Raw genomic sequence first — 102,030 nt, 5'->3', positions numbered from 1 at the left:
TCAGACCCTCCCGACAAGAGGGAGCATCTGAAGATGCTCCCCTACGAATCGCTTGAGCGGTGTCTGAAGATACCTTCCCATCCGAGCGAGATTCTGAGCGATGTTCACACAGCATGGAAGAATGGCAAAAGTCGAGCTGAGGCCGTAGGGGAGCCCTTTGCGGGCTCCCCCCTACGGGAGGGGGATAGACCCCTCCCCTACAGGGACCAAGAAGAGGCTGCGGCACTACCGGCCGGAGCCGGTGATGCCGTGCTTCTTCATGAGCCGCTGGAGGGTGGTGCGATGGACGCCGAGAGCGATCGCGGTGTGACTGATGTTGCCGTCGTGGTCCGAAAGAGCGGAGGTGATGTATTTCCTTTCGTATTCGCCGACGGCCAGGTCGCGGGGAGAGGCTTTCTCGGTTGCGCCCTTCTTGGAGGCAGCGGAAAGCGATCCACCCAGATCAAGATCCTCCGCCTTGATCAGCGGCCCTTCGGCTCGGGCCACCGCCTTGCGGATCGTGTTCTCCAGTTCCCGCAGGTTGCCGGGCCACGCATACGTCGAGAGCCGTTCCAATGCCTCCTCCGCGAATCCGGCGATCTCGGGCGATTCCCCCCTGCCGGGCATTCGATCGAGAATCGCGACGGCAATGGCGGGCACGTCTTCAAGACGTTCGCGAAGCGGCGGGACATGGATGTCGAGTCCGGCGAGATGATAGTAGGCATCCTCCCTGAATCGGCCTGCCCGCACTTCCTCGCGTAGATCCTTGAACGTTGCGGCCAGAACCCTCGCATCGGTGGACCCGGCGATCTTCCCTCCGCGCGCCACACCCAGGCCGAGCAGTTTCGGCTGGAACTCGCGAGGTAGATCGCCCACCTCATCCAGGAAGAGGCTGCCTCTCGATGCCTGCTCCAAGGCCCCCGCCCATCCGCCCTTCCGACTCTCCGCCGCCGGAAAATCCTCGATCGAGGCGCAGTGAAGCACGACAAAGGGTCCCACGGATCGGGCCGAGAAGCGGTGGATGGCGCGCGCGACAGCCTCTCGTCCCGCGCCTGCTTCACCTGAAACAAGAACGTGCGCTTCCGCCGCTGCAACGCGGCGGATTTCTGCGAGCAGAGCCCGCGCCCTCGCGGAGGCGCCCACGAGCCCCGGCGCCTCCCAATCCGACGGGCCGACTTGCCGCAGCAACTCCGATCGATCCCTCGCGTGGCCGGTTTGCAACGCCGCGCGGACCGATTGCCGGAGTTGGTCCACGGTAAACGGCTTGGTGAGGTAGTCCGCCAGGCCGCGCTTGAACATGTCCACGGCGGATTGGACGGAAGGATAGGCGGTAATGAGGATGACGGGAAGGTGCGGTGAAATCTTCCGGGCGGTGCGGAGAACCTCTTGGCCGCCTCCATGAGGCATCTTCAGGTCCGTCACCACGAGATCGATGTCTTCCTTGAGCAGAATCGGCTCCGCCTCTCTGGGGGACGTCGCCCCGACCGTCTCGTAACCGACCTTCCCGAGGGCCTGGCGGCAAGTTTCCTGCATGGCTTGATCGTCTTCGACGACGAGGATCTTCGCGTGGGAATCGATTTCCATCGGACCTAGAGGGATTCCCAGGGCGGTGTCGTCCCGGCATGTTCTTGTAGGGGAGGGTCTTTTGACCCTCCCAAGGCGGGAGCATCTGAAGATGCTCCCCTACGTTTCGGAGATCTCAGGAACAGCACTCAGGCAAGCCCCTTGGTGGGCAGAATCACCGTGGCAGTCGTGCCCTTGCCGGCCTCGCTCCGCAACTCCAACGTTCCCCCATGGGCACGCACGATGGAATGCGAGATGGCCAGACCCAGGCCCAAACCTTCCTCCTTGGTCGTAAAAAACGGTTCCGTCGCGCGATTCAATTCGTCCTCACTCATTCCCTTTCCTTGATCCGAGACTTGCAGATGAAGGCCATCACCGTCAAGCGACGCGCGAACGACGATCTCCCCCCCCTCCGGACTCGCGTCCACGGCGTTGGTCAAGAAGTTGAACAGGACCTGCTGGAGGCCCTGGCCGTCGCACATGACCGGCGGGAGGTTGGACGGAATATCTGTGCGGATGACGCATCGGGCAAGATGGATCTTGTCCCCCAGCAGTTCCACACACTCCTGGACCATTGTGGGAAGTTTGGCCGGTCGCGGCCGGAGGCCGCCCGCCGTCGTGTACCGCGCGAACTGGAGAAATTTCTGTACGGCCAACGTGGCCCGCCTGGACGCGATCCTCAATCGGGCGACCTCCCGCGCCGCATCAGGGGTCAATTCTCCCGAACGCGCCCGATCTTCCAGAAACTCGGAGTTCATAGCCAGAACACCGAGGGGGTTGTTGACCTCGTGGGCTATCGTGGCCGAGACCTCGCCGAGATACGCGAGCTTCTTCGCGGCGTCGAGCTGCTTGGTTCGTTCCTCCAATCGAGCCATGAGATCATGGAAGTGTCCCGCTATGGCGGAGGTTTCCAGAGTATCTTTAACCCCCTCTCCGCCTCCCGTGCGACGATCGAGGACGACGGCCCGTTCAATGGCCGAGCTGAGGGCCTCCAAGGGGCGGCTGATGTACAGCGCCAGGAGCACCGCCGCAAGGATGCAGCCGCATCCGATCCACACCGCGGAAATCACGATCGCATGGTTGAGGGCTTGTACAGGGGAGAGCGTCATACCGATCCGGACGACCACCTGACCCTTCCGAACTTCATAGTCATAGAGCAATTTTTCAGCCATGCGAACGATCCGCGCCGACACTTCGGAACTTCTCTTCGTTTCGTGCGGCACGGCGAGGAGATCGGCCGGCAGTCCCGACGGGAACGTGCTCCAAATGGGGCGACCATCCGGCTCCAGCACGGCGATATACCGGATGTCCGGGATCGCCTTCATTTGCGACTGGAGGAGATTGGCCAGCCCCGTCAGATCTTCATAGTAGACCAACGGGCCGGCCTGCGCGGCGAGGGCGCTCGTGATGTGGACGCCCCTCTCACGGTAGAAACCGAGGGAAGATTTTGAAACGAGGTACCCGAGTGAGATGGCCAGAAACCCGACGCAGATGGCTAGAAGGATGACAAACGATGCCGAAATTCTCGTCCGAAGCTTGAGGGGTCGGCGCACGAGCCGGGCGAACATGGCACCTACCGGTGGCCCTGGAGGTAGCGATCGACTTTGCGAATGATGTTCTCGGCGGAATCGTATAGTCCGGGCGGCGGGGCCTCGAAACGCCGGATGGCGAGCGAATCGAGCGTATCCCTTCCCAGCTTGGAATCGGCCATGTTCAGAAATGCCTTCTGAAGATGGGCTCGGAGAGGCGGCTCGAGAGCCCTCGGTACCACCACGGGCGACGAGCCGAACGGCGGAGAACGGTGGACGATCCGGAGCGACCTAGCAAGGGCCGGGTTGTGGCGAACTTCGTAGTCATAGACGAGGCTGTCCACGGCGGCTCCGTCCGCGATTCCATCCACCACGGCCTTGATGCTGCCGTCGTGACTGTAGGTGAACGTCGTCCCGGAAAAGTATTCCCCGGGATTGACTCCCCTATCCAACAGCATGGAGAGGGCGTAGTAGTGGCCGCTCAAAGAAAGCGGGTCGCTGAAGGCAAACGAGCGCCCCTTCAGATCGGTCATCGTGCGAGCGGCATCCTCCGCGCGCACGATGATGAAGGAATAGTACACCGGCCCGTCCGTGTAGATCGGAACGGCAATGGCGTCGAGAGGGACCCTGTCCGCCTGAGCCTGGATGTAGGCGCCGGTGCAGATGATGGCGGCCTGGACCGTCCCATGGCGAAGGAGTTCGTTGACTTCGCCGTAGGTTTTCCGCTGGACGAGTCGGACCGGGCCGGCCAGACGGTATGAGAGGTAGTCCGCAATGGACTGGTATCCCTCGATTGTCCGATTGACCGAAAGGACGGGCGCGATGGCGATTCTCAGCGGATGGACAGGGCTATCCGCCTTGAGAACGTTGTCCGACCCCGTGCGGATATCGAAGGGTCTACTCCCCTCCCGCGCGGACCACCAGCTTTCCACGGCGAGAAAGCCCGCGGTCAGGGCGATGCCTCCGACGAGCACCCAGGCGCCTTTGGACACGGCGGAGCGGATGTTCACAGCTCCCCCGTGGGGGTTACATGACGGGGGTCAGCCTTTCCAGGCAGGTCTTGTCGGAGGCAATGAAGTCGGCCGCCCCGGCGCAGACGCCGCGGTAGAATCCCCTGGACGTTTCGCCCACTCGACGGGCGAACTGGGGGAACCATCTGCCCAGGTGGTCACGCAGGAAAATCTGCTCCCGGCGGCGCCAGCCGGCCACGGCATCTCCGTACCCTTCCATCGCCGCCCGCGCTTCAAGTCCGCAGAGATAGGACATGAACTCAAGTTCCGTGGCCGCGTGGTCGGGGAAATCCTTGACGGAGAGTTGGACGCCGACTTGGGCGTATTCGGACTCCAGCCGGAACGAGAGAGCCGCGCTCATCTCCGGATCCACGTAGGCTCCCTCGTACGGGTAGCAGAAGTCATGGCGGCTGGAGCGGAAGAAGCGGACGTAGTCGGATTGCAGGTCGGCGAGATTGGCTGCTCCGGGCTCCCGCCCTCCCGCGGCACTTCCTCCGTCCTGGAGGTCGCCGTTGAGGGAGAGGACGGCTTGCGTGATCCCGTGATCCCGTGATCCCGTGATCCCGTCCGTCCGTTTGCCGATTCCTCGGCTCTGGTTCACGGGTTCACGATTTACGGCGTCACCCTCCGCCAGCCACCGGGCGGCGGCTTTCAGGTGCTCGATGCGGTCGGGCTCGGGGTAGAGAAGCAGGCCGGCGAAGAAACGATAGGCGGTTTGGCGGTGTAGGGGGGAACCTTCAGGCCATGTTCCATGCCGCGCCACCCCTGGCGCGGCGACATTGCATGGCCCCGTGCCCTCCGTGGCACGGGGTCCTCCCTTCTGGGGAGCAGCTAAAGCTGCTCCCCTACGGGATGCTTCGCTTTCTACGAAGGAATGGCCCCTCGTGGGGGAGGATCCCCGTGGGGGTGGGCTTGTTACCAGGGGATCGTACCCCCTTCGTATTCGGTCTTGCCCAGTTTCTGAACGTCGGCCGGAATGGGAATCTGCTCAATGAGGTGAGCCGCGGCGGCCGGGGCTTTGCCGATGAAGTAGACCTTGGGCTCGGTCTGGGCCACGTCCTTGAGGCGGAACGTTTCCGATTTGCGCGAGGCCAAGGCCTTGGCCACGTCGCTGCCGGCGTCGTCCAGATCGCCGAAGATGATCGCACCGACGGGGCAGGCCTGTTGGCAGGCCGTTTTCGTGATGCCGTTCTCCAGACGGTGGACGCAGAAGGTGCATTTCCCGACGGTGTTCTCGCGGTGTCCCGCGCCTGCCACGCGCCGTTCTATTTTTTTCTTGGGATCCTCGTCCCAGGAGTACGCCTTCTCCAGTTCCGGTTTCCAATACGGCGGGACGGCGCCACCGGTGGTGCTTGCAAGGTCCGCGTGGCCGTAATCAAGCCCGTAGTTCTCCTCGGGCTTCTTGGCGTTGAAATAGTTCACGCCATAGGGACAGGCCTGTTCGCAGTAACGCACGCCGCGGCAATTGTCCACGTCGGTGAGAACGAGCCCGCCCTTCCACTTGATCCGCGCATCGTAGGGGCAGGCCTTCACGCAGGGCGGGTTGTCGCAATGGTTGCACGGGCGAGGCAGAAAACGGATCGTGGAACTCGGATACGTTCCCTCTTCCCATCGGAACGTGTACATGAAGAAGTGGCCGAGGGGCGTTCCGTTCTCCGTCTTGCACGCCTCCATACAGGCGCGGCAGCCCATGCATTTTGAGAGATCGATGACCATTCCGTATCGTGCCATGGTTCGTTACCTCCTTACGCTTTGGAGACGCCGACCTTCACCTGGAAGGACGCATCCATCGTGCACTGGACGTAGCCCTCGCTCGTGAAGAAGAGCTCGTTTGGCGTGGGCCCCTGGTCCTTCGCGTTGGGGTGCGTCGTTATCCCGTAATGGTGCGACAGGGCCACCGTGTCCGGGCGGATACTCTCGACGAGGCGGGCGGCGGTCCTGATCGACCGCGTCTCGCCCGTAACGGCATTGTGGCTGGTCACGGTCACGGCATCACCCTCGGCAATGCCTTTCGCCTTCGCCGTTGCGGAATTGATGACCAGACCCTGTTTGGGCGCGAGCTCGGCGAGCAAGGGCACGAAGCTCGACCGGCTCTGCTTGTGCTCGATCTTCTTGTAACTGATCAAGTGAAGATCATACGTGCCCGGCGAGGAATACATCGTCGGCGCCCTCCACGTGGGGAACGCCGTGTAGTCCTGGTAGTAGATCGCTTCCACGCCTTTTCCCTTCATCGTGGTCTGGTACTTGAGGAGCGACTCGCCGTACAGGCGGTGCTTCGCTCCCGCATAGCTTTGGGCGGCGGGATAGGCGTCTTTCGCCGAGATCGCCTTGCGCCCGGTGTTGCCGTGCTGCTCAAGGTAGGCGATGCCGTCCGCCTTGCCGAGCTTGTCCTTCGCCCAGCGATCGAACATGTCCCGCACGGTGGGTTTGGAGCTCACATCCATCTTGTTGCCCGAGAGCGACAGCTCCTTGTTGAGCTGTGCGACAAGGCCCTTGTCGCCCGTGAGGAACCCGGCCCGGTCGGCGATGTCGATGTAGATCTCCATCTCGCCGCGGGACTCCCACAGCGCCGGGATCGGGGGCATTCGGAGGGAATCGGCCTTCTCATAGAGCGCCTTGCCGCTGCCCGGTCCCTCGTATTTCTCGATGGTGGCCGCGGGTAGGATGACGTCCGCAAAGAGACTCGCCGTATCGGAGAGCCACGGGTTGATGTCCACCACGAACTCGATCCTCTTCCACGCCTCTCGAATCGTCTTGCTGTCCGCGAACGACACGGCGCCGTTGTTCATGTGGAAGATCGCGACCTTCGGGAGCGTCGCCTCGTTCACACCGTACTTGGACGGGTTAAGCCAGATGTTTGCCAGGAAGGATGGATTCGTGGTCTTGATGGGGAAGAACTTGCTGCCGCTGAGATCCCAGTTGTAGGGGCCGTCCTTGATGCCGGCTTCGTCCAATTTCTTGTAGTTCTCATGCAGGGCCGTCGCTCCGATGTCTATTTGGGTTCCCCCCGGCACGCCCACGGCGCCCAGGAGCATGAACACCATGATGGCCGCGCGGCCGGCGGGCATCCCAAGTTCCTGCTGGGTCACATGGTAGGCCATCATCGCGGAGGGGCGAAGGGGGAGGGTGATGCCGTCTATCGTGGTCGTCCCGCCGATGTTCGCGTTGGACGCCAATTCCCTGGCCACGCGCTCAACGGTCCCAGAAGGGATATCGCAGGTGGAGTCCGCCCATGCGGGTGTGTAGCCCTTGCCCGTCAGGTGGTCTTTCATCCTTTCAAGGGCGGGCTTGACGGTTGCGCCGTCCACCGTGTAGGAGCCGTCGAGCACTGGGTCGATGCCCGCGGTGTCGTAGGCGACGGCCGCGCTCGTTTTCGTGTCCCAGACCAATTCCTTCGACGTCTGGGTGCCGTCAGAGGCGGTGGTCGTAACCTTCGCCACCGTGCCATCGTCTTTCACGAGGTACGGGGCGTTGGTGTAGGTCTTGAGATAGTCCTTGTCCAGGTGGCCGTTCGTGACGAGGTAGTGCTGGAGGCCGAGGAAGAAGGCGAGGTCCGTGCCCGGCTTGTTGGGGATCCACTCGTCCGCGTGCGGGCCGGTTCCCCGGCGGAACGGATCGAGCGCCACCACCTTCATTCCGTTGGCCCGGGCTTTCACGAATTCCTGCGGCCACGTGATGAAGCAGAACTTGTTCCCGCCGGCGCTCGTGAGGTTCCATCCCCAGGAGAGGAGGTACTTGGTGTTCTTGAAATCGGGGTGGTACACGCCATGGTAGCCGATCGTATACTCCGCCGCGCGATAGCCGCTATCCGAGCAGTAGGCCCCGTGGCCGATCTTGTAATTCTTGTAGCCCGCCTCCTTCATCGCATTGATGAACGCGCCGTCATACAGAGGCTCCGACTTGCTCCGCCCTTTCTGCCACAAGACATAGGAAGAGGCGCTCTTGGCGGCTTTCAGCTTGTCCGCCACGGTGTTCAGGGCCTCGTCCCAACTGATCTGGACGAACGCGCCGGCTTCTCCCTTGGCATTGGTTCGCTTGAGGGGGGTTTTCACGCGGTTGTAGTCGTAGATACCCTGAAGCTGCGCGAAACCCTTCGGACAGAGCGTGCCGTTGTTTCGTGGGTTGTCAGGATTTCCTTCGAACTTGACGATCCTCTTGACTTCCCGGTCCCCGATCGTTTGCGTGAGAACGCGCGCCGTCATCCCGCAATCCTGTTTGCCGATCCAGCAGCTCGTGTACTTCGTCTCCTCCGTGAACTCGATCGGGTAGGCGGCGTGAAGGTCCGGGGGTGTCTTCCAGATTTCTTCCTTTTTCCCGCCACCGTCGCAACTCTGAAGGGTTTCCAGAACGAGGAAACTGCCCAAGCCGGCGGCGGTTGTCGCCATGAAATCTCTTCGGGTTATCTGTTGCTTCATGCGAACCTCCTCGTTTCTACGTGTTCGTGGGGGAGCATCTTCAGATGCTCCCGATTGGGAGGGTGTAGACACCCTCCCCTACGTATTCACGCATGGAATGTGCGTGCGATATCGAATCAGAGCAGTGGCACTGCTGACGCATTTGTGCAGCACTATGCCAAAGCCTGAAAACCCGTGTGATGACGGCCATCAAGGAAAAGATCGTCTTTCCAGCGGGGCTATGAGATTGCCTCGAATCCGCACCAGGCCTCGTTTGAAAACGCACTGGACCGGTAGCCGCAGGCTTTAGCCTGCGTCCGAAAACGCACCCTAAAGGCCATGTGACATGCCGTGCCATCCGTGGCACGGCGACATCTCATGGCCCCATACCGTCCTCGGCATGGGGGTGCGCCTACCAAGAGATGCGCCCCGGCAATGATGGGGTTTTCAAACGGATCCTAAGTCCTGTTTCGGGTTGACCAAAGTCAGTGTGGAAATCGAGGATGAAAGCTACCCTTGCCCAGCAGTGATTTGGAAGTGCCCATTCTTGCCCGGACACGTCTGTCGACACAAACTGGAGGAATAGCTTATGGCATCATGGACCGGTGTAGTCCTGTTTTCGCTGTTGCTGTCGCCCGATCCCGGGGGGCCGGATGAGTGCCTCACCTGCCACGACACAGCCACTCCGAAAGCCAACATCGAACACCGGGCCGGTATCCATTTCGACTCGGACGTAAGTTGCAGCGGATGCCACGGGGGCGATCATCGGGCGAAGGACGAAAAGGCCGGCCACGCCGCATCCAAGGGTTTCAAGGGCAAATTCACCCGCGCGGAAGCCGTGCGGATGTGCGGCGAATGCCACGAGGACATCCGCCGGATGAAGTTCTATCGGGTGGACACCCACGTCCTTTCCGAGTACCGCACCAGCCGCCATGGAGAACTCCTCGCCAAGGGGGATACGCGCGTGGCCATCTGCACCTCCTGTCACGGAGTCCACGATATCGTTTCGAAGGACAATCCGAAGTCCCGTGTTTTCAAGATGAACGTCCCCGACATGTGCGGCGAATGCCACTCCAACGCGAAGAAGATGAAACCCTACAAAGGGCACACGGATCAGGTCGAAGAGTACAAGGAGGGAATCCACGGCGAGATCCTCTTCGGCAAGCGCGCCTCCCCGAAGGCCGATGATGTTCCCGTGTGCGTGGATTGCCACGGCACCCACGGCGCGCGGCCGGCCGAGGTTTCGCAAGTCCCCATGGTCTGCGGGAGCTGCCACCGTGAGGTCGCGCGATACCTGCGTGAAAGCGAACACCGCGCCGCGCTCATCCAATTCGACGAGCCCGAATGCACGGACTGCCACGGCAACCACAAGAACACCATCCCGCCCGCGGGGCTCTTTACGGGGAACGGCGACCAGGAGGGCAATTGCCAATCGTGCCACGACGAAGACGAGGAAAAGGTCCTCCGGCTGGCGAAAGATCTTCAGACATCGGCCGATGAGGCCGAGGCCCTCGGTGCGCGGTTCGACAAGGCACTGGAACAACACCGGGGCAAACCGGAAGCCGTTCGGTTCCTCGAAGGCGAATCCGGAAGGGTGCGTGAGGCGAGGCTCAAGGTCCTGCGAGCCACCCATTCGCTGGATGTCACACGCGTTCAAGTGCAACTCGAGGAACTAAGAGCGCTCGTCGAGGGTTCCGTCCGGTTCACCGAACGCGTGATCCTCAAGAAACCGGAAAGCCCGGCCGTGGTTTTTCTCTTGATCGGTGTGACCGTCGGAGGGTTGTTCGTCGTCAGCGCCCTCCTCGCGGTGGGCCTGATCCGCCGGTGGCGAAGGAAGTGACGCCGCTGGAGTGCGTCGCGCCCTATCCCGCCCGATGTTTCCTATGGTTGTTCGTGCCACCGGTTTCCTCGTAGCGTCCGGCTTCATGCCGGACGGTTCAACGCCCGGTGTAAAACCGGGCGCTACGACGAAGGGGATCCAGCGCGTCCTCTTGACGCTCGTCCCGCTCTTATTATTGGCGGGCGCCGCTTGGTCATCCGACCGAGACTGCCTCGAATGCCACGCGGAAGAGGAGCCCACCGTCGACACCGCGGTCCTCAAACGCTCCGTCCACAAGAAACAGACCTGCATCAAGTGCCATGGGGATGCCGAGGTAAAGGACGATCACGACGAAGAGGACGTCACGCTCGATGCGGTCAACTGCGTCGCCTGCCACAAGAAATCGGCGAAGGACTATGACCAAAGCGTCCACGCGGAGGCGGCGCGGGACGGCGACGAAGAGGCGCCGACGTGTTCGAGTTGTCACGGCGAGCACGACATCTACCCGGACAAGGATCACGATTCCAAAATCAATCGCTTCAATCTGGCCGACACCTGCGCCAAATGTCACGAAGACGAAGCCCTCACCGAGGGACACGAACTGCCCAAGCCCTCCTTCATCCAGCGCTATCGGAAAAGCGTTCACGGCCGGGGCGTGGAAGTCAGCGGCCTCCTCGTTTCCGCCGTATGCACGGATTGCCACGGAAACCATGCGATTTTCAGCAAAGACGACGAACACTCGAAAGTCCATCCCTGGAACGTGCCGGTGACCTGCGCCGGATGCCACGAGAAAATCCTGACGACCTTCAAGGAGAGCGCGCACGGGGAACTGTGGGCGGACCACGACGATTCGGGACCCGTCTGCATTACCTGCCACACCGCCCACGGAATCCAGGAACCGGCGAGCCGGAAGTTTCAGCTCGGCATCGCCAAGGAATGCGGAGAGTGCCACGAGGACGAGGCCCCGACGTTCAAGGACAACGTCCACGGCCAGATGTATTCGCTCGGCTACGTCGCCACCGCGAAATGTTCGGATTGCCACACCCCCCATCACAATCTCCCGGCCGACGATCCGCGATCCTCCATCCACCCGGCGAATCTTCAGAAGACCTGCGGTGAATGCCACGAGAAGGTGACGGCCTCCTATATCACTTACGACCCCCACTCCGTCCCCTCCAGTCCCGAGGCGAACCGCTATGTCCACTGGGTATGGCTCTTCTTCGTCGTTCTCGTTTCGGGGACGCTGGGATTTTTCGCAATCCATTACCTCCTGTGGGCGCAACGAGCATGGATTGGACATTGGAGAGGGGAATTCGACGCCGATCAATCGAGGCCGGCCACGCACTACGTCGTCCGATTCAACCGCGTGCATCGCTGGGTCCATGGCGCGATGATCGTCAGCTTCCTCACGCTGGCCCTAACGGGCTTCTCCATCAAGTTCAGCGGGACGGCGTGGGCGCAGTTCGTCACGCTGGTGCTCGGAGGCATCGAGACGATGCGATGGATCCACCGCGCCTCAGCCGTAATTTCGGTCGTCTACACCCTTGTTCACTTCGTCTATCTGGCCAACCGCCTCTTCCGGAGGAAGGACTGGGGCATTCTGTGGGGATGGCAATCCATGGTTCCAAGACTCAAAGACCTGGAGGACTTCCGGGCGAATCTCAAGTGGTTCGTTTACCGCGGCCCGGCCCCGGCGCTGGACCGGTGGGCCTACTGGGAGAAGATCGAATACCTCGCGGAACTCTGGGGCGTGCCGGTCATCACACTCTCCGGGCTTGTCCTTTGGTTTCCGGAAGTGGCCACGCGGTTCATGCCGGGATGGGTCATCAACGCGGCCCAAGTGGTCCACACGTATGAAGCGTTCCTGGCCGTGTCTTACGTGGTTCTCTTCCACTATTTTGTTGCCCATCTCAGGCCGGACGTTTTCCCGATGGATGACACGATCTTCACCGGAAAGATTTCCTTGGAACGGCTGAAGGCGGAGCGACCGGTGGAGTACGCCCGGCTGACGGAAGGGGGGATTCCTGGCGATGTGTTGGTGGCGCCGCCGACGCCTGACGAAATCCGCAGGGCGCGCGTCATCGGTCTCATCGCCCTCACCCTCGGCGCGGCGATCATGGCAGGGATTGCCATAGGATTGTTTTTCTGAACGGAGGAGTTTCGGAAAATGGTTGAAGCGTGGAAGAGCAGATTACGTCGCTATATCGGCTGGCTGACGGGATTCAGCCGGAAGGACCCGGTGGGAATTGCGATCCGGGTCGGAAGCCTGGCCGGACTCATCTTCATCGCGCTTTTTGCCGCGCTGGTCGCGGGCTACAAGTTCTCGGTGACCCCCACTTTCTGCAATTCCTGCCATTTCATGGAGCCCTACGTCGAATCGTGGAAACACTCCAGCCACAAGGACATCTACTGCGTCGAATGCCACTTCGAACCGGGTGCGCTGAATGAGATGCGCGGAAAGTGGAAGGCGCTCAAACAGCTCGTCTCCTACGTCACCCACACCTACACGAGCAAGCCGTTCGCCGAGATCAGCGATGCCTCGTGCCTTCGCAGCGGCTGCCATGAGACACGGCTCCTGAAGAGCAAAGTCACCTGGAAGATCAAAGATCGAGAGATCCATTTCGACCACAAGCCGCACCTCACGGAGATGCGCCGGGGGATGAAGCTCCGCTGCACCAGTTGCCACTCGCAGATGGTGATCGGGTCGCACGTCCAGGTGACCGAGGGCACCTGCTTTCTCTGCCACCTGCATGAAAAGCAAAAGATCGCCCAGGACTCCAAACTGGGGAAGTGCGGCGTCTGCCACGGTCCGCCCGACAAGACCATCGAAGCGGCGGGCTTCAAAGCCGAGCACAAGGATTTCGTGAAACGGAATATCGAGTGCACCCGGTGCCACGCGGATGTCGTGAGCGGCGACGGACGGACGGACAGCCGCCGCTGTTTCAACTGCCACAACGAGCCGGAGAAACTGGAGAAAGCCGGGAATGTGGACGAGATGCACATCGAACATACGTCCGTGCACAAGATCGAGTGCGAGAGTTGCCACGATCCCATCAAGCACGAGTTCAACAAGCACTTGGCGGAAACGCAGAACCAGCAGTGCCAGAGCTGCCATGAGTACATGCACAACCCGCCGCGGGACTTGTATCTCGGCATCGGCGGTGAAGGCGTGAAAGCCCGCCCGGATCCGATGGCCATCGTGGGCATCAGTTGCGCCGGGTGCCACGTCATCCCGAAGCACTCCCGATCCGAGGCGGTCTGGGAGGGCCAGACCAAGGTGGCCGGCACACTCTCCTGCGCCTCGTGCCACGAAAATGAGTTCAAGCGGTTCGACCGGCACATGACTCCGGTGGTGGAGAACATGATTTCGACGGTTCTGATTGGGGTGGAAAAATCTCGACAGAAAACGGCGAAATTGAATGGACCGAAGGGGCGGAAGATCCACAACCTGATCAAGCGCGCCGAATCCAACGCCCGACTCGTCCGGATGGCCAAGCCCATCCACAACCCGTTCTACTCGGTGGATCTTCTCAAGAAGGGCGCTGAGGATCTGAAAATGGTGGCCTCACTGGCCGGCTTCACGTTCCCGGTCGCCCTCCCCCGGTCGTTCGACCAGGAGAACTGCACCGTCGTCTGCCATGGCGGACTTGAAGGGGCGGAATTCGTCGAAGCGGCCGGTAAGAAGATGCGGCACGACGTCCACGTCAAAGAAGCAACGGCCTGTACCTTGTGCCATCCCGGCGACCATCCGCCGAAGGCGAAGGTCCCGGCCGACAGTTGCCACACCTGCCACCATGAGGAAACCCGCGCCGCGGGCCGATCGTGCCTCTCCTGCCATAAGAACATGGAGGGCGTGGAAGTGGAAGTGAAGTTCTCCTCAGAAATGTTTGTGCACGGCGATCACTTCGAGGAACTCAAGGAAGACTATCCGAAGGAGAAAATGTGCACCGTGTGCCACACCGTCGGATCGCGCGGCCCGGTCACCATCTCTCACGAGGCCTGCCGCGAATGCCACGAACCCGGCGACTTCTCCAAGGGCTTCCTGCCGGAAGAGGACGAGGACACGGAATAGGGCGTTCCCGTCGTCCCACGGTCCACCCCCTCCGCCTTCACACTACAACCCCTCTCATACACACCTGGAAGATAACCCGTCGGGGCAATCCCCCTGCCGCATCGACAACCACGTACGTGTTCCGCGCGCCGGAGTCGAACAGCGTCCAGCATCGGCGGCCGTCGATCTGGATCCCCAACCGAATTGGTCCCATAGGATGATTATCAACCCCGGCCACGGGCCTGTGAAAGGGCGCCTATCTTCGAGCCAAGGATCCGTGGTCTTGACACTTATATTCCTAAATGCGAATATACACATATAGTGATCCGCATCGAGCAAAGGTCCCGATCGCTCGCGGAGCTCTTCAGGGCTCTCGGAGATGAAACACGACTCCAGATCGTAGCGCTCCTCTCCCACGGCGAACTTTGCGTTTGCCATCTCCAGGCAGCCCTGGAGACTTCCCAACCCAACGTGTCGCGCCACCTCGCCGTGCTCCGCGGCGCCGGGCTGGTGGAGGTCCGCCGGGAGGGGACTTGGATGCGTTATCGTTTGCGTCCTCAAGACGAGCCCGAACGCGGACGTCTTCTCCAGGCCTTGACCCGGTCGCCGCGCATCGACGATCGCCTCGTGAGGAAACTGCTGCGTCTGCGGAAGACGATGGGACCGGCCGCATGTCGGTGACATCAGGTCGAGAGGGAACTTTGACCGTGACTTCACTCCGCCGGCTTTCCTTCCTGGATCGTTACCTCACCCTGTGGATCTTTCTGGCCATGGCGGCGGGAGTCGGCGTGGGCTACGCCATCCCCGGCGCCGAGGCGTTCGTCAACCGCTTCCAGAGCGGCACGACGAACATCCCCATCGCCATCGGAATGATCCTGATGATGTACCCACCGCTGGCCAAGGTGAAGTACGAAGAGCTGGGCGATGTTTTCCGCGATGGGAAGGTCCTTGGGCTCTCGCTCGCGCAGAACTGGATCGTCGGGCCGATCCTGATGTTCTTCCTGGCGATCCTCTTCCTGCGCGGCCACCCCGAGTACATGGTCGGCCTCATCATGATCGGCCTGGCCCGCTGCATCGCCATGGTCATCGTATGGAACGACCTTGCGAAGGGCGACACCGAATACGCTGCGGGTCTTGTCGCCTTCAACTCCATTTTCCAGGTGCTTTTCTACTCGGTTTACGCCTACCTCTTCATCACCGTCCTGCCGCCGCTCTTCGGCCTGAGCGGAAGCGTCGTCGAGATCGGGATGGGGCAAATTGCGGAGAGCGTCTTCATCTACCTCGGGATCCCGTTCCTCGCCGGCATGTTCACGCGCTTCGTCCTGGTGAAGGCCAAGGGCAGGACTTGGTACGAGACACGGTTCATCCCCAGGGTCAGCCCCATCACGCTGGTCGCGCTTCTCTTCACGATCCTGGTGATGTTCAGCTTGAAGGGCGAACTCATCGTGAAACTTCCGCTCGATGTCCTGCGGATCGCGGCGCCGTTGCTGATCTACTTCGTCGCGATGTTCCTGGTCTCCTTCTGGATGGGCCGGAAGATCGGGGTGGACTACCCGAAGACGGCCACGCTCTCATTCACGGCGGCGAGCAACAACTTCGAGCTGGCCATCGCGGTCGCGGTCGCGGTCTTTGGAATCGATTCCGGCGCCGCCTTTGCCGCCGTGATCGGTCCCCTGGTCGAAGTGCCCGTTCTCATGGCATTGGTGAACGTGTCGCTGGCATTCCGGCGGAGGTTCTTTGCAACGAAGGTGATCTTCGCCTGCGTCCACAACGCGGGACGCTCACAGATGGCCTCGGCGATATTCAATTTGCTGGCGGATCCGGGAAAGGCGCGGGCCCTGTCGGCTGGGACTCGCCCGGCGGAGCGGGTTCATCCGGAAGTCGTCGAGGTCCTGAAGGAGGTCGGCATGGACGCAAGCCGAATGCAACCGCGGCGGTTGACCGTGGAACTTTCAAAAGGCGCTTCGTGGCTTATTACGATGGGTTGCGGGGAAGAATGCCCGTTGATCCCCGGCGCGAAAGTCGAAGACTGGGCCATCCAGGACCCGAAGGGTCGTCCCCTTGCGGAGGTCCGCCGGATCCGCGAGGAGATCGCGGCGCGGGTGAAACAACTCGTGCGACAGAATGGTTGGGAGACGGATGGCTCGTGAGGTTGCGCGCCAGGTTCTTCACGCAGGAATGCCCCGACCCCGAACCGGGATGCTGCGCCAACTGGGCCGAGTTCTCCAAGGCCTCTTGAAGCCACCGCCTCAGCGCGCGCTACCGACCCGGTGACGTTGTCCTCGTCCCCTTCCCTTTCGACGACCCAACCGCCTCCAAGAAACGCCCGGCCTTGGTTCTCAGCCGCGCGAGGAAGATTGAAGCGCTGCCGGACCTTGTGACTGCCCAGATCACCTCGAAAGTGGCCAGAAGAGAGAAACCGGGTCCGGGAGACCATCCGTTGCAAGATTCGGATGAAGCAGGATTGCCCTTGCCCTCCACGGTTCGGCTTGCAAAGATCGCGACGGTGTCGAAGGGACTCGTGATCACCCGATTAGGCAGGCTCACGGCTCGTGACACTCGGGACACAATCAAGATATTCCGTGACCTCTTCTCCTAACAAATGTTCCAATTCCCTTGCCTGAAGCCGTTGCCCGCATACCTCAAGAATCTATCTTCCTAGTAACGTTCCTCCCTCTCCTGCATCTCCCAAGCGATTTTCATGGATCGTGATTGGCATGACGGCCATGACGACCGACCTCATTACCCCCTCCAGCATTCCTTCACAGGGCAGCATCGTGCATGCAAGTCGCCAAATTCTCCTGCACGGTGCACTAGATCGAGAAGCGGTAACCTACATTCCGGACGGTTTGGATGTTGCGACCGAGTGGCCCCAGTTTGTTTCTCAAGCGCCAGACATGGGTGTCAACCGTACGCGTGTCGATTTCCGCCTCGATGCCCCATACACGATCAAGCAGCATGTCCCTTTCGATCACCACGCCCGGATTCTGGACAAGATGCGCTAGGAGGCGGAATTCGACGGCCGTCAACTCGATTGGTTTGCCCTTCAGTTCGGCCCGGTGACCTGCGAGGTCCATCGTCAGTTCACCGGCCTGAAGAGTCCGGAGGGCTTCGGGCTTTCCGGATCGTTGCAGCAGGGCCCGCACGCGCAGGAGGAGTTCTTTCGTGCTGAAAGGTTTGGTCATGTAGTCTTCGCTGCCGGTCTCGAAGGCCGACACCTTGTCCGACTCCCCGCCCCGAACCGTCAGCATGATGATTGGAATCTCCCTCGTGCGAGGATCCTCTTTGAGCAGCCTGCACACTTCAATTCCGGAAAGGTCCGGCAGTTGGATATCGAGAACGACCAGATCCGGCGCCTTGGCACGCGCATAGTCGAGCGCCCGACGCGCCTCCAAGGCCGGCTTCACATGGAACCCCGCCTGGCTCAGAGTGTATTGCAGAATTCTCTGGATATTGGGGTCGTCGTCGACGACAAGAATGGTTTGCGTCATTCGCACATGGTATGGATTCCCGTCGGAGGTTTCAAGCAGGGGAGGACCTCGGGTTTGCGTACCCGGAGGCCGAGTCCTGAGATCCTCCCGTGCACCCAACTGTCTTCTTGGGGGCGAAACTGGGTATCCGCTGCCCTCGTCGAAAATTTCAGACAGATGAAAGAATTGACTCAGGCGTGACATCTGCGTGACTTGCGCGTGATGGTGCACTGCTATCTTTCGACCCGATGGACAACCACGAATTGCGACCGCGCAGCCCTGCACATGGGATCGGCCGGCCGCACCGAGACGAGCAGAATAAATTGGATAAGAATAGCTGTTTTTTTTGTGGGGTAAATGTTGACATTCCTGGTCTTTATTGGTATAAGAAAAATACACAGGGGGGCTGTGTAAAGGGATCGCACATATGTGTGCCGGAAAAATGGCGACCGTGGCGATCCCCAATGAATCATGGAGGATTCTATGGACGCAGTTTTGGCCGATCATCGCGTAAGCGATATCTAGTACCGCCTCGCTTTCGATTTCCGCGCAACCCGTTCATTCCTATCAGTCTGTAGTGGTCTATCCGTCAAGGCATGAACGGAGGGGCATGGATGGGAACGCCTTGAGGAAAAGAAAATGGAGCTATGCGAAACAGGAAGGCTTCGCCCATTGAAGCCACGAATCGGAGACGTACAATGAATTCATCAGCATCAGCGGAGGGCCCTTCCCCTCCCGGAAATCCAGTCGGCCGGCTGCTCGTCGTTGACGACGACATCGAAATCCGCACCGCCGTATGTGAATTGCTCAGGCCCCTTGGATTCTCGATCCATGAAGAGGGCACTGTGGAAGGCGCGCTGCGCTACGTACGTGGTTCCCCACCGGATCTCATCCTATTGGACCTCCATCTTCCCGACCGTTCCGGAAATGACGTCGTTGTTGAGCTTCGGTCGGATCCCCGAACCCGCCTCCTCCCCATCATCATGCTCACCGGAGCGGGAACGCGCAGGGATAAGATCCATGCCATCGAATCCGGAGCCACGGACTTCCTCTCCAAGCCTTTCTCCTCCGTGGAACTGATCGCCCGTGTGCGTTCGCTGATTCAGTTGAAGTTCTTCACGGACGATCTCGATCAAGCCGAGCAAGTCATCATTTCACTCGCCAGAAGCATTGATGCGCGCGACGCGTACACCGCGCGGCACAGCGAACGGGTGTCTGAACTGGCGAGCCGGCTTGCCAAACGGGTGGGACTTCCGGACACTGCGCAGAGGAGCATCCGCAGAGGCGCCCTCCTCCACGACCTGGGCAAGATTTCCATCCGCGACAGCATCCTCCTGAAACCCGGACCCCTGACCCCGGCCGAGTATAAGGAAATCCAGCAACATCCCTTGATGGGCCGGGACCTCATCGGTCAGATGAACTCACTGAGGGGAGCGGTTCCGGTCGTGCTCGCCCACCACGAGCGTCTGGATGGGTCGGGTTATCCCCAGGGTCTGTCCGATAACGCCATCTCGATCGAAGCCCGCATTGTCACCATTGCGGATATTTACGACGCGATCACCAGCGGACGCGTCTACCGGAAAGCGCTTTCCCACGAGGACGCCTTTGGGATCTTGGTGGCGGAAGCCGACAAGGGATGGAGAGACCGGCGCCTGCTGGATGAATTCCGGGCCGTGCTGGAAGCGGCCGACCTGAAGGAGAATTCCACCACTCGGAGTGCCCATGAGTCTCCGATGCACGTCGTTGAGGTGGCGCTATGAAGGGAAGTGGAACGATGGCGGAAGGGACATTCCCGGCCGGCCCTTTCGATGAAGGAGTCCAGAGCGCGGAGGGACCGGTTCGGACGGCTTCTGCCACAGACCGCAAGTTTGGTCCGAAGGGTCACGGCAATCCCGCGGATGCTTTCGATTCCATGCCCGACATACGGGCGATTTTGGATGGCATCGGCGAAGGCATTTTCACGGCGGATTCCGCCGGAACGATCCTCATGCTGAATCGGGAAATCGAAACCATGTGGGGCCTGCCTGCGCATGCCTTCCTGGGCCGCCCTCTGGGCAAATTCCTTGTGGGAGACAATGGCTTCAGGATCCCCGTTGATCCCGTGGAATTCGGGCGGACGACCTGGGGATTGCTCGGGCGAAGAATCGCGTTGCATGGAATGAAACACGACGGGGAGCCCATTCCCGTCACCGTCCGTCTCACCCGGGTCACCATCGGTGGCCGACAACTCCTCGCCGCACTCGTCCAGAAACCTGAGGTGGCGGAGCATCCCGTCTATTCCCTTGCCGTTCAGGCGGCCAACGACGGCTTGTGGGAATGGGATCTCACGACGAATCTGATTCAGTTCTCCCCTCGTTGGAAGGCCATGATCGGCTACGGGGAGACGGAACTCGAGAATAAGCCCGACGAATGGTTCAGCCGGGTCCATCCGAATGACATCTTCACGGTCAGAAGCGCGGTGGATGCCGTCACCAAGGGAACCCAGCTTACCTTTGAGGAGGAATATCGCATGTTGCACCGGGACGGGACCTACCGCTGGGTCCTGAACCGCGGTCTCGGCGTGTTGGGCAGTGACGGTTCCCCTCATCGCATGGCTGGATCGGTGAGCGACGTCAGCAAACGCCGAATGCACGACACCCTTACGGGTCTACCGAATCGCGCGCTGTTCCTCGACCGGGTCGAGCGGCTCTTGGCTCGAACCCATCGCAACCCGGAATACGCCCTGGCCGTCCTGTTTATCGACCTTGACCGCTTCAAGTTCATCAACGACAGCCTGGGGCATCCCGTCGGCGATCTTCTTCTGGTCGAGGCGGCCCGCCGGCTCGAAGCCTGCCTCCGACCGGGCGACGCCGTCACACGGTTTGGCGGGGATGAATTTGCCGTGTTGCTGGACGACGTAAAAGATGCAGTCGGTGCCCTGCGTATCGTGCAACGGATTCAGCAGGAGATTGCCCGCCCCTTCGAGCTCGGCAAGCATGAAGTGCAGACCTCGGCATCTATTGGGGTTGCGATCAGTACCACCGGGTATACCGGCGCTCACGAGATGCTTCGCGATGCGGATACCGCCATGTATCGGGCAAAGGCGGACGGCGGCGCGCGGCATGAGATCTTCGACCTCGAAATGCGGTCCTGGGCCGTGGCCAAGCTGAACCTCGAGGTGGACCTTCGAAAAGCCGTCGATCGCGGCCAACTGGCCGCGGATTACCAGACCATTGTAGACCTGGAATCAGGGAAGGACATCGGACTCGAGTGCCTTCTGCGGTGGAAACACCCCAGCGGCAAAGTGATCCTGCCTGGAGAATTCCTCCCGATTGCGGAGGAGACAGGCCTGATCACCCCCATCAGCTTCTGGATGCTGGACCATGCCTGCCGCCAGATGCGGGAGTGGCAATTGAAATTCAAGCTTCCCCCTTCCTTCACCATCAGCGTCAAACTTTCAGGCAAGCGAATCGCCAAGATCGATCTTGTTGCCCGGATCGACCGCATCCTCCGGGATACCCAGCTGGACCCGCGCTCCCTCCGCCTTGAGATAAGCGAAAGTGTGACCACGGGAGACACGGTGGCCGTCACCGCCATCCTGCTTCAGCTCAAGGATCGAGGCATCCAGTTGGTGATCGACGACTTCGGAACGGGGTATTCGTCCCTGAGCTACCTCCATCGATTCAATTTCAACGCCCTGAAAGTGGACCGAACGTTTGTCAAACGGCTCGGCATCGATGAAGAAAGTTCGGAGGTCATCAAGACCATCTGCGTCCTCGCGACCAGCCTGTGCATGGATGTGGTGGCCGAGGGCGTGGAGACGGCGGAGCAGCTTCGTCGCCTGAAATGTCTCGGCTGCCGTTACGGGCAGGGCTACCTCTTCAGCCAACCGATGGATGCAAAGCACGTCGCCCAATACTTCGAATCCAAACAGAAGGCGCTCCAGGGCTAGATTCATGCGGGCCGTCTTCACTCGCCTCACCCTTCTCGCGCTGGGACTGGTCTGGCTGGCCGCACTGCCGGGAAAATCCTACTCCAGCACGACTTGGTCCGCCGGCGCGGTGACGGCCCAGACGCTCCCACGAGGCAAAACCACCGTGAAAGTCCTTGAACTCAAAGCCACCCAGAACAACTCGACGAACACCCTGAATGGCCTGACCCTTACGCGTGTCAACGGCGCCGACACGGACATCTCCAGCGCCCGGCTTTGGGTGGATGCGAATGCCAGCGGAGTCTTTGAGCCGGGCACCGACACGCAAATCGGCACGGCCGGGCCGTTCTCCAGCGGGAAAAAGACATTCTCGAGTCTGAGCGTATCGCTCACGAAAAATACAACCAGGTATTTCTGGGTTACGGTGGACGTTTCAACGGCAGCCATCGATGGCGCCCGCCTAAGCGCATCCTTGAACGCCTCTTCCGATGTGAGCGAATCGGGATCGGTTCTGGGCGCCTTTCCCATGAGCTCGCTCGGGACAACCGCTTCCAACGGCCACCTTGTAAGCAGTGCCCTTACCTTCGCCAACACCGTGCCCCCCGCCAACTGCAACGCCGGGGATCTTGCATTCACCGATTTCCAGGTCACTTACTCTGATGGTTCTCTGGTCACGGGCTTCTCCACCCTCCCGACCGTCACGACGCGGAAGGGAGGCGCATTCCAGGCCAACGCGGTTTGGTCCACCCTCAATGCGGAGACGGGACAGTATCGGGCGTCCTGGACCGTACCGGCCGGGGCATCCGCGGGGAGCGACTATGATTTTGACATTCAGGCCCTTACCGGGAATGCGCTGGGCAATTCCGGACCCGGGACGAATCAGGCCTCGAGCGCATTCACGGTATCCGGCGGCGCGACGCAATCGGTGACGTGGATACGCCAACTTCTCTCCGCCCAGTCCCAACCGAGGAGCAAGGTTCAAGTTCCTGTGCTGGTCCTGTGGGGCATCAACAACAATGCTGTAGACGACCAGGTTCTGAACAGCGTGAAAGTTACGCGCGTGAACGGAGCCGATTCCGACATCACCTCGGTACACCTTTTTGTCGACAGCAACGACGGGCAATTCACTCCGGCGACGGACCTGGAAATCGGCACCGCGGGTGCGTTCGTGGGCGGGACTTACACGTTCAGCGGGCTGAACCTCGTCATTGCAAGAAACGGCGGCACACAACAGTTGTTTGTCGCTTTCGACGTTTCAGGTTCGGCCGCGGCCGGCGCGCGACTGAACGCGAAGGTCGACATCGCAGGTGATCTTGTCCAGAATCCTTACACGGTGTCCGGCGCGTTTCCCCTGAGCTCGCTCGGAACGGGGGTGGACAGCGGGCATCTCGTCGATCCAACCATCAGCCTGATTCCGACGGCCCAGCCCGGTGGCGCGAAAGCCCGTGAAACGGTGTCTGCGGACTACAGGGCGGAATACTCCGACGGGACCGTCGTCACCAATTTCGGCGTGGCGCCTGTGGTGGGCGTGAGAGAGGGAGGGACCGGAGTCGCAACGGCCGTCTGGTCTTCCATCAACGCCGCACTTGGCACCTACCGCGTCACCTGGGTGGTGCCCGACTTCCAGACGACATCCAGCGACTATGATTTCCTCGTAACAGCCTCATCGGGATCGGCCGGCGGCAATGCCGGGCCGGCCACCGGACTGGCCTCCGACGGCTTCACCGTGGACACCACCCTCACCTTCGTCAACACCGTGCCGCCCGCCAACGGGAATGCAGGGGACACTATTTTCGCGGATTTTCAGGTCACTTTCTCCGGCGGTGCTCCCGTTACGAACTTCTCCACCCTTCCCACCGTCACGGTCCGGAAGGGAGGGGTCTTTCAAGCCACCACGGTGTGGTCCGTGCTCAATGTGCTCACGGGTCAGTATCGGGCGTCCTGGGTGGTTCCCCTTGGGGCCTTCTCTGGGAGCGACTATGATTTTCACATTCAAGCCGCAGTCGCGAGGGCTCTGGGCAATGCCGGTCCCGCGACCGATCAGGCCACGAGCACATTCGCGATATCCGGCGGAGCGACACAGGCGGTGGCATGGATGCGCCAACTCCTCGCCTCCCAGTCGCAACCGAGGGGCAAAACTCAGATTCCGGTGTTGGCTCTGTCGGGCACGAACAATAATATTGCGAATGATCAGGTTCTGAACAGCGTGAAAGTTACGCGCGTGAACGGCGCCGATTCCGACATCACCACGGTACACCTTTTTGTCGATACGGGAGACGGCCAATTCACGCCGGCAACGGATTCGGAAATTGGGAATGCGGGTGCCTTTGCGGGCGGGACCTACACGTTCAGCGGGTTGAACCTCATCATTGCGAGGAACGGCGGCACACGGCAGTTGTTTGTCGCATTCGATCTTTCCGGAACGGCCACGGCCGGCGCGCGGCTGAATGCGAAGATCGACGTCGCAGCCGATCTCGCCCAAGGTCCTTACAGCATGTCCGGCTCCTTTCCTCTGAGCTCGCTGGGAACGGGGGTGGACAGCGGGCATCTGGTCAATCCCACCCTCACCCTGGTCCTGACGGCCCAGCCCGGCCGGGCGAAGGCCCGTGAAACGGTGTCTGCGGATTACAGGGCGGAATACTCCGACGGGACCGCCGTCACCAATTTCGGAGTGGCCCCCGTGGTAAGCGTGAGAGAGGGCGGGACCGAAGTCGCAACAGCCGCCTGGTCTCCCCTCAACACCGCGCTCGGCACTTACCGCGCGACGTGGGTGGTGCCCGATTTCCAGGCGACGTCCAGCAACTACAGTTTTCTGTTGACGGCATCATCCGGATCGGCGGGCGGCAATTTCGGCCCGGCTACCGGACTGGCTTCCAATAGCTTCACCGTGGACACGCAACTTACGTTTTCGATCGTCAAACAGCCGTTGCCCCAAAAGGCGGGCGACACGGTGGTTGCGGAATATGCCGTGACCTTTTCGGATGGCACGGCGGTTCCTACGCTCGATGCCACACCCACTCTGAATGTTCGGCTGGGCATTACGAACGTTGCCGTTCCCAATTGGTCCGTGTTCGATTCCTCTCTCGGCCGATACCGCGCCACTTGGAAGATCCCCGACTTCCAAGCGACGTCGCCAAACTACAATATCGCGCTTTTTGCCGGTGTGGCCAAAGCCGCCGGCAACAAGGGAACAAACGCCGAACTGGCCTCGGCCGATTTCTCCGTCGATACATCACTCCGATTCACCCTGCTGAACCAGCCCAAGGCTGGGACCGCCCGGGACACCGTGGGGTGTGATCTCCAGGTTCAATATTCGGACGGCGGCCCCGTCGCCTCTTTCGATCCGCTTCCCAAGGTCAAGATTTACAAGGGAAGCCAGGAAATGGCGGCAGGCGCATGGGACGTGGTCAAGCCGGGTGAAGGGAAGTATCGGATCAGTTGGGTGATTCCCGACTTCCAGACCAAGGGTCCGGATTATGTGCTCAGGGTCATGGCGGATTCGGCCGGCAGCGCGGGGAATGTAGGCCCGACCACGTCCCATTCCACGGCCACCTTCAGCATCGATACAAGCCTCAGTTTCAAGGCCGAGGCCCAGCCGGCTGCGGCCGCCATCGGAGATGACGCCTGGATGGAATTTACAATTCGTCGGGGGTTCGATTCAGCACCCGTGCAACAGTTCGACCGATCCCCTACCGTGCTCGTGTTCAAAGAAGAGCGGAACGTCGGCTCCGCGAGTTGGAGCACCGTGAATGCCGCCGAGGGGCGCTACAAAGCGACATGGTCTGTCCCGCCCACACAAGCCTCGGGTACCGATTACACCCTTCGGGTGGCCAGCGATTCCGGAACGCGATCCGGACTTCGGGGACCCGATGCGACGCTGACCTCGGGGGCTTTCACCGTGACCGCGCGTTCTCTCTTCTGGGGATCCCTGCCCGTCGATTTCCGGGTTGTCCCGGCCGGAAGCAAGCACGTGCCGGTCCTCGCGATCCTTGTTCACAACGCGGGGGAGAATAGCCAGGTGGTAAAAGGAATGACGGTGACAAGCCTCAATTCGAATGATTCATCCGTTTCCACGGTTCACCTCTTTGTGGATGACGGGAATCAGAAGTTCGCCTCGGGTCCGAATGGCGATCCGGAGATTGGTGAGCCCGGACCGTTCAGGTCTGCGAAAAAGGAATTCCTTTTCACCGACGTTGCCATTGGTCCCGGCAGCGATCGCGTCTTCTTCGTGGCCGTTGATGTCAGTGACAAGGCCAACTCGGGTGAGCTCCTGAAAGCCTCTATCGAGCAAAAGGGGGATTTGCGCCTTGGGGATGGCGTGGCCGTCAAAGGCTCCTTTCCGCTGTTCTCCCTGGAAGCGCCACACCAGATCAATACGGATCTGATCCTCGACATCGCGGACCAACCTGACGATATCTCCAGAGGATCGATCGCGAGAATGATCTTCACCGTGACCCGGCCCGACGGTACCCAGGTGAACACACTGACGCAGGAACCAACCCTTGAAATCGTAAAAGGAAACATGCCCGTGGGCATGGCCGGCATACGAACCGTTCGCGAACGTCCGGGTACCTTTGAGGCGCGCTGGGACTCCGCGGCCCCGGAGTTTGCGGCCGGGAGCGACTACGCCATGGTGATCCGAGCCAATAGTGCTCAAGAAGGAAAGAACACCGGTCCCGCCCGTACGATTCGGAGCCAGGCGTTCGGTATCCTCGTGAACATCGCGGATCGGATGAGTTTTCATTCGAGCGATGGAATTCTCCAGGGTTGTGTGGGAAGCGAAACGACCCTCGAAACGAAGGTTACGGATGGACTGGGCGTGGGGGTGGAGGGCGTCTCCGTAGCATTCTCCCTGCCTCCGGGCTCGGATCCCACCACCCAGATTGCCACGGATCTCGTCAATTCCGGACCGGACGGCATGGCCCGGGTGAAGGTGGTAATCGGCCAGCGCGCCGGTCGAACGATCTTACAGGCCATTCGTACAGGGCTGGCGGGCAGTCCCCTCAATTTCTCCATCAATGGCGCGGCGTGCATCGCGGACGGCCGACTCTCCATTCTTGCCGCCGATCCGGTATCGTCGGTGGCCGATGGTGAAACGCCCGTACGGGTGATGGCCTACATTCGAGACGCGTACGGCAACCCTGTTGAAGGAAAGACGATCCAGTTTTTCACGCCGCAATCCTCGACCCTGGTTATCGAGCCCCCGGAGCGGATGAGCGACAGCACCGGCACCGCAGAGGTGAATGCCTACTCGTTTGAGGAACAGTCCCTCACCCTGCATGCAACGGTGGCGGAGGAGAGCCTGACCCTGGCCGGCGGCGTGGACATCCAGTATCTGGCCCTGCCGGAAAACCGGTTGTTTCAAAGTTTCCCCAATCCCTTCGATCCCCGCCTGGGATCCACCACGATCCGCTTCAACCTCGCCACGGCCGGCCCCGCCTCACTCATCATCTACGATTCCACGAGCGAGCCGGTTCGCACGGTGTTCCAAGACTCCAATCGGCCGGCTGGCCCCCAGTCCGTTGATTGGGACGGAAAGGATCAACGCGGAAAAATGTTGGGTATCGGGCGATATCGGGGGGTATTCACCACCCAGGACTATCGGAAATCCATTGACATGGTCATTCATTCGCAGGACAAGGGCTGTTTCGTGGCCACAACCGTCTATGGAAATCCTTTCCATCCAAATGTTCTCGCGCTGAAACGTTTCCGCGATTCCACTCTCTCTAGGACTTCCCCAGGCAGGTGGTTCATTGGGCGCTACTACCAGTGGTCTCCCCGCCTGGTCCGGCGGCTGAAGGACAAGCCTGCGCTGATCCGGTCCATTCGGTGGCTGCTCGACCGGCTGGTGTCGATCGGCCAAGCCCTGTAAATGCGGTCCACCCGTCGCTGGCTGGCCCTGATCCTCATTTTTGGCGCCGGCCGCGCACAGGGCGCAAGAGCCACGGGCCCGGGGTTTCTCAACGCCCTGGACCATCCGCGAACGGTGGCCATGGGCCGCGCGGTCTCCGGGCTAGCCGATGACTACTCCTCCGCAGCTCAGAATCCGGCGGCGCTGGCGATGGTCGTGAGCAAGGTTGGCGCTTTTTGCTACCTTCAGCCCAGTTCAGGCGGGCACGCCGGATGCATGGAGTACAACCATGGCCTTTCATCGCAAGGCACGATCGGCCTGTTTGCCTACTATGAGGATCTAGGGAGTTTTTCCCTCACCACGGGGGATTCCAAGACTCAGGGATCTGGACGGGAAACCCGCAGTGTCGTCATCGGCCGATTCGGCCGGGATATGGGGCCCTCCACAAGCGTGGGCGCCTTCCTGAAAGCCTTTCAACAGCAGGTCTTCGACACGCGATCCATCGGCGCCGCCGCTGACTTGGGCGCGGTGTACAGAGTGCCCGTCCAGAATCTTCAAATCGGGGCTTCCATCCTCAATCTGGGCCCCGGCGTTCGGGAGGGAAAGCGGAACTCCCAGCTTCCCACCCAGGCCAACGTGGGACTCGGCTACAAGCTGCTTCGACGCGACCTTCCGATTCTGGCCGGTGATGTTGCGCTTGGGCTGGATGGATTCGTGCCCATCCGTTCAAAGCCCGGACTCCGACTCGGCCTCGAATACGCCTGGAGTTCCTGGTCGTCATGGCTCGCCACGGGGCCGGACGGATCCGCCCCGTCGATTTCGAATGGATATACCCTCTCGTTCAGAGGCGGCAGCGCCTTGAGCCCCGACCGAACCGTCTATTCGACGGGAGCCGGTCTCTCGTTGGGAATCATTTCCGTGGATTACAGCTTCACCCTCCAGAATCCGGTTTCGGCTGAGCACCGTCTCGCGCTCGGATACAAGTTCGGACCGCCTGTCCGACAGACCGGGCCCGACATCCTGTACTCGCGCCGCATCGAACAGGATACGACGGTGCGGGAGCAACTCGTGCAGTCGACGGTGGAAGATACCTCGATGAAATTCGTCGAACAGGCGCTGAACCAGGCCGGAACGTTACTCGGGGCGGTCTGGGAGTTGGGCGCCGAACAGCGCGAGCCCGAACGGTTCGAAGAGGCAAGGCGGAGTTTCGAGGAGGCCCGCACCGCCACACAGTCGAAGCATTACGAGGACGCCTGGATTCTCGCATCCCAAGCCTCGCTCAAGGCCATCGATCTGAAGGAGGTGCTCGCGAGGCCGGTCGTCCAGCCGATCCCGGCCGCCCCGGAACAGATCGCTGAAGAACCGGAACCTGCCGAGCCTCCCGCGCCGCCCCATGTTCAATCCCCGCCCCCTGCCGTGCCCAAAGCCCTGCCGGTGAGGGCTGTGGCTCCGCCCAGGGAACCGGTCATCGTCCCGGAACCGGAACCCGCTTCGGAACCCCTGATCTCGCCCGAGCAGTCAAGGCGTTTTGAGATGGGCAGGCGACAGTATGAGGAGCACCAGTATAGCGCCGCCATCACAACCTGGGAGGCCCTGCTCAGAGAGCTCCCAGGACACTCGTTCACGCGACTCTCCCTGAGCCGGGCCTACCGCTACTTGGGCCTCGAATCCTTTCGATCCCGGAACTACCGCCAGGCAGCCCTTTTCTGGCGACGAGGTCTGCAGCACGCACCCGACGATGCCGAGATGAGAACCTTCCTGGAGAACGCGGAATCCATTTCCCGCCGACTGGAATCGATCGATGCCACCTCCCGCTAACGCCTCGCATTCAGGATTCACGACTCTTCCCGCCGGACAGGCCGACACGCCGGACGGATCCGGTCGAAGCGTTCGACGCCCATTGTTCGGAACCTTCCGGAGAGTGGCTGAAGTGGATGGCTCCCGACCCTCAGGCTTGTCTGTTCGGAAGAAGCTGATCTATGTCTTCGGGTGCGTCATCATCGCCACGGTCGCCATCATTGGAGGCGTCAGCACACTGAGGGAACGAACCAATTTCAGGAGATTGTATCTTGAGGGAGTTCTCGCGATGACCAACCAGATCGCCATCCAGAGTCATGAGGTGGTCCTGCTTCCTTCTCACGATCTGCGCCTGGCTCTCGACAGCGTTGTGGCCGACTTGGTGTCCCGCCAAAATCTGGACATCCTCAGCCTCAATGTCGTTCAGGCGGACGGGAGGATCCTTGTTCCCTATTCGGCCGGCGAAAACACTTTGTACCGGCTCCCGCCAGGTCTCACACTCCCACGGGTGGTCTCCGGCCAACCTTCACTGGCGCGCTATGCTACGCCTTCCGGCATCCATGCCCTCCACGTATCCGCTCCCATTCTGCACGACAAGACCCCCATCGGACGGATTGAGGTCGACGTTTCGGAGGAGCGGGTCGCCAACACCCTCCATCGGTCGACGCTCACCCTTCTCGCCCTGACCCTGATCGTTCTTATCGCGGGAACCTCCTTGGTCGCCTTCTTCTCCTCAAGGTTTTCCCGGCCTCTTCGAACCTTGACCGAACGGATTCGCCGGCTCGGGCTGGGGATGGCCGAACTATCTCACACCCGCCGATCCGCCGATGAGATCGCGGAGCTGACGGGCGCCTTTGAGCTGATGTGGCACAATCTGGAATCCAGTGTCTCGCAGATCAGCGGCGGGATACTCACCCTGACGGAGAACTCCAATTTTCTCCGGCTTCCGGATGATCCCGCCGACCTGGAAGCCCTTGGCAAGCGGTATACATCCATGCTTATGGCTTCGGCCCTGGGTGATGTCCCGTCGGGTCAGACGCCAGACCCACTCCACGAGCGCATGGCATCCGCAGTTCGGAAAATGCGCGATGTCGGCGCGCGCCAGGGACACATCCTTCGGGCGGCTCATTTGGGTGAGGATGCCCAGATGAAAGCGTTGAATGGACCCTACCTCACGAAATTGTTTGAATCGTTGGGCGCGGCAACAGACAATGTGCTCTCAACCCAGGAAATGCTTCGAACCGTGCTGAACGAGGCGGGTGCCGCCATCGTGGTCACCGACCCGTTGGGACGAATCATTTTCCTGAACCCGCTCTCAAAAGAGTATCTGGGCATCGTTGTCAACGGACACATGCCGGAGGAAAGCATCTGGGAAATCCTCCAGGCGCGCCTGGGCTGGGAGAAAGATGCGACCCACGCTGCTTTGCAAGCGATTGCCACGCTCCGCGGCCACTACGAGGTCCAGGCAGAGATTCAGGCACCTCTCCGGACCGTACGATTGACGGCGGCGGGCGTCTGGGACCGGGAACAGATTCTTCTTGCCTGCGTGTTCGTATTCACGGATGTCTCACATCTGGCCGAGCTCAATCGCCGTAAGACGGAGGTTGTCCACTTCATGTCCCATGAAATGAGGGCGCCCCTGACCGTAATTCAGACCTACGCTGAAATTCTCCAGGATCGCCTATCCGAAGATCCCCAGGCGGAAAAACAAACCAACCTGATCCTCGACCATGTCGCACGGCTCAGACGCCTGATCGACTCTTTCCTGGACGTCTCCCGCATCGAGTCCGGCCGGCAGGAGTTGCAACTGGCCCCACGGAACATCGCCGGACTCCTCGAACAATGCATCATGGGCTTCCGGCCCCGGGCCACCGAGAAATCCATCCACCTGGCCCTGGACGTTTCTCCGGGTGACAATACCGTTAACGTGGACGGCGATCTGCTCAGCCAGGTGGTGACAAATCTCGTGTCGAATGCCATCGAGTACAGCCCGAACGACCGGGAGGTCCGCGTCAAGCTCGCAACGGCGAAGGAGGGTCTCACCGTCTCTGTAATCGATCAGGGCTACGGAATGGACGATCAGGAACTCACCAAGCTGTTCCAGAAGTTCTATCGCGCCTCCTCCTCCCAACATCGCACAAGCAAGGGGACAGGCCTCGGTCTGGCTTTCGTCAAAGAGGTCATCGAAAAACATGGGGGCCGAGTGGGAGTGAGCAGCGAAAAGGATGTCGGATCGACTTTCTGGTTCAGTCTCCCGCGGGCGGTCGCGAGCAGCGCCTCGCGTGAAGTGGAGAAATCAGTGCTCCAGCCCCCCCGTCTCCCGGACATCTCCTAGGAATGCACACAATACTCATTGCGCACATCTACGTGTAGAGCCTAAACGCTCTGCGACAAACCTCCCTATCCGCAGCGGAGCCTCGCTGCCGCCCGGCTCTGAAGGCATTCGGAGCCGAGGCCGCACTCGAAGACGTGTCAGGCTCCGCGAACCGCGGTGAGCATCTCCAAGGACTTCTGTTCTGCTGCCTAGAGGGAGAGCCTGCCCCCGAGGAGCCTTCCCCTCAAGATCTCACATCTCTCGGGTCTTGATTGAAAACCGTGGTGATGCGGAAATGGAACCGCACATGACGGGACACTTGCCATTTCACCACCAGGAAGCCATCGAGGAACCGCTCAGCGCGGCGGATCGAAGACGCCGTTGCCGTCGGCATCGATGAAAATAGGGTTGGTGAACGACAGGGCGTTGGTGCCGAGAACCACAGGCCCCAGATCGCCGTCGCCTTCAGCAACCTCAACAACCCAGGCATCGGTAGCCACCCGCACCGTGACCATCTTGTCGAGCCTGACAACGTCACCACTCGAAGGCAACGGAAAGGAAAGCTCCGAAGTCTCCCTCCCATTCACGATGAGTTTCACGGTATCCACATCCATCCAGGGCGGAGCCTGAACCCGCACGCGGATTTCGACGGCGCCGTCCACGGCCTTCACGGTTGAACCCATCGACACGTCCCCGGCTTCGATCGTCACGAACGGACCGCCGCACACGGTGACATCGCCGGCGCGAATCCGCTTCATCAGCCCGGCCTTGTCGATCTCCGAAAGGGAACTCACACCGGGGAAGCGAATGTAGGTCCTCGGATAGCCAACCTCCTGCTTTTGCGCCGCCGTGTGCGAATCGGAATTCCCCACGGCCGGGATGAAGACGCCGCGGTTGAGCAGCGAGTACCAATCCTGCAATACCTTGGGGGTGTCTGACTTCCGCTTGCCGTTGAACACTTCGATGGTGTCGAACTGGGTCGTGAATTCAGCGGCGTTCCTGGATTCGCCGGCTGCGGGATCGAACTCGATGTAATTGAAATAGGCCGAGCTGCCGCGAGGATGATTCATCTGCACAAGCTCATCGCCCGAGTTCGCTTTCCTCGCCAATTCGACGATCGCGGGAACCGTGAGCCCGAACCAGTCCACGGCGCCGGAGTTCCGCGCCATCGGCTGAAGGGCGAGCGGGAAGGCGTTGAAGTGGCCTTTGATGTTTGTTGAAATTTCGTCGCCGATGAACGTGGTCAACCATCGGTCGAGACCGAGCAAGGCGACGGCAGGCGCGTAGTTCGTCAGCCGGTCGTGGTCGGTGGATACGGCGATCTGTAGCCCCTCCGCCGCAAAGGCCTGCACTTTCATCTCCAGGAGGTCCTCGCTGTCCGGGCTCGGAAGCGCATGGATATGGAAATCTCCGGACCGGTATTCGCCCGTATCGACCACCTTGCTGAGCGCCCCGCGGAACGACACGGTTCCATCGGCTGGAACGGTCAAGACTTGAGAATCGATTGTATACTCAACGCCCCGTGATGCGGTGACACGGTAGGCGCCCGGCGGCAACGCCACTTCTCCAGAACCGGAGTGGGAGAACACGAGTCGGATGGTGTCCTCCGGCCTCGGCGGCTCGCCGAGGATCGCCTTCGGTGGATCAGGATCTTCGCCCTGAGATTCGATGGTCAGTTTTGAGGGAAGCGGGGCCGTTTCATCAGATACTTCAAACGAGAGCCCGCCTCGCGCAGGCAAACTCAGATCGCCCAGTGCGGAAACGCCCTCCTTCACCTCCAGGTCCACAATTTTCTTTGGACGGCCGGGGGCCACCGTAACGAGGCGGACCGGTCCGGGCTGCACGGCGAAGTGGAAGCGTCCGTTGCCATCCGGCCTCCCCTGCGTCAGGAGTTCCTCGCCCTCTTCGCGTTCGCTCAACACGTGAACCTCTGTGTGAGCGAGATCTTCGGCAGTCAGCCCGACAATCCGACCTTCAACGATGCCCCGGGGCCGACTCCGGCCAAGCGCGAGATCCCTCGCTTCAAGCAGTTCTTCCACCGTGCCGCCGGCCACGACGAGACGTCGAGTCAGGCTCAGGGAAGCGCCGGGCGCAACGGACACGGGCTCACCGATCGTAACAAACACATCCAGAATGTTGATGGCGATCTTGGTGTCTTCCGTCTCGGATGCCCAACCATAGGACACATCCCGCCCGACCCCGCCGAAGAGATCGACCGTGCGCCCACCGAACTGGGCGCTGTCGAACCCCACTCCGGGAACGAACCTTTTCACATAGTCCCCGAACAGAAACATGGCTCCGACCTGAAAGGACACCGACTGGGATCCCGAGTTCGTAATTTCCAAGTCCATGCGCAGGTCCGAGGCCCCCGGTTCGAGGGTGTAGGTGATCGCGGCGGCGCCCGTCGCCAATTGCAGAGGAAATAGATCCGCCACGATCGGGACCGGCGCCAGGCTTCCCCTCACCTTGATCACCGCCGGTATTCCCGAACCTCCTGGATTCACAATCTCCACCTTCTCCCCACGGAACGCCTGAAGATTGATCACGGGCCCCGCCTCCTCGAAGGAGTCCTGACCCGATCCCCCTCCCTGCCCCTCGCGAACCGCGTCGACGACGAGGCCCCCGTAGGCGAGATAACCGGATGACGGTCGCGCCCCCTCGACGACAAACGAAACACGTTCGTTGATCAATTTGTAGTCGCCGAGCCTGCCTTCGGCCTTTGGGCCGGACAGAAGCTCCTTGGCGGATCGGATTTCTCCGGCGCGCGTTTCGGTCGGCGCCAGCGGGCCGACCAGACGCGGGTCATTCGTATTCTTGTTGCATCCGGCCACACCACAAACGATCCAGGCAAGAATCCAAGCGCATCGTGAACCATCAGGGAGGGTCATGGAGCGGCATTCTTCCGCCTGGGCCCACGGCTGTCAATCAATACTGAGCGGTTCCGCATCGGGGCCCGCGCGGGTGGAGGCTACCCGCTCCCTTCGGTGCGCCGCCGGGCCATGAACCAGAGGGCCCCGGCGAGGGCCAGGACAAAGAGGGCCAGCATGTAGTACCGGCCCGCGGCGGGCCGCAGCGGGAGGTCCATCCTTTGCTCGGCCAACCGAAGCGGTGGGAACGGCCGATCGGGGGGTCCGGGCTCGAGCCGGTATTCCAGGGTCGCCACGGCTACGCGGGGCCGCCGAAATCGCGAGGTCTCAAATCGAATTCGCTCCTGGCGAGTTTCCTTTGGAGGAATTCGGGTATCGGAAACGACGCTCGATGAATTCAGGAAGAGGTCCAGGATTTTGCCGGATGGAATGGGTCGGCCTTGCGTATCGCCCAACACCCGTTTGTACTCAATCTCTTTTTCCTGAATCATGGCTTCCTTCTCGTCGAACAGCCCCACCTTGAGGACCACTTTGCGGGACGGCAATCCGGTCGGCAGGAAGTGACCGGCCTCGACGTTCGTGACGTCCACCGATACGTCGACCACCGAGCCGATGACGTACGCCCTTAGAGCCAGCATTCCCGCGCCGCGGAGCTGGAGCGCCGAGTGTCCCCCGAGCATGGAGTGGGAGGTGGCGGATCGGGGAGTCACGGCCGTGGAGGGGTCCACCGTCGGGAACCGGATGTCTTGCGGCAGATGGCAGTTCTGGCAGGCGATCCGCTGGGCCGCATAGACGCTCTGGCTCCACTCGCTGAAGGTACTCATGACGTGAAGGCCCAGCCGGTTGACGACCTCGTGACATCCCGCGCAGAAGGCCGAGTCCCTGAAGAGGGACGATCGTTCGTTCTTGTGGCCTTTCTCGATCATCTCCCCCGCGCTGAAGGGCCCCCGCTTGACCTCGCCCGGCGCGAGGACGAATCGCAGGGGTTGATCGAAGGCGATCGGCAGGAGTGCGGAGACGGTGTGACAGAAATCGCAGCTCACTCCCTCGCGTGTCGTGGCCTTCGTGAGTTGCGGATCACGATCGTAGATGGCAAGCGGGGCGTGACAACCCAAACAGATCCGGCGTTCCTCGGGCTTGGAGACCTCTTTGAATTGGTTTTGGAAAAGCGGATCTGTGTAGGAGCGGGCGTGCATGGAGCCGCTCCAGTCTGAACCGTAGATGCCGGTGTGGCACTCCGTACACTCCCGGCTGAGTTCGAATGAACCGGATCCATGCGCCCCCAAGGCGAACACCAAGATGATTCCCCAACTCATCACGTGTCACCTCCTCCCCCCCATCCTCCAGGGAGGGTCGTCTCTGGTCTTCGAGGCTAAGCCTCGATAGTAGCTATCGAGGCTTAGCCTCTATAGTAAGAAGCGGGTCAGTCTTTCTCCTCGCCTTCCTCCTCGTCCTCTTCCCCTCCGGCTTCTTCTTTGACTTCCACCTTCGTCTTCAAACCGGCCAAATACTGGACGAGCGACTTCAGATCGGCGTCCGTCCCTTTGAACTTCTTTTTGTGCTTCACTTTCTTGGTCTTGTCGTAAACGGACTCGGCTTCGATTTCCTTCTTCACAAACTTCGTCAGCCAGTCCGCATCATGGTCGAGGCCCACGCCCGACAGGTCGGGTCCCTTCTTTTTCTTTCCCGTTTTCTTGTTCACCTGTTTCTCAATCTTTTCGGACGCAACGGAGTGGCACTTGTCGCATTTCTTTTCGAGGAAAAGGTCTTTCCCTCCGGCGGCACGCGCCACTGAGGGAAGGACCGGGATCAGGAACGCGGAGAGGATCACTCCGAGGAAGACGTGTCGAACCATCGAGGCCTCCTTCTTTGAATGCACGATATCAGGCCGGAACGCCGTCCTCCATGACGCGTATCAATACCTTGGCGTGTGCCCAGGTGCCGCGGGCGGATGACGGCCCACGATGGATTGCGAAGGGCATGGCGAGATTCGGAGGACCGGACGACGCGGTGAAGAATTACCGATCTGAGCTGCTCTCCGAGAGTGATCCGCGAGGGGAAACCAGCCCTAACCATTCTCGCAAGGCCCCAACCGGCAAATCCGAAATACACCATTTTGGCGTCCGGCTGTCTTCTCCAAAAAGAGGGCAGGGTCCCGGGCATCGGAATACAAAGCGGGTGAGTGGACGCCGAAGCGATCAAACTTCATAATGGGAGACGCATGTCCCTCTCATTGGCCCGCCTTTCCCTCTACACGATCCTCATCATGATCTCCGTGGCCATGGGTCTCGCACTCCTCCGGCGGAGACCCGGCACGCGATGGCGAACCCGAAGCCTGAGCCTGAGCGCGGGCGTTTTTCTCGGACTCACCTTCTTCCATATCGTACCCGAAGTGTTTGACTCGCTCGCGGCCAAGGCCGGACTGTTCTTCATTGCCGGCTTCAGTCTGATCTACGTCCTGGAGAGGTTCTTCATGGTGCATCCGTGCGAGGAGCCCGATTGTGAAACGCACGTGCTGGGCTACCCCGCCTTCGTCGGCCTCTCGATCCATTCCTTCTCGGACGGTCTGGCCCTCGGCTCCAGCATGATGCTGCCCGCCACGGGCCTCGGTTTTGCCGTCTTCCTGGGGATTCTGGCCCACCATGCACCGCAGGCTTTTTCGCTCACGAGCCTCCTCCTGCGCGAGCACTTCACTTGGACGAAGGTCGTGTGGACAAACCTCCTGTTCGTGGCGATGATCCCCCTCGGCGCCGTAGCCGCAGGGATCCCCTCGGATCTCGCGGGTGCAGCCCTGCTCCCGGCGCTTCTGGCCTTCTCAGGCGGTATCTTCCTCCACATCGGCATCTCCGACCTCATCCCCGAAATTCATGAGGCCAAGGATTCCCGCGCCCTCCATATCTTTCTCTTCCTGGCGGGTCTGGTGATGATGGGCGGCGTCCGGCTGTTGCGCTCCTGAGCCATGCCCCCCGCCCCTTCCCGGCCGCCCCTCCGCGGGTTCTACGCCATTATCGATCCGTATCCCGATCCTTCACTTTCCTTCCGGGAAATCGCCGAGGCCTACGTTCGCGCGGGCTGCCCGATCATCCAGCTTCGAATGAAGGGTCTGGAGGAGCACGATGCGAGGAAGATCGCTCAAGAGATCCGGCCGCTGATTCCTCGCGACCGTCTTTTCATCATCAACGACTTCGTGGAAATCGCGAGGGACGTGGGGGCCGAAGGCGTGCACGTGGGACAAGACGACCTGCCGCCGGCCGAGGCAAGAGAGATCTTGGGGCCGAAGGCCGTGATCGGACTGTCCACGCACAACCTGCGCCAGGCGAGAATGGCGCTCGGCGATCCGGTCGATTACATCGGGTTCGGTCCCGTCTTCGCCACTCGCAGCAAGCCCAACCCCGACCCCGTAACAGGCGTTGAAGCCCTTCGCGAAGCGGTGGGCACGGTCAGGTTGCCGGTGGTTGCGCTCGGCGGGATCACTTTTCAGAGCCTTGACTCCGTGTTAGCTGCCCGTCCCGCCATGGTCTGCTCCATCGCCGGTGCCATCGAGGGCGGGAAGGTGGAGTCAAACGCTCGCTTGTGGCTGGAGAGATGCAAACGTCCCGATTAGGGGACGATCCTTTCAATCTGAAATCTCACTTTGAAAGGGTTGCTCTTAATGCATTGAAATTACTTGTCTATCAAAGTTGGCATCTCAGTTGCTCCTCCACAGTCCAAGATGAAAACGTTGGTTCGGCTCCTCGCAAGCGTTTTCGTAGCCGCCACCGCAAGTTGGGCGGATTCGATTTCGATATCCAACATCCGGGAGTTCGCTCGCGGCGAGTACATGGCCGCGTCGTGGTCGCCCGACGCCCAACAAATCGCCTTCTCCGGCTTCAAATACAGGGGCCTGTTTGTCGCGCCGCTCGCGGGAGGGACACTGAGTCAACTCACGAGCGACCCTTGGGCCGGGTTCCGCCCGATCTGGTCGAACGACAGCCGCGCCCTCATCACATCCTTCCCCGGGGCGGGCAGCGAGAAGCTGCGCGCCATCGACCTCCAGGGAAACGCGTTACATACGATTCCCACTTTCCGGGCGCCCTCGCGGAGCGGCGGCACGGAGGTCTACGCCGAATCGGACGAAATCTTCATAATTCAAGCAAAGACACCTGCGATTCAGATCACTCGGGGCGGTGACAAGTTCTTCGCGCCGATGCTCTCGCCTGATGGATCCAAAGTACTGTACCAAGGGCTGGCCTCGGGCCTCTTCGTTCATGAACCGGCATCGGGCCGGACGCTGAACCTGGGTCGAGGCAATCACCCGGCCTTCTCGCCGGATTCCGATTTGGTCTTCTTCGACGTATCGACGGACGATGGGAGGAACCTCCTCTCCGCCGACCTGTTCGTACAGGACCTGAAAAAACTCGGCCGCATCCGGCTCACGTTCACGAAAGACCGGCTCGAGCAGCGACCGGCGCCTTCACCCGATATGAAGGCACTGGTCTTTGACGCCGAGGGCGTCATCTACGTGGGCGACCTGGTTTCCAAATGATCCTCCGCCGGTTCCTGGTTCCTGGTTCCTCGTTCCTGGTCTTTCTACTCACCCCTCATACCTCACTCCTCACCAACCAAGCCTGGGCGGCTTCGCCCAAAGTCGTCATAGACGCCGGGCACGGCGGAACGGACCCGGGCGCCGTATCGAACGGGTTGAAAGAGGCACTCATCAATCTCGATGTCTCCGAACGCTTCCGGGATCTCCTGAAGAGCGACACGGACGACACCCGCGGCGGCGGCGACTGGCAGGTCACCATGACGAGGGAGACGGACGTCTTCGTCAGCCTCTCTTCGAGGACGGACTACGCCAACTCCATCGGCGCGGATCGTTTCCTTTCCATCCATACCAACAGTTTCTCCGATCCTTCCGCGAACGGCATCTCCACCTTCTCCTATTCCGAAGGCGGCACGGGGGCCCGGCTCCGCAACGACGTTCACGCCGAGGCCATGAAGCATTGGCCGTTGCGCGACCGCGGCAATCTGACGGCCAACTTTCACGTCCTCCGCGAAACGGCCATGCCTGCGGAGTTGCACGAGTTGGCCTTTGTTTCGAATGCAGGAGATTTCGTCTACCTGAACGATCCCGCCAAGAGACAGGAGGCGGCGCGAGCCCACCTGCACGGGATTCAGAATCACTACGGAATGGCCGACTACGACCCTTCGGCGGTCACTCCACCGCCACCCGACGACCCGCCACCCCCGCCGCCGCCATCCACGGGAACATTGACGGGCATGATTTACGACTCATCCCTGGGAACGGGTGCTCGCATTCCCAATGCGGACGTAACGTTGATCTCCAACGTCTCCTCGCAATCGGATCTGAACGGCGTATATACATTTTCGTTGTCCCCCGGCGACTACACCGTCACCGCCGTGGCCACGGGATACCAAGCAGGGAGCCTGAGTCGAACCGTGGTCGCAGGCCAAACCACGTGGGGCAGCATCGGCCTGGCCAAAATCGAAGAGCCGCCGCCTCCACCGCCACCGCCCCCCCCATCGGACACGGAAGCACCGGACATCAGCATCGCTTTCCCCGCCGACGGCGCCACGACGAATCAGGCGGAGATCACCGTGTCCGGCGAAGTGACGGATAACCTTTCAGTCACCCGGGCTTTGGTGAACGGGGTGGATGTCACGCTCACCGAGGGCCGCAAGTTCGCCGCATCCGTCAAGCTCCAAACAGGCAGCAACAAGATCACCGCCGAAGCTTGGGACGCGGCCGGCAACAAAGGTGCCGAATCCGTGACCGTAACCTTCAATCCTTTGTCCGGTGACCCCGGAACCCCACCCCCTCCTCCCGACTCGCCCGGCTGTACATCCCTCCCTTCGCCATCCGCCTCCGGCCTCCCTCCCGGCCTCCTCGCAATGGCCTTCCTCGCCGCTCGCTCCTTCCTCCGTCGCCGCTCATCTTCCTATCGGGGCTGAGCCTCGATAGCAGCCGTCGAAGTATAGAGCCTCTAGCAGAATGCCGATTCGTAGGGGAGCATCTTCAGATGCTCCCTCTTGTCGGGAGGGTCTGAAGACCCTCCCCTACTTGCTTGCTCCCTCTTGTCGGGAAGGTCTGAAGACCCTCCCCTACGCATTCTGTTGGACGCTCTCAACTCAAGGATCGACCCGTCATCCCATTGCGAGCGTATCGCATCATTGATACTATGGACCGTGTTAGTCCACATATAAAGGCATTCGACTGGAAAGAGAGGTCCATATGGGGTTAGGAACGTTGGTTTCGAAAATCGCTTCGCTCGGGAAGCCGGTTGTGCTTCCCAGCGAAGTCACCACATCGGTTGAACATCTCGGGAGTGAATCCACGATCATGCTAAAGCCACCTGAGAACCCTCCGTCACGCCCGAACGGCGGATCTACGGCGGATGGAGCGCTCACGGCGGACATGACGATGGGAGATCTCCTCTCGCGATTTCCGAGCGCGCAGCGGGCGCTATTCCAGAAGTATCACGTTGGAGGATGCAGCAGTTGCGGATACGAGGAGAGCGAAACGCTCAAGGACGTCATGGCCAACCACGGCGTGACGGACATGCAGGAAGTGATGAGTTTTATCCTGAAGAGCGAAGATGGCGAGAAGCAGATGCGGGTCAGCGCATCGGACACCGCCCAACTGCTCAAGCAAGGGTCGGCCATCAAGCTCGTGGACGTCCGCGACGAGCACGAGCGGCGCATGGCCGCCATCGACGGCTCCGTTCTCCTCACACGGGAGCTTGCGCAGGAAATGATGGAGAGCTGGCCCAAAGACACACCCATCATTTTCCACTGCCACCACGGAATTCGGAGCTTGGATGCTGCGTCCTACTTCGCCGGGCACGGATTCACGAACGTGCGCAGCATGACCGGCGGTATTGAAGCCTGGTCCGCGGAGGTTGACCCGACGGTGCCCAGGTACTGACTCAGGAGCTGACCTTCGCCGAATCCCTCACGCTTTGTAGCCGAGCCTTACAGCGCTTATCGCCGGCCATCCATGGCCGGCCTTCATATCGCAGTACCAGGCCGTCCTCGGCCAGGTAAGGCTCGGCTACTCGGGCAGCTAGGCTCTGTTTGAAAACCCCATCATTGCCGGGGCGCCTCTCTTGGTAGCCGCACCCTTTACGGGTGCGTCTTCGGACGCAGGCTGAAGCCTGCGCCTACCGGTCCAACACGTTATCAAACAGAGCCCAGTACAAATCCGAAAACCGGTCGCGGTTCAGTCCGGGCGGCGTCTCAGAAAGGTCGGGATGTCGTAGTCCTCGTCCGTGGTCTCCACGCGCGACCGCTCGTGGATGGTCACGCCGCCGTAGCCCGCCGCGGTTTTCGCCGCCGCCGCTTTTGCGCTCGCATTCACACTGGCCGCCTGCTGCGGTGCGGGCGGTAGGGGTTCGACCTCCTTCTCCGCTGTCTCGGGTTTCTCCTGGCGTTTCCGCCGGAGCCACGTCGGGCTGTCGTAGTCGCTCAGCTCGCGCACGTTCCCCGTTCGAGCGGTTGTTTCCTCGCGCTTCGTGGTGCCGAAGCCCGTGGCGATCACCGTCACGCGCAGGGTGTCCTTGAACTTCTTGTTCTTGTTGTAGACGGCACCCCACAGCAGGTGGGCCTGATCGCCGGCCTGCTGGCGGATGTAATCAATGGCCTGATGCACCTCGTTGAGCGTCATCGAGTAGCCCGTGAAGTTCACCAAGATGGCCTTCGCGCCCTGGATGGACACGTCTTCAAGCAGCGGGCTGGAGATGGCGAATTCCGCCGCTTCCTTCGCGCGATTCTCGCCCTGCGCAAGTCCGATGCCCATCATGGCCAGACCCATTTCCTGCATCACGCTCTTGATGTCCGCGAAATCCCGGTTCACCAGTCCCGGTACGGTGATGATGTCCGAGATCCCGCGCACGGCGTTGATCAGGACGTCGTCCGCCTTCTTAAACGCTTCGCGCAGATCCCGGTCTCCCGCCACGGCGAGAAGCCGTTGGTTCGGGATGACGATGATGGTGTCGGTGTAGTTCCGCATCTCGCGGAGGCCTTCTTCGGCGTGCTTCTGGCGCCGCGGGCCCTCATCGGCCAAGGGGCGGGTCACCACGCCTACGGTCAGGATTCCCATTTCTTTGGCGATCTGGGCGACCACGGGCGCTGCGCCGGTGCCGGTGCCGCCGCCCATGCCGGCCGTAATGAAAGCCATGTCCGCGCCTTCGAGCACCTTCCGGATCTCTTCGCGGCTTTCCTGCGCGGCCGTCTTTCCCCGCTCGGGATCGCCGCCCGCGCCGAGTCCACGCGTGGATCCCGGACCAAGCTGGATTTTCTTGTCCGCTTTCGCCCGTTTCTCAAGATGCTGCGCGTCCGTATTGGCCGCGATCAGTTCCACTCCACGGACATGGGACTGGAACATGTTCTTGATGGCGTTGCAGCCGCACCCGCCGACGCCAAAGACTTTGATCTTCGCGCCGAACGTGGGTTCCTCTTCCGCCAGTTTGAACATGCTCGTCTCCGGGGTTTCAGTCGAGGGAGCCGATTCGGCGGCGGCCGCTTTCTCCGTTGTCCCTTTTTGCTCTTCCATAGAAGGCCTCCTTTGCAATGCTTCCTCGCCCTCTTCGGCAAGGAGCGCTTCCTCCGGTGTGGAGGGATTCGACTCCTGCTCCAAGGATTGGAGAAGAAACGTTTCCCCCAGCGTGGAGGTGGATTCGGAGGATCCGTCGGAGGCCGGAGCTTCCGGCGACTGACCCTCGGCGGCCATCTCTGGCGTGTGGGTCGTCGCCGAATCTCCCGGCTCTGCCGCTACGGTTTCCTCAATTGGCCCTGCACTTTCCTCCTCTAGCCGCCCACTCTGGAGCGGCTCTTCTTGGCAAGTACCGGACCGTACTGGCCCCGATGCACCGGCGGGTTCCTCCGCCGCGCTCAGGGAATTTGGCCCTCCTATCTGCGTATCGGAATTCGACGGCTCTGACGCAATGGCCACGGCAGATCCGGTGGGACCAGCCGCCTCCGTCGAACCGGAACTTGACCCCTCTTGGAAAAGTTCCGCCTGCTTCTCGCTCAGCCGCTCCGGGCTCCTGCCCTCTCGCGGCATTTCCCCCGTCCTGGGGGTCAAAAGTAGTCTTTTATCCCCTTGAACCATTCTCGCATCCTTGCTTTGACCTTGTCGAAGATCTCCTCATCCCTGATGCGGAACTGATTGCGCTTGCTCGATCCGCCTCCCAGTTGCACCAGGCCGACGCCCGTGGCGTACTTCGGATGTTTCACGGCATCCGAGAGTCCGCCGACTTTCTCAGGAATTCCCCTGCGAGCCGGCATGTTGAACGCCTTCTCCGCCAGCTCCACGCATCCCTCCAGCATGGAACCGCCGCCGGTGATCACCACCCCGGCCGTCAAGGTCTCCCCGAATCCGGCTTTCTCGAGGTCCCGAAACGCCAGTTCGAGCACCTCTTCCATTCGCAGCTCGATGATTTCCGTCAGAAACTTCCGGCTCTCCTGCCGTGACTTGCGCCCGCCCACGCCGGGAACCTCGATGTTCTCGTCCTTCGTGATGAGGCTCGACAGCGCGCACCCGTACTTTTCCTTGATCTTTTCCGCCTCGTGGGCCGGCGTGCGCAGCCCGACCACGATGTCGTTCGTGACGTGGTCGCCGCCGAGATTGAGCACCGACGTGTATTTGAGCGAGCCGTCCGCAAAAACGGCGATATCGGTCGTCCCCCCCCCGATATCCAGGATCGCCACACCCATGTCTTTCTCATCCTGCGTAAGGATGGCCTCGGAACTTGCGAGCTGCTGAAGGATGATGTCGCTCACGTCCAGCCCCGCCTTGTTCGCGCACTTGATGATGTTCTGGGCCGAGGTCACGGCCGCCGTGATGATATGGACCTTCGACTCCAGGCGTACACCCGACATGCCGACCGGATCCTTCAACCCGGCCTGTCCGTCGAGGATGAACTCCTGCGGGAGAATGTGGATGACTTCACGGTCCATGGGAATGGCCACCGCCTTGGCCGCTTCCACGACCCGGTCGATGTCCACTGTTTTGACCTCACGGTCCTTGATGGCGATCACGCCCGTGCTGTTGAAGCTCTTGACGTGCCCGCCGGCGATGCCCGCAAAGACGGTGTTGATTTCGCACCCGGCCATGAACTCGGCCTCGGCCACCGCCTTCTTGATGGATTCGACGGTGTTGTCGATGTTCACCACCACGCCCTTGCGGAGGCCCCGGGAGGGGTGGTCGCCCACGCCGATGATATCCGTACCCGACTCCGTCGCCTCGCCCACCACCACGCAAATCTTCGTGGTACCGATATCGAGTCCGACGACAATATCTCCGCGCGCCATCGTCAGCCTTGGGTGGAAGTGAGAGGCCCGGGGGAGCCTTGCTTAATGGGTGTTGGACGCGTAATCACGCGATCCGCAATCGTCAAATCAAACACCTGGAATTCATCCAGCCGTTCCGAGCCGTACGCCGTTCTGAATTTCTCAAACGTCTTCCAGCCCTCATCCGCGCGGCCCGCGGCAAATACCATCCGAAACCGGGACGTCTGGAATTCCAGTCGACCGGGAGTCACGGCCACCGTATCGACACGATCTCCCGCGAGATCCGGGGCGCTCGAAATTCGGGTCGCAAGCATCACAATTTCCTTCCAGCGCGGATCGTCGAATGTTCCGGACTCCGGAAGGGCCAATCCTTGGAGGCGAAATCCAGGAGAGTTTTCCTCCACCCCTCCGAGACGTTTTCCTTCCGAATCAACGGCCACCAGGCCTTGAGATGTGGAAAGGAGAGCGAACGGGGTTCTCCGATTGAGGCGAACCCGGAGGGTATGAGGCCACACTTTCCATATGCGCACGTCCGCGATCCATCGCTGTGCTTCCAGCCTTTTTACCACATCTTGTAGGTCAAGGAAAAGCAAATTCTCTCCGCCGTGGAGTCCGGCCCAGCCCACGACCTGGTTGGATTCGAACCCCCCGGTGTCCTCCACGACCACCCGCTTCAGGACGAAGACCTGGCCCGCGAGAGCCGTCAGAATCCCCGCGACGAAGGCGCCCAGCAGGATGGATCCCACGTGGGGGATTTCCGCCACCCGGGCGAAGAATCCGGTCACGGCCCTGGAGAATCCGCGGATTCGGGATCCACCGCTGCGAAGCCGCTTGTTGATCTTCATCGAGTGTTCACCCCCACCCTCCCTCGTCGAGGGGGAGGGGGTAATTCTCCTCCCTTCCCTCCTTATGGGGGAAGATCAGGATGGGGGGTCCAGAACAAATCCTCATCGTCCGATCATCCGGCCGCCTTCAAGGACGCGGAAGCGAGGATCAGCCGGACGAGACCTCGGTACGAGATCCCCACCCGCTGGGCGATTTTCGGGAGCCAGCTCGTGGGCGTCAGCCCCGGTAGTGTGTTGATTTCCAAGATAAACGGCCGTCCCTCTTCCGTGACACGCATGTCGATTCGGCTGTAGTAGTTCGCTCCGACCGCTCCGTGGGCTTTCCACCCGAGTTCCAGAATATCCTCGACGAGCCGCCGGGGCAGCCGCGGCGGGCAGAAGAACGTCTCCATCCCGGCCGTGTACTTAGCCTTGTAGGTCGCGAACTCATCGCGGGGAACGACCTCCACCGCGCCCAGCGGCGCATCGCTGACAATGCCCACGGAAACTTCGCGGCCCGGGACGAATTTCTCCACGAGCACCGTGTGGTCGTGCCGGAAGGCCTCGTCGATCGCGCGGCCCGCCTCGCTCCGTGAGCGGGCAAGGTTCACGCCCACGCTGGAACCCTCGCCATTCGGCTTCACCACCCACGGGTATTGGAAAGGGGCGTCTTCGGGGACCCGGCCGCCGGACGAGCCGTTCAGGGAGAACCAGCGCGGCGTGGGCAGGCCGGCCTTCTCGAAGAGAAGCCGCGATCGGAGCTTGTTCATGCCCAGCGCACTGGCCAGCACCCCCGAGCCCGTATACGGAATTCCGGCGTACTCGAGAATCGCCTGCACGGTTCCATCCTCTCCCCAGCGCCCGTGCAACGCGAGAAAAGCGACGTCGAATTTCTTCTGCTTGACCGCGTCGAGCAGGTTGGCCTGATCCACCACGCGGACGACTTTGAAACCCTCCGTTTCGAGGGCGTCGGCCACCGCGGCGCCGGTCTTGAGCGAGATCTCCCGCTCCGTGCTGGCGCCACCCATGACGACGCCGACTCTCTTCCCCTGGTATTTATGTTTTCCTTTCACGACTCAGTTCCTCCATGAACCCCTCCAGGTCCTGCCGCTCGGGTCGGCCCACGATCTGTACCTCCGGCTCCAGGAGAATCCCGGTTTTCTCCTTCACGGTCCCGCGAATGTCGCGGATGAGCGCGAGAACGTCGTCCCCGCTCGCATCGCCCGTGGTCACGATGAAATTGGCATGTTCCCGGGAAACCATGGCGCCGCCCAGTCGAGTGCCTTTCAGCCCGCAGGCCTCGATGAGCCGCCCCGCGTAGTCTCCGGGCGGATTCTTGAAAATCGATCCCGCGCTGGGATGGCCTTTCGGCTCCTTGGCGCGGCGTTCCTTGATCAGTTGGTTGATGGTGCTGCGGATCTCCTCGGGCTTCCTGGGGGTGAGCGAAAAGGTCACGCCCAGGACAACCGTCCCCGGCGCGAGTCCGCTCGCGCGATACCGGAACCCGATCTCCTCGCGCCGCTTCCGCGCCACCGTGCCCGTTCCGTTCACCAGCGTCACTTCGCGCACGATGTCCTTCATCTCGCCCTGGTTCGCACCCGCATTCATGAACAGCGCGCCGCCCACCGTGCCCGGCGTCCCCGTGATGAACTCCACTCCACCCAGTCCTTCTTTCCGACAGAAATCGAGGAGCTTCGTGATGTTGGCCCCGCTCTCCGCGTACACCTGGTTTCCGGCCAGCCGTTTGATCTTTGACATCCCCTCGGTGAAATCGATGAGGACGCCCTCAATGCCTTTGGAAAGGACAAGCATATTCGAGCCGCGGCCTTTGACCCAATACGGAACGCCCCGCGCCTTGCAGAACGACAGGAGCCACTGGACCTGATCGATGGATCGGGGGTGGACCATGGCATCGACCGGCCCGCCCACGCGCAAGGTGGTGCACTTCGCCATGGAGGCCTCGAACTCCACATCGCTTTTGAGCGTCTCCTTCAACACGGCGCGCGTTTCGGCATTAAGCGACACGGGCCTGCTCTCCTTCCTGGGTCAGCCGGTGGATGATTTCTTCGGCCACCATCCAGATATCCCCCGCCCCGAGGGTGAGAAAGAGATCTCCGGGCCGGAGGAGCCTCGCGATCTCCTCCGTCATCTGCCGGCGGTCGGCGTGGTAGTGCGCTCGGTCGAATCCTTTTGCCTTGAGGCCTTCCACCAATTTGGAGGCGTGTACGCCCTCGATGGCCGTTTCGCCGGCCGAGTAGATGTCGGCGACAAAAAGTTCATGCGCGTCCCCAAACGAGACCATGAATTCCTCGAATAAATCCTGGGTGCGCGAGTAGCGGTGCGGCTGGAAAGCCACCACGAGCCGCCGCTTCGGCCAGCTCTCACGGGCGGCGCGCAGAGTCACGCGGATTTCCTGTGGGTGGTGGCCGTAGTCGTCCACGATCATGACATCGTGGTGGACCCCCTTCACTTCAAACCGCCGGTGCACACCGGGAAAAGTCTTCAGAGCCGCCCGCGCGGTTTCCACCGGGATGCCGAGCTCCCGGGCGGTGGCGAGTGCGCCAAGGGAATTGAGTACGTTGTGGTATCCGATGAGCGGGACCTCGAATGGCCCCAGAGACTCCTTCCCCAGCATGACCTCGAAGGAGCTGCGGCCACCGTCGAACGTGATCTTCCTGGCCCAGCTGTCCCCTTTGGGTTTGCAACCGTAGGTGACCACCCGGCGCTGGATTTTGGGTCTGAGCTTCCGGAGAATTGGATTCTCGGTGCAGACCACGCAGAGCCCGAAAAACGGCACTTTGTTCATGAATTCCAGAAATGCCGTCTTCAGCCGGCCCATCGTGCGGTAGTGATTCATGTGCTCGCGGTCCACATTCGTCACCACGGCGATCGTCGGACTGAGCTTAAGGAAAGAGCCGTCGCTTTCGTCCGCCTCCGCCACGACGAATTTCCCGCGGCCGGGCTTCGCGCCCCCTCCCCACGAGAGGAAACGGCCCCCGATGACCACGGTGGGGTCGAACTTCGCCTCGGTGAGGAGATGGGCTAAAAGGGAGGTCGTGGTCGTCTTTCCATGCGCGCCGGCCACGAGGATGCCGTATTTCATGCGCATGACTTCCGCCAGCATTTCCGCCCGCGGAATCACCGGGATTCCCCGCTGCCGGGCCTCGGACACTTCGGGATTGTCCGGCGCCACGGCGGAAGAAAAGACCACCACGTCCACATCTTTCACGTTCTCCGCCTGATGACCGATCGAAACTTTCACCCCCATCTTCTCCAACCGCTCGGTCACGGAGGTCCACTTCGCGTCCGACCCGCTCACGTCATAACCGTGGGTCAACAAGACTTCGGCGATTCCGCTCATGCCGCTCCCGCCCACGCCGATCATGTGGACCCGACGGATGCGGGGGTAGGCCGTATCGGTTGCGCCGGCTAATTCAGACATAGTTTTTCAAGTTCTTCGCAAACCCGCTTCGCGGCGTCCGGGCGGGCCAGCTTCGCTGCGTTTGTCCCCATCTCCACGGCCTTTTCAGGCTTCTCCAGAAAATACGCGAGAATGTTGGCCATCTTGTCGGCGGTCATCTCGCTCTGGCGAAAGACCTGCGCCCCGCCCGCCGATTCCAACGCCCTGGCATTGGCGAATTGGTGATCCTTCACGGCGAATGGATACGGCACGAGTACGGCGCCGCGGCCGGCGGCGGAGAATTCGGCCACGGATGAGGCCCCGGCGCGGGCGAGGACCAAATGAGTTTCCCGGAGGCGACGATCCACGTCGTGGAAAAATGGGGCGGTCTCCGCCCGAACCCCCGCGGCCCGGTACGCATCCGCCACGAAAGAGTAGTCACCCTCCCCTGTCTGGTGAATGAATCGGAATCGGGCCGCCAGACTTCCGAGTTTCGGCAGTACGTCCGCCATCAACCGGTTGAGAAAATAGGCTCCCTGGCTTCCGCCGAGCACAAAAAGCGTGAAAGGTGACGGGTGATGGGGGACGGGTGACGGGTACTCGAAGAAGGAGCGTCGGACGGGAAGGCCGGTGAACAGGGCCCGGCCTTTCGGGAACTGATTCACGGCGGAGTCATGCGACACGAACACCCGTGCGGCGAGCCGCGAAAGGAGAAGATTGGCCCGCCCCGCGGTCGCATTCTGTTCATGAAGGGCCGAAGGGATTCCCGCCAATCGAGCGGCAAGAAAAGTGGGGACTTGGGCGAATCCGCCCATGCCGAGGAGCGCGTCCGGGGCGAATTCACGGAGAATCTTTCGTGCCTCCCCTATGCCCCGCCCGATGCGGCGCACCGAACGGAGTCGACCCCGCCATCCCCCTCCGTGCAGGGCGCCCGAGGAAATCGTCCGATAGGGCAGGCCCTGCTTCGAGAGGACTTTCTCGAAGACTTTGTCTTCTACACCGACGAACAAGAGTTCACGATCCCTGTGTCCCTCCGGGGAGCCGACCCTGGCTTCCCCATATTTTTCCGCGACCGCCAATGCCGGGAACAGGTGCCCCCCCGTACCCCCGCATGCGATCAACAACCGTTTCATGGGATCTCCTGCCTATGCCGAGGAGAATTCCCGCGGCCATCAAATTGACCCATATCGATGTACCCCCATAACTCATGAAGGGCAAGGGCATTCCCTTCGTCGGAAGAAGCCCCACCGAAACCCCTGCATTCAGTATAGCCTGGAACACGATGAGCAGCGTGAGCCCTGTGGCCAGGAGCGACGTGAACGCATCCGGCGCGCGCCGGCTGATCTGGAGACCGCGGTGCAGGATCAGTCCGAACAGTCCGAGAACGATCAACACGCCCACCAGTCCCAACTCCTCCCCCACCACGGCCAGGAGAAAATCAGTGTGTGCTTCGGGCAGAAAGAACAGCTTCTGCCGGCCCGAGCCCAGTCCGACTCCCGCCCCCCCCCCGGCCATGAACGAAAGAAGGGATTGGATCAGTTGGAACCCGCTCCCTTCGTAGTGTTCCCAGGGGTTGAGGAAGGAAACGACGCGCTTCACGCGATACGGCTGCTTCATGACGAGAAAAACGGCCATCGGCGCCGCCGCCAGGACCGTCATGGCCACGTACCGGAAACGCATCCCCGCGATGAACACCATGAGCAGCACGAGCCCGAGCATGGTCATGGCCATCCCGAAATCCGGCTCGGCCAGAACGAGAACGACGCAGAGTCCTCCGATGATCAGGTAGGGCAGAACGCCCTTCAGGAAACTACGCATGGAGTCTTCTTTCCGCGGCAAGGAGCCGGCCATGTAGAGAATCAAGCTGAACTTGGCCAATTCGGCCGGCTGAAAACTGAATCCCCCGAGCCGGAACCACCGGCGCCCGCCGCCGACTTCCGTGCCCAATCCCGTGAGAACCAGTCCCAGCATGATGATACTGAGCAGCAGAAGCGGCGCGGCGAGTCGGCCCCAGGTTTCCAGGCGAATCCGGGATGCCGCCAGCATCGAGATCAGTCCCACCGCCAGCCAGAGGAGCTGTTTCTTGAAGAAGAAGCTCGGATCCTCGAATTTCTTGAGGGCGTAGAAGTAGCTCGCGCTGTAGACCATGAAGGCGCCCAGAATGCAGAGAGAGGCCACGGCCACCACGAGCGGCCAGTCGAGTCCGCCGCCGCGTTCCGGCGATCTCAAATTCGAAATTTGAGATCTGAGATGGGTTCGAGGCGGGGTCAATGCATGCGCGCTTCATAAACCCCTTTTGGCGACTTCGCCGTCCCTCCATCGCTCGGCTTGCTGCCTGTCTTCCGGGCCTGGGACCCCTCCCGCCCTGAAGCGGACACTTCGGCCGCCAGTTTCCTGACGGCCTCACAAAATTGTTCACCTCGATCCTTGTAGCTTTTGAACATGTCGAAGCTCGCGCACGCCGGTGAAAGCAGCACCGCATCTCCCTCTTCCGCGGATTTCCACGCCGACCGCACCGCTTCACCCATCGATCCGGCGGGGGAGGTCTCCACCCTGCCCCGCAATGCTTCTTCCAATCGCTGCCTGGCCTGGCCGATCAAGACCGCATGGCGGATTCGATCGGACTGACTCGCGATCAGGCCGAAATCCCCACCTTTGTCGAGGCCGCCGAGGATCAAGACCGTTTTGCGGGTCAGCCGCTCCGGGCTCCTGCCCTCCCGCGGCATTTCCCCCGTCGTGGGGGTCATCGATTCGATGGCGCGAATCACCGCGCCAACGTTGGTGGCCTTGGAATCGTCGTAGAAGTCGACGCCCTTCACCGCTCCCACCCATTCCATCCGGTGCGGAAGGGGCTGGAATGTTTTCAGGACGGAGCGGATCGCATCCGGCGGACAGAAGGCGAGGCGGGCCGCCGCAATCGAAGCCAGCATGTTCTCAATGTTGTGCACGCCCTTGAGGTTGGCTTCCGCCAGCGGATAGCTCTCCTCGACACGGGTATCGCCGTACACCAACTCGTCCCCCCGGAGGAAGGCGCCCGGCGAGGTCGATCGAAGCCGGCTCGTACCGATGAGCGAGGCGGACAATGCGCGGGCCCAATCCGCCAACAGCGGATCATCCAGATTGATGACGGCGAAATCCTCGCTTCGTTGGTGTTCGAACAATCGTTTCTTGGCGTCGAAATACTCGTTGAAATCCTTGTGCCGGTCCAGATGGTCGTCCGTGATGTTCAAAAAGACGCCGATTTTCGGCCTGAACTCCCGAATCGCCTCAAGCTGGAAACTGCTGATTTCGCAGACGATCCAATCCCAGGAGCCACCGACCGCTTCGATGAGGGGCGTTCCGAGGTTGCCGCCCGTGAAGACCCGCTTTCCCGCCGCTTCCAAGATCTTGCCGATGAGCACCGTGGTCGTGCTCTTGCCGTTGGTCCCTGTCACGCCGATGATCGGAGCCTTCAGATGGCGATACGCCAGTTCGATCTCGCTCCAGACGGGGATCCGGTTCGAAACCTCCTTGATCGTGGGATGAGAAATCGACACGCCGGGACTCAGGACCAGCACATCCACTCCCCGAAAATCCTCGCTGCGATGCGGACCGAGACGGACGGTCACGCCCGCTTCCACCAGGGGTTTCACGATTTCCTGCATGAGAAGGGTATCCTTCTGGTCCAGTCCCAATACCGTGGCGCCCTCTCTTAGGAGGAACCTGCACACCGCTCGCCCGGTGGAGGCCAGGCCCAGAACGGCCACGCGGGCCGATTTGAGATTTGAGATTTGAGATTTCAAATTATCTGACCTTCAGCGTGCTCATGGCGAACACGGCGAGCAGGATGGAGAGGATCCAGAATCGGACCACGATTTTCGGCTCGGACCACCCTTTGAGTTCGAGGTGATGGTGGAATGGCGCCATGCGGAAGACCCTCTTTTTTCTCAATTTGTACGACGTCACCTGGATGATCACCGAGAGCGTTTCGACCACGAAAATTCCGCCCACAATGGGAAGCAACAGCTCTTGTTTGCTGACGATCGCCACCACCCCCAGTGCGCCGCCCAACGCCAACGAGCCCACGTCGCCCATGAACACCTGCGCCGGATAGGAGTTGTACCAGAGGAAGCTCAAACTCGCCCCGAACAGGGCCCCGCAGAAAACCGCCACTTCCCCCCCCCCGCGCACAAAACGCACCTGGAGGTACTCCGCGATCTGGCTGTGGCCGGCCACGTAGGCGAACACCGCGAAGGCGAGCGACGCCACCAGGATCGGTCCTATGGCCAGTCCGTCCAGACCGTCCGTGAGATTCACCGCGTTCGCCGTGCCCACGATGATCAGCATCATGAACGGCAGGTACCAGAGGCCGATGTCCGGGTGAAGGTTCTTGAAGAAGGGGATCCAGACCTCCGTGGAGAAGTTCGGCAGTCGGAAAATGAAATAGGCGGCGGCAGCCGCCACCACGCACTGGAAAAGAAACTTTTCGCGCGCGGAAAGCCCTCGGGCGGCGCCACGCTTCAACTTCAACCAATCGTCCAGGAACCCCACCAACCCCATGCCGGCCGTGACCAAGAGGAGAATCCACACATAGGCGTTCCGCACGTTCGTCCACAGGAGCACGGAGAGAATCGCTCCGGATAGGATGAGCGCGCCTCCCATCGTGGGCGTCCCGGCTTTCGAGGCGTGTCCCTGCGGCCCTTCCGGCCGGATGGTCTGCCCGATCTTGAGCGCCGCAAATTTCCGGATGAGGGCCGGACCGATGATGAACCCCAGAATCAGCGCGGTCATGAGCGCCCAAAAAGTCCGGAAGGTGATATAGCGGAAGACGTTGAACACCGTGTGGATGTCCCGGAACGGAAAGAAAAGGTAGTACAGCACGGCGGTCAGGAGGACGATCCACGAATCTCTTCCTCCATTTTCTTCAACCCCTCAACCACTCGTTCCATCGCCATGGCGCGGCTGCCCTTGACCAGCACGCCGTCCCCGGGGCGGAGCTGCTCCCGCAACACGTCGAGCGCTTCGTCCGCGGTTCCGCACGAAAAAACTTTGTTTGGAGGACAGCGGCCTTCCTTGGCCCCCTCGGCAACCCACGAAGCCATGTTCCCCACTGCAATGATGCAGCCATAGCCCAGCGTTGCCGCTTCCCGGCCGATGGCCCTGTGCCATCGCTCGCTTGCCGTCCCTAGCTCTTTCATGTCCCCCAAACAGCAGACCGTCCTTCCTGGACGCATCTCCATTTTCAGAAATTTCAGGGCCGCGATCGTGGAAGCCGGATTGGCGTTGTACGTGTCGTCCACGATCGTCCATCGTCCCTCGATGACGTTCAGTCGCCCTTTGACGGGTGTGAATTTCTCGATCCCCGCCGCAACGTCCCCGAGTTCCAATCCGGCTTCCTGGCCGGCGGCGATGGCCGCCAGCGTATTGAGGAGAACCGGTGTGGACCCCCCCGGAAGGAGGAGGTCCAGTTTTTCCCCCCTCGAATGCAGTTCGAATCGCGCGCCTCGGATTCCCTCTCGGCGGATATTTCGCGCATGGACGTCCGCCCGCTCGTCCAACCCGAAAGTCACCGCGCGTCCGGCGAAGGATCGAAGCGCAACCGGCACAAACGGATTTCCAAAAGGGACGACCGCCACACCGTCCGACCCCATCCTGGAAAACATCCTGCCCTTTTCTTCGGCGACCCCTTCTCCGGACTCCAGCCCTTCCAAATGCGATTCGGAAAGGTCGGTGATCACCCCGATCGTGGGCGATGCGACGGCCGCCAGTCGTTCCATCTCGCCCCTCTGATTGATTCCCAATTCAAGGACCCAGACTTTTTCATCTCCGGAGAACCCCAGGAGGGTCCGGGGCAGGCCGATCTGATTGTTGAAATTTCCCGAGGTGCACCCCACGTCGAGTCGGGTGCCCAGAAGGAGTCGGAGGATTTCCTTGGTTGTGGTCTTGCCATTACTGCCGGTCACTCCCACCACCGCCCCCGCGAAGCGAGCGCGCGCCTGTTGCGCCAGGTCGCCGAGGGCGTCGAGAGGATTCGAGACCTCCACGAGAATGCTCTCCTCCCGGGCGGCCGTGGCCGGGCCCCGGAGGGAGGGCGCCTCACCCTCCCGGATCACCGCTCCGAAGGCGCCGGATTTCAAGGCCGAAACCACAAACCGGTGGCCATCAAACCGCGGGCCGGAGAGCGCAAAAAAGAGGGCGCCGGAGCGAACATCCCGCGAATCGGTGCTGACGCCGTCGAACGTGGCCGTGGAGCGACCCCCCCGGAAAATTCCTCCGGTCGCGCGCATCAGGTCTTTCAGCGTGAACTTCACCGTTCGTGCTTCCGCCTCAGGACGCATGGGCCTTCAACGCTTCCCTCGCCACCGCTACATCGCTGAAGGGGAGTTTCTTGTCGCGGATGATCTGATAGTCCTCATGCCCTTTCCCTGCGAGGAGAATGCCGTCTCCGGGACCGCACCCTCGCACCGCCTCGACGATGGCCTGCCGGCGGTCGGGAAGGGGAAGGATTTCGATCTCGGGCCGGGCCTCGATTCCTCGCTTGATCTCCTCAATGATGCGGAGCGGGTCCTCCGAGCGGGGATTGTCTGAAGTAATGATCACGCGATCCGCGAGCGTGGATGCAATCTTTCCCATCTGAGGACGCTTCCCGCGATCGCGGTCGCCGCCGCAGCCGAAAACGCAGGTGACGTGGCCCGGCGTGATGCTTTTCGTCACCAAAAGCACGTGTTTCAAGGCATCGGGCGTGTGGGCGTAGTCCACCCAGACGGATCGGCCGGCGTGATCCACCCTCTCCATCCGGCCCGGAACCGTGCGAACGCGGGCAATGCCCCGCTTCATGTCTTCCCGGCCCAGACCCATCGCCCAACCGGCGGCCACGGCCGCAAGAATGTTGTAGAGATTGTGACGGCCGACGAGCGCCGAGTGAACTTCCACCGGGCCTTCGGGAGTGGACACCACGGCCTGGGTTCCGTTTTCATCGCCTCGCGACTGCAACACCCGCACGTCACCCGTCTCCCATCCGTACCGGACGACCCGCCCATGGAGCTGGCGGGCGAGGGCCGCGCCGAACGCGCTGTCGACATTCACCACGGCCGCCTTCCGCTTCTTCCGGCTGGATTCCAGGAGCTCGGTGAACAATCGGCGCTTCGCGTTCCCATACATTTCCATGTCCGCATGATAGTCCAAATGGTCCTGGGTCAGATTCGTGAAGACCACGATGTCGAATTCGATTCCGTCCGCCCGCTTCTGGTCGAGGGCGTGGGAGGAGACCTCCATGACACAGTGTTTGGCTCCAATTTTCAGAATTTCGGAGAGCATACGTTGGAGATCGACCGCGCCCGGTGTGGTGTTCTTGCTGGGCCAGATCTTCCGACGAGCCCGGTAGTTCACGGTCCCTACGACTCCGGTGGGCATTCCCGCGCTTTCCAGCACCCCTTCCATCAGGTAGGTGAACGTCGTTTTCCCATTCGTGCCGGTCACCCCCACCACGGTCATCTGGGAGGCCGGATCGCCGAAAAAATTTCTCGCCGCATGAATCATCGCCTCATGGGAGCTGGGAGCGAGGACCCAAGGCACGCTTCGGGCCAACTCGCCTTCCGGCACCGTTTCGACGATGCACGCCGCCGCTCCGTTCACCCTCGCCTGAGCCAGGAACTGATGGCCGTCCGACTTTGTTCCCCGGACGGCGATGAAGGCCGAGCCGCGCTTCACGTCCCGCGAATCCGCGGTCAGGTGAAGGATTTCCGTGTCCCGCGCCACGTTCCACCGGACCGGCTTGATTCCTTTGAGGAGGGCAGAGAGTTTCACGTGTCGATCAGGATGTGCGGACGTCAGCCGAGTTCGGGTAGACACCCAGATAGGGGAGCAGTTCCGTCATGATGGCCCGGAAGACCGGCGCCGCCACAACCCCGCCGTAGATGATCTTTCGCGGTTCGTCCAGCATGACCAGCAGAACCACCCGCGGCGAATCCGCCGGCGCGAATCCGACGAAAGAGGCCACGTAGGCGTCCTTCGAATACGTCTTGGTCACGGGATCCAATTTCTGCGCCGTTCCCGTCTTGCCGGCCGCGCGGTATCCTTCGACCATCCCGAGACGGCCCGTGCCCTTGTCGGTCACCACGCTTTCCAGAATCCGCACGGCGCGCTCGATGGTGCGAGCGGAGGCCACCCGGCGGCCGGGTGGAAAGTCGATCTCCCTCACCAATCGATCATGCGCGTCGGTCACTTTCTTCGCAAGGTGAGGCGTAACGAGCTGCCCACCGTTGGCAAAAGCGGAAAATACGCCCGCGATCTGGATGGGAGTCACGGCCAGGCCCTGCCCAAAGGAAATGTTCGCCACGTCCACCGGCGTCCACGACGAATAGTGCGAGATCAACCCCCGGATTTCGCCGGGAAGGTCGATCCCCGTCCGGTCGCCGAGACCGAATTTTTTCACAAATTCATAGACCGTCTTTCGCCCGAGATCGACCCCGATTTTCGCGGCGCAGATGTTGCTCGAAAGCTGGAACACCTCGAGGAAATTGAGCCTCTCATATTTGTGGAAATCGTGGATCACACGGTCGTAGAACTTGTACTCGCCGTTCTCACAGTACAGGGTGTCCTTCTCGTTGAAGGCGTCGGTCTCCAGCGCGGCGGTCATCACGATGGCCTTCAGGGTGGAGCCGGGATCGATGGCGTCGGCCACCAGGTGATTCTTCCACTGATGAGGCGAGAGGGTTCGGAAGGCGTTCGGATCAAAGCTTGGAACGGTGGACCAGGCCAGAATCTCGCCCCTCTGCGGGTCCATCGCCACGGCCCAGCCGCGCTTGGCTCCCGAGGAATCCACGGCCTCCTGAAGGCGGGCATCGACGAGCGACTGGACGTTCAGATCCATCGTCAGCACGAGGCCCTGCCCCTCGCTCTCGTACTCATCCGACACGCCGTCGAAAATCATGTTGCCCAGCCCGTCGCGGGTGATGACCAGCGTGGAGGATTTTCCTTTCAGGAGGGTGTCATACGCGAGCTCGATCCCTTCCAGGCCCTTTCCGTCGAGACCGACGAAGCCGAGCGCATGCGCGGCCATCGGGCCCGAGGGGTAGAACCGCTTGTACTCCGGAAATGACCCCACGCCCTCAATCGGTCGTCGTTCAAGATCATCGCGGACCGCAGGGGACACCTGTCGGGCGATCCAGACAAAGTTCTTGTTTTGACGCAGATCGCGAAGAACCGCTTCCGGCGATCGGCCGACGAACGGCGACAGCCGGCGCGCCGCGGCGACTTTGTTCTGAACTTTCCTCGGATGGGCGTACACGGAGGCCATCTGGCGACTGATGGCAAGGAGGGTCCCGTTGCGATCGAGGATCTTCCCTCGACGCGGCGCCAGCTCAATGACATCCCCCTGCTGCCGGCGCGCCCGGTTCGCGATCTCCGGATCGGTGAGATAGGCGAGCATGAATACCCGCCCGCCGATGACCGCGAGCGCCAGAGACAGTATTCCGGTCAGGACCGCGAATCGCCTGGACGATCGTTCGCGCCAGGATCTCACCGGCTCATCCACCGACTGGAACCTCCAAGACCACACGCTGCGCCGGCCGGAGCGGCTTCAGGCCCAATCGGTTTTCAGCCTCGTCGCGAATTCGCGACGGCGAAGACAGCCGCGAGTACTCCAGCCTCAGCCTCGAATTCGAATCGCGAGCGGTCTGTAGCTCTTCGAGATTCCGGCTGATCTCGTAGCCGATGTCATACGTCTGGAGCCGGCACCAGACGTAGCCCAGGAGGAGAAAGGCGTTGAGAAGGCCGAGGACGGCCAGTTTCAACTTCACCCCGGCAGCGCCTCCACACCGCGGAGCTTCGCGCTGCGCGAACGGGGATTCTCCCGCCGTTCACGAACGGAGGGCGTGAGAGGTTTCCGGGATAAGAGTACAAACTTCGGGGAATCTCCCCGGCTCGCATCGCGAAAAGCATGCTTCGTTCGACGGTCCTCCAGCGAGTGATAGGTGAGCACGAGGAATCGTCCACCCGGCTTCAGGGCTTGAATCGCCTCCCGCAGGCCCTCCTCCAGGGCTTCCATTTCCTCGTTTACGAAAATCCGGAGGGCCATGAACACCTTCGTGGCCGGATGAAGACGGCCGCGTCGCGGCCCCACCGCGCCCGCCACGCAGTCGGCGAGATCGCGCGTAGTCCTGATGGGGTTTCGCCTTCGCCGACGAACCAGGTCTCGGGCCACCCGGCGCGCGAACCGCTCTTCACCCAGGTCCTTGAAAATTTCGGCCAGCCGGTCCTCACGCTCCTCCGCCACCACATCGGCCGCCGTCGTCGGGAGCGTGCGGTCCATCCGCATGTCGAGCGGCCCGTCCGCGCTGAGGCTGAATCCCCGTTCGGGCGAGAGGAACTGCCGCGTGCTCCCGCCCAGATCGAAGAGGATGCCATCCGCTTTCGCCTCCTCGCGCGAAAAGGCCGGCGCCTCTCGCAAGAGAGATTGCAGACGGCGGAAGTTTCCACGCACGGTCTGAAAACGATCACCGAACCGGCGGAGACGATCCCGCGCCGAACGGATCGCATCGTCATCGACGTCCACGCCGACGACAATGCCGTCCGGCGACGAGGCCTCCAGGATCGCCTCCGAGTGACCGCCGTCGCCCAGCGTGCCGTCAACGTACACTTTGTTCGCCGACGGGTTCATCCACTGAACCACTTCGTTCACCATCACCGGTTGGTGTTCCCACGCCTGGCCCGCTGGACTCATGCCCCACCCGAAACAGCCGCTTCGCGGTCCTTCTCGAGCTGGGCCAACCAGCGCTCGCGTGCCCAAATTTCGAAATAGGTCGTCATCCCCACGATCACCACGTCCTGCCTGAGGTCCCCCGCTTCGCGCAGATTCCTCGAAACGAGAATCCGGCCCAATCGGTCCACCTCGCATTCTTGCGCATTGGCATTGATGGAGCGGATCGTCCGAATCGCCGCGGGATCGGCAAACGGAAGGAGATCCAACTTCTCGCGGTTTCGGTCTTCCATCTTCTCCCACACGGCGAGCGGAAAGGCCCTGAGGCACCCATCGTAGTGGCTCAAAACAAGGCTGTCCGCGGCATAAGCTTCCTTGAGAAGTTGCCGAAATCTTGAGGGGATACTGAGACGTCCCTTGGAGTCAATTGTGTGGACGAAACTGCCTCTGAAACTGTCCATGTGCCTCCGTCAGATCCGTACGGTATTTCATACCATTTCATGGGACAATATACAATTCTGTGGTTTTCTTGTCAAGTAATATCCCACGATTGCCTATAAAGAGGCTTTTGCGGCGTTGGGAAACTTAAAGTGGAATGTGAGGTTCGACCGGGACTGACGCGGGAGCCGTTGAGTCGCCCGAAGTCTTGGCACGGGACCGCGCAACATGGGGGCGTTTGACACGCGGACGAAAATTGGGATAATCCGCCCGCTCGATCGGACCCGATCGAGATATTGAGACCGGGCAAAGCACAATCACAAACGACATCCCATGAAAATCAGGGTGGATCAGATACCGCAGGAAGGCATGTCACTTCGCGTCGAGATGGATGTCGACTGGCTCAAGCATCATCAGAAGCGGAGCATGGTGGATGATCTCACGTTTACCCGGCCGCTCGAAGCCGAGATCCACCTCCAGCGAAGCCATCGAGACGTGCTCGTAAGGGGATCACTTGCTGTCACGGTTCAAGCCGTTTGCGTGCGCTGTCTGGCGGAGTTCCCCTGCCCGCTCCGATACAAGTTCGACCTTCTGTGCGTCCCCCGCAAGGAGGTGGTCGAAATGGAGGACGAACCCGATCGAGCCTCCCACCGGCGGGGCGGCCATCGAAATGCTCCACACGGCCGTGGCGCCGGTCGCGCCGACGTGGAACTCTCGGCGGAGGAGATGGGGACGGAAGCCTACTTTTCTGGTATGATCGACCTCGATCCGATGATCGAGGAACACATGAACCTCGCCGTGCCGATGCGATTCCTCTGCCGTGAGGAATGCAAAGGCCTGTGCCCCCGGTGCGGCGCAAACCTCAACCCGGGAGCCTGCGGCTGCCCCCGCTAGGGGCGTCCGAGGCTCCGCACGACTGTCAGGAGTTCACATGCCAAATCCCAAGCGCAAACATTCACGGTCCCGAACGCTCTCGAAGCGGACCCATACGGGCCTGGCCGTGCCGGCCTCCTCCAAATGCCCGAAGTGTGGAAACGTGAAGCGCCCGCACACGGTCTGCCCCCAGTGCGGAACGTACAAGGAACGCGAAATCTTCCCGGCGGAAAAGTAGGCCCTTGACCCCGAAAATTCTTCCCGTCGCGGTGGACGCGATGGGCGGCGATCACGCGCCGATGGCCGCGGTGGACGGCGCCATTCAGGCCGCCCGCGACCTCAAGATTCCGGTGCTCCTCGTAGGCCGCAAGAACACCGTGGATCATGAGCTGAAGCGCTTCTCCTATTACGACCTCCCCATCGAGGTTCTGGACGCCCCCGATGTGGTGGCCATGGACGAGAGCCCCGCCAAGGCCATCCGTCGGAAAGGTTCGTCCATCGTGGTGGGACTTGAAGCGGTAAGGAATGGAAAAGCCTCTGCCTTCGTCAGCGCGGGCAACTCCGGCGCGGTGATGGCGTGTGCGCTCTTCACCCTGAAACGGCTCGCGGACATCGAACGGCCCGCCATCGCCACCCCCGTTCCGACCAACAACTCCACCTGTCTCCTCATCGACGCGGGCGCGAATGTCGATTGCAAACCGCAACACCTCCGGGATTTCGCCGTGATGGGCGCCACGTACATGAAGGCGCTCCTGGGTAAATCGGCCCCCACGGTGGGGCTCCTCGCGAACGGCGAAGAGGAATCCAAGGGAAACGACTTAACCCAAAAAACGGCGGAGGCGCTGAAGGCGGCGCCCGTCCGGTACACCGGCTACGTGGAAGGGCGGGACATTTTCAAGGGTAAGGTCGACGTGGTCGTCTGCGACGGTTTCGTCGGCAATGCGATCCTAAAGGCCAGCGAAGGTCTCGCGGAAATGATCCTCTCGCTCATCAAGACGGAGCTCACCAAATCAACCTTCCGCAAGGTGGTGTCGGCCGTCCCAGCGCTCTATCTCAAGGAACTTGCGAAGCGACTCGACTATGCCGAATACGGCGGGGCGCCTCTTCTGGGCGTGCGCGGCATCACCATCATTTCGCACGGCGCTTCATCGCCCAAGGCCATCCGCAACGCCGTCCGATCCGCTTCCGAGCTGGCGCACAAGGACTTGATCGGCCAGATGGAACGGGTGTTTCACCACATGGTCAAGAACTGACGTGGGCAACATCATCGCCGGCCTCGGAAGCGCCCTGCCCGAGCGACGCCTCACGAATGCCGACCTCGAGAAGATGGTCAAGACCTCGGACGCCTGGATTGTCGAACGGACCGGCATCCGGGAGCGCCGGATTGCCGCGGAAGGGGAATCCAGCTCGATTTTCGGCGCGCGCGCGGCGACGGCGGCGTTGCATCAGGCGAAAGTGCGCCCGGAGGATCTGGACGGCATCATCGTCGCCACGACGACCCCGGATTCCATCATGCCCAACACCGCATGCCTCATCCAGAAGGAAATCGGCGCGACCCGCGCGTTCGCCTTTGACCTCTACGCCGCCTGCTCCGGATTCGTTCACTCCCTCTCGGTCGCCGATTCGATGCTCAAGTCGACCGACGCGGGGAAAATACTCGTGGTGGGCGTCGATCTCCTCTCGAAAGTGACGGATTGGCAGGACCGCGGAACGTGCATCCTGTTCGGCGACGGCGCGGGCGCGGCGGTCCTCTCGAAGAACGGACGCTCGTCGCGCGGAATCGTGTCGTTCCATCTGGCCGCCGATGGCAAGGGCGGGAATTTCCTGTGCATCCCCGGCGGCGGATCGGCCCGGCCGCCGAGCTTGAAAATGCTGGAAGCGCGCGAGCAGTTCATCCATATGAACGGACCCGAGGTCTTCAAGTGGGCCGTGCGCGCCACCGAGGCCGCGATCCGAAAAGAGATCGAACGCAACGGCCTCAAGCCCGACACCGTGCGCCTCCTGATGATTCACCAGGCCAATCTCCGGATCATCCGATCCATTCAGGAAAGACTCGGATTCAAGGACGACCAGGTGTTCGTGAATATCGACAAGTACGGCAACACGTCGGCCGCTTCCCTGCCGATCGCCTTGGATGAAGCCTCACGAGAAGGCCGCCTGCGCGAAGGAGATGTCGTGATCCTGGCGGCCATGGGCGGAGGGCTGACGTGGGGCGCGATGACCCTCCGATGGTAAGTAGAAAAATTGCGCTCATCTTCCCCGGCCAGGGGAGCCAGTACGTCGGCATGGCGAAATCGCTGTACGACACGGACGCCGACTGCCGTGCCCTCCTGGAGCGGGTCGATCCGGCCCTCGGCACCGCCCTCCTTAAACTCATGTTTGAGGGGCCGGAATCGGAACTCACCCTCACCGCGAATACCCAGCCGGCCATCCTCGCGGCAAGCGTGGCCGCGCTCCAGCATCTCAGAAAGAGTTTCGACCTCACGCCCACCGCATGCGCAGGGCACAGTCTCGGAGAGTTTTCGGCCCTCGTGGCCGCCGGAGCGATGGAATTCGCCGATGCCCTCCAATGCGTGAGGGAGCGTGGCCGGTATATGCAGGATGCGGTTCCGCCCGGTCGGGGCGCCATGGCGGCCGTGCTGGGACTCGATCGTGCGGCGCTGGACGAGGTTTGCCGCAGTGTGTCCTCCGGAAACGGCGTCGTCTCCCCCGCCAACTATAACGGGAGCGGACAGATTGTCATTGCCGGAGAGGCGGCGGCGGTCAAGAAGGCGGGTGAAGAAGCCCGCGGGCGGGGCGCCAAGAGGGTGATTCCCCTCTCCGTGAGCGCCCCCTTCCACTGCTCCCTGATGCAGCCCGCCGCGGACCGCATGCAGGAGCTGCTTGCGCGGTTCACCTTCCGGAAACCTGCGATCCCGGTCTACTCGAATGTTACGGCCCGTCCTCACCCGGCGCCGGATGACGCCTCTTTTGCTCAGGAGGCCCGCCGCCGGCTGACTCAACAAATCGTGTCGCCTGTGCTATGGGAAGATACGATCAAGCACATGAGCGAAACGGGCGTGGAGATTTTCTTGGAAGTCGGCCCAGGCCAGGTCCTGACGGGCCTCGTCCGCCGTATCGCCCCCCAGGCCGCATGCATTGCCATGGAGTCGGCGGGATGGAACGAAAAACTGAGGCAGGCCCTCTCCACGGCGTACACGTCTCATGCCGCCTGAATCGAGTGTGAATGCGACCCCCGAAAAACCCCTGTCGGGCCGGGTGGCCCTCGTCAGCGGGGGAAGCCGGGGCATCGGTCGGGAGATCGTTCGACTTCTCTCCGCAAGAGGGGCCAAGGTGGCGTTCACGTTCAGGTCGAACAAAGACTCGGCGGATCGGGTCGTGCAGGAGCTGAAATCGGCCGGAGCGGAAGCGCGCGCCTACGGGTTCGACGTGGCGGATACCGGCGAGGCTCGGAAGATGTGCCTCGAACTTGACGGACAATGGGGAGGCGTTCAAATTCTCGTGAACAATGCGGGCGTCACCAAGGACAATCTCTTCATCCGGATGTCGGATGACGAATGGGATGAAGTCATGCGAACCAATTTGAAAGGGGCCTTCGCCCTGAGTCGGGCGGTTGCCAAGGGTATGATGAAAAAACGCTGGGGACGCATCATCAACATTGCGTCCGTTTCCGGGCTCTTCGGAAACGTCGGGCAGACGAACTACGCGGCGTCCAAGATGGGCCTCGTGGGTTTCACGAAATCGCTGGCGCGGGAGCTGGCCGGACGCGAGATCACCGTGAACGCGGTGGCCCCGGGCTTCGTGGAAACCGAAATGACGGAGAAGCTCCCCGAAAAGGCGAAAGAAAACATGAAACAACAGATTCCACTGGGACGTTTCGGGCGGCCGGAAGAAGTCGCCGAAATCGTCTGTTTTCTGGCCTCGGACAAGGCCTCGTACATAACGGGACAAGTCGTTTCCATCAACGGCGGCTTGTACATGTGACCATAAGGTTTCCCGCCCCAACGTGGGCGGGGGACAGGGAGGAACCCCATGGTAGCAGCAGCAAACACCGAACAGCGCGTCAGGGAAATCATCGCAGAGCAGCTTGGAATGGACGTGGACGAAGTGAAGATCGACTCTTCCATCGTGGACGATCTGGGCGCCGACTCCCTGGACATCGTGGAAATGATGATGTCCCTGGAGGAGGAATTCGGCATTGAAATCCCCGAGGACCAGGCGGAGAAAATCAAGACGGTCAAGGACGTCACCGGCTATATCAAGCAGCATCAGTCCCAGTAGCGAGTGAGCAACCGGCCCTCTCCGGGTCCGGTGCGCAGGCGGGTGGCGGTCACGGGCCTCGGCATCGTGTCCCCGCTCGGCACCGGCGTGAGCCAGAACTGGACGGCCCTCATGGAAGGGAAGTCCGGTATCGGCCGCATCAGCCAGTTCGATGCGTCAACGTATCCCACCCAGATTGCCGGCGAAGTGCGGGATTTCAACCCGGAAAACTATGTCGAAAAGAAAGAGGCCCGCCGGATGGAGCGCTTCTCCCAATTCGCCGTGGCCTCCGCCCGGATGGCCGTCGAAGACGCGAAGCTTTCGATTGCCGAAAACAATGCCTCCCGCGCCGGTGTCGTCATTGGAGTCGGCATGGGCGGTCTTTCCATGATCGAGAAAACCCATTCGACTCTGGTGGAACAAGGCCCCAGGCGCGTGACGCCGTTCTTCATCCCCCTCGTCATTCCCAACATGGCCGCCGGGCATGTTTCCATCCAGCTCGGCGCCAAGGGTCCGAATCTGTGCACCACCACGGCCTGCGCCGCGGGCAGCCACGCCATCGGCGAAGCCTTCCGCCTGATCCAGAACGGCACCTCGGATATCATGCTCGGGGGGGGGGCGGAATCGGTCGTGTGCCCTTTGGCCATCGCCGGATTTGGCTCAATGAAGGCGCTCAGCACTCGGAACGGTGACCCGCAAAAAGCAAGTCGTCCTTTCGAGAAAGAGCGCGATGGCTTCATCCTGGCCGAAGGCGGCGCAGTTGTGGTCCTCGAAGAATGGGAACACGCCGTGAATCGGGGGGCGAAAATCCTTGCGGAGGTCGTCGGCTATGGCCTCAACGGAGATGCCTATCACATGACCTCCCCGGCGCCCGAGGGCGAAGGCGCAGCTCGTTGCATGCAGATGGCTCTGGACGATGCCCAGGTCGGTCCGGAGGCGGTCGACTACATCAATGCCCACGGCACTTCCACCGAATACAACGACATGAACGAAACGGCCGCCATCAAGAAGGTCTTCGGCCCGCGCACCGCGAAACTCGCCGTCAGCTCCACCAAATCGATGACCGGTCACCCCCTCGGCGCAGCCGGGGCCATTGAGGCCGTCTACACCGTTCTCGCCATTCAGAATCGCATGCTCCCTCCAACAATCAACTACGACACTCCCGATCCGAAGTGCGATCTGGACTACGTCCCGAACACGCCCCGCGCCCAAGAGATCCGCTACGCCCTCTCCAACTCCTTCGGCTTCGGCGGCACCAACGCCTGCCTGCTGTTTAAGCGGTCGTCTTGAGCGAATTGGCCCTTTGGTCCCAACTCTGAGATAATAACCGGGATGGGCATTCGCGATTCGGTCAGTGAAGCGGGCACCGTGGTGGTGGCCAAGCTCGAAGATCTCATCAACTGGAGCCGGAGCAATTCGCTCTGGTACATGCTGTTTGCCACCGCGTGCTGCGGAATCGAGCTGATGCAGTCCGGCGGGCCGCGATTGGACCTCGATCGCTTCGGTATGATCTTCCGCGCCACGCCGCGGCAGTCCGATGTGATGATCATCGCCGGAACGATCACGTACAAAATGGCGACACGCGTCCGCCTTCTTTGGGAACAGATGACCGAGCCCAAGTGGGTCCTCTCGATGGGAAGCTGCTCCAACTGCGGCGGGCTCTTCGACCTCGGCTATTCCGTCCTCCGCGGCGTGGACAAAGTCATTCCGGTTGACGTGTACGTCCCCGGATGCCCTCCCCGACCCGAAGCACTGGCCGACGGCCTGATGTATCTCCAAAAGCTCATTCGTGAAGAGCAACCGCTTCGTCATCGCGGTACGCGCAAGCCGTACGTGGTGCCGACCTCCAGGATGGGGGAAGTGTCCGCCTCAGGCGGAGAGGGCACGAGCCCGGAGCGGCCACCGCAACCCATGGCATCCATCCCCACTTGATATGGACACAACGGAACATTCTTTGGCCGGCGGATCACTCCCCACACCTGGGCCCCCGTCCGGAGATTCGAAACAACCCTTCGCCGTAACCGAGAAAGCCGCCAAGCGGCTGATTGATCTTCTAAAATCTAAAAATGTGCAGGACGAGAGCGGCCGTTACGGCCTCCGAATTCGTGTCGTGGGCGGCGGGTGCAATGGCATGCAGTACAAGATGGACCCCGAAAAGCGGGCGCGTCCAACCGACAAGATTTTCGATGCTCCGCTGAACGTACGGGTATTCATCGACATGAAGAGCCTGATCTATCTCAAGGGAACGGTCCTCGATGCCGGTTCCAATCCTCTCGCGGGCACGTTCGAGTTCAAGAATCCGAACGTCAAAAGCTCCTGCGGCTGCGGCCTCTCCTTCCAGGCGTGATCGCCTGACGCGTTCGAGCTTGTTCTTCTCACTCCATCGCACCCTCATCCGAACACATGCGGCCCTACTGGCCTTGAGCTCGATCCTCGTATCGGCCTGTCCTTCCTCCTTCCCTCGCGTGCGCGTGTCCGATGAGAACGGAAGGGTCGAAATCCGCGGGCCGGAGGCGACCATCGAGATTTCTCGATCCGAGGGTGGACTGATCTTCCATACCGGAAACGGAGAGGTGAAGGGCGCGAAACCTGCCCTGTTCTTCTCCCTGGCAGGCAAGCGCGTGCCCATCACCGCCGTCTCCGGATTCGAACGCGAGGGTGACGACGTTCACTTTCAGTGCCCCACAACCGCGGGCGATGCGACGCTGAAACTTTCCTTCCCTCTCAACGGCGTCGCACGATTGAATCTCACCCCGCCGCCAGGCGCCGCCAATGCTGCCGGATTGCGCCTTCAATCCCCACCCAACGAAATCATCTATGGCCTGATGGAACGGATCGCCTCAAACCCCGTAACCAGCGAGTTCATCCCGGCGGAGTTGGGGTCTCTCGACAGGCGCGGCCTCATCGTCCCGATGCGCGTGGCCAACTCGGTGGCGCTCTACACTCCGTTCTTCCAGACCTCGCGCGGCTACGGGATCTACGTGGAGGGAACTTCCATCGGAACGTACGATCTCGCCGCCACCGAGCGCGAAGCCATCGATATCCAGTTCGAAATGCCGCCCGGCGTCCGAACCTGGACTTTCGATTTCATCGGCGGGCCGACGCACGACCGGATTCTCGACCGCTACACCACCCTCACGGGCCGCCCGTTCCTTCCCCCTGAATGGGCCTTCAAGCACTGGCGATGGCGGGATGAACACCGCACCGCGCCGCCTGCCCTTCTGGACGGAATCGAAATGAATGCCGATGTGGTGGACGACGTGACCCACTACGAGGCCCTCGATATCCCCGTCGGAAACTACACCATCGATCGTCCCTGGGCCACGGGCGATCTTCCGGATCTCCCTATTCCCGAGGAACCCGGTTTCGGCGATCTCGTATGGGACGAGACCCGCTTTCCGAATCCACAGCAGATAGTCGATGCGCTCAACGCGCGCGGCTATCACGTCTTTCTCTGGGTGGCGCCCTGGGCCACCGGCGTCAACACCCATCGCGAGGCGACGGATGGAGGTTTCCTCGCTCCAAGCTCCCGTTTCATTATCGACTACACCAACCCGGACGCCGTCCAATGGTGGATCGATAAAATTACACCGCTCGTCAGGATGGGTTTCGCCGGTCTTAAGCTGGATCGCGGCGACGAAGATGTTCCCGACGCGGTGACGGACATCTACAGCGATGGTCGAACCGGCCGTGAAGTGCGCAACGACTATCCGGTCCTGTTCGCCAAAGTGCACCACGACATCATGCGAGCCGAACGCGGAGACGACTTTCTCGTTTACCCCCGCGCCGGCTACGCCGGAAGCCAACAGTGGGCTGTATTCTCCGCCGGCGACATCCCGGGCAAAAACATTCTGGGCGCTCCGACCGATCTCGGACTGCGTTCGGCTATCCTTGCGGTTCAATACAACGCGTTCAACGGGTTCCCCATCTGGGGATCCGACACGGGCGGCTATGAGCAGTTCGGCGATCGTGAGCTTTTCGCCCGGTGGATCGAGTTCAGCGCCTTCTGCCCGATCATGGAAATCGGAGGGGTCGGCTCCCGCGCCCCATGGGACATGCCAACCAATCCCCGCTACGACACTGAAATGATCGACATTTACCGCATGTACGTAAAACTTCACCACGCGCTCGTGCCCTACACCTACCGCCACGCCCAGGAAGCGCATCGGAGCGGGCGCCCCATCGCCAAGCCGCTCGTCTTCAATTATCCCGATGATCCCCGCGCCAAAGATCTTTGGGAGGAGTTCCTTTTCGGCGACGATATTCTGGTCGCTCCCGTGTGGAAAGTGGGGAAGCGCACACAGAGTGTCTACCTCCCCAAGGGCAAATGGGTCGACTTCTGGAACCGGTCACGCCGGCTCACCGGACCGGTGGACTTCGAAGATCCGGTGCCTCTCGATCGCATCCCCATCTTCATCCGGGCCGGAGCGTCTGTGCTCGATGATCTTCAAGCCCCCTGACCTCTTCCGCCATTTCCTGCGGGACAGCGTCGCTAGACCCTCTCGCGCAATCACGCGGGCTAAAGCCCGCGGCTACCGAGAATGTGCATTCAGGGTAGGCGCAGGCTTTACGCCTGCGGGAGACTCGCGCCAGGCATCCATTTTGCTCGAAGCCCTGATATTCGCGGCGCTCGCCGTATCCTGCGGTTGCACCGCCGATACCCAAAGTCGTCCCGAAGGGTGTCGGACGCTGACGGTGGAGGATAAGCCGGGCGCGGACTGGGCCTGTGAGGACTCGAAGAGCTGCACCGGGGACTATCTCGCCTTTCCCGCCATCGCCGCCCCGTACGCAAGCCCCATCACGGAGGACGAACTAAACCGGAAACTTTCCGACATCCCGGCGGGTCGAACACCCATCGTTGCCGAACCGATGCCGGCCGAAACGCTCCGGGAGATGCTACTCGACCGCCTGAACATGCGCTTCCTTGAGGAAGGACTGGACAACCGTCCACTCAAGGTCGCCATCACCGGGGAAACCTCATCCGCCGAATACGAAGAGACCGCGCTCCTATTCGAAGATCCCCTTGTCGGAACCTTCAAAGGCATCCTCCTTACTCCGAAAACAGGCGGGCCATCCCCCGGAATCGTCGCCCTCCACGGCCACGGTGACACCGCGGAAATCTACCGCGACACCTTCCACGGAAATGAATACCCCGCGCACGGTTACGCAATCCTCATGCTTACCCTTCGAGCCATGAACATCGACGCAGATGAACACGAGGTCACGCGGACGCTTCTCCTGAACGGTTTCAACCTGATCTCGTTGCGGGTGTACGAAAGTCTCCTCGGCCTCCGGTACATACGTTGCCGGGAGGATGTGGACCCCGACCGCGTCGGCCTCATTGGTCATTCCGGCGGCTCGAGCACCGGCAACCTGGCGGTGCGCATCGATCCCAAGCTCAGGGCCTTCGTTTCAGACCACCAAGTGGACTGGTACAAGTCGGGCGACGACGAGCCGTACCACTGCGAAACCGCGCCGGACATCTACCCTTACTTTGAATTGATCAACGACTTCCCGACCTCGCCCACCCCCATCCTTCAAGTTCCCTACGGGTACCTCTTCGGCATGAAACCCATCTGGGATTTCTTCAAGGAGCGACTCACCAGGCCCCCGACATCCGAATAGCCGGCGCAGACCGTGGCCGCTCCCGAAGACGCAGGCACAAAACCTGCGCCTACGCGGTCGGTCTTGGTAGCCGCACCCTTTATGGGTGCGTCCTTGGACGTTGGGGGAAACTCAAATCGTGCCCGCGCCGAGCATACCGCTGCGGCTCAGTCCGTCTAGGTCTTGTCAATCAGTTTCTGAAGCTCACCCTTCTGATGGAGTTCCGTGATGATGTCACACCCGCCGACAAATTCGCCGTTGATGAAAATCTGGGGCACCGTGGGCCATTTGGAGTAGTCCTCCAAGGCCCCCCACAGGTCATCGTCCTCCAGCACGTTTACGTCTTTGAACGGGACGTTGTACTGTTTGAGAACTTCCACCGCCCGCGCGGAGAACCCGCACTGCGGAAAATCCTTCTCACCCTTCATGTAAATGATGACCTTGTTCCCCTTAACCTGCTCTTCGACTTTCTTGACGAGTTCCGTTGGTGCCATGTTCACCTCGCTGATTTCGGAGTTACGACTCTGATATGACCGTGTTGATGGACAGCGCGTGGATCCCGCCGCCCTGGGCTTCCATGTCGTTGTGGAGTATGGCGTAGATCATCCGGTGTTGCTCCACGAGGGACTTGCCCCTGAATTGGGGAGCGGTCACCGTGACCTGCCAGTGATCCATCGTCCCCGTCAGGTCCTTTACATCCACACGGGCGCCGTCCAACGACGCCTGGATCTTCTTGATAATGATTGTCGCATCCATGTAACGCCGGTATTGTACCAGAAATCCGTGCGTCCATTGACAACCCCGGCACGGCAAAGATAGTCTCGTCCGCATGCGGTGGACGTTCAAGGATCGCGTGGTGGTGATCACCGGCGCCTCCGCCGGGATCGGTCGTGCCACCGCCCTTGCCTTCGCCCGGGAAGGGGCAAAGCTTGGACTCATCGCGCGCACGTCGAGCGCGCTGGAGGAGGTCCAATCGGAAGTTCAGAAGGCCGGCTCGATCGCGTACGTGGCCCGAGCGGACGTCACCCGTCCCCGGGAAGTCGAGCAGGCCGTCGATTCGATCACGCGAGCTTTCAAAACCATAGATGTCCTGGTCAACAATGCCGGATACGGCGTCTACGGCTATCTGCTGTCCGCCCCCATCGAGGAGCACCGCGAGATGCTCGAAACAAACCTGTTTGGAGTCCTCAACATGATCTACGCGGTCGCCCCCATCATGAAATCGAAGAAGTCCGGCATGATCATCAACATCTCGTCCATGGCGGGCCTGCGGCCCATTCCCAAGTTCGCCACCTACAGCGCGTCCAAGGCGGCGTTGAACGCCCTTTCGGACGCCCTCCGAAGCGAGCTCAAGCCGTACGGCATTCATGTCATGGCCGTGTGCCCCGGAATCACATCCACCGACTTCCAGAAAAGCGCGAAGAGATTTGGGAAGAACGCCGATCTGCGGCGCCCCTCTCCACGACTCTCCAACACACCCGATGAGGTCGCGCGCGCCGTGGTCGAAGGAGCGTCGGGCGCCGAACGGTTGGTCATCCCCGGCATGATGAACAAGTTGGGCGCGGGACTGGACTGGCTTGCGCCATCCGGACTCACCGAGAGGCTCATGGATCGCTTTCTCCGAATCAAGGCGGAGTAGCCGGATGCAATATCGCGAACTTGGAAAAACCGGACTGCGCGTTTCCGAAATCGGCCTGGGGTCATGGGGGATCGGCGGAACCTGGTGGGGCGGACCGCAGGACGAAAACTCGCGGCCCGCCATCATCCGGGCCATGGAACTGGGAATCAATTTCCTGGACACCGCGCTGGTGTACGGCGACGGCCACAGCGAACGGCTCATCGGCTCCATTCTCAAAGAAACGAAACAGCCGGCCTACGTGGCAACGAAGGTCCCCCCGAAGGACTACCACTGGCCCCCGGACAATCCCAATATTCTGAAGACCTTCCCCGTGAAGTGGGTGAAGGAATGCGTCGACAAGAGCCTGAAGAATCTCCAGCTCGAACAGGTGGATCTCCTCCAATATCACGTCTGGCACAAGGATTGGGCTTCACAGGACGAATGGAAGGAAGCCAAGGAGAAACTGAAGGCGGAGGGTAAGATCCTCTTCTTCGGCCTCTCACTCAACGATCATGATCCCGACTGCGGCGTCGACGCCGTGGCAACGGGAGAAATCGACTGCGTGCAGGTCATCTACAATATTTTCGATCAATCTCCGGAGCAGAATCTGTTCCCCGCCTGCCGGAAGCACGAAACCGGCGTCATCGCACGCTGCCCATTGGACGAAAGCGGGCTCACGGGAAAATTGACCTCCAAAACGACGTTCGCCGAGGGTGACTTCCGCGGGCGATATTTCAAGGGCAAACGACTCACGGAAACGGTGGATCGGGCCGAAAAATTGAAATTCCTGGTTCGTGATGACGTTCGCTCCATCGCCCAGGGCGCGCTCAAATTTGTCCTCAGCCCTCCGGCGGTCTCCACCACCATTCCCGGTATGCGCCGGTCAGAACACGTCGAGGAAAACGTTCGGGCTTCCGGTGGGTCGCCTCTGTCTGAAGACGTGCTCGAAGAACTCAAGAAGCACGCCTGGCCGCGCAACTTCTACGGCGGATAACTTTCTTGGGGCCTATCGGGCAGGAGGGGCGGAGAAAACGAAATCGCGGACATAAGTTCCTGTGGCTTGGTCCACATACGGCGAGTCTTCAAAGTAATTCAGAACAACAATCCTGTAAGTTGTTACGTCACCAGGCCCGGCAGTTCGGAGATAGATTTCGGTCTGGTACGTACAATCATTTCCTTCCAGGTGGAACGCTTCAGAATAGCAGTATCCCGGAGTACGTTCCGGATTGCCGCCTGGGGCGAACCACATGTAGACCACGACGGGAGGCGAATTGGCATGTTGCACCTTTGACGGAGGTAGCATCCACCTGTCTGTACGGCGCAAGGTGATTCCCTCAAATCTATCACAGGATTGGGCGAACCCTGCCGTAAATGACAAGGGGAGCCTGTAGTCGAACAGTTCTTGTCGATAGTCGTCGTTGGATTCGACTACATGCGGACCACCGAATTCGAGGTCGATCACCGAACCTGGATATCGTATCTCTTCAAACTCTTTGCCTAGAAAAGTCCCCTTAAGCTCGTCGTCTGGTTGCGACTTGCACTCACAACTATACGGCTTGCCCGGGCATGCGTTGTCGACAACTTCAGGTTCTTTTTCCTCGGCTGAGCTGGCTTCGGCCCTCGGTGGATTTGAGACTTGGTTGTTGCACCCGGCGATCAGCAAACCAGTCAGAAGAACCGCGATACCCCTCCAACCTAACGGCTCAACCATTTGTTCAACGCGGCGCTAGGGAAACGGCAGCACCGCGCTCTCCCCGGAACGGCGTGCAATCGAAGGTAACCTACACGATGTGCCGATCCGGCAAGGAGCATACAACTGGCCTCCCATGTCTTCCCAGTCGTGCCAGCCATTCTCATACCACCTTTGTTTCAGAGCGCCATCCGTTCCCCGAGCAAAGACGTCAACACGTTCGTACCCCCACGAGACGGCGCCGGGGTCGGACGTCAGCACTCCACCCAGATTTACCCAATCCTGCCAGGCGCCGTCGTACCGTTTCTGATACAACGCGCTGTCTGTTCCCCGCGCGAAGACATCAATCCGACCTGAACCCCACGATGCTGCGGCGGGTCCGGAAGTAAGAACTCCTCCTAGATTTACCCACCCGTGCCAGACACCAATGACCGTGCCGGGTTCGAGATCGTACCACCTTCGCGGAGGAAAGTGCCGGTGCCGACCTCAGAATTCAGAAGGAGCTTCAGGCCGACGCCGGTGAACCCACTGCCAGACCCACCCTCGCTGCATGCCGCGCCAAGGACAGCGAAGCTGAGAACTACGAGCAGATACCCCGCCCTGCTGACGAATCGCCCTTGCCTACAAATGATGCACCTTCTCGTTCCTCCTCTACGCCTGCCCCCAATGTTCTCATGTGCTGCCACGGTGCGTAGGAGCCGCTCATTTGTTCTTGGAGGTTTCTTATTGGCGGCAATGCGCACGGGCCAAAGATTCTTTTCCAAGGGTGGACTTAGCTCTTCGGGGATCTTCGGCGCTCCCCCATTCCGTACGCTCCTTGCATTACCCCACACGCGTTGACTCATGTGAAACGGGTATCAGAAAATGCCGCGGAATGTCAAGCGCAAAATGCCTCCGGTCAGATCGCCGCGTCGAGGGTGTCGGGTCCCGTCTCGGCGCCGGGTGCGCCGAACTTCGGGCGCTGGTCGTGCCGGATAACCGCCATCGAAACCTTTTCCTTCAATTCCGACCGCGTATGCTGAAGCGTGATGTAGATCTCCTCTCGAACGGGCCCGGATTCGGCAATGGTCAGAACGCCGTGCTCAAGGAAAGTCTCCACCTGCCACGCTCCATCCACCAATCCATTGACCATTCGGTCCACGAAGCGGGGCAAGTCCACGTCTCCCCCGGTCTTGCCGGGAAGGCCCAGCACGCATTCGCGCACGGAAAGCTTGGCCAGCGTTTCCATGACGCTTCGGTAGAGCTTGAAGACCTTGAAGTAGGTGAAATCGCGCCGGTCGCCCATACCCACAAGCAGCATCTTCCGGCTCTTGAAGAAGGGCAGCGGCGCATAGAGAATTTGGTCCTGGTACGCCCCCGTGAGGTAGCCCGCGGAGGCGAGCCGCGAGAGACCGCCCAACTCGTGCCAATCCACCCACCCCGTCCCTCCCCTCAGCGGCCGTTCATCCGCGAAGAGCGGCAGAACAATCATGTCCGCCGGAATGTCCAGCAGGCTTTCGACGGTCAGGATGACGCGCACGAGTACCGCGCCGACAATGTTTGGGTCCGGTACCGCGCTGGGACGCGGTACAGTAGCCCCGCTCCCAATCTATTCTTTCGAATGAGGGCGGGGCGTACGCACCATGTTGCCAAACGCATACTGCCTTTCATCTCGTGACAAAGCCTAGGCGACATGGTGCGCGGTGGAACCGGAGCTCAAGACGCGGTCCAGAATGCCGTTCACAAACCCACCGGAATCCGCAGTCCCGAATTTCTTGGCGACTTCGATCGCCTCGTCGATCGCCACCTTCGGCGGGACGTCCTTGCAGAATCGCAATTCATAGACGCCGAGGCGGAGAACATTTCGATCCATGATGTGCAGCCGGTCCAGCCGCCAGTTCTCGAGCACCCGGCCGATCAGGTCGTCGATCTCCCGTGCGTGTGATCCGACGCCTTCCACCAGGACCTTGGCGCGATCGGATTCGGACTTGCTCCATCGGCTGTGACTGCAAATCTCCGACAGGATGGAGTGGGCGGGAAGTGCGCGGAATTCGCTTTCGTAAAGTACCTGCAAAGCCAGTTCCCGTGCTCTGCGACGCGCCCCCATCGGCGAGGCCCGGTTAGATCTTTTTGAGGAGATTCGCCATCTCGACGGCGGCGAGGGCCGCATCCCAGCCCTTATTGCCCATTTTCGCGCCCGATCGCTCGATGGCCTGTTCGATCGTATCGGCGGTGATGACGCCGAAGATGACGGGGATCTCGAACTCCGTAGCCAGATGGGCAATGCCTGAAGAGGTCTCGCCGGCGATGTATTCAAAGTGCGGTGTACCCCCCCGAATGACGGCACCCAGACAGATCACGGCGTCGACTTTCTTGCTCCGCGCGAATCGGCGCGCGGCAAGCGGAATTTCGAATGAACCCGGTACCCACACCACGGTGACGGCATCGTCCTTGACCCCGTGCTTGCGCAACGCATCAAGGGCACCATCCAGCAGGTTCTGGGAGATGGTCTTGTTAAACCGGCTGACGACAAGGGCAAACTTCAGTCCGCCGGCAACCAAATCCCCTTCGACAATCGTGGGCATGATTAGAGAGACAATAAATGGCCGAGCTTTTCCTTCTTCGTGCGGAGGTAACGCACGTTCCGGGAATTCGACTCAACTTCAATCGGCACGCGTTCCTCAATGGTCAGGCCATAACCTTCGAGACCCACGATCTTCTTGGGATTGTTCGTCATCAGTCGCATCTTGCCCACCCCGATGTCGTGCAGGATTTGCGCTCCCGTCCCATATTCCCGAAGGTCCGGTTTGAAACCCAGAAGCTTATTCGCCTCCACGGTATCCTTCCCCTTGTCCTGCAACGAATACGCCTTTAACTTATTGAGAAGCCCAATGCCTCTCCCCTCTTGGTTCAAGTAAAGCAGCACGCCCTTCCCAACCTCGTGGATCATCTGGAGGGCACGCTGGAGCTGCGGTCCGCAATCGCAACGCAGTGAGCTGAAACAATCCCCGGTGAGACACTGGGAATGAACGCGGACGAGCGTCGGATCGTCGCGGTGGATCGGTCCCTTCACCAGCGCCAGATGAACGGCCCCGTCGATGACGTTCTCGTAGGCCATGAGATCGAACTCGCCGAACTCCGTCGGGAGCCGGGTCTCGACCTGCTTTCGCACGAGTCGTTCGTTCAGCATCCGGTACTCGATCAGGTCCTTGACGGTACAAAGTTTGATCCCGTGCTCCTTGCCGAACCGTTCGAGATCGATCTGGCGTGCCATCATTCCGTCCTCGTTCATCACCTCGCAAATGACGGCCATCGGCTTGAGTCCGGCGAGCCGCGCGAGGTCGACGGATCCTTCCGTCTGCCCGGCCCTCACCAGTACTCCACCGTCGCGCGCAATGAGCGGAAAAATGTGGCCTGGGCGGGCGAAATCCTCGCCCCTCGTGTCGTCGCCCACCATCAGCTGGATCGTCCGGTGGCGGTCGAACGCCGAAATCCCGGTCGACACGCCGTCCTTCCCATCGATCGAAACGGTAAAAGCGGTGGTGTTGGAAGACGTGTTTTCCGTCACCATGAGCGACAGGCCGAGCTGTCTGGCTTTGTCTCTTGTCACAGGCACGCAGATCAGCCCTCGCCCGTACTTCGCCATGAAGTTGATCGCCTCGGGGGAGCACATCTCCGCCGCCATGACGAGGTCGCCCTCGTTCTCGCGATCCTCTTCATCCATCATGATGACCATGCGACCCTTTCGGATTTCTCCGATGGCCTCTTCAATCGAACATACCGACATCATTTCTCCTTGGGGTCTTATCCTACCAGTTCACTTGGCCCGGTTCAACGCGGCTTCCTCTCCTCCCTCGGTTCGCTCGAACTCCAGCACCTCCCAACCCCGTTTCTGCGCCTCACGCTTCATCAGAAGCTGGGGATTCACCACACGGGGCCGGCCCACGATCTCGAGGAGCGGCAGGTCGGACAAACTGTCCGTGTAGAAGTAGCTTTCCGACAAGTCCACGTTCCTCTCCTGCGAGAATTCCACGGCCAGTTTCGCCTTATTCGCCCCGTAGCAAACCTGTCCCACCTGCCCCGTAATGAATCCGTCGTGAATCACCACGCTCGAACAGAGGGCGTGGTGGATCCCCAGGTACTCCTGGAATCGCTCCACCATGTACCGGATCGTGGCCGTGTTGAATACCACGACATGACCTTTCTTCTGATGCTCCTGGATAAGCGTTCGGGCATCCGTGTAAATCTGGGGCTTCATCTCTTTCTCGAAACAGTCGTCCATCAGGTCCACCAGCTCCGTCACCCGCATTCCGTGAAAAATGCGCAGGCCGTACTCCATCATGCGCTGCCAATCCATCTTGTTGATCTTGTAGAGCATCTCGTACCAGCCCATTTTCAGAAGATGCTTCTCCTGAAGGTAGCCCTTCCGATACAGGTACAGCGTAAAGATGCGGCCGGTGGAATGGTGAATGATGGTGTGGTCGATATCGAAAAACGCGCCAATCTTTTTCATGACCGCGGGTGCCCGATTATACTCGCGCCGGGTCCGGGCTGAAAGAGATATCCGATTGCCTGGGTACGGAAGAGATGGTAGCCTTGGCTTGAGAATGAACGGCGAAGACGGAGATCAGCGTGCTGAACATTGTTGTCTCTCGACCCGACCGCCCGGTGGAACTCCTTCCGGCGGGCGCCGTTCCTGAGTTTCCCCTCGACCGCGCCGCCACCTTCTGGTTCGACTTCCTTAATCCCAGTCCGACCGAAATCAAGAGCCTCTCGGAAAAATTCGCATTTCACGATCTGGCCATCGAGGACTGCCTCGGCGACGTTCGCGACCCGAAAATTGACCTCTATGAGGGGTACCTCTTTGTCGTCTTCCACGCCATCACTCCGAACGGCATGTACAGCGGATTCAACAAGAATGAGATCGACATGTTCCTCGGCCGGAACTTCATCGTCAGCGTCCACAAGCAGCCCGTCCGGGCCATCGACGACAGCCTCGATCGCTGCCGAAAAAACGTGTCCACCACCCTCTCCCGAGGGGCCCAGGCCCTCATGCACGAGATCCTTGACCACGCCGTCGATGAGCTTTTTCCCTACATGGACCGGATCCAGGACGAGGTGGACCATGTGGAAGACGAGATTTTCTCGGACCAGTCCTCCAGGACGTTGAATCGGATCATCACCCTCAAGCGCAACCTCCTCCATCTCAAGGGCACGCTGGGCCCCCAACTGGAAGTCATCCGCCAGTTGTCGAGTGGAAACTACGAATTGGTCCCCAAACGCTCGCTCATCTACTTCCGAAACGTCTACGACCACGTCTACCGCCTGGCCGACACCGCAAACGTCGCGCGCGATCTTCTGACGGGATCCCAGGAAACCTACCGAATTCTGGTTGATTCCCGAACCAACCAGATCATGAAAACGCTCACGATCATTTCCACCCTGATCCTCCCCCCCACGCTGATTTCCAGCATCTACGGAATGAACTTCCGCCACCTCCCGGGAGCGGATTCTTCGTTCGGCTTTATCGGAATCGTGGTGTTTACGATCGGACTGATGGGGGGAATGCTTGCCATTTTCCGAAGGATGAAATGGCTTTGAAACTTTTCGAGCCGGACCTCTGATTCCAAGGGGCGCGCGCTGAAACTGTATCGGCAGCACAAGAAGCGCGGGAGGAAATTTCTTGCCGCCGTGTTCCTGGCCTCCCTCGGCGTCGCAGCGCTCGCCACGATCAACGCCGTTCGTTTCCCCTCCCGGCAGGTCCGGGTCAAGCCGGCGAAAATCGATCTCGACGGTGTGCTCCCGTCCCAACACCTCAGCCAGGCGATTCAGATCCGAACCGTCTCTCATGCCGATCCTTCCCGGATCGATCCCGCTGAATTCCTCCGATTCCACAAACTGCTCGAAAGCAGCTACCCGCTCGTCCACGCAAAGCTGTCGAGAGAGGTCGTGGCCGGCTACAGTCTCCTCTACACGTGGAAGGGGGCAACGGATCAGAAGATTCCCATCCTCCTCATGGGCCACATGGATGTGGTTCCTGTCCAACCCGGCACGGAATCCTCGTGGAGCCATTCCCCATACACCGGTGAAATCGCCCAGGGCTTCGTTTGGGGCCGAGGCGCAATGGACAACAAGGTCGGCGTCATCGGGATCCTCGAAGCCGTGGAAAAACTCCTGGCCGAAGGCTACGAGCCGCACCGCACGGTCTACCTCGCCTTCGGACATGATGAAGAACTCGGCGGATCGGTGGGGGCGTCGAACATCGCCGAGCTCCTGCGAACGCGGGGCGTGCGTCTGGAATTTGTGCTGGACGAGGGCCTGATGGTCACGGACGGCCTCATGCCGGGCGTGAAGCCGCCCGTCGCAATGATGGGCATCGCCGAGAAAGGTTATGTCAGTGTGCTGTTGACCGCTGAGGCCGAAGGGGGGCACTCCTCCATGCCTCCGAATCACACCGCCGCGGGGATCTTGAGTCAGGCTATCGTCGATCTTGAAAACAATCCGATGCCCGCCCGTCTCAATGGCGCTGCGAAGCTTCTCTTCGATTTTGTCGGCCCTGAAATGGATTTCAAGAAACGCCTCGTCTTCGCCAACGCCCGGTTCCTCCAGCCCCTCCTGACACGAAAACTTTCCGCCATGCCCCCGACCAACGCCTTGATCCGCACCACCACGGCGGCCACGATGCTGGAAGGAAGCATCAAGGACAACATACTTCCGGTGAAAGCCCGTGGGGTCGTCAATTTCCGGATTCTTCCCGGAGACCGGATCGAGGACGTCCTGGAACACGTCCGGGCGACCGCCCGAGATCCACACATCGTGGTTTCACTCGCCGCAGGCGCTCAGACGGAACCCTCCCGTCTGTCGCGAGCGGACTCCGTCGCATTCCGAACTCTTCAGAAAACCATTCACCAGATTTTCCCCGGCGTCCTGACCGCGCCTTCATTGTTCATCGCCGCCACGGACAGCCGCCACTACGAATCCATCAGCGATAACGTCTACCGGTTTCTCCCTCTCACGCTTCGGCCCGCCGATCTCAAGCGGTTTCACGGCACGGATGAGCGGATCGGCGTAGAAGATTTCACGCAGTGCGTTCGCTTCTACTACCAACTCATTAGAAACGCCGACGAGTAGGCGCGATCGGTCCTCATGCTGAGACATTCCTGCACGGGTTGGCTTCTGTTTTGTCTCGAGATACTCCCGCTTGCAACGGTCGAATGCTCGCGATCGGAGGAAAATCCGGGACGGGTAAGAATGCGGCTCGATCCGTCGGACGGTTCCTTCTGGTCGATGCCCTACCCCAACGACCTCCTGCTTGATGCCTCGACACGGACGATCGACCTGTCGCGCTTTCCGAATCCTCAATCGAATTCGCTGGTCCGGCAAATCACGCAGCTCGCCTCGGAAGAGCGTGACGGATTCGCCCTGAATCCGGTGGTTTCGTTTGCGTTCGATGGCGCCATTTCAACCGAAAAGGTGGTCACAAACCCCGAGAAGGTGCCAAGCGTACCTTTCACGGCGTTCTTCTTGAACATTACCCCATCGAGCCCGGGTTATCGCGAGTCGGTCCCTGCCCTTTCACGTTTCTACGCTTCCGATGGAAACTATGTGTCCGCCAACACACTCACGATGATCCCCTGGCCGGGAGCGACTTTGTGGCCCGATGCCACCTACGCGGCTATCGTCCTGCGAACGGTGACGGACACGGATGGCGTCCCGCTCGCCCAGTCGGACGTGCTCGGAAATGCCCTCCGAGGACTTACTCCCCAGATCGCGGACGGCGAGAAATTACAGCGTCTTTACAAACCGCTCGCCGACTATCTGAACTCCAGCAGCCAACTTTCCGCGGACGCCATCGCCGCAGCTACGGTATTCACCACGGATCATCCCGCCGCCGACCTTCGCCGGATGGCCACTTCCGTCACGGGAAGACACGCAACAAGATGGGCTACCCCGCCGATTCTGGCGCACGAAGAACCTGACTTCTGCTACCTCGAAGGAACGGTCGAGTGGCCCCAATTCCAGACGGGCGAACCTCCCTTCCGTTCCGAGGGCGGCCGTTTCGAATTCGATTCCGCCGGCCTGCCGCGCCTCCAGCGTACCGAAATTGTAAAGATCGTTTTCACCATACCCAAGCGTGCCATGCCGGCCGCGGGTTTTCCCTACATGGAATACATTCACGGGTCGGGAGGCATCGCGTCGCAAATGGTGGATCGCGGACCCGTGCTCACCCCCGGCGGTCCGGAAACGCCCTGGCAGGGTCCGGCGTATGTGGCCGCGAAGCGCGGTTTCGCTGCAGGCGCCTCAGCGATGCCGATCTCGCCGGACCGGGTTCCCACCGCAACGGACTACGACTATCTCCAAATCGGAAACTTGGTTGCCCTGCGCGACAACTTCCGCCAGGGCGTGATCGAACTTTTCCTCAAACGGAAATTCGTGGAGACCGTTCGTCTTGACGCTTCGACCTGCCCGGGAGCGTCAAGCTCGGATGGGGCATTTCGTTTCGATATGAGCCGGCATGTCACGATGGGGCAAAGCATGGGCGCGATGTACGCCAATCTGTTCGGTGCCACTTCCGGGGAGACCCAGGCCATCCTCCCCACTGGCAGCGGCGGCTACTGGAGCTACTTCATCTTCTCAACCGACCTGATTCCCGGCGCCGCGCAAACGCTGAGTCTGGCCGTCGGCGTGAAACCGGGCGAAACGCTCGACGTCCTCCACCCCGTGATGGGCCTCTTCCAGCAATTCATCGAGAAAACGGATCCCATCGCGTTTATCCCGCATCTGGTCCGGCGTCCGCTCCCGGACGTGCCGGCAAAACATGCGCTCGTGCCACACGGCTACGACGACCTCTATTTCAGCCGGGCGACACAACGAGCGATGGCCGTGGGCTACGGATTCCCCAGAGTGGGAGACGTCATCGATAACCTGATGGAGGCGGGGCTCGCACTATTTTACAGATTCCCTGAGTCCGATTTTCCGGTTCGGTCCAACGTCGCGGCCGGCGATGGATCGATGGTCACCGCAGTTCAGGACCAATGGCTTGAAGATCCGATTCAGCAGAACGGGCACACGGTCTACGTCCAAATCCCCGCCGTCCAATATCAGTGGGGATGTTTTCTTGAGACGTTCGCGCGCGACGGAATTCCGACGGTCGTTACGCCGAAAGATACCCGATTCGCGTCCTGCGAGTAACGCGAATCTCTTGAAACGAATCTGTCAGTGCGCCACGGCCGGCGGCGCGATCTTGTAGACCTGCATCTCGTCGCGCACGCCCTTGAGCGTGGCCTTGAGGGGCGTGACGGCCCTGCCGTCCAAGAGGCCCTTGACCTGGGACGACCGATAGACATCGTCCGTCACGTAAATCTCCTCGGCCTCGGCCAACCCCTGCACGCGAGCTGCGATGTTCACCGTCTGGCCGAAATAGTCGAGCCGCTCGTTCAGCGTCACCGCGATGGATGGTCCCTTGTGAACGCCCACCTTCAGGATGATGTCTTTGCTCGGTAGGGTTTGATTGAAGGCGTCGATCTCCTTGATCATGCCTAACGCGGCATTCACTCCGTCCTTCGGGGTCAGGAAGGAGGCCATGACTGCATCCCCGATCGTCTTCACAATAGCTCCCGAATTGCCCACGATCACTTTTCCCAGGCTGTCGAAATGCTGGCGCACCAAGGCGTACGCCTTCAAATCGCCGATCCGGTCGTAGAGCGCCGTTGATCCCTTGAGATCGGTGAACAGGAACGTGATGTCTTTCACGCTGATTCCCTCGGTTCCCTTGATGACCTCGGAACGGAACAGGTCGCGGAAGGTTTGCGTCGTGAGAAGCTCCTTGCCCGAGAGGAAAGGCTCGAATTCCAGGAGGGGACGGACGGAGGGGTCTCCCGGAGGAAGGTTCAGTCCCCCAAGAATTTGCGGCCGCCTCGATAGATTCACCACTTCGGCCGTAACAGATCCGGCGCCCAAACGGGGCGGTTTTGTTCTCCAGCTTCCCTCCATGAATTCGAGAAGAACACGCGTCTCCCCGCTTTCCGCTACCTCCAGGAAGGCCGAATAACTCTCGGACTCGAAGTTCCTCACCGCGAGTACCCCCGGCGTCAACGTCATCCCCATCGACTTCCGCTCGCCGGGCTGGAAGCGCTCACCAAATCGCACCATGGGTTTGTATCCGTCCACCACGCGGGGGCCACCCGAAAATCGCGCATCCTGGCTGTATTTGTAGCCGTAAACGTAATCTTCGGGCGAAAGGGATTCAGGATCGTGATACCGGATCCTCCGGATCTGGGGAGCAATCGTGAAGGTCACGCTGATGTAGTCGTCGAGGTTGGCTTCGAAGTTCATTTTGCAGGGTCCGCAGGAAAATTCGCTCGAAACGTGGCTCAGGCTTCGCAGACTCTGGAGGACGTCCCCGCAGGCGGGGCACGTCATGTGCCAATCCATCTGGAACAGGCCCAGATGGGCCAAGTGAAGAAAAAGGTCGATCGCTTCCGACTCAGCCGTCCCTCGTTCCGAGGCGTACCTTTTGGGATTGATTCGAAAGAGGTCCAGATCCTCGGCGCTTCGGATGGTTGTTTCCAGTTTTGAGATCGTCCTCGGACTCCAGGCGCGCGCCTTTTCCAAACCGGTCAGTTTTTCGTCCAGCAGTTTTTCGTTGATATTGATCTCCATACCACCTCCCCTTTGACTCAGCCTATTCCGCGACTTGCGGTGTCATCATACGACCGGCCCGCCCCAACTGCAATGTGTGTCCGCAAGCCGCAGGCCCGTTACGACCGTCTGTCGGTAGCCGTGGCCTTCAGGCCGCGTCCGTCCGTCATTCGCTGCCAACATCGGTCCGAACGGAGCCTTCGATCTCCAGAATCAAGTCCGCTCCATACGCCTTCGCGGGCGTCTGAAATCCCACCGGCGCTTTCCCTGCAAGCACCTTCTGCGCGATGCGAACCGCCGTCAGAGCCGTCAACAAGTACCCTTCCCGTGTCTGCATCCGTGCGGAAATCCTGCGGCCGGACTTGGCATCCACAGCTTCTCCCCACAGCCGGCTGATCCCCTCCTCACGGGCCCGGGCCGACGGACCAGATGGACGTTTTCGAATTTGGCCTTTCAGAAATTTCTGCACGGGAGCCGAACCGAGCAGTCCCGCAATCGGTCGCGATAGAACCATGCCCCATCGCATCCCCGCTGGGAACGCAGCATACACTTCGATGTTCGGTATTCCCGTGCTGTGGAATGCCGTTGAAACATCGCCCCACGGAATGCTCACGCACGTGATCGAACGGCCACGACCGAAATCCACCTTCTTCGTTTTCCAGCCCGCAGGAACAGGCGTCACCTTCGAGTCCTTTCTGATCGCTCCTCCGCGATGGATGTTTTCCGCCATGGTCGTCGCCGTGCCGCGCGAAAATCCTCCGCTGAGCCCTTGGAAGGCGAGAGTCAGGTGGGTTGCGGTCGGGAGACGGTTTTTCAAATGCCGCGCGAGGCAATCGGAAGGCACCACGTCGAACCCGACCCCGGGCATCAGCATCACACCGGCCTTCTTCGCCTCCGCGTCGTCCCGGGCCAGTGATTCAAACACCTCGATCTCCCCCGTAATGTCCAAGTAATGTGCGCCCGCGCGGATGCAGCCGCCCGCCATCGGCCCGGCCGTATGCGAGAACGGACCCGCAGCGTGAATCACAACCCTGATCCCCTTCAACGATTCCGCCACCCGGCCGGCGTCCTCTAATCCGAAGGCGACCCATGGAACATCTAGCTCTTTCGCAAGAGACCGCAGCTTCGTGTCATCCCTGCCGGCGAGTGTAGGCTTCAGTCCTACACTGCACGCGTGCCTCGCGATGAGATCGCCCGTGTACCCGTAGGCGCCGTAGATCATGAGCTTGGCGTCTTGGACCATCGAGAGGTGACTTTACCTTAATCCTTCCTCGTTGACGACCCGCCGGAAAAAACATACATTCAAGGCTGATTGCTGTCGGCTGATAGCTGATGGCTGACAGCTCACGATGCGGGTGTAGCTCAGTGGCTGCGCTCAATCCTCATGCCCCTTCCACTCGCCGTCACTGAGCGGTGCGGGCTGCACAGGGCGAACGCGCGTTGACAGTCGACCGTGGGGAGTGGCATCTTAGGCAAATTGCGGGTGTAGCTCAGTGGTAGAGCATCGCCTTGCCAAGGCGAGGGTCGAGGGTTCAAATCCCTTCGCCCGCTATCCGCGTAGCGGAGAGCGGCAATCCACATGGAGGGCAGGAGCCTGACAACCTTCGGATTGCACGGAGCGTCAGGACGACCATCGTGAAATCCCTTCGCCCGCTCATGCAAGTCCTCGCAGCAGGAGCGGGCAGTTTGCATGGAGGCTAGGGCGGCCGACTTCACTGGGATTGAGCGGAATATCAGGACTGATATGCGCTGAATCCCTTCGCCCGCTGGCGCGCGCGCTATCGCCGGGGATACAGGCGGTCGGTCAGGCGGGCATTGATTCGAATCGATAACTGAGGCCATAGGGCTTTGGTCCATACGGCGAATCGAAACCACGGGTGCGTATACACCATGAAGCGGTTCCGGCGGATGGCGCGCACAATCTTGCGGGCGACCTCTTCCGGTGGGATTCCGTTCTCCACCGCGCGGTGGGCAAAATCGTCGATTTCCTTTGATGAGGGCCTTGCCGAATGGAGCGAGTCGATGATCGAGGTTTTCACCGCGTACGGGCACACCACAGTCACCCCGATCCCCGCTGAGCGCACCTGCGCGGCCAACGCTTCGGCGAGTCCCACCACCGCAAATTTGGTCACGGCATAGGCAAGCAAGGGTCCCGCGGCCACGAGCCCCGCACCGGAGGAGACATGGACCAAGTGTCCACTCCCCCTTTCGAGCATGGGCGGCAACAACTTGCGAACGGTGTGGATATGCGCCCACAAGTTGATTCCCATGATCCACTCCCAGTCCTCTATCGAGGTTTCCTCCATGCGGCCCACCAGACCCACGCCGGCGTTGTTGACCAGGATGTCCACGCGTCCGCCTTCCCTCATCACTTTCTCGCACATTTCGTCGGCCGCGCTGCGGTCCGAAACGTCCGCGGAAACGGCCAGAGGGTTTCGACCGAGGGAAAGCGCCCGGATCTCCTCCTCGACGTGACCGAGCGATTCCGCTCGCAGATCGTTCAGCGCCACGCGGCATCCCTGCCGGGCCAGTTCGACAGCCGTCGCCCTCCCGATTCCACTCCCCGCCCCGGTGACAAGCGCCACGGCGTCGCGAAGGTCCTTCATGTGGCTTCTAGTCCTGCCGGCTCCCGTGTGTGATGGAGCTGCAATAATGGCGGCTTGCGATTCGGGTCCATCAAGTAGAGCCTGCGCAGCAACTTTTTGAGGTGCGGAGCAAGCGACTTCCCGATGTTGAGATCAGGATCCAAATAGCGCGCCAAACCTTCCAACGCGAAGAGCGAAACACCGATCCCCGAGAGTTCGGGGGAAGCCACCATCGCGTATTTCCGCTGGATGTCCCCGAACTCCATGATGATGGCGCCGAAATCGAGTTCCACGATCCGATCCAGTTTCCTCTTTCTCAGAAAGGCCGTCGTGTCTCCCTCCAACGCAGCCATGTCCCGCACATCATGGGACAAGGACATCTGGGTGATCAAGTGCGCCAGGGGCCGTCCGTCTCCCATGAATAGCGAGGCCCACGTTTCAAAGAAGGCTCGCCGTTTCTCCCAGTCCATTTGGGCGACCAATCCCAGGTCAAAAACCCAGTAGAATCCCTCGGCCGACACCCAGATGTTCCCCGGATGCATGTCCGCGTGGACGTAACCGTGCATCAGCATCTTGTAGTACAGAAGCAGCAGATTCAGCGCGAGCTTCTTCCGATCATGTCCGCCGTTGGTCAGCCGCGTCGGCTTGACGCCTCGGATGTATTCCATCGTCAGAACGTTCCGGGAACAGAATTCATCAACCAATCTGGGAAAGCGGATGATTTCCCGATCCTCGCGGAACTGGGTCTGGAAACGCCGATTGTTCTCCGCCTCGATCGTCAGATCGGTTTGCTTTCTGAGCATCTCGCAAAAAGTTTCCGCGAGGCCGGGAAGGGATGGGAACGAGCGGAAGGGAATTCGTGAAAGGATTCCGGCGAAGACGACCAGCAATCGCGTGTCCATTTCCATCAGCTCGTGTACGCCCGGCTTGACAAACTTCACGGCCACCTCGGTGCCGTCTCCCAGGATGCCGTGATGGACCTGGGCGACGGAGGCGCTCGCGTCCGCTTGGTGTTCGAACGTACGAAAGACGGCCTCCACGGGCTTTCCGAAATCGGCCTGAAAAATCGAGCGGACAAGGGAGCCGTCCACTCCGGGAATGTCATCTTGCAATTTCTCGAGTTCCGAGAGGGCGGAGGGCGGCATCAGATCCCGGCGCGTCGAGAGGATCTGGCCGAGCTTGATGAAGGTCGCGCCCATCTCCTGGCAGAGCGTCCGAAGCGCCCACCCGCGGAGTCGCCAGGTTTCGTCCGCGTATTCGGAGGATCCCACCCACGGCCTGCGGGCTAGGTGAGCCACGCTTCGCCAAGCGAACCGGGCCAGCACCGATGCGAGGACCCGCGCCAGCCTGCCGACTCGCAGCAGGAGTTGTAGCCTGCCGGGCTGCAAGCCGGGCTACTCCTGCTCCTCGCGCTCCGGAATGAGGGCCATCACGTGCATGGCGAATTCGAGCGGACCGGCCAGCTTGATCTTCCCGGCCATGAACGCCTCCATGACCGTGTATTCGTTCTTCTCAATGCCCTCCACAACCTTGTGGGTTACGTTGAAGACGATCGCGGGTTCGTCGGCCCCGTGAAAATTCATCTTGACGTCCACGACCCGGTCATCCTCCCGTTTCACACTTACCACGGCCTGACCCTTCACGCCGCCGATCAATTCCATCTGCTCTCTCACTTGGCCAGACGTGAGACCTTTTCTGAGCGCCTCGGGGTTGTAGGCCATCTCCAAGGGAACCCAAGGCAATTTTCCTTCGACCGCCTCGCGGAAATGGCCCAAGGGAAATTCATATGTGATTTGGGGGTTCGGCATCTTCCCGTGGAAGGCTTCGATTCTCGTCCCCTCTATCACCTTCACTCCAAATTCCCCATCGGGTATATCCGTGATCCGGAATTGGAGGGTGAGGTTGAGCGGCCGATACTCCGTCATGTCGCAGTCCTTCACCCGCCGATGAAAGTTCTCCGGTACGAAACGGGTGAAAAACTCCAGCGGCGTGATGTCTTTCGGCACGTTGATCTTGTGGTTTCCGTTCATTTTTTCCTCCTTACGCGGCAAAGCTTTGGACCGCGGACTGTTCCTGAAGGATCTGCATGGCCTCCAGACCCACCGTGTCCACCGCGCCGTCTTCGATCTGGGTCAGCTTGATGTCCCGATAGAACTTCTCGATCGGGCTTTCTTTTGAGATGCCGTAGGCCCCCAGGACCTGGATCATGTCCGAGATCACCCGGGGGCCATTGTTGCAGGCAAAGCAGCGGGCGGCCACGCCGTGGGTGAGATCGCTGGGAAATCGCGTGGCGTTGAACCAGCTCGCCTGGAGGAGCAGGTTGCGCGCCGCCTCGATGGTGCAGAACGCATCGAACAACTTCAGCGCGATGTTGGGGTGCTCGATGATCGGCCTGCCGCCCTGGATGCGCTCGGATGCGTACGCAAAGGCGATCTCGTACGCCGATCTCATGAGGGCCAGGGCCGTCTTCCCCACGCCCACCTGCCCGAAGCAGAGGAAGCTCTTCACGAAATTGCTCCAATTTCCTTCCCGCGGCCTGATCGCGAGGTACCGCTTGTGAACCTTCACATCCTCGAAGTAGACCTCCGATTGGTTGAGGCAGCGCAGGCCAAGCTTGTCGAGGGGCCGGCCGCGGCTGATGCCGGGAAGATCTCCGGGGATGATGAAAAGCCCGGTTCCGTGGATGCCAAGGTCGGGATCCATGGACACCGTCACGCCCAACATGCTCGCGAGCGTGCCGTTCGAGACGAACGCCGCCTTCGAGCCATTGAGGATGTAGTCATCCCCGACCTTTCTTGCCGTGGTTCGGAATCGGCTGGTCTGCCCGCACTGATAGAGAAGATCCGATCCCATGTGCGGTTCCACCGCCACGAGGGCGCTGAAGTGCATCTGCGCGTCATCGCAGTACGGCTCGGCAAACTCTTTCACCAGCGAGGGTTTACCGCTAAGGAACGCCGTGAACGGAACGAAGTTGGCCACGAACAGGCTCTGGCCCAACCCGGCCGCTCCCCACAAGAGTTCCTCCTGGATCAGGCCGGCCGTCACCTGGTCGAGTCCAAGACCGCCAATGTGCGTGGGAAACGACATCTTGTGGTAGCCGAGGCGGAACGCTTCGCGCATGACGGACCGGAACCGATCGCTCGTGAACACGGCCTGTGGATCGGCGATCTTGTCGAGTTCGACCTCCGCCGGTCGGAGCACGTCACGCGCAAACTCGTGGGCCTGGGCCACGAGCGCCCTCTGTTGATCGGTCAGTTTGAAATCAACCATCTGGACCTCCTTCAGCGTCGCCGGCCTGATGACGCGGGCTGAAGCCCGCGGTTACCGTGAGTGCATTTCCGGGTAGGCGCAGGCTTCATGCCTGCGAGTGGTCCTCGCCAAGGATTCACTCTGTTTGCTACCTCTAGAAAGGATCAAATTTCGAGAAGAGCCACGGGAGAGACGCCACCGGATCGAGAGGCTCCAGGTCCCGGACGGTATTGATGCCGGTGTCGGCATTCACATAGGTGGCGGCGAGAATCTCCCTGGGCTTGAAAAGGCAGATCGGATCAAAGGGCGACTCGTGAAAACCGAATCGAACATTCTCGCAGGCAGCGATCCGGTGAATCCTCCGCACCCCGAGTTGCATTTCCATGAGTCGAGGGGCACAGGCATACGGCAGCTCCGCTCCGAACGGGGCCATGGTCTGCTGCATGTGAAACGAGGGCTGTTCCATGATCCGCCGGATGTTTTCCGGATCGACCTCGCCGTCGACCAAGTCCCCTTCTACCTCGGCCAAAGTAATATCCCGCCGGATCGCCTTCCACGAAAAGCGTTTCCCGTTTTTCTGGTATTCGAATTGACCGCATTTCTTGGCGGTGCCGAACATCTCCCGGCCCAGCATCGCGCCGATGTCCGATTCGATCAGGATCGCCAAGGCGTAAGTCCCCAGCTTGCCCCGGTACGTGGCCATCGCGGAGACGATCAGTTCGAAGTATCCGCGATTGAGCGAATCGTTCCCCTTCCCGCCGTTGAGCGTCAGTTGCTGAACAAAGATCGCCACCAACGGCGCTCTCGGGACCGGTTTGAGCGGAGGCGGCACGCAACTTTCAACGAACTTTCGATCCTCCGGGTTGAAAACGACAATGTAGTACTCGGCGTCGCTGAGTTCCCAACACAGCCGTCGGTGCATTTCCATCGCCTCCCTCGATTCGAGGTGGTAGAGCGGCATGATGGGGTAGCGTGTCGGATTGTCTGCGGGGGTTAAGACAGCGTATCTCATCTTGTGTACCTCCTCCACTTTTGGGGTTGAAACCCCGTTACGGATTGCCCTGCTAGAATCATGATACGTATATTGACTGTCATGTCAGTCAGTGGACATATAAATAATTACAGATGTTTTGTCAAGTACATTAACGTTATGAGAGATGATGGAGGCTTGACTTTGGTACCAGCCGACTGTAGAAATGTATTTGACTGTCAGCATAGTCAGGATATCGGAGGTGACTAGCAGTGGAAGATAGAACGATCGATTTGAGCGATCATGCGAAGAGACGCCCCACCAGAACCGAGCAGTCTGCGGCATCTTCGCAAGCCATCATGCAGGCAGCCCTCAACTGCTTCAACAGGAGCGGCTCGCAGGCCACATCCATTGAAGATATCGCCCGTGAGGCGGGTGTATCGCGGACGCTCGTGCATTATCACTTCAAAACCAAGGACGACCTCTTCCTCCAGGTGCAGCTTCATCTGTTTCAAGCCGTCTCAGAGCGAATCCAGGAGGCAGCCGCGAAGCTGGGGCCATCGCCCACACGCGCAGGATGGGCACTGGACGAAACTTGGAGCCTCATGAAACAGGCCCGACCTTTCTTCCCGATGTTTCTGGATCAGCTGGCGAGATCCCTCACGGACGAACGACTGAAACCCCAATTCCGGCAACAGATCGAAGAACGGCGAAAGATGCTCATGGACGGAATCCGATCCGTACTGACCATGACGGACGAAAAGCTGGACGCGAAAGTCCCCGCCATCGCCGACCTGATCATGGCCGTGCTGACCGGCCTCCCATTGGTTTCCCTCCTCTCGGATGATCTGGACCGCGCCGAGGGGGCCTACCAGGAATTCAAAGCCCTCCTCCTCTCCCTCCCCCTTCGCTCCCCCGACCCCGCCTCGTAGGCCGGCTTGGACGATAACTCAATCTGCAATAATGACCCCGCAGACCAAGGCGGAAAGGCGGGGTGTTTGAAGAAGTTCCACGGTTATCAGGCTACCCGCCACGCACCTTGTGGACCTCTCGTATGAACGTATCGGGCAAGATGATTCGCGTATTTCGGAGTGTTCCAAGCGGAAGAAGGTGCGCCTTGTCGCCTGTCACGAGGTAATCGGCGTGCGCAGCCACCGCGCATTCAAGTATTCGATTGTCGTCAGGGCTCTCCTTCACGACGTCCAGCGTTTCGGTCGGTTCGACCATCTGCGCCCACGCCGAGATGGAGCGCAACCGCTCCGTCAAGAACGGCTCCGATAGCCCGAACTTCTCAATCCACACCCGCCTGAGTTCATCTCTGATGAAGGGCGACCAGAAGGTCTCGAATCTCCGCTGCTTTCCGCCGTCATACACCTTGCGGGGATTGCCGAGTGTAGAGATGTAGGCCGAAACGTAGATATTCGTGTCGAGAACGACGCGCAGTTTAGGAACAGTCCTAGCTTCGAAGGGAGTGGACGAGTTTGTCTACATCGTCAAGGGTCTTGATCCCCATCGAACGAGCCTTGGCGGACGCGAGACGCCGGAACGCGCGCTCCCTCTTGGAGTCATCGAACTCACGTACGAATTTTTTCACGGCTCTCTCGATGAGGGTGTGAATGGGGGCGCCGCTTTCCCTGGCAATGCGCTCGATCTGCCGCCGCACCGACGGATTCATGAGGAGAGCGGCTTCGCGTCGAGATTTCATCTTCTGGAAGATTACCATGCCGGAGAAGCCTCCTCAAGCGCTGATTCAACAACGATTCGATAGGATGCGTGAAATAGAGCCGCCGCGCCGCCGGGACCTGAGCCAAATAGAAGAGGGACTCAATGTGCAAGACTGACCCCTACCTTCCCATAACTCAATCTGCAATAAGACCCCGCAGGCTGCAAGAGACCGCGGCGGCGCGTTTCCCGCGCCAGCGAGCGTTCCCCCCTCTCGGCCTATCAAGTAGAATCCTACCTATCATGCCGGAACAAGTCCTTCGTCAATCGACCGAATCCGTCAGCCCACTGGTCAACTGGCCTCCCAAGCTCTCCCACTGCCTCCCGACCGTCACAATCGGCATCACGGTTCACAACCTCTACGCCAACGGCAAGGACTCGCTCAACCAGAGGCAAGAGAGCCACATCGCCAGCAAGTTCTCGCAGCGAGTAGCGCACGGCCTGATGGCCAAGACGTTTCGTTCGTACGAAGCCGCCGTGACGCTTGTCCGCGAGGGGTTGCCGGAAGACGCGATGGGCGTCGTCCGTTCGATGCTCGAAACGTTGCTGACCGTCGCGTACATCTTCAGCGACGACTCAAAAACCGAAGAACGGGCGGCGCGCTTCCTAGAGTTCGGCGAATGGGAGAACATCCGTTACCAGTTCCACCCCGATTCGCTGAGACACCTCGTGCAATCGGGGCGCATGACCCCCGAAATTAAGGAGAAGTTGGAAAGCAGGCGCTTGGAGATTGAAAAACGGCATGGCTTCAAACGCCATCACTGGCATCCGACGGGTTTCCGTGGTCTGGCAGAGGCAACCAAGTTGGCGACGCTTTACGACTACATTTATTCGTACCTGAGTGCTTACGCGCATCCTACTTCGTCCGCTTTTTCAAGCGTCTTTGATTTCAAACCGGAGCGAGTTGAGGTCCATGACAGTCGGCATTTCAAGGACGCGCACCTGATACTCCAAATGGCGACCCTGTTCTTCATCTCCGTCGCGCGGGCGTGGGACCACCGGTGGGACGTCGGCCTGAAGGAAAAACTGGAAGAGGCCGAAACTCAATTGCGGAACGTCAATCCCCAGTAGACGCCGCGACACGGCCCGGAGACAGGTGGTGCATGATTCACGGCATCATGTTTCGGGGGGCTTCGGGGTCACTTTTGCACATTGAATTGTGAGTAGGATGATTGCGGTGTGGCCTGCGAGTTGACCCACGGCGCAACGATCTATTGTACTCTGACCCCTTCGACGTTCCGGCCGCGCGGGAAATCCGGGGGGTTGGGGTCAAGTCTGGACTTGATACATCTATTTTCTTGCGATGGTGGCTGGCATGGGAGGTGACCATGGCTCGCCGATCTATTGCACGCTGACCCCCTCGACGTTCAGGCCGCGCGCGAGCGCCGCGATGGCCTGACGGCGGTCGTGGGTCCAAAACCGGAGATCTTCGCCAAGCTCACGTTGGAGCCACTGGGCCGTCGCGACGTGAAGGGCGTCCAACGCCCGCACCGGCACCGGAAAGCCGGCGCGCGCGGTTTCGATCACTTCCCGTGCGACCGGCACGAGCCGAACCGCCGTGAGCCGTTCGGACAGTTCCTTGGCCTTGATGGCCGTCTCCGCGTCGGTGAGCTTGCCCGCAAGCCGGGCCCGGTCAAGGGTACGAAAGACTTCGACCTCGGCAATCTCAGACGTGTAAACCTGATCACCCTGGCCCACTCGAGGCGTGGGCCCCGCCTCCCCGAAGACCGCTCGAAGGATCGTGCTGGAGTCGAGGTAAAATCTCACTCAGAATCTTCCCGCACGGAGTCCAGCAGTTCGCCCAGACCGATGCTCCGCCCGAGGGGCCTGGAGCGAAGGTCCGACCACCGGCGGGTGGCGGGCCGGAGCCGCCCCTCCCGCACGAGACGCTCCTCCGAAGACTGCCCGCGCTTCTCGAAGGGCACGATCTCCGCCACCGGCTCGCGTCGGTCGAGAATGATGATGCGCTCGCCGCGTCGTACCTGCCGGAGGATCGCTGACAGCCCCGCCTTGAGCGCCGAAATTGTCACGCTCTTCATCACTAGATTAGTAGACCCCTTTTGTCCTCTCGTCCACGCCACCCCGCAGTCAGGCGGGATACCCCCTTGACAAAATAACTGGGCATGATATTTATTGACTGAATGAACATTTGTTCTGTCAATATACAGGCCTGGGAGCAACGGTAGCCCCTCTTTCTCCCATGGGCCGAAACGCCGAGAAGAACAGGGAGCAAAGGGAGAAGACCCGGACCAGCCTGATCGAGGCCGGGCGCAAGATCATCCTCAAGAAGCGGATCGACAGGATCCAGGTGCGCGACGTCGCCCGCGAGGCGCGCGTGGGCGTCGGCACCTTCTACCTCTATTTCAATGACCTCCAGTCCTTCTTCCTGGAAGGCACGCGACAGGCCGTGGAGGAAATCCGCGGCGAAGTGCGAAAAGCGCGCGGATTGCAGGATGGCTCCGCTGAAAGCGACCCCTTGCAACGAATCCGACGGGCCTTCGAGATCTTCTTCGACGCCGTTGAGAAGAATCGCGAAATGTTCCTGATGCTGATCCTCCGACGGCATGACGCAGGCCCGTACGGCCGGCTCATCCGAAAGGCGTTTTCCGAATTCGTGCAGGACCTGACTGAAGACCTCGAAACCGCGTCCAAGTCCGGGTTCACCGTCCCCCTCTCCCCGCGACTCGTCGCCGAGGCGCTTCTCGGCATGTCGCTACACATCGCCCAGGTGTATGCGGAGCAAAACGGCAATCGTCGCTGGCTGGGAAAGAAGGAGGCCGTGGACACGCTTACGGCCTTGAGCTTGACCGGAATGTTGAAGGAGGGAATATCACGTGGCTGACACTCCAAGAGTTTTCGTCTACGGCGCCACCGGCTACACCGGTCGCCTCACCTGCAATGAACTGAAGCGCCGGGGGATCCCCTTCACAATGGGCGGAAGAAGTCTGGAACGGCTGGAAGCTTTCCGAACCGAATTGCGCGATCCTTCCATCCGCCTCGCCGCGGCGCAACACACGGAAAGGGCCCTGACCCAAGCCTTCAAGGATCACGCCGTTGTCATCAACATCACGGGGCCGTTTTCGCTGCTCGGCGAAACCGTGGTCCGCGCGGCCCTCAACGCCGGCTCCCACTACTTGGACACCACCGGCGAGCAGGACTTCATGCTCCTCGTCAAAGAGCGATACGGGAAGCGCGCGGCCGAAGAAAAGCGAGTCATCGTCAACGCCAATTCGTGGTACTACAGCCTGGGCGAGGCGGCCGCCCATGCGCTGCGCGAACGATATCCCCATCTGGACCGGTACACCGTGCTCTACGCGCCGGAAGGTGATCCCACGGTGGCCTCTTCGAAATCGCTCCTTCGCGTGGCGAGGCGACCGGGCTTCAGTTTCATCGATGGCAAGCTTGATCCCAATCCCCTGAGCAAGATTGAGCCGGTCATGGTCCCCGGCGAGGTTCGCCCCAGGCCGGCCATTGTCATGCCGGGAGGCGAGGCACTCCATTTCGCTTCGGAACCGGGAATCAAAATCGTCCGGACTTACATGGCTTCTGAAATCCTACCTTCGACCCTCCCGTTCATGCGCCTATGGGCCCGAATGTCGAAGGTGTTCGGGCGCGCCCTCGATCCCATCGGCGACAAAATGGTGGAGTGGGTCCGAAAAACTCCCCCGCCGGAGACGTCGGAAAAAACGCGCTACGTGGTGCTGGCCGCGGGTGAAGGCGATCACGATCGCAAGATCAGCGTTCTCCTCGGCAGCCGACCGTATGTCGTCACTGGCCTTCTCGGAGGTTGGGCATCTGAACGGCTCATTTCCGGGCGACACAAACGCACGGGAGTGATCTCCACGGCCCAAGCGTTCGGGGCGGCCGAAACCATCGCGGAACTTAAGACATTGGACGTCACGCACAAGATCCTGGATTAGCCATGCCGACAAACGCCTACGTGTTGGATACCTCGATGATCCGTTTCTTCAAGTATCCGGACCGTTCGGTTCGGGAACTGGCACAGCAGGCCGTTCTGCCGCTCCTCCGGCGCTGGAAATTTCGGGGTCAGGATCTGGACGCCGTCGTTTTCGCCAACTCGGGATGGGAAGCCATTGAGGGACAGGCCTGCATCCGCGGAGAGGTGGCCCTCCGCGGCATCGGCATTGAAGGCATGCCCATCATCAATGTGGAGAACGCCTGCGCTTCCGGCTCCACCGCCCTCCACGTTGCGTATCACCGCATCCTTGCCGGGGCATCGGACCTCGTCCTGGTCATCGGCGCCGAAAAAGTCTCTCATCCGAATCCCCTGCTCCAGATGGTTGGCTTCATCGGCGGGATGGATGTACATGAACTTCCCCGCACTCTCGAAGATACGAAGACGTGGATTCACCGGCAGGGGTTGGACAAAGTTCCTGCCCGCCCGACCCCGCAGCCGAATGGAAATCGAAAACGTAGGCCGTCGACACTCGCGGAAGCCTTGTGGGCCGCGCTCACCATCCGCGTACGATACGGCCCGGAGCTTTTTCGAACCCTCCGCAAAGCCGCAGGCGGTGGGGCGAAGGGAGGGCTCGGCGGTTCCGACCGGTCCCCGTTCATGGACGTCTACGCAGTCGCCGCCCGTCACCACATGAAGAAGCACGGACTCACACAGCGGCAATTGGCCGTGGTGGCCTCCAAGAACCGGCGACACGGCAGTCTGAACCCGCTGGCTCAAATGCGGGTTCCGCTTTCGGTCGATGAGGTGCTGCGCGAAAAAGACATCAGCTACCCTCTGACGCGCCCGATGTGCGCGCCGATCGGCGACGGCGCCGCGGCCGCGCTGTTGTGCAGTGAACGTTTCCTCTCCCGGTCAGGCGGGAACGGGCCCCGCGTACGTGTGAGAAGCTCGGTGCTCGTGAGCGGAACCCATCGCGCGATCGATGAGGGAGAGGACCTCGCTCAGCGTGCCGCCCACAAGGCGTTTCAGGAGGCCGGAATCGGTCCTCAAGACATCAGCCTAGCCGAACTCCACGATGCCACGGCGTACGGCGAGATCCACCACTCTGAAACGCTGGGTCTCTGTCCCCCGGGCGGAGGGGGCGAGCTGGCCGAAAGCGGCGCGACCGCTCTTGGCGGGCGCATTCCTCTCAACACCAGCGGCGGCCTCGAAAGCCGCGGCCACCCCATCGCAGCGACCGGAGTCGCCCAACTCCACGAAGTGTTCGAACAACTCACGGGTCGTGCCGGGAATCGACAAGTACGGAACGCTCGATTCGCCCTCACGGAAAACGGGGGCGGCAATATCGGCTTCGAAGAGGCCGCGCTGACTATTCACATTTACGAGCGGGAGAATTAGATGGACCGAAACGACCGCGCGATGCTGGCCATGATCGCCAGGGGACTCAAGGGCCTCTTGCTGGAGGAACACCGTCAGGGCGATGCTCTGGGTACGCTCCTCAAAACGATTGGCCGGCGTACCCTCTCCTTCCGCACCGAGCGCACATTCGGGCAGGAACTCCACCTGAAGGCCCGGCGTCACCCTCACAAGATCTTCGTCGACTTCGGGCCCGAACGATGGACGTATGCCGAAATGGACGCACGCTCCGGCAAGCTGGCCCGCGCACTCCAGGAGGCCCTGCCGGCGAACGGCTGCGTGGGCATCATGGGAAAGAACAGTCCCGAATGGCTCGATGGATTCTTCGCCACCCAAAAAGCCGGCCTGACCTGCGTCCCCATAAACACGGGGCTGAAGTCGGAGGGTCTGGCCTACGTCCTGGAGAACTCGGGAGTAGACCTCCTGCTGGTGGATTCCGACCTCGTCGAAACCGTGCGCCCGCTCAGATCCAAACTCCCCCGGCTCAAGCACATCATCTGCATCGAACGACAATCGGCGGCGCCTCCGGATACTCTGGGGTACGAACACTTTGTCACCCGTGCGCAGGGCGTCATCGAAGGGGGAATCGAACCGGATCCCAAAGCTGCGTGCCTCCTCATGTATACCTCGGGCACGACCGGGCATCCGAAGGCCGTCGTCTACCGCTACGGAAGCTCCCAGGCGAAGCTCATGCGGCTTCTGGCCCACATGACTCTGAGTCATGATGACGTGTACTTCACCTGCCTCCCGCTTTTCCATGCGAATGCGCTCATGGTGACCACCTTGCTTTCTCTCTATGCCGGCGCCCGGGTGGTCTTCTCGGATCGATTTTCCGCGACCCATTTCTGGAATGAAGTGCGGGCGAGCGGCGCCACGGTTTTCAACTCCATCGGCTCCATGATTTCCATCCTGATGAAACAGCCCCCGACTTCACTCGACCGCACGCACAAAGTGACCCGCATGATCAGCGCCGCCTGCCCGAAAGAACAGTGGGCGCCGTTCCAGGAGAGATTCGGCGTCCAACTGATCGAAACCTACGGCGCCGTGGACGGCGGCGGCATCGCCACATTCAACCTCGGCTATGGTCCACCCGGGTCCGTGGGCAAGCCCATCCCAGGCACCCGATACATGCTCATCGGCGAGGATGGAAACGATGTCGGCATCGGGCGTCCCGGCGAGTTGGCTCACTACCTCGGCTGGAAGATCGACTTGAGCGTCGAGTTCCATCGCAACCCGGAAGCCAGCCGCGAGAAATGCAGAGATGGATGGGTCTATACCGGGGACCTCATGACACGCGACCGGAACGGCTACCTCACCTTTGTGGGGCGGAAAACCGATTCGATGCGCGTCAGGGGTGAGAATGTCTCCGCGTTTGAAATCGAAAGCGCCGCAAACCGACGGCCCGCCGTTCTTGAGAGCGCCGCCTTCGGCGTGGCGTCCGACTTGGGCGAGCAGGACGTCATGCTCGTGGTGGTCCCGGCGCCGGGAGGGACCGTCGATCCAGCGAAGCTCCGCGCCGAACTGGCTCGGGAGATTCCGAAACATGCCCTACCGCGATATATCCGCGTGGTGGAATCGATTCCAAAGACGGGCACTCATCGCGTGATCAAGCAACCGCTTCAGGAAGAAGGCATCACGCCCGATACATGGGACTGGGGAAAGGTGTCGACATCCAAAAGTCACGCTTCCTCCGTGGCGGCCTGATGGAAACTTCACCGGCATCGGATCCCACCATGGAGAAATCCGGACACTTGCCCCCCACGAGGCCGAGATTCGAAGAACTTTATCCCACCCTGGCCTACGTCAAGCAGTACACGCCCGGATCCATTAGACGCTTGGAACGGTATCATGCGAAGATTGCCCAATTCCGGGAAGAAGTGATCGCACCGCGCGCGATCGACATCGAACGTGAGGCGCACAAGACGCCCGGATACCTGCCGCAGGATGTGCTGCGCAGGGCCTGTGATCTCCAGCTCTTTTCAGCGACCGTTCCGGATGCACTCGGCGGGCTCGGGCTTCCCATGATCGGAATCCCCACCATCGCCGAAGAGATCGCGGCCGGATGTGCGGGTGTGGCGAATCTCCTGTTCGTCAACATGCTCGGCGTCGCCGCCATCGGGGCCACGCTCGATCTCAAGATCGTCGCGCGAATCCTGCCGCAAACGATCCAGCGGGAGAGGGAAGGCCGTCCCTATTTCATTGCGACGGCCCTCACTGAGCCGGGCGCCGGTTCCGATATGGAAGACACAAACACGCTCCCCATCGCGAGAACATGCACTCGTGTCAGGCCGGTCCCCACAGGCTACGAAGTGACTGGAACCAAAGTGTTCATTTCCAATGGATCTCTGGCGGATCTCATTGTCCTCCTGACGCCGCCCGAGCCGGGACGCCCCCTCAGCGATATGCAGCTTTTTCTTGTCACCCCCGATCTGCCGGGCTTCAAGGTGGGTCGGGTGGAGAGGAAGATGGGCACGCTCGCCTGCCCGGCCGTCGAACTCGTTTTCGATCGATGCGTGATCCCCCGAAAGAACAAAGTGGATTCACAGGTCGAACCCGCGGACATCATTCGGCTGGTCCTCGGGTTGACCCGGAGCGGTGTCGGCGCTTTCGGCGCGGGAGTCGCGCGCCGCGCCTTCGAACTGGCTCTGAATCACGCGTTCACAACTCGCGTGGCCGGAAGGCCGCTGATCGATCACCAATGGGTTCAGTTCGAACTCACGGCCCTGGCCCGAAACGCGATGACCGCGAGGGCAGCGTTCATGGAAGGATCCATGGCCAACGGTCTTTGGGGTCTCATGAGCGTCATGGGCGCGGCCGATTTTCCTGGGATGTCACTCGTCCCCAAGGTCGTCAAACGCCTGGTTTTCGGAAAGGGAATCTTCGCCATTCCAACCGTTTCCAGGATGATGGCAGACCGTGTCATGGACCCTGGGAGGCAGCGCCAGAGCGACTACGCAACCGGCCTCGGTGATCATGCCAAAATCACCGGGTCGGACCTGGCCGTCGAGAATGCTCGTCGCGCAATTCTCCTCATGGGGCAGGACGGGATCCGCTCGGAGGGGCAGGTCGAAAAGCTTTATCGTGACGCGAAGCTCCTTCAAATCTACGAGGGCACCAACCAGGTCAACGGGATAGATTTCTTTGAGCGGACCGTTTTCGGCTCGGCCCACTCCCCCGCACATCCCGCTCATTCTGGCGTGGAGGTAGCGCGCGAGGCCCTTAGCTCGACTTTTGCCATTTTTCCATGCTGTGTGAACATCACTTCACGAGGGAAGGCCATTTCCACGCCGTGAATGTTGAGACAGGAGCCGTTTTCCGGT

At 60.8% G+C, this 102,030-nt stretch carries 84 protein-coding genes, 1 tRNA gene and 1 pseudogene; 41 read left to right on the top strand and 45 right to left on the bottom strand.

The window, feature by feature from the left end; translation table 11 throughout:
• Positions 1-225 precede the first annotated feature (225 nt).
• The 6 genes from HYT87_09330 to HYT87_09305 form a co-directional block, all read right to left on the bottom strand.
• On the bottom strand, positions 226-1,563 hold the full coding sequence (locus HYT87_09330; protein MBI2059958.1) for a sigma-54-dependent Fis family transcriptional regulator: 1,338 nt from the start codon (positions 1,561-1,563) through the stop codon (positions 226-228).
• A gap of 128 nt (positions 1,564-1,691) precedes the next feature.
• Complete coding sequence (locus tag HYT87_09325) at positions 1,692-3,110, bottom strand: hypothetical protein (GenBank protein ID MBI2059957.1); 1,419 nt, start codon at positions 3,108-3,110, stop codon at positions 1,692-1,694.
• A gap of 5 nt (positions 3,111-3,115) precedes the next feature.
• A complete protein-coding gene (gene phnD / locus HYT87_09320; GenBank protein MBI2059956.1) occupies positions 3,116-4,081 on the bottom strand; it encodes a phosphate/phosphite/phosphonate ABC transporter substrate-binding protein in 966 nt (321 codons plus the stop codon).
• 16 nt (positions 4,082-4,097) lie between these two features.
• Positions 4,098-4,844, bottom strand: a complete 747-nt coding sequence (locus tag HYT87_09315; protein ID MBI2059955.1) for a molecular chaperone TorD family protein — start codon at positions 4,842-4,844, stop codon at positions 4,098-4,100.
• 152 nt (positions 4,845-4,996) lie between these two features.
• A complete protein-coding gene (locus HYT87_09310) occupies positions 4,997-5,812 on the bottom strand; it encodes a 4Fe-4S dicluster domain-containing protein (protein ID MBI2059954.1) in 816 nt (271 codons plus the stop codon).
• A 14-nt stretch (positions 5,813-5,826) separates the two neighbouring features.
• Entirely contained in the window at positions 5,827-8,496 is a 2,670-nt protein-coding gene (locus HYT87_09305) for a molybdopterin-dependent oxidoreductase (protein MBI2059953.1), read from the bottom strand.
• A gap of 568 nt (positions 8,497-9,064) precedes the next feature.
• Between HYT87_09305 and HYT87_09300 the strand changes: the two genes are divergently transcribed.
• Genes HYT87_09300 through HYT87_09290 form a run of 3 tightly spaced genes read left to right on the top strand, consistent with a single transcriptional unit; the run spans position 9,065 to position 14,366 of the window.
• A complete protein-coding gene (locus HYT87_09300) occupies positions 9,065-10,315 on the top strand; it encodes a cytochrome c3 family protein (GenBank protein MBI2059952.1) in 1,251 nt (416 codons plus the stop codon).
• 34 nt (positions 10,316-10,349) lie between these two features.
• On the top strand, positions 10,350-12,443 hold the full coding sequence (locus HYT87_09295; protein ID MBI2059951.1) for a hypothetical protein: 2,094 nt from the start codon (positions 10,350-10,352) through the stop codon (positions 12,441-12,443).
• A gap of 18 nt (positions 12,444-12,461) precedes the next feature.
• A complete protein-coding gene (locus HYT87_09290; protein ID MBI2059950.1) occupies positions 12,462-14,366 on the top strand; it encodes a NapC/NirT family cytochrome c in 1,905 nt (634 codons plus the stop codon).
• A gap of 37 nt (positions 14,367-14,403) precedes the next feature.
• Here HYT87_09290 and HYT87_09285 read toward each other — a convergent pair whose 3' ends face one another.
• A complete protein-coding gene (locus HYT87_09285; protein ID MBI2059949.1) occupies positions 14,404-14,559 on the bottom strand; it encodes a hypothetical protein in 156 nt (51 codons plus the stop codon).
• A 116-nt stretch (positions 14,560-14,675) separates the two neighbouring features.
• Between HYT87_09285 and HYT87_09280 the strand changes: the two genes are divergently transcribed.
• The 3 genes and pseudogenes from HYT87_09280 (at position 14,676) to HYT87_09270 (ending at position 16,944) form a co-directional block, all read left to right on the top strand.
• Positions 14,676-15,026 carry a metalloregulator ArsR/SmtB family transcription factor gene (locus HYT87_09280; protein ID MBI2059948.1) on the top strand — a complete coding sequence of 117 codons (351 nt, stop codon included), beginning with the start codon at positions 14,676-14,678 and terminating at the stop codon, positions 15,024-15,026.
• Positions 15,017-16,495 (top strand): ACR3 family arsenite efflux transporter, encoded by a 1,479-nt coding sequence (gene arsB / locus HYT87_09275; GenBank protein MBI2059947.1) that lies wholly within the window; start codon positions 15,017-15,019, stop codon positions 16,493-16,495. The genes HYT87_09280 and arsB overlap by 10 nt, the downstream gene beginning before the upstream one ends.
• 119 nt (positions 16,496-16,614) lie before the next feature.
• A pseudogene (locus HYT87_09270) lies at positions 16,615-16,944 on the top strand (type II toxin-antitoxin system PemK/MazF family toxin).
• 214 nt (positions 16,945-17,158) lie between these two features.
• On the opposite strand, the gene HYT87_09265 reads toward HYT87_09270, so the two are convergent.
• Complete coding sequence (locus HYT87_09265) at positions 17,159-17,836, bottom strand: response regulator (GenBank protein ID MBI2059946.1); 678 nt, start codon at positions 17,834-17,836, stop codon at positions 17,159-17,161.
• A 677-nt stretch (positions 17,837-18,513) separates the two neighbouring features.
• Between HYT87_09265 and HYT87_09260 the strand changes: the two genes are divergently transcribed.
• From HYT87_09260 to HYT87_09240, 5 genes are read left to right on the top strand one after another with little or no spacing between them, the layout of a single operon-like run.
• Complete coding sequence (locus HYT87_09260) at positions 18,514-19,575, top strand: response regulator (protein ID MBI2059945.1); 1,062 nt, start codon at positions 18,514-18,516, stop codon at positions 19,573-19,575.
• A complete protein-coding gene (locus tag HYT87_09255; GenBank protein ID MBI2059944.1) occupies positions 19,572-21,746 on the top strand; it encodes an EAL domain-containing protein in 2,175 nt (724 codons plus the stop codon). Before HYT87_09260 ends, HYT87_09255 begins: the two co-directional genes overlap by 4 nt.
• A 4-nt stretch (positions 21,747-21,750) precedes the next feature.
• Positions 21,751-27,597: an Ig-like domain-containing protein gene (locus HYT87_09250; protein MBI2059943.1), complete on the top strand. Its 5,847-nt coding sequence runs from the start codon at positions 21,751-21,753 to the stop codon at positions 27,595-27,597.
• Complete coding sequence (locus tag HYT87_09245; GenBank protein MBI2059942.1) at positions 27,598-29,394, top strand: DUF4398 domain-containing protein; 1,797 nt, start codon at positions 27,598-27,600, stop codon at positions 29,392-29,394. It begins immediately after the preceding gene.
• On the top strand, positions 29,378-31,708 hold the full coding sequence (locus tag HYT87_09240; protein MBI2059941.1) for a GHKL domain-containing protein: 2,331 nt from the start codon (positions 29,378-29,380) through the stop codon (positions 31,706-31,708). Before HYT87_09245 ends, HYT87_09240 begins: the two co-directional genes overlap by 17 nt.
• Before the next feature lie 335 nt (positions 31,709-32,043).
• Here HYT87_09240 and HYT87_09235 read toward each other — a convergent pair whose 3' ends face one another.
• The 3 genes from HYT87_09235 to HYT87_09225 form a co-directional block, all read right to left on the bottom strand.
• Positions 32,044-34,575 carry a CehA/McbA family metallohydrolase gene (locus HYT87_09235; protein MBI2059940.1) on the bottom strand — a complete coding sequence of 844 codons (2,532 nt, stop codon included), beginning with the start codon at positions 34,573-34,575 and terminating at the stop codon, positions 32,044-32,046.
• 80 nt (positions 34,576-34,655) lie between these two features.
• The gene (locus tag HYT87_09230; GenBank protein MBI2059939.1) at positions 34,656-35,870 is read right to left on the bottom strand and encodes a hypothetical protein; all 1,215 of its coding nucleotides are present in this window, start codon (positions 35,868-35,870) and stop codon (positions 34,656-34,658) included.
• A gap of 107 nt (positions 35,871-35,977) precedes the next feature.
• A complete protein-coding gene (locus tag HYT87_09225) occupies positions 35,978-36,409 on the bottom strand; it encodes a c-type cytochrome (GenBank protein ID MBI2059938.1) in 432 nt (143 codons plus the stop codon).
• Positions 36,410-36,775: 366 nt separating this feature from the next.
• On the opposite strand from HYT87_09225, the gene HYT87_09220 reads away from it, so the two are divergent.
• From HYT87_09220 to HYT87_09200, 5 genes are all read left to right on the top strand, one after another.
• Complete coding sequence (locus HYT87_09220) at positions 36,776-37,510, top strand: ZIP family metal transporter (GenBank protein ID MBI2059937.1); 735 nt, start codon at positions 36,776-36,778, stop codon at positions 37,508-37,510.
• 3 nt (positions 37,511-37,513) lie between these two features.
• Complete coding sequence (thiE, locus tag HYT87_09215; GenBank protein ID MBI2059936.1) at positions 37,514-38,158, top strand: thiamine phosphate synthase; 645 nt, start codon at positions 37,514-37,516, stop codon at positions 38,156-38,158.
• A 108-nt stretch (positions 38,159-38,266) separates the two neighbouring features.
• The gene (locus HYT87_09210; GenBank protein ID MBI2059935.1) at positions 38,267-39,079 is read left to right on the top strand and encodes a PD40 domain-containing protein; all 813 of its coding nucleotides are present in this window, start codon (positions 38,267-38,269) and stop codon (positions 39,077-39,079) included.
• Positions 39,076-40,506: an N-acetylmuramoyl-L-alanine amidase gene (locus tag HYT87_09205; GenBank protein ID MBI2059934.1), complete on the top strand. Its 1,431-nt coding sequence runs from the start codon at positions 39,076-39,078 to the stop codon at positions 40,504-40,506. The genes HYT87_09210 and HYT87_09205 overlap by 4 nt, the downstream gene beginning before the upstream one ends.
• Positions 40,507-40,786: 280 nt before the next feature.
• The gene (locus HYT87_09200; protein ID MBI2059933.1) at positions 40,787-41,479 is read left to right on the top strand and encodes a rhodanese-like domain-containing protein; all 693 of its coding nucleotides are present in this window, start codon (positions 40,787-40,789) and stop codon (positions 41,477-41,479) included.
• A 294-nt stretch (positions 41,480-41,773) separates the two neighbouring features.
• Here HYT87_09200 and ftsZ read toward each other — a convergent pair whose 3' ends face one another.
• The 16 genes from ftsZ to mraZ form a co-directional block, all read right to left on the bottom strand.
• On the bottom strand, positions 41,774-43,027 hold the full coding sequence (gene ftsZ, locus HYT87_09195; GenBank protein ID MBI2059932.1) for a cell division protein FtsZ: 1,254 nt from the start codon (positions 43,025-43,027) through the stop codon (positions 41,774-41,776).
• A 605-nt stretch (positions 43,028-43,632) separates the two neighbouring features.
• Positions 43,633-44,865, bottom strand: coding sequence for a cell division protein FtsA (ftsA, locus tag HYT87_09190; GenBank protein MBI2059931.1), 1,233 nt, complete (start codon positions 44,863-44,865; stop codon positions 43,633-43,635).
• A 2-nt stretch (positions 44,866-44,867) separates the two neighbouring features.
• Positions 44,868-45,689: an FtsQ-type POTRA domain-containing protein gene (locus tag HYT87_09185; protein MBI2059930.1), complete on the bottom strand. Its 822-nt coding sequence runs from the start codon at positions 45,687-45,689 to the stop codon at positions 44,868-44,870.
• Between the two features lie 113 nt (positions 45,690-45,802).
• The gene (locus tag HYT87_09180) at positions 45,803-46,741 is read right to left on the bottom strand and encodes a D-alanine--D-alanine ligase (protein MBI2059929.1); all 939 of its coding nucleotides are present in this window, start codon (positions 46,739-46,741) and stop codon (positions 45,803-45,805) included.
• Positions 46,725-47,693: a UDP-N-acetylmuramate dehydrogenase gene (murB, locus tag HYT87_09175; protein MBI2059928.1), complete on the bottom strand. Its 969-nt coding sequence runs from the start codon at positions 47,691-47,693 to the stop codon at positions 46,725-46,727. The genes HYT87_09180 and murB overlap by 17 nt, the downstream gene beginning before the upstream one ends.
• Positions 47,683-49,110 (bottom strand): UDP-N-acetylmuramate--L-alanine ligase, encoded by a 1,428-nt coding sequence (locus HYT87_09170; GenBank protein ID MBI2059927.1) that lies wholly within the window; start codon positions 49,108-49,110, stop codon positions 47,683-47,685. The genes murB and HYT87_09170 overlap by 11 nt, the downstream gene beginning before the upstream one ends.
• Positions 49,098-50,201, bottom strand: a complete 1,104-nt coding sequence (murG, locus tag HYT87_09165; GenBank protein MBI2059926.1) for an undecaprenyldiphospho-muramoylpentapeptide beta-N-acetylglucosaminyltransferase — start codon at positions 50,199-50,201, stop codon at positions 49,098-49,100. The genes HYT87_09170 and murG overlap by 13 nt, the downstream gene beginning before the upstream one ends.
• Positions 50,083-51,297, bottom strand: coding sequence for a putative lipid II flippase FtsW (gene ftsW, locus HYT87_09160; protein MBI2059925.1), 1,215 nt, complete (start codon positions 51,295-51,297; stop codon positions 50,083-50,085). The genes murG and ftsW overlap by 119 nt, the downstream gene beginning before the upstream one ends.
• A gap of 38 nt (positions 51,298-51,335) precedes the next feature.
• Positions 51,336-52,850 carry a UDP-N-acetylmuramoyl-L-alanine--D-glutamate ligase gene (gene murD / locus HYT87_09155; GenBank protein ID MBI2059924.1) on the bottom strand — a complete coding sequence of 505 codons (1,515 nt, stop codon included), beginning with the start codon at positions 52,848-52,850 and terminating at the stop codon, positions 51,336-51,338.
• Position 52,851: 1 nt separating this feature from the next.
• Positions 52,852-53,928, bottom strand: a complete 1,077-nt coding sequence (locus HYT87_09150; GenBank protein MBI2059923.1) for a phospho-N-acetylmuramoyl-pentapeptide-transferase — start codon at positions 53,926-53,928, stop codon at positions 52,852-52,854.
• A 5-nt stretch (positions 53,929-53,933) separates the two neighbouring features.
• Positions 53,934-55,385, bottom strand: a complete 1,452-nt coding sequence (murF, locus tag HYT87_09145) for a UDP-N-acetylmuramoyl-tripeptide--D-alanyl-D-alanine ligase (GenBank protein MBI2059922.1) — start codon at positions 55,383-55,385, stop codon at positions 53,934-53,936.
• Positions 55,375-56,853 carry a UDP-N-acetylmuramoyl-L-alanyl-D-glutamate--2,6-diaminopimelate ligase gene (locus tag HYT87_09140; protein ID MBI2059921.1) on the bottom strand — a complete coding sequence of 493 codons (1,479 nt, stop codon included), beginning with the start codon at positions 56,851-56,853 and terminating at the stop codon, positions 55,375-55,377. The genes murF and HYT87_09140 overlap by 11 nt, the downstream gene beginning before the upstream one ends.
• Positions 56,854-56,860: 7 nt before the next feature.
• A complete protein-coding gene (locus HYT87_09135; GenBank protein MBI2059920.1) occupies positions 56,861-58,570 on the bottom strand; it encodes a penicillin-binding protein 2 in 1,710 nt (569 codons plus the stop codon).
• A gap of 4 nt (positions 58,571-58,574) precedes the next feature.
• Positions 58,575-58,847, bottom strand: coding sequence for a cell division protein FtsL (locus tag HYT87_09130; protein ID MBI2059919.1), 273 nt, complete (start codon positions 58,845-58,847; stop codon positions 58,575-58,577).
• Positions 58,844-59,770, bottom strand: a complete 927-nt coding sequence (rsmH, locus tag HYT87_09125; protein MBI2059918.1) for a 16S rRNA (cytosine(1402)-N(4))-methyltransferase RsmH — start codon at positions 59,768-59,770, stop codon at positions 58,844-58,846. Before rsmH ends, HYT87_09130 begins: the two co-directional genes overlap by 4 nt.
• Positions 59,767-60,207, bottom strand: a complete 441-nt coding sequence (gene mraZ / locus HYT87_09120) for a division/cell wall cluster transcriptional repressor MraZ (protein MBI2059917.1) — start codon at positions 60,205-60,207, stop codon at positions 59,767-59,769. The genes rsmH and mraZ overlap by 4 nt, the downstream gene beginning before the upstream one ends.
• Before the next feature lie 346 nt (positions 60,208-60,553).
• Here mraZ and HYT87_09115 point away from each other — a divergent pair, with 346 nt between their 5' ends.
• The 12 genes from HYT87_09115 (at position 60,554) to HYT87_09060 (ending at position 70,942) form a co-directional block, all read left to right on the top strand.
• On the top strand, positions 60,554-61,078 hold the full coding sequence (locus HYT87_09115) for a DUF177 domain-containing protein (GenBank protein MBI2059916.1): 525 nt from the start codon (positions 60,554-60,556) through the stop codon (positions 61,076-61,078).
• A 37-nt stretch (positions 61,079-61,115) separates the two neighbouring features.
• A complete protein-coding gene (rpmF, locus tag HYT87_09110) occupies positions 61,116-61,295 on the top strand; it encodes a 50S ribosomal protein L32 (GenBank protein MBI2059915.1) in 180 nt (59 codons plus the stop codon).
• Positions 61,296-61,299: 4 nt separating this feature from the next.
• Positions 61,300-62,310, top strand: a complete 1,011-nt coding sequence (gene plsX / locus HYT87_09105) for a phosphate acyltransferase PlsX (GenBank protein ID MBI2059914.1) — start codon at positions 61,300-61,302, stop codon at positions 62,308-62,310.
• A 1-nt stretch (position 62,311) separates the two neighbouring features.
• The gene (locus tag HYT87_09100; protein MBI2059913.1) at positions 62,312-63,292 is read left to right on the top strand and encodes a ketoacyl-ACP synthase III; all 981 of its coding nucleotides are present in this window, start codon (positions 62,312-62,314) and stop codon (positions 63,290-63,292) included.
• Positions 63,286-64,272, top strand: coding sequence for an ACP S-malonyltransferase (gene fabD, locus HYT87_09095; GenBank protein MBI2059912.1), 987 nt, complete (start codon positions 63,286-63,288; stop codon positions 64,270-64,272). The genes HYT87_09100 and fabD overlap by 7 nt, the downstream gene beginning before the upstream one ends.
• Complete coding sequence (fabG, locus tag HYT87_09090; GenBank protein ID MBI2059911.1) at positions 64,262-65,041, top strand: 3-oxoacyl-[acyl-carrier-protein] reductase; 780 nt, start codon at positions 64,262-64,264, stop codon at positions 65,039-65,041. The genes fabD and fabG overlap by 11 nt, the downstream gene beginning before the upstream one ends.
• Before the next feature lie 48 nt (positions 65,042-65,089).
• Positions 65,090-65,338 carry an acyl carrier protein gene (acpP, locus tag HYT87_09085; GenBank protein ID MBI2059910.1) on the top strand — a complete coding sequence of 83 codons (249 nt, stop codon included), beginning with the start codon at positions 65,090-65,092 and terminating at the stop codon, positions 65,336-65,338.
• A 30-nt stretch (positions 65,339-65,368) separates the two neighbouring features.
• The gene (gene fabF, locus HYT87_09080; protein MBI2059909.1) at positions 65,369-66,607 is read left to right on the top strand and encodes a beta-ketoacyl-ACP synthase II; all 1,239 of its coding nucleotides are present in this window, start codon (positions 65,369-65,371) and stop codon (positions 66,605-66,607) included.
• Positions 66,608-66,649: 42 nt separating this feature from the next.
• Positions 66,650-67,249, top strand: coding sequence for an NADH-quinone oxidoreductase subunit B (locus HYT87_09075; protein MBI2059908.1), 600 nt, complete (start codon positions 66,650-66,652; stop codon positions 67,247-67,249).
• A 1-nt stretch (position 67,250) separates the two neighbouring features.
• Entirely contained in the window at positions 67,251-67,664 is a 414-nt protein-coding gene (locus HYT87_09070) for an iron-sulfur cluster assembly accessory protein (GenBank protein MBI2059907.1), read from the top strand.
• A 73-nt stretch (positions 67,665-67,737) separates the two neighbouring features.
• A complete protein-coding gene (locus HYT87_09065; GenBank protein ID MBI2059906.1) occupies positions 67,738-69,777 on the top strand; it encodes a hypothetical protein in 2,040 nt (679 codons plus the stop codon).
• Between the two features lie 142 nt (positions 69,778-69,919).
• The gene (locus HYT87_09060) at positions 69,920-70,942 is read left to right on the top strand and encodes a hypothetical protein (protein ID MBI2059905.1); all 1,023 of its coding nucleotides are present in this window, start codon (positions 69,920-69,922) and stop codon (positions 70,940-70,942) included.
• Between the two features lie 155 nt (positions 70,943-71,097).
• Here HYT87_09060 and grxD read toward each other — a convergent pair whose 3' ends face one another.
• Positions 71,098-71,415, bottom strand: coding sequence for a Grx4 family monothiol glutaredoxin (grxD, locus tag HYT87_09055; GenBank protein MBI2059904.1), 318 nt, complete (start codon positions 71,413-71,415; stop codon positions 71,098-71,100).
• A gap of 22 nt (positions 71,416-71,437) precedes the next feature.
• Positions 71,438-71,677 carry a BolA/IbaG family iron-sulfur metabolism protein gene (locus HYT87_09050; protein ID MBI2059903.1) on the bottom strand — a complete coding sequence of 80 codons (240 nt, stop codon included), beginning with the start codon at positions 71,675-71,677 and terminating at the stop codon, positions 71,438-71,440.
• Between the two features lie 73 nt (positions 71,678-71,750).
• On the opposite strand from HYT87_09050, the gene HYT87_09045 reads away from it, so the two are divergent.
• Positions 71,751-72,560, top strand: coding sequence for an SDR family oxidoreductase (locus HYT87_09045; protein ID MBI2059902.1), 810 nt, complete (start codon positions 71,751-71,753; stop codon positions 72,558-72,560).
• Positions 72,561-72,564: 4 nt separating this feature from the next.
• Complete coding sequence (locus tag HYT87_09040) at positions 72,565-73,533, top strand: aldo/keto reductase (protein ID MBI2059901.1); 969 nt, start codon at positions 72,565-72,567, stop codon at positions 73,531-73,533.
• 1,594 nt (positions 73,534-75,127) lie between these two features.
• On the opposite strand, the gene HYT87_09035 is transcribed toward HYT87_09040, so the two are convergent.
• The 5 genes from HYT87_09035 to HYT87_09015 form a co-directional block, all read right to left on the bottom strand.
• A complete protein-coding gene (locus tag HYT87_09035) occupies positions 75,128-75,748 on the bottom strand; it encodes a hypothetical protein (protein MBI2059900.1) in 621 nt (206 codons plus the stop codon).
• A 144-nt stretch (positions 75,749-75,892) separates the two neighbouring features.
• On the bottom strand, positions 75,893-76,315 hold the full coding sequence (gene nusB / locus HYT87_09030) for a transcription antitermination factor NusB (GenBank protein MBI2059899.1): 423 nt from the start codon (positions 76,313-76,315) through the stop codon (positions 75,893-75,895).
• Positions 76,316-76,328: 13 nt separating this feature from the next.
• Positions 76,329-76,793 (bottom strand): 6,7-dimethyl-8-ribityllumazine synthase, encoded by a 465-nt coding sequence (locus HYT87_09025; GenBank protein MBI2059898.1) that lies wholly within the window; start codon positions 76,791-76,793, stop codon positions 76,329-76,331.
• Between the two features lie 2 nt (positions 76,794-76,795).
• Complete coding sequence (locus HYT87_09020) at positions 76,796-77,995, bottom strand: bifunctional 3,4-dihydroxy-2-butanone-4-phosphate synthase/GTP cyclohydrolase II (protein ID MBI2059897.1); 1,200 nt, start codon at positions 77,993-77,995, stop codon at positions 76,796-76,798.
• 30 nt (positions 77,996-78,025) lie between these two features.
• Entirely contained in the window at positions 78,026-78,721 is a 696-nt protein-coding gene (locus HYT87_09015; protein MBI2059896.1) for an HAD family hydrolase, read from the bottom strand.
• A gap of 119 nt (positions 78,722-78,840) precedes the next feature.
• On the opposite strand from HYT87_09015, the gene corA reads away from it, so the two are divergent.
• The 3 genes from corA (at position 78,841) to HYT87_09000 (ending at position 83,400) form a co-directional block, all read left to right on the top strand.
• Positions 78,841-79,809 (top strand): magnesium/cobalt transporter CorA, encoded by a 969-nt coding sequence (corA, locus tag HYT87_09010; GenBank protein MBI2059895.1) that lies wholly within the window; start codon positions 78,841-78,843, stop codon positions 79,807-79,809.
• 45 nt (positions 79,810-79,854) lie between these two features.
• Complete coding sequence (locus tag HYT87_09005; protein MBI2059894.1) at positions 79,855-81,339, top strand: M20 family peptidase; 1,485 nt, start codon at positions 79,855-79,857, stop codon at positions 81,337-81,339.
• A 120-nt stretch (positions 81,340-81,459) separates the two neighbouring features.
• The gene (locus tag HYT87_09000) at positions 81,460-83,400 is read left to right on the top strand and encodes a hypothetical protein (GenBank protein ID MBI2059893.1); all 1,941 of its coding nucleotides are present in this window, start codon (positions 81,460-81,462) and stop codon (positions 83,398-83,400) included.
• A gap of 24 nt (positions 83,401-83,424) precedes the next feature.
• Here HYT87_09000 and HYT87_08995 read toward each other — a convergent pair whose 3' ends face one another.
• Together HYT87_08995 and HYT87_08990 are read right to left on the bottom strand one after the other, a co-directional pair.
• Positions 83,425-84,870: an adenylate/guanylate cyclase domain-containing protein gene (locus HYT87_08995; GenBank protein MBI2059892.1), complete on the bottom strand. Its 1,446-nt coding sequence runs from the start codon at positions 84,868-84,870 to the stop codon at positions 83,425-83,427.
• Positions 84,871-85,015: 145 nt separating this feature from the next.
• A complete protein-coding gene (locus tag HYT87_08990; GenBank protein MBI2059891.1) occupies positions 85,016-86,092 on the bottom strand; it encodes a saccharopine dehydrogenase NADP-binding domain-containing protein in 1,077 nt (358 codons plus the stop codon).
• A gap of 236 nt (positions 86,093-86,328) precedes the next feature.
• On the opposite strand from HYT87_08990, the gene HYT87_08985 reads away from it, so the two are divergent.
• Positions 86,329-86,400 (top strand) — tRNA-Gly (locus HYT87_08985).
• Positions 86,401-86,627: 227 nt separating this feature from the next.
• Here the strand turns inward: HYT87_08985 and HYT87_08980 are convergent.
• From HYT87_08980 to HYT87_08960, 5 genes are all read right to left on the bottom strand, one after another.
• Positions 86,628-87,455: an SDR family oxidoreductase gene (locus tag HYT87_08980; protein ID MBI2059890.1), complete on the bottom strand. Its 828-nt coding sequence runs from the start codon at positions 87,453-87,455 to the stop codon at positions 86,628-86,630.
• A complete protein-coding gene (locus HYT87_08975; protein ID MBI2059889.1) occupies positions 87,452-88,822 on the bottom strand; it encodes an AarF/ABC1/UbiB kinase family protein in 1,371 nt (456 codons plus the stop codon). Before HYT87_08975 ends, HYT87_08980 begins: the two co-directional genes overlap by 4 nt.
• 6 nt (positions 88,823-88,828) lie before the next feature.
• Positions 88,829-89,464, bottom strand: a complete 636-nt coding sequence (locus HYT87_08970; GenBank protein ID MBI2059888.1) for an SCP2 sterol-binding domain-containing protein — start codon at positions 89,462-89,464, stop codon at positions 88,829-88,831.
• A 10-nt stretch (positions 89,465-89,474) separates the two neighbouring features.
• Positions 89,475-90,704, bottom strand: a complete 1,230-nt coding sequence (locus HYT87_08965) for an acyl-CoA/acyl-ACP dehydrogenase (protein MBI2059887.1) — start codon at positions 90,702-90,704, stop codon at positions 89,475-89,477.
• Positions 90,705-90,837: 133 nt separating this feature from the next.
• Complete coding sequence (locus HYT87_08960; GenBank protein MBI2059886.1) at positions 90,838-91,695, bottom strand: acetoacetate decarboxylase family protein; 858 nt, start codon at positions 91,693-91,695, stop codon at positions 90,838-90,840.
• Positions 91,696-91,925: 230 nt separating this feature from the next.
• On the opposite strand from HYT87_08960, the gene HYT87_08955 reads away from it, so the two are divergent.
• The gene (locus tag HYT87_08955; protein ID MBI2059885.1) at positions 91,926-92,585 is read left to right on the top strand and encodes a TetR/AcrR family transcriptional regulator; all 660 of its coding nucleotides are present in this window, start codon (positions 91,926-91,928) and stop codon (positions 92,583-92,585) included.
• A gap of 91 nt (positions 92,586-92,676) precedes the next feature.
• Here the strand turns inward: HYT87_08955 and HYT87_08950 are convergent, their stop codons facing one another.
• Both HYT87_08950 and HYT87_08945 read right to left on the bottom strand, forming a co-directional pair.
• Positions 92,677-93,096, bottom strand: coding sequence for a putative toxin-antitoxin system toxin component, PIN family (locus HYT87_08950; protein ID MBI2059884.1), 420 nt, complete (start codon positions 93,094-93,096; stop codon positions 92,677-92,679).
• Between the two features lie 13 nt (positions 93,097-93,109).
• On the bottom strand, positions 93,110-93,376 hold the full coding sequence (locus tag HYT87_08945; protein ID MBI2059883.1) for a hypothetical protein: 267 nt from the start codon (positions 93,374-93,376) through the stop codon (positions 93,110-93,112).
• A gap of 242 nt (positions 93,377-93,618) precedes the next feature.
• Here HYT87_08945 and HYT87_08940 point away from each other — a divergent pair, with 242 nt between their 5' ends.
• The gene (locus tag HYT87_08940) at positions 93,619-94,446 is read left to right on the top strand and encodes a hypothetical protein (GenBank protein ID MBI2059882.1); all 828 of its coding nucleotides are present in this window, start codon (positions 93,619-93,621) and stop codon (positions 94,444-94,446) included.
• Positions 94,447-94,716: 270 nt separating this feature from the next.
• Here the strand turns inward: HYT87_08940 and HYT87_08935 are convergent, their stop codons facing one another.
• Together HYT87_08935 and HYT87_08930 are read right to left on the bottom strand one after the other, a co-directional pair.
• Entirely contained in the window at positions 94,717-95,142 is a 426-nt protein-coding gene (locus tag HYT87_08935; GenBank protein ID MBI2059881.1) for a type II toxin-antitoxin system VapC family toxin, read from the bottom strand.
• A complete protein-coding gene (locus HYT87_08930; GenBank protein ID MBI2059880.1) occupies positions 95,139-95,414 on the bottom strand; it encodes a type II toxin-antitoxin system Phd/YefM family antitoxin in 276 nt (91 codons plus the stop codon). The genes HYT87_08935 and HYT87_08930 overlap by 4 nt, the downstream gene beginning before the upstream one ends.
• Positions 95,415-95,575: 161 nt before the next feature.
• On the opposite strand from HYT87_08930, the gene HYT87_08925 reads away from it, so the two are divergent.
• From HYT87_08925 to HYT87_08905, 5 genes are read left to right on the top strand one after another with little or no spacing between them, the layout of a single operon-like run.
• Positions 95,576-96,217 carry a TetR/AcrR family transcriptional regulator gene (locus HYT87_08925; GenBank protein MBI2059879.1) on the top strand — a complete coding sequence of 214 codons (642 nt, stop codon included), beginning with the start codon at positions 95,576-95,578 and terminating at the stop codon, positions 96,215-96,217.
• Positions 96,210-97,295: a saccharopine dehydrogenase NADP-binding domain-containing protein gene (locus tag HYT87_08920; protein ID MBI2059878.1), complete on the top strand. Its 1,086-nt coding sequence runs from the start codon at positions 96,210-96,212 to the stop codon at positions 97,293-97,295. Before HYT87_08925 ends, HYT87_08920 begins: the two co-directional genes overlap by 8 nt.
• Before the next feature lie 2 nt (positions 97,296-97,297).
• Positions 97,298-98,692, top strand: coding sequence for a thiolase family protein (locus HYT87_08915; protein ID MBI2059877.1), 1,395 nt, complete (start codon positions 97,298-97,300; stop codon positions 98,690-98,692).
• Positions 98,693-100,414, top strand: a complete 1,722-nt coding sequence (locus tag HYT87_08910) for an AMP-binding protein (protein MBI2059876.1) — start codon at positions 98,693-98,695, stop codon at positions 100,412-100,414.
• A gap of 29 nt (positions 100,415-100,443) precedes the next feature.
• Positions 100,444-102,003, top strand: coding sequence for an acyl-CoA/acyl-ACP dehydrogenase (locus HYT87_08905; GenBank protein MBI2059875.1), 1,560 nt, complete (start codon positions 100,444-100,446; stop codon positions 102,001-102,003).
• Positions 102,004-102,030 lie beyond the last annotated feature (27 nt).

It is taken from the genome of Nitrospirota bacterium, from assembly GCA_016180645.1.
Classification (GTDB): domain Bacteria; phylum JACPQY01; class JACPQY01; order JACPQY01; family JACPQY01; genus JACPAV01.
This window is presented reverse-complemented; position numbering and strand designations above follow the sequence as displayed.

Bases quoted from the DNA above. Each gene is read 5' to 3' on its own strand.
- HYT87_09330 (MBI2059958.1), bottom strand. From the start codon at position 1,563: ATGGAAATCGATTCCCACGCGAAGATCCTCGTCGTCGAAGACGATCAA.
- HYT87_09325 (MBI2059957.1), bottom strand. From the start codon at position 3,110: ATGTTCGCCCGGCTCGTGCGCCGACCCCTCAAGCTTCGGACGAGAATT.
- HYT87_09310 (MBI2059954.1), bottom strand. From the start codon at position 5,812: ATGGCACGATACGGAATGGTCATCGATCTCTCAAAATGCATGGGCTGC.
- HYT87_09305 (MBI2059953.1), bottom strand. From the start codon at position 8,496: ATGAAGCAACAGATAACCCGAAGAGATTTCATGGCGACAACCGCCGCC.
- HYT87_09300 (MBI2059952.1), top strand. From the start codon at position 9,065: ATGGCATCATGGACCGGTGTAGTCCTGTTTTCGCTGTTGCTGTCGCCC.
- HYT87_09295 (MBI2059951.1), top strand. From the start codon at position 10,350: ATGTTTCCTATGGTTGTTCGTGCCACCGGTTTCCTCGTAGCGTCCGGC.
- HYT87_09290 (MBI2059950.1), top strand. From the start codon at position 12,462: ATGGTTGAAGCGTGGAAGAGCAGATTACGTCGCTATATCGGCTGGCTG.
- HYT87_09285 (MBI2059949.1), bottom strand. From the start codon at position 14,559: ATGGGACCAATTCGGTTGGGGATCCAGATCGACGGCCGCCGATGCTGG.
- arsB (MBI2059947.1), top strand. From the start codon at position 15,017: ATGTCGGTGACATCAGGTCGAGAGGGAACTTTGACCGTGACTTCACTC.
- HYT87_09265 (MBI2059946.1), bottom strand. From the start codon at position 17,836: ATGACGCAAACCATTCTTGTCGTCGACGACGACCCCAATATCCAGAGA.
- HYT87_09260 (MBI2059945.1), top strand. From the start codon at position 18,514: ATGAATTCATCAGCATCAGCGGAGGGCCCTTCCCCTCCCGGAAATCCA.
- HYT87_09255 (MBI2059944.1), top strand. From the start codon at position 19,572: ATGAAGGGAAGTGGAACGATGGCGGAAGGGACATTCCCGGCCGGCCCT.
- HYT87_09250 (MBI2059943.1), top strand. From the start codon at position 21,751: ATGCGGGCCGTCTTCACTCGCCTCACCCTTCTCGCGCTGGGACTGGTC.
- HYT87_09245 (MBI2059942.1), top strand. From the start codon at position 27,598: ATGCGGTCCACCCGTCGCTGGCTGGCCCTGATCCTCATTTTTGGCGCC.
- HYT87_09240 (MBI2059941.1), top strand. From the start codon at position 29,378: ATGCCACCTCCCGCTAACGCCTCGCATTCAGGATTCACGACTCTTCCC.
- HYT87_09235 (MBI2059940.1), bottom strand. From the start codon at position 34,575: ATGACCCTCCCTGATGGTTCACGATGCGCTTGGATTCTTGCCTGGATC.
- HYT87_09230 (MBI2059939.1), bottom strand. From the start codon at position 35,870: ATGAGTTGGGGAATCATCTTGGTGTTCGCCTTGGGGGCGCATGGATCC.
- HYT87_09225 (MBI2059938.1), bottom strand. From the start codon at position 36,409: ATGGTTCGACACGTCTTCCTCGGAGTGATCCTCTCCGCGTTCCTGATC.
- HYT87_09220 (MBI2059937.1), top strand. From the start codon at position 36,776: ATGTCCCTCTCATTGGCCCGCCTTTCCCTCTACACGATCCTCATCATG.
- thiE (MBI2059936.1), top strand. From the start codon at position 37,514: ATGCCCCCCGCCCCTTCCCGGCCGCCCCTCCGCGGGTTCTACGCCATT.
- HYT87_09210 (MBI2059935.1), top strand. From the start codon at position 38,267: ATGAAAACGTTGGTTCGGCTCCTCGCAAGCGTTTTCGTAGCCGCCACC.
- HYT87_09205 (MBI2059934.1), top strand. From the start codon at position 39,076: ATGATCCTCCGCCGGTTCCTGGTTCCTGGTTCCTCGTTCCTGGTCTTT.
- HYT87_09200 (MBI2059933.1), top strand. From the start codon at position 40,787: ATGGGGTTAGGAACGTTGGTTTCGAAAATCGCTTCGCTCGGGAAGCCG.
- ftsZ (MBI2059932.1), bottom strand. From the start codon at position 43,027: ATGTTCAAACTGGCGGAAGAGGAACCCACGTTCGGCGCGAAGATCAAA.
- ftsA (MBI2059931.1), bottom strand. From the start codon at position 44,865: ATGGCGCGCGGAGATATTGTCGTCGGACTCGATATCGGTACCACGAAG.
- HYT87_09185 (MBI2059930.1), bottom strand. From the start codon at position 45,689: ATGAAGATCAACAAGCGGCTTCGCAGCGGTGGATCCCGAATCCGCGGA.
- HYT87_09170 (MBI2059927.1), bottom strand. From the start codon at position 49,110: ATGTCTGAATTAGCCGGCGCAACCGATACGGCCTACCCCCGCATCCGT.
- murG (MBI2059926.1), bottom strand. From the start codon at position 50,201: ATGAAACGGTTGTTGATCGCATGCGGGGGTACGGGGGGGCACCTGTTC.
- murF (MBI2059922.1), bottom strand. From the start codon at position 55,385: ATGCGTCCTGAGGCGGAAGCACGAACGGTGAAGTTCACGCTGAAAGAC.
- rsmH (MBI2059918.1), bottom strand. From the start codon at position 59,770: ATGAGTCCAGCGGGCCAGGCGTGGGAACACCAACCGGTGATGGTGAAC.
- mraZ (MBI2059917.1), bottom strand. From the start codon at position 60,207: ATGGACAGTTTCAGAGGCAGTTTCGTCCACACAATTGACTCCAAGGGA.
- HYT87_09115 (MBI2059916.1), top strand. From the start codon at position 60,554: ATGTCACTTCGCGTCGAGATGGATGTCGACTGGCTCAAGCATCATCAG.
- rpmF (MBI2059915.1), top strand. From the start codon at position 61,116: ATGCCAAATCCCAAGCGCAAACATTCACGGTCCCGAACGCTCTCGAAG.
- fabD (MBI2059912.1), top strand. From the start codon at position 63,286: ATGGTAAGTAGAAAAATTGCGCTCATCTTCCCCGGCCAGGGGAGCCAG.
- fabG (MBI2059911.1), top strand. From the start codon at position 64,262: ATGCCGCCTGAATCGAGTGTGAATGCGACCCCCGAAAAACCCCTGTCG.
- acpP (MBI2059910.1), top strand. From the start codon at position 65,090: ATGGTAGCAGCAGCAAACACCGAACAGCGCGTCAGGGAAATCATCGCA.
- HYT87_09075 (MBI2059908.1), top strand. From the start codon at position 66,650: ATGGGCATTCGCGATTCGGTCAGTGAAGCGGGCACCGTGGTGGTGGCC.
- HYT87_09070 (MBI2059907.1), top strand. From the start codon at position 67,251: ATGGACACAACGGAACATTCTTTGGCCGGCGGATCACTCCCCACACCT.
- grxD (MBI2059904.1), bottom strand. From the start codon at position 71,415: ATGGCACCAACGGAACTCGTCAAGAAAGTCGAAGAGCAGGTTAAGGGG.
- HYT87_09050 (MBI2059903.1), bottom strand. From the start codon at position 71,677: ATGGATGCGACAATCATTATCAAGAAGATCCAGGCGTCGTTGGACGGC.
- HYT87_09045 (MBI2059902.1), top strand. From the start codon at position 71,751: ATGCGGTGGACGTTCAAGGATCGCGTGGTGGTGATCACCGGCGCCTCC.
- HYT87_09040 (MBI2059901.1), top strand. From the start codon at position 72,565: ATGCAATATCGCGAACTTGGAAAAACCGGACTGCGCGTTTCCGAAATC.
- nusB (MBI2059899.1), bottom strand. From the start codon at position 76,315: ATGGGGGCGCGTCGCAGAGCACGGGAACTGGCTTTGCAGGTACTTTAC.
- HYT87_09025 (MBI2059898.1), bottom strand. From the start codon at position 76,793: ATGCCCACGATTGTCGAAGGGGATTTGGTTGCCGGCGGACTGAAGTTT.
- HYT87_09020 (MBI2059897.1), bottom strand. From the start codon at position 77,995: ATGTCGGTATGTTCGATTGAAGAGGCCATCGGAGAAATCCGAAAGGGT.
- HYT87_09015 (MBI2059896.1), bottom strand. From the start codon at position 78,721: ATGAAAAAGATTGGCGCGTTTTTCGATATCGACCACACCATCATTCAC.
- HYT87_09000 (MBI2059893.1), top strand. From the start codon at position 81,460: ATGCGGCTCGATCCGTCGGACGGTTCCTTCTGGTCGATGCCCTACCCC.
- HYT87_08995 (MBI2059892.1), bottom strand. From the start codon at position 84,870: ATGGAGATCAATATCAACGAAAAACTGCTGGACGAAAAACTGACCGGT.
- HYT87_08990 (MBI2059891.1), bottom strand. From the start codon at position 86,092: ATGGTCCAAGACGCCAAGCTCATGATCTACGGCGCCTACGGGTACACG.
- HYT87_08980 (MBI2059890.1), bottom strand. From the start codon at position 87,455: ATGAAGGACCTTCGCGACGCCGTGGCGCTTGTCACCGGGGCGGGGAGT.
- HYT87_08970 (MBI2059888.1), bottom strand. From the start codon at position 89,464: ATGAACGGAAACCACAAGATCAACGTGCCGAAAGACATCACGCCGCTG.
- HYT87_08965 (MBI2059887.1), bottom strand. From the start codon at position 90,704: ATGGTTGATTTCAAACTGACCGATCAACAGAGGGCGCTCGTGGCCCAG.
- HYT87_08960 (MBI2059886.1), bottom strand. From the start codon at position 91,695: ATGAGATACGCTGTCTTAACCCCCGCAGACAATCCGACACGCTACCCC.
- HYT87_08945 (MBI2059883.1), bottom strand. From the start codon at position 93,376: ATGGTAATCTTCCAGAAGATGAAATCTCGACGCGAAGCCGCTCTCCTC.
- HYT87_08940 (MBI2059882.1), top strand. From the start codon at position 93,619: ATGCCGGAACAAGTCCTTCGTCAATCGACCGAATCCGTCAGCCCACTG.
- HYT87_08930 (MBI2059880.1), bottom strand. From the start codon at position 95,414: ATGAAGAGCGTGACAATTTCGGCGCTCAAGGCGGGGCTGTCAGCGATC.
- HYT87_08925 (MBI2059879.1), top strand. From the start codon at position 95,576: ATGGGCCGAAACGCCGAGAAGAACAGGGAGCAAAGGGAGAAGACCCGG.
- HYT87_08915 (MBI2059877.1), top strand. From the start codon at position 97,298: ATGCCGACAAACGCCTACGTGTTGGATACCTCGATGATCCGTTTCTTC.
- HYT87_08910 (MBI2059876.1), top strand. From the start codon at position 98,693: ATGGACCGAAACGACCGCGCGATGCTGGCCATGATCGCCAGGGGACTC.
- HYT87_08905 (MBI2059875.1), top strand. From the start codon at position 100,444: ATGGAGAAATCCGGACACTTGCCCCCCACGAGGCCGAGATTCGAAGAA.